This window comes from Pseudovibrio sp. Ad46 (assembly GCF_001623065.1).
GTDB lineage: Bacteria > Pseudomonadota > Alphaproteobacteria > Rhizobiales > Stappiaceae > Pseudovibrio.
Window position 1 is genome coordinate 403,193 of sequence record NZ_LMCG01000050.1, and the last position, 82,286, is coordinate 485,478.

Annotated in this window: 91 protein-coding genes and 2 pseudogenes (1 of these 93 cut by a window edge); 65 read left to right on the plus strand and 28 right to left on the minus strand. The window is 51.2% G+C overall.

Annotated elements, in window-relative coordinates:
* From PsAD46_RS16250 to PsAD46_RS16290, 9 genes are all read right to left on the minus strand, one after another.
* On the minus strand, positions 1–147 hold the start of the coding sequence (locus PsAD46_RS16250) for a tyrosine-type recombinase/integrase (RefSeq protein WP_193776954.1). The gene continues 753 nt to the left of window position 1, outside the view; 147 of the gene's 900 nt are visible here — the first part of the coding sequence; the start codon lies at positions 145–147; its stop codon lies off the left edge, out of view.
* A gap of 320 nt (positions 148–467) precedes the next feature.
* Entirely contained in the window at positions 468–779 is a 312-nt protein-coding gene (locus PsAD46_RS16260; protein ID WP_063307349.1) for a hypothetical protein, read from the minus strand.
* Positions 776–1,171, minus strand: a complete 396-nt coding sequence (locus PsAD46_RS16265; RefSeq protein WP_063292044.1) for a DUF968 domain-containing protein — start codon at positions 1,169–1,171, stop codon at positions 776–778. The genes PsAD46_RS16260 and PsAD46_RS16265 overlap by 4 nt, the downstream gene beginning before the upstream one ends.
* On the minus strand, positions 1,171–2,271 hold the full coding sequence (gene bet, locus PsAD46_RS16270) for a phage recombination protein Bet (protein WP_063307350.1): 1,101 nt from the start codon (positions 2,269–2,271) through the stop codon (positions 1,171–1,173). Before bet ends, PsAD46_RS16265 begins: the two co-directional genes overlap by 1 nt.
* Positions 2,271–3,245: a PD-(D/E)XK nuclease-like domain-containing protein gene (locus tag PsAD46_RS16275; RefSeq protein WP_063307351.1), complete on the minus strand. Its 975-nt coding sequence runs from the start codon at positions 3,243–3,245 to the stop codon at positions 2,271–2,273. Before PsAD46_RS16275 ends, bet begins: the two co-directional genes overlap by 1 nt.
* A gap of 130 nt (positions 3,246–3,375) precedes the next feature.
* Positions 3,376–4,437: a hypothetical protein gene (locus PsAD46_RS16280; protein ID WP_063307352.1), complete on the minus strand. Its 1,062-nt coding sequence runs from the start codon at positions 4,435–4,437 to the stop codon at positions 3,376–3,378.
* A gap of 1 nt (position 4,438) precedes the next feature.
* Positions 4,439–4,627, minus strand: coding sequence for a hypothetical protein (locus tag PsAD46_RS27930; protein WP_153040750.1), 189 nt, complete (start codon positions 4,625–4,627; stop codon positions 4,439–4,441).
* Positions 4,628–4,747: 120 nt separating this feature from the next.
* Entirely contained in the window at positions 4,748–5,197 is a 450-nt protein-coding gene (locus PsAD46_RS16285) for a hypothetical protein (protein ID WP_063307353.1), read from the minus strand.
* A complete protein-coding gene (locus PsAD46_RS16290; protein ID WP_063307354.1) occupies positions 5,194–5,493 on the minus strand; it encodes a hypothetical protein in 300 nt (99 codons plus the stop codon). The genes PsAD46_RS16285 and PsAD46_RS16290 overlap by 4 nt, the downstream gene beginning before the upstream one ends.
* 136 nt (positions 5,494–5,629) lie before the next feature.
* On the opposite strand from PsAD46_RS16290, the gene PsAD46_RS16295 reads away from it, so the two are divergent.
* The 3 genes from PsAD46_RS16295 to PsAD46_RS16305 all read left to right on the plus strand — a co-directional run bounded on the left by PsAD46_RS16295 (position 5,630) and on the right by PsAD46_RS16305 (position 7,881).
* The gene (locus PsAD46_RS16295; RefSeq protein ID WP_153040751.1) at positions 5,630–6,484 is read left to right on the plus strand and encodes a hypothetical protein; all 855 of its coding nucleotides are present in this window, start codon (positions 5,630–5,632) and stop codon (positions 6,482–6,484) included.
* A 5-nt stretch (positions 6,485–6,489) separates the two neighbouring features.
* Positions 6,490–6,945: a hypothetical protein gene (locus PsAD46_RS16300; protein WP_063307356.1), complete on the plus strand. Its 456-nt coding sequence runs from the start codon at positions 6,490–6,492 to the stop codon at positions 6,943–6,945.
* A 195-nt stretch (positions 6,946–7,140) separates the two neighbouring features.
* A complete protein-coding gene (locus PsAD46_RS16305) occupies positions 7,141–7,881 on the plus strand; it encodes a hypothetical protein (protein WP_153040752.1) in 741 nt (246 codons plus the stop codon).
* On the opposite strand, the gene PsAD46_RS16310 is transcribed toward PsAD46_RS16305, so the two are convergent.
* Positions 7,882–8,556, minus strand: a complete 675-nt coding sequence (locus PsAD46_RS16310; protein ID WP_063307358.1) for an XRE family transcriptional regulator — start codon at positions 8,554–8,556, stop codon at positions 7,882–7,884.
* Between the two features lie 94 nt (positions 8,557–8,650).
* Between PsAD46_RS16310 and PsAD46_RS16315 the strand changes: the two genes are divergently transcribed.
* Complete coding sequence (locus tag PsAD46_RS16315) at positions 8,651–8,836, plus strand: helix-turn-helix transcriptional regulator (protein WP_063307359.1); 186 nt, start codon at positions 8,651–8,653, stop codon at positions 8,834–8,836.
* 62 nt (positions 8,837–8,898) lie between these two features.
* Here PsAD46_RS16315 and PsAD46_RS27935 read toward each other — a convergent pair whose 3' ends face one another.
* Positions 8,899–9,141 (minus strand): hypothetical protein, encoded by a 243-nt coding sequence (locus tag PsAD46_RS27935; RefSeq protein WP_153040753.1) that lies wholly within the window; start codon positions 9,139–9,141, stop codon positions 8,899–8,901.
* Between the two features lie 155 nt (positions 9,142–9,296).
* On the opposite strand from PsAD46_RS27935, the gene PsAD46_RS16325 reads away from it, so the two are divergent.
* The 5 genes from PsAD46_RS16325 to PsAD46_RS16345 all read left to right on the plus strand — a co-directional run bounded on the left by PsAD46_RS16325 (position 9,297) and on the right by PsAD46_RS16345 (position 11,828).
* Positions 9,297–9,782 (plus strand): hypothetical protein, encoded by a 486-nt coding sequence (locus PsAD46_RS16325; RefSeq protein WP_063292056.1) that lies wholly within the window; start codon positions 9,297–9,299, stop codon positions 9,780–9,782.
* Between the two features lie 38 nt (positions 9,783–9,820).
* Positions 9,821–10,147: a hypothetical protein gene (locus tag PsAD46_RS16330; RefSeq protein ID WP_153040754.1), complete on the plus strand. Its 327-nt coding sequence runs from the start codon at positions 9,821–9,823 to the stop codon at positions 10,145–10,147.
* On the plus strand, positions 10,147–10,689 hold the full coding sequence (locus tag PsAD46_RS16335; RefSeq protein WP_063292058.1) for a hypothetical protein: 543 nt from the start codon (positions 10,147–10,149) through the stop codon (positions 10,687–10,689). The genes PsAD46_RS16330 and PsAD46_RS16335 overlap by 1 nt, the downstream gene beginning before the upstream one ends.
* Before the next feature lie 381 nt (positions 10,690–11,070).
* Complete coding sequence (locus PsAD46_RS16340; protein WP_153040755.1) at positions 11,071–11,391, plus strand: hypothetical protein; 321 nt, start codon at positions 11,071–11,073, stop codon at positions 11,389–11,391.
* Positions 11,388–11,828 carry a hypothetical protein gene (locus tag PsAD46_RS16345; protein WP_063307363.1) on the plus strand — a complete coding sequence of 147 codons (441 nt, stop codon included), beginning with the start codon at positions 11,388–11,390 and terminating at the stop codon, positions 11,826–11,828. Before PsAD46_RS16340 ends, PsAD46_RS16345 begins: the two co-directional genes overlap by 4 nt.
* Positions 11,829–11,839: 11 nt before the next feature.
* Here PsAD46_RS16345 and PsAD46_RS16350 read toward each other — a convergent pair whose 3' ends face one another.
* Positions 11,840–12,505 (minus strand): hypothetical protein, encoded by a 666-nt coding sequence (locus PsAD46_RS16350; RefSeq protein ID WP_153040756.1) that lies wholly within the window; start codon positions 12,503–12,505, stop codon positions 11,840–11,842.
* A 92-nt stretch (positions 12,506–12,597) separates the two neighbouring features.
* On the opposite strand from PsAD46_RS16350, the gene PsAD46_RS16355 reads away from it, so the two are divergent.
* On the plus strand, positions 12,598–13,641 hold the full coding sequence (locus tag PsAD46_RS16355; RefSeq protein WP_063307365.1) for a toprim domain-containing protein: 1,044 nt from the start codon (positions 12,598–12,600) through the stop codon (positions 13,639–13,641).
* Between the two features lie 5 nt (positions 13,642–13,646).
* On the opposite strand, the gene PsAD46_RS16360 is transcribed toward PsAD46_RS16355, so the two are convergent.
* A complete protein-coding gene (locus PsAD46_RS16360; RefSeq protein ID WP_153040757.1) occupies positions 13,647–14,408 on the minus strand; it encodes a hypothetical protein in 762 nt (253 codons plus the stop codon).
* Between the two features lie 62 nt (positions 14,409–14,470).
* Between PsAD46_RS16360 and PsAD46_RS16365 the strand changes: the two genes are divergently transcribed.
* From PsAD46_RS16365 to PsAD46_RS16380, 4 genes are read left to right on the plus strand one after another with little or no spacing between them, the layout of a single operon-like run.
* The gene (locus PsAD46_RS16365) at positions 14,471–15,832 is read left to right on the plus strand and encodes a DnaB-like helicase C-terminal domain-containing protein (protein ID WP_063307367.1); all 1,362 of its coding nucleotides are present in this window, start codon (positions 14,471–14,473) and stop codon (positions 15,830–15,832) included.
* The gene (locus PsAD46_RS16370) at positions 15,829–16,017 is read left to right on the plus strand and encodes a hypothetical protein (protein ID WP_063307368.1); all 189 of its coding nucleotides are present in this window, start codon (positions 15,829–15,831) and stop codon (positions 16,015–16,017) included. The genes PsAD46_RS16365 and PsAD46_RS16370 overlap by 4 nt, the downstream gene beginning before the upstream one ends.
* The gene (locus PsAD46_RS16375; protein WP_063307369.1) at positions 16,014–16,289 is read left to right on the plus strand and encodes a hypothetical protein; all 276 of its coding nucleotides are present in this window, start codon (positions 16,014–16,016) and stop codon (positions 16,287–16,289) included. The genes PsAD46_RS16370 and PsAD46_RS16375 overlap by 4 nt, the downstream gene beginning before the upstream one ends.
* Positions 16,286–16,819, plus strand: a complete 534-nt coding sequence (locus tag PsAD46_RS16380; RefSeq protein ID WP_063307370.1) for a DUF6362 family protein — start codon at positions 16,286–16,288, stop codon at positions 16,817–16,819. The genes PsAD46_RS16375 and PsAD46_RS16380 overlap by 4 nt, the downstream gene beginning before the upstream one ends.
* 75 nt (positions 16,820–16,894) lie before the next feature.
* On the opposite strand, the gene PsAD46_RS16385 is transcribed toward PsAD46_RS16380, so the two are convergent.
* The gene (locus tag PsAD46_RS16385; RefSeq protein ID WP_063307371.1) at positions 16,895–17,407 is read right to left on the minus strand and encodes a hypothetical protein; all 513 of its coding nucleotides are present in this window, start codon (positions 17,405–17,407) and stop codon (positions 16,895–16,897) included.
* A gap of 340 nt (positions 17,408–17,747) precedes the next feature.
* Between PsAD46_RS16385 and PsAD46_RS16390 the strand changes: the two genes are divergently transcribed.
* Both PsAD46_RS16390 and PsAD46_RS16395 read left to right on the plus strand, forming a co-directional pair.
* Positions 17,748–18,653: a hypothetical protein gene (locus PsAD46_RS16390; protein ID WP_063311111.1), complete on the plus strand. Its 906-nt coding sequence runs from the start codon at positions 17,748–17,750 to the stop codon at positions 18,651–18,653.
* A gap of 174 nt (positions 18,654–18,827) precedes the next feature.
* Positions 18,828–19,394 carry a hypothetical protein gene (locus PsAD46_RS16395; RefSeq protein WP_063307373.1) on the plus strand — a complete coding sequence of 189 codons (567 nt, stop codon included), beginning with the start codon at positions 18,828–18,830 and terminating at the stop codon, positions 19,392–19,394.
* A 320-nt stretch (positions 19,395–19,714) separates the two neighbouring features.
* On the opposite strand, the gene PsAD46_RS16405 is transcribed toward PsAD46_RS16395, so the two are convergent.
* Positions 19,715–20,179, minus strand: a complete 465-nt coding sequence (locus tag PsAD46_RS16405) for a hypothetical protein (RefSeq protein ID WP_063307375.1) — start codon at positions 20,177–20,179, stop codon at positions 19,715–19,717.
* A gap of 85 nt (positions 20,180–20,264) precedes the next feature.
* Entirely contained in the window at positions 20,265–20,984 is a 720-nt protein-coding gene (locus PsAD46_RS16410; protein WP_153040758.1) for a hypothetical protein, read from the minus strand.
* A gap of 1 nt (position 20,985) precedes the next feature.
* On the opposite strand from PsAD46_RS16410, the gene PsAD46_RS16415 reads away from it, so the two are divergent.
* Positions 20,986–21,597 (plus strand): hypothetical protein, encoded by a 612-nt coding sequence (locus tag PsAD46_RS16415; RefSeq protein WP_063292072.1) that lies wholly within the window; start codon positions 20,986–20,988, stop codon positions 21,595–21,597.
* A gap of 5 nt (positions 21,598–21,602) precedes the next feature.
* Here the strand turns inward: PsAD46_RS16415 and PsAD46_RS16420 are convergent, their stop codons facing one another.
* Positions 21,603–22,544 (minus strand): putative phage abortive infection protein, encoded by a 942-nt coding sequence (locus tag PsAD46_RS16420; RefSeq protein WP_063292073.1) that lies wholly within the window; start codon positions 22,542–22,544, stop codon positions 21,603–21,605.
* Positions 22,545–23,015: 471 nt separating this feature from the next.
* Here PsAD46_RS16420 and PsAD46_RS16425 point away from each other — a divergent pair, with 471 nt between their 5' ends.
* The 29 genes and pseudogenes from PsAD46_RS16425 to PsAD46_RS16565 all read left to right on the plus strand — a co-directional run bounded on the left by PsAD46_RS16425 (position 23,016) and on the right by PsAD46_RS16565 (position 47,823).
* The gene (locus PsAD46_RS16425; RefSeq protein WP_342585846.1) at positions 23,016–23,318 is read left to right on the plus strand and encodes a hypothetical protein; all 303 of its coding nucleotides are present in this window, start codon (positions 23,016–23,018) and stop codon (positions 23,316–23,318) included.
* Positions 23,293–24,162 (plus strand): annotated as a pseudogene (locus PsAD46_RS28815) (phage terminase large subunit family protein); the annotation flags it as partial. The gene PsAD46_RS16425 and the pseudogene PsAD46_RS28815, both read left to right, overlap by 26 nt.
* A gap of 3 nt (positions 24,163–24,165) precedes the next feature.
* Positions 24,166–25,377, plus strand: a complete 1,212-nt coding sequence (locus PsAD46_RS28820; protein WP_343229276.1) for a terminase gpA endonuclease subunit — start codon at positions 24,166–24,168, stop codon at positions 25,375–25,377.
* Positions 25,374–27,008: a phage portal protein gene (locus PsAD46_RS16440; RefSeq protein WP_063307379.1), complete on the plus strand. Its 1,635-nt coding sequence runs from the start codon at positions 25,374–25,376 to the stop codon at positions 27,006–27,008. The genes PsAD46_RS28820 and PsAD46_RS16440 overlap by 4 nt, the downstream gene beginning before the upstream one ends.
* The gene (locus PsAD46_RS16445) at positions 27,005–27,229 is read left to right on the plus strand and encodes a hypothetical protein (protein ID WP_063307380.1); all 225 of its coding nucleotides are present in this window, start codon (positions 27,005–27,007) and stop codon (positions 27,227–27,229) included. Before PsAD46_RS16440 ends, PsAD46_RS16445 begins: the two co-directional genes overlap by 4 nt.
* A gap of 6 nt (positions 27,230–27,235) precedes the next feature.
* Positions 27,236–28,258 (plus strand): head maturation protease, ClpP-related, encoded by a 1,023-nt coding sequence (locus PsAD46_RS16450; protein WP_063307381.1) that lies wholly within the window; start codon positions 27,236–27,238, stop codon positions 28,256–28,258.
* A 65-nt stretch (positions 28,259–28,323) separates the two neighbouring features.
* A complete protein-coding gene (locus tag PsAD46_RS16455; RefSeq protein ID WP_063292079.1) occupies positions 28,324–28,692 on the plus strand; it encodes a head decoration protein in 369 nt (122 codons plus the stop codon).
* 43 nt (positions 28,693–28,735) lie between these two features.
* Entirely contained in the window at positions 28,736–29,758 is a 1,023-nt protein-coding gene (locus PsAD46_RS16460; protein ID WP_063292080.1) for a major capsid protein, read from the plus strand.
* Between the two features lie 9 nt (positions 29,759–29,767).
* A complete protein-coding gene (locus PsAD46_RS16465) occupies positions 29,768–30,199 on the plus strand; it encodes a hypothetical protein (protein ID WP_063307382.1) in 432 nt (143 codons plus the stop codon).
* A gap of 49 nt (positions 30,200–30,248) precedes the next feature.
* The gene (locus PsAD46_RS16470) at positions 30,249–30,626 is read left to right on the plus strand and encodes a hypothetical protein (protein WP_063307383.1); all 378 of its coding nucleotides are present in this window, start codon (positions 30,249–30,251) and stop codon (positions 30,624–30,626) included.
* Positions 30,623–31,360 carry a hypothetical protein gene (locus tag PsAD46_RS16475; RefSeq protein ID WP_063292083.1) on the plus strand — a complete coding sequence of 246 codons (738 nt, stop codon included), beginning with the start codon at positions 30,623–30,625 and terminating at the stop codon, positions 31,358–31,360. The genes PsAD46_RS16470 and PsAD46_RS16475 overlap by 4 nt, the downstream gene beginning before the upstream one ends.
* Positions 31,353–31,916 carry a phage baseplate assembly protein V gene (locus tag PsAD46_RS16480; RefSeq protein ID WP_063307384.1) on the plus strand — a complete coding sequence of 188 codons (564 nt, stop codon included), beginning with the start codon at positions 31,353–31,355 and terminating at the stop codon, positions 31,914–31,916. The genes PsAD46_RS16475 and PsAD46_RS16480 overlap by 8 nt, the downstream gene beginning before the upstream one ends.
* Before the next feature lie 11 nt (positions 31,917–31,927).
* Positions 31,928–32,134 carry a hypothetical protein gene (locus PsAD46_RS16485; protein WP_063307385.1) on the plus strand — a complete coding sequence of 69 codons (207 nt, stop codon included), beginning with the start codon at positions 31,928–31,930 and terminating at the stop codon, positions 32,132–32,134.
* A gap of 1 nt (position 32,135) precedes the next feature.
* Positions 32,136–32,540 carry a GPW/gp25 family protein gene (locus tag PsAD46_RS16490; protein ID WP_063307386.1) on the plus strand — a complete coding sequence of 135 codons (405 nt, stop codon included), beginning with the start codon at positions 32,136–32,138 and terminating at the stop codon, positions 32,538–32,540.
* 5 nt (positions 32,541–32,545) lie between these two features.
* On the plus strand, positions 32,546–33,394 hold the full coding sequence (locus PsAD46_RS16495; protein ID WP_063307387.1) for a baseplate J/gp47 family protein: 849 nt from the start codon (positions 32,546–32,548) through the stop codon (positions 33,392–33,394).
* Positions 33,391–34,500 carry a hypothetical protein gene (locus PsAD46_RS16500; RefSeq protein WP_063307388.1) on the plus strand — a complete coding sequence of 370 codons (1,110 nt, stop codon included), beginning with the start codon at positions 33,391–33,393 and terminating at the stop codon, positions 34,498–34,500. Before PsAD46_RS16495 ends, PsAD46_RS16500 begins: the two co-directional genes overlap by 4 nt.
* Positions 34,501–34,511: 11 nt before the next feature.
* A complete protein-coding gene (locus PsAD46_RS16505; RefSeq protein WP_063307389.1) occupies positions 34,512–37,703 on the plus strand; it encodes a DUF4815 domain-containing protein in 3,192 nt (1,063 codons plus the stop codon).
* A 12-nt stretch (positions 37,704–37,715) separates the two neighbouring features.
* Complete coding sequence (locus PsAD46_RS16510; RefSeq protein ID WP_063307390.1) at positions 37,716–39,494, plus strand: hypothetical protein; 1,779 nt, start codon at positions 37,716–37,718, stop codon at positions 39,492–39,494.
* A gap of 1 nt (position 39,495) precedes the next feature.
* On the plus strand, positions 39,496–39,993 hold the full coding sequence (locus PsAD46_RS16515; RefSeq protein ID WP_063307391.1) for a hypothetical protein: 498 nt from the start codon (positions 39,496–39,498) through the stop codon (positions 39,991–39,993).
* Positions 39,994–40,069: 76 nt separating this feature from the next.
* Positions 40,070–41,302: a hypothetical protein gene (locus PsAD46_RS16520; protein ID WP_063307392.1), complete on the plus strand. Its 1,233-nt coding sequence runs from the start codon at positions 40,070–40,072 to the stop codon at positions 41,300–41,302.
* A 23-nt stretch (positions 41,303–41,325) separates the two neighbouring features.
* Positions 41,326–41,835, plus strand: a complete 510-nt coding sequence (locus tag PsAD46_RS16525) for a phage major tail tube protein (protein WP_063292092.1) — start codon at positions 41,326–41,328, stop codon at positions 41,833–41,835.
* A 75-nt stretch (positions 41,836–41,910) separates the two neighbouring features.
* Positions 41,911–42,222: a phage tail assembly protein gene (locus PsAD46_RS16530; protein WP_063307393.1), complete on the plus strand. Its 312-nt coding sequence runs from the start codon at positions 41,911–41,913 to the stop codon at positions 42,220–42,222.
* 164 nt (positions 42,223–42,386) lie between these two features.
* On the plus strand, positions 42,387–44,666 hold the full coding sequence (locus tag PsAD46_RS16535) for a phage tail tape measure protein (protein WP_063307394.1): 2,280 nt from the start codon (positions 42,387–42,389) through the stop codon (positions 44,664–44,666).
* Positions 44,666–45,100: a phage tail protein gene (locus PsAD46_RS16540; protein ID WP_063288689.1), complete on the plus strand. Its 435-nt coding sequence runs from the start codon at positions 44,666–44,668 to the stop codon at positions 45,098–45,100. The genes PsAD46_RS16535 and PsAD46_RS16540 overlap by 1 nt, the downstream gene beginning before the upstream one ends.
* 9 nt (positions 45,101–45,109) lie before the next feature.
* Positions 45,110–45,334 carry a tail protein X gene (locus PsAD46_RS16545; protein WP_063307395.1) on the plus strand — a complete coding sequence of 75 codons (225 nt, stop codon included), beginning with the start codon at positions 45,110–45,112 and terminating at the stop codon, positions 45,332–45,334.
* A 3-nt stretch (positions 45,335–45,337) separates the two neighbouring features.
* Complete coding sequence (locus PsAD46_RS16550; protein ID WP_063307396.1) at positions 45,338–46,441, plus strand: hypothetical protein; 1,104 nt, start codon at positions 45,338–45,340, stop codon at positions 46,439–46,441.
* Positions 46,442–46,489: 48 nt separating this feature from the next.
* Positions 46,490–46,960, plus strand: a complete 471-nt coding sequence (locus tag PsAD46_RS16555) for a lysozyme (RefSeq protein ID WP_063307397.1) — start codon at positions 46,490–46,492, stop codon at positions 46,958–46,960.
* Positions 46,957–47,391 (plus strand): hypothetical protein, encoded by a 435-nt coding sequence (locus tag PsAD46_RS16560; protein WP_063307398.1) that lies wholly within the window; start codon positions 46,957–46,959, stop codon positions 47,389–47,391. The genes PsAD46_RS16555 and PsAD46_RS16560 overlap by 4 nt, the downstream gene beginning before the upstream one ends.
* 195 nt (positions 47,392–47,586) lie before the next feature.
* Entirely contained in the window at positions 47,587–47,823 is a 237-nt protein-coding gene (locus PsAD46_RS16565; RefSeq protein ID WP_063288695.1) for a hypothetical protein, read from the plus strand.
* Between the two features lie 40 nt (positions 47,824–47,863).
* Here PsAD46_RS16565 and PsAD46_RS28145 read toward each other — a convergent pair whose 3' ends face one another.
* The gene (locus tag PsAD46_RS28145) at positions 47,864–48,022 is read right to left on the minus strand and encodes a hypothetical protein (protein ID WP_156701956.1); all 159 of its coding nucleotides are present in this window, start codon (positions 48,020–48,022) and stop codon (positions 47,864–47,866) included.
* Between the two features lie 489 nt (positions 48,023–48,511).
* Positions 48,512–52,999 (minus strand): autotransporter domain-containing protein, encoded by a 4,488-nt coding sequence (locus PsAD46_RS16570; protein WP_063307399.1) that lies wholly within the window; start codon positions 52,997–52,999, stop codon positions 48,512–48,514.
* Between the two features lie 694 nt (positions 53,000–53,693).
* Between PsAD46_RS16570 and bioB the strand changes: the two genes are divergently transcribed.
* Genes bioB through PsAD46_RS16595 form a run of 5 tightly spaced genes read left to right on the plus strand, consistent with a single transcriptional unit; the run spans position 53,694 to position 58,682 of the window.
* Positions 53,694–54,686, plus strand: coding sequence for a biotin synthase BioB (gene bioB, locus PsAD46_RS16575; protein WP_057465384.1), 993 nt, complete (start codon positions 53,694–53,696; stop codon positions 54,684–54,686).
* Positions 54,670–55,809, plus strand: coding sequence for an 8-amino-7-oxononanoate synthase (locus PsAD46_RS16580; protein WP_063292096.1), 1,140 nt, complete (start codon positions 54,670–54,672; stop codon positions 55,807–55,809). The genes bioB and PsAD46_RS16580 overlap by 17 nt, the downstream gene beginning before the upstream one ends.
* Complete coding sequence (bioD, locus tag PsAD46_RS16585; protein WP_063307400.1) at positions 55,806–56,444, plus strand: dethiobiotin synthase; 639 nt, start codon at positions 55,806–55,808, stop codon at positions 56,442–56,444. Before PsAD46_RS16580 ends, bioD begins: the two co-directional genes overlap by 4 nt.
* On the plus strand, positions 56,444–57,703 hold the full coding sequence (locus PsAD46_RS16590) for an adenosylmethionine--8-amino-7-oxononanoate transaminase (protein WP_063307401.1): 1,260 nt from the start codon (positions 56,444–56,446) through the stop codon (positions 57,701–57,703). Before bioD ends, PsAD46_RS16590 begins: the two co-directional genes overlap by 1 nt.
* Complete coding sequence (locus PsAD46_RS16595) at positions 57,690–58,682, plus strand: beta-ketoacyl-ACP synthase III (RefSeq protein WP_063307402.1); 993 nt, start codon at positions 57,690–57,692, stop codon at positions 58,680–58,682. Before PsAD46_RS16590 ends, PsAD46_RS16595 begins: the two co-directional genes overlap by 14 nt.
* A gap of 56 nt (positions 58,683–58,738) precedes the next feature.
* Here the strand turns inward: PsAD46_RS16595 and PsAD46_RS28615 are convergent, their stop codons facing one another.
* Entirely contained in the window at positions 58,739–59,680 is a 942-nt protein-coding gene (locus PsAD46_RS28615; RefSeq protein WP_063292097.1) for a cytochrome c family protein, read from the minus strand.
* Between the two features lie 139 nt (positions 59,681–59,819).
* On the opposite strand from PsAD46_RS28615, the gene PsAD46_RS16605 reads away from it, so the two are divergent.
* The 3 genes from PsAD46_RS16605 to PsAD46_RS16615 all read left to right on the plus strand — a co-directional run bounded on the left by PsAD46_RS16605 (position 59,820) and on the right by PsAD46_RS16615 (position 61,627).
* A complete protein-coding gene (locus PsAD46_RS16605) occupies positions 59,820–60,302 on the plus strand; it encodes an RNA polymerase sigma factor (RefSeq protein ID WP_208981875.1) in 483 nt (160 codons plus the stop codon).
* A complete protein-coding gene (locus PsAD46_RS16610) occupies positions 60,299–61,060 on the plus strand; it encodes a hypothetical protein (protein ID WP_063307403.1) in 762 nt (253 codons plus the stop codon). The genes PsAD46_RS16605 and PsAD46_RS16610 overlap by 4 nt, the downstream gene beginning before the upstream one ends.
* Before the next feature lie 108 nt (positions 61,061–61,168).
* Positions 61,169–61,627, plus strand: coding sequence for a MarR family transcriptional regulator (locus tag PsAD46_RS16615; RefSeq protein ID WP_063307404.1), 459 nt, complete (start codon positions 61,169–61,171; stop codon positions 61,625–61,627).
* Between the two features lie 33 nt (positions 61,628–61,660).
* Here PsAD46_RS16615 and PsAD46_RS16620 read toward each other — a convergent pair whose 3' ends face one another.
* The 3 genes from PsAD46_RS16620 to PsAD46_RS16630 all read right to left on the minus strand — a co-directional run bounded on the left by PsAD46_RS16620 (position 61,661) and on the right by PsAD46_RS16630 (position 65,372).
* Entirely contained in the window at positions 61,661–63,607 is a 1,947-nt protein-coding gene (locus PsAD46_RS16620; RefSeq protein WP_063307405.1) for a TonB-dependent receptor, read from the minus strand.
* Between the two features lie 309 nt (positions 63,608–63,916).
* A complete protein-coding gene (locus PsAD46_RS16625) occupies positions 63,917–64,411 on the minus strand; it encodes a ferritin (protein ID WP_057465144.1) in 495 nt (164 codons plus the stop codon).
* Between the two features lie 145 nt (positions 64,412–64,556).
* Positions 64,557–65,372 (minus strand): AraC family transcriptional regulator, encoded by an 816-nt coding sequence (locus PsAD46_RS16630; RefSeq protein WP_208981876.1) that lies wholly within the window; start codon positions 65,370–65,372, stop codon positions 64,557–64,559.
* A gap of 308 nt (positions 65,373–65,680) precedes the next feature.
* On the opposite strand from PsAD46_RS16630, the gene PsAD46_RS16635 reads away from it, so the two are divergent.
* The 6 genes from PsAD46_RS16635 (at position 65,681) to PsAD46_RS16660 (ending at position 73,149) form a co-directional block, all read left to right on the plus strand.
* A complete protein-coding gene (locus tag PsAD46_RS16635) occupies positions 65,681–67,717 on the plus strand; it encodes a TonB-dependent receptor (protein WP_063307406.1) in 2,037 nt (678 codons plus the stop codon).
* A gap of 108 nt (positions 67,718–67,825) precedes the next feature.
* A complete protein-coding gene (locus PsAD46_RS16640; RefSeq protein ID WP_208981877.1) occupies positions 67,826–69,382 on the plus strand; it encodes an alpha/beta hydrolase-fold protein in 1,557 nt (518 codons plus the stop codon).
* A gap of 156 nt (positions 69,383–69,538) precedes the next feature.
* Positions 69,539–70,447, plus strand: coding sequence for a siderophore ABC transporter substrate-binding protein (locus PsAD46_RS16645; RefSeq protein ID WP_063307408.1), 909 nt, complete (start codon positions 69,539–69,541; stop codon positions 70,445–70,447).
* A gap of 59 nt (positions 70,448–70,506) precedes the next feature.
* Positions 70,507–71,460: an iron chelate uptake ABC transporter family permease subunit gene (locus PsAD46_RS16650; RefSeq protein ID WP_063307409.1), complete on the plus strand. Its 954-nt coding sequence runs from the start codon at positions 70,507–70,509 to the stop codon at positions 71,458–71,460.
* Positions 71,435–72,394, plus strand: a complete 960-nt coding sequence (locus tag PsAD46_RS16655) for an iron chelate uptake ABC transporter family permease subunit (RefSeq protein ID WP_063307410.1) — start codon at positions 71,435–71,437, stop codon at positions 72,392–72,394. The genes PsAD46_RS16650 and PsAD46_RS16655 overlap by 26 nt, the downstream gene beginning before the upstream one ends.
* Positions 72,391–73,149, plus strand: a complete 759-nt coding sequence (locus PsAD46_RS16660) for an ATP-binding cassette domain-containing protein (protein ID WP_063288711.1) — start codon at positions 72,391–72,393, stop codon at positions 73,147–73,149. The genes PsAD46_RS16655 and PsAD46_RS16660 overlap by 4 nt, the downstream gene beginning before the upstream one ends.
* 460 nt (positions 73,150–73,609) lie before the next feature.
* Here PsAD46_RS16660 and PsAD46_RS16665 read toward each other — a convergent pair whose 3' ends face one another.
* On the minus strand, positions 73,610–73,840 hold the full coding sequence (locus PsAD46_RS16665; RefSeq protein ID WP_057462080.1) for a hypothetical protein: 231 nt from the start codon (positions 73,838–73,840) through the stop codon (positions 73,610–73,612).
* Between PsAD46_RS16665 and PsAD46_RS16670 the strand changes: the two genes are divergently transcribed.
* From PsAD46_RS16670 to PsAD46_RS16690, 5 genes are all read left to right on the plus strand, one after another.
* Positions 73,839–74,099 carry a DUF4212 domain-containing protein gene (locus tag PsAD46_RS16670; protein ID WP_057462081.1) on the plus strand — a complete coding sequence of 87 codons (261 nt, stop codon included), beginning with the start codon at positions 73,839–73,841 and terminating at the stop codon, positions 74,097–74,099. The genes PsAD46_RS16665 and PsAD46_RS16670 overlap by 2 nt on opposite strands.
* 14 nt (positions 74,100–74,113) lie before the next feature.
* Positions 74,114–75,901 (plus strand): sodium:solute symporter family protein, encoded by a 1,788-nt coding sequence (locus PsAD46_RS16675; RefSeq protein WP_063292108.1) that lies wholly within the window; start codon positions 74,114–74,116, stop codon positions 75,899–75,901.
* A 105-nt stretch (positions 75,902–76,006) separates the two neighbouring features.
* On the plus strand, positions 76,007–77,836 hold the full coding sequence (locus PsAD46_RS16680) for a DUF294 nucleotidyltransferase-like domain-containing protein (RefSeq protein ID WP_063307411.1): 1,830 nt from the start codon (positions 76,007–76,009) through the stop codon (positions 77,834–77,836).
* Positions 77,837–77,952: 116 nt separating this feature from the next.
* Positions 77,953–78,474 (plus strand): hypothetical protein, encoded by a 522-nt coding sequence (locus PsAD46_RS16685; RefSeq protein ID WP_063307412.1) that lies wholly within the window; start codon positions 77,953–77,955, stop codon positions 78,472–78,474.
* The gene (locus PsAD46_RS16690; RefSeq protein WP_063292110.1) at positions 78,474–79,886 is read left to right on the plus strand and encodes an exonuclease domain-containing protein; all 1,413 of its coding nucleotides are present in this window, start codon (positions 78,474–78,476) and stop codon (positions 79,884–79,886) included. The genes PsAD46_RS16685 and PsAD46_RS16690 overlap by 1 nt, the downstream gene beginning before the upstream one ends.
* Before the next feature lie 141 nt (positions 79,887–80,027).
* On the opposite strand, the pseudogene PsAD46_RS16695 reads toward PsAD46_RS16690, so the two are convergent.
* The 4 genes and pseudogenes from PsAD46_RS16695 to PsAD46_RS16710 all read right to left on the minus strand — a co-directional run bounded on the left by PsAD46_RS16695 (position 80,028) and on the right by PsAD46_RS16710 (position 82,107).
* A pseudogene (locus PsAD46_RS16695) lies at positions 80,028–80,681 on the minus strand (IS6 family transposase).
* A 49-nt stretch (positions 80,682–80,730) separates the two neighbouring features.
* Positions 80,731–81,471 carry a hypothetical protein gene (locus tag PsAD46_RS16700; RefSeq protein WP_153040761.1) on the minus strand — a complete coding sequence of 247 codons (741 nt, stop codon included), beginning with the start codon at positions 81,469–81,471 and terminating at the stop codon, positions 80,731–80,733.
* 28 nt (positions 81,472–81,499) lie between these two features.
* Positions 81,500–81,835, minus strand: coding sequence for a hypothetical protein (locus PsAD46_RS16705; protein ID WP_063307414.1), 336 nt, complete (start codon positions 81,833–81,835; stop codon positions 81,500–81,502).
* Complete coding sequence (locus tag PsAD46_RS16710) at positions 81,793–82,107, minus strand: hypothetical protein (protein WP_063292113.1); 315 nt, start codon at positions 82,105–82,107, stop codon at positions 81,793–81,795. The genes PsAD46_RS16705 and PsAD46_RS16710 overlap by 43 nt, the downstream gene beginning before the upstream one ends.
* Positions 82,108–82,286: the final 179 nt, after the last annotated feature.

Sequence of the window (82,286 nt, forward strand, 5' to 3'; positions counted from 1 at the left end):
TGTCTTTACGGCTTGAGTGCTCTCCTTCAAGGAGGAGAACTCGGGGCTAGAGAGATACTGGTCGATCAGCCAACCAAGGGTGTTCTCTTCGCGTTTCTTCTTCGGAGGAGCATCGGCGCCATTGAGAGCGGCTGTATAGGCTTCCATGAACTCCTCTGAGCCATACTCGCCGGGGAGGCGGCTTCTAGGGCCTTTCCCGCGCCTGAAGTACCAAAAGACCTTCCCACGCCCAACCTCCCGCAGAATGTACGGGAGGCGCTTTCTCTTCTGTCTCATATTGAGCTAACCTTGGGTGGTTCCTTGTTGTCGTTGTCGCTAGTGGCCACTTCGGAACTTAGGCGTATTGTTCCATCTGCTTTGATTTCGACGCTGCGGACGGAAAGGCCACCTTTTTCAGCCCCTTTTATAGCTCTGGCGATATCATTCTGCTTGAATGGTGATTTAGTCCTCAAAGCATCAGTCCTCCGCTATGCTGCCTCCACCAAGTCAGCAGGGTTCTTGTTGAGCTGTTTTTTCGCCCAAGCACGATCCTGCTTTTTGTTTTCACCTACCGCATGGCAGTACTTACGAGCAGACCAAGCTGCTGTGTTGTAGAGGTCTGCAAGCTCGTCAAACATCGCCCTGTCGTAGTTGGTTGCTGCGACCGCGTGAGCCATGCCCTCAGGCTTTCCGAAGGCATCTCCGTCAATCTTATGAAGCGTGCAGAAGGCAGCTAGCTCTTGGTTTGCTAAGCAGGCTTTATCCCAGAGGGCCTGCAGTTTTTCTTCAGTGTGTTTCATGCGGCTTTCCTCACTCTTGCTACGGTCAAGATGCGCTTTGCTGCTTCTTCATCGCCTGAGATCGCGTAGAGATCTCTTGCGACAGCGAGCGGGTCGATGCCTTGTGCTCGCCAGAACTCATGCTCATTTTGGCCGTGCTGCTCGTCATGCTTTTTCCTGATCATGGGAACGACCCAGCAATCATCAGGCTTAGTGGCTTTGCCTGTCCGCGGCTTTTTGTAGAGTGGGTCGCCATAGCGAACGTGACAGGGGTCAACGCCATACCGGCCTGTGATGAGGCAGGGGAGCTTGCGGACAAAGGCCAGGTGGCCTTCATCCTTTTTGCGCGCGTGTTCCTTCCCTGAAGGGTCGAGGGAGAAAGCAGTGTTGGGGCGGCGTAAACGGAAGCCCATCACTTACCCCCGTCAAGCTGGGCGCAGCGAACCGTCACAGCTGCCTGACAAAGCTCACTGAAGGATTGCTCCCCAATTGCGCGAATGCTCTTCTGGTGGCCTGTGAGGGCGTTCTTTGCTGCTTTGGGATTGCCAACCTTGGCAAGATCTTCCATCAAAAGCTTGAGTATGGCTTTGGAGTCTTCATCCAGAGACTTGCGGGCTTCAGGGTCTAGTTGTGACCAGATCGCAGTTGCGCCTTGAGAGAGTGGATTGTCGCTAATCCCTTGTTCCTGCTGGCGCGTACCTTCCATTTCTTCATTATCTTCCTGTGACCGGCCCAAATCTGAATACTGCGGCGCTTTACCAGTCTGTCGCTGAGCTTCTCCCCCTTCAGTTTGTTGCTGATGTGCATCTGCAATGTACTCCGCTTGGGTTTCATCAGTAGCGGCGAGGATTTCGCCCTCTATTGTTTCAGCTGCAACGTTGTAGCCTTCCTGAGGGCCTGCTAGAGGGCTAGCACGTCGCACCTCTAATCGTTGCGCAAGTCCGCTCGATTTGCGCTCAGGGGCATCGAAAGCACGCTCTACCTCATCCGCCTCATAGATCCCTGAGAAGCCGAATGCATAGCGCGCTGCTTGGATCATTGCTTTGTGGCGCAGCATACGCCGCGGCCATTGCCTCCAAGGGTCTGTGCCGCGCTTGCACTCCTCCATGTATTCGGTCGCTGAGATAGCGCGTGTTCGGTCCTTGCGGAACATCCGGCATGTGATCGCAATGACTGCGCCGTTGTCGTCCAGCTCGTCTTGAAACTCCATGCCGTCGAACTGCGGATTGGAGTTGATGAGGTTGGCCCACCCATCGACGGAGACAATCGGAGCAACACCGCCACCCTTTGCAGGGAAAGCATAAATCTCCTTGGTAAGTGGGTTCAGATTGTACTCATGGGCAACGACCAGAAAGGCTGCGAATTCTTCTTGAGAAGGGGGTTCTTTGTTCTTCTCAGGTTTCATGATTGTGTTGCGAAGCGTTTGCTCGAATGCTTGCGGTTCCATGCCATAGCGCTCGGCCATAGATGTTGTGATGCTGTTTTGTCTGGTAGGTGCGAGTTGCTTAGACATTACGCGGCCTCCGTTCTTTGGGTGTCGTTTGCAGCGAGAAGTTCATCAACGCGCGTCTCGTGCCATTTTGGTGGGGTCCAAACCTTTGCTTCAAAGGTTTCAGCAGGCCATTGGCCGGAGCGCAGGCAGCTAGCGAAGACTTCAAGCCCCTTACGCAATTGTTGATGGCCGCGTGACAGCTGGTCTGGCGTTAGCGACACCACTCGAACCGGCCATGGGCGCTTGGTTTGCACAAAGACAAAATCAAACGCCTCAAGGCTTGTTCCGAAAAGTGTTTGCAGCCCTAGGTCGACCAGAGCGCCTTGAATGTCGTAGCCGAACTCTGCAATGGCGGTGTCGGTCCGTCGAATGTCTTTTGTCGTTTTGAGGTCCGAAGCTTGGTTCCAACCAAATGGGAGTAGGTCAGGGCGGGATTTTAGCCAAATGCCGGTTGAGGGGTCCTGCCAGAACATCGACCGCTCAATGGCACCATCAAGCGCGCCAAGGCGTACTTCATCGTTGTTCTTGATGCCGGAGTTCGGGCAGCAGTCCTGCCAAGGATGAACTCCCGCCATGCCTTGAACGTTGTACCAGTCCATGGGCTTCAGGATGCGTCTTCCTGCCTTTTCTTGCTCCGCAATCCATCCCTTGCAGACATGCGCGTTACCATTCCAAGGCTTTTCTTCCCCGGTCTTCGCATCGTCATAGGTTTCTGGCTGAACAGCGAACTGATCTTTGAATTTACCCTCGCCAAGAAACAAGGTGTGGGCACATTGCCCGACGCGATAGGACTGTTTGTCCTCTGACACTTCGCGCTGCGGATTGAGCGAGCTTTCTGACCAGTATTCGGCAGGGCTCAACTTGAGCATGGTCCGTAAACCACTGGAGCTGACTGATGGGCCTATGCAAATGTCAGAATGGTAGGCTTCGATTGGGAGCCCAGCATAAAGACCGGGTTCACAAATTTTGAAGGTATCCCAATGTATTTTGTCCATAAGATTACCCTGCTAAGTGTGTGATAAAGCGATCAATGGTTGGGATGGATGCGAGGAAGATCAGGTAGATCGCACCCCACTTGAAGAGGGCAGACACAGCTGCCCAAAACCCAAAGTTTTCCATGGTGCCTCAGTATTTGATTGAAACGTGGGGAACGGAGCCTGCCGCGATGGCCTGAACTATTTTGCTGGCGCGTTCGTCACCAATTTTACCAGCAGCCATGATTGCTTTTTGGGCTTCCTGATTAAGCGCCTCGCGATGTTTTAGGTTAGCCGCACGAGCTTCTTCGGCCTGGCGTTTTGCCTCTTCGTCCGCTTTGCGCTTGGCAGCTGCTTCTTCCTGTTGCTTAAGCAGCTGCTCTCGCTCGCGCTTGGCATTTTCTTCAGCTTCGCGTTTAGCATCCTCAGCTGCCTTCGTTGCTGCCTCAGCTTTTTCCCGTTCGATGCGTTCTGCTTCGGCTTTCTCACGCTCAGCGGTTAGGCGCTGCTCTTCTTCTTCGCGACGCATAGCATCTTCGACTTCACGTTTTTCACGCTCTTCAACAGCTAGCTGTTCTTGCTCAGCTTTTTCGGCTTCAAGCTGTTGAAGTTTGAGTGCTTGTTCTTCGTTGTGCCGTGCTTGTTGCAAATGAGTGTTGAGGCTTTGAAGAATGGCAGCTTTCTTCGAGGCTGCATTTTCTGCAAACTCCTGCAAGGCAGCTTCTGAAACATCGACAGCTGCAATCTTATCGATACGCTGCTGAATGCTTTCAGGGCTTTCGTTGAACCCGACATAGCCGCTCTGGATCATGTCTTCGATAATGGCGCGGTGGGAGGCAATACGTGCTTCTTCCTGTTCCTCCCAATCTGTGAGAGGCTTTCTACGGGCATCACGTTGCTCGTCCAGATACTCACGCATAGCCTTGCGGCGGGTATCAACCGCATTGGCTTTCTCTTTGATTACGGCAACTCGCTCTTTACCAGCGGCATCAACCGCAGTCTTTAAAGTGGAGCACTGCCGGGAAAAAGAGATAATCTCTTTGCGGGATTTGTCCTTTGACAGATCGTAATTGAAGCTATCGTTCTCAGCTTCGACAGCCTGCTTAAGGCGCTCCAACGTTACTGTTTCGTCTTCAAAGTAAAGCTCTGGGTTTGCCCGCAACGTGGCAAGATCAAGCGGCTTGCATTCTTTGGTTTCGGTCACTGCATTCATGTCAGGCTGCTTCCTTCTGTTCAAAGCTGTCAGCTTTTGCCTGCCAGTGCTTGGCGAGGCGCTCATACTGCCGAGCGAAACTCAAAGAGCCGGTACTCCCGGTTTGCTCATGAATTTCTTGATGAGTGAGGCACATATCGCGGTACTTCTGAGCCCACCGCAGACAGTCCCCATGGGTCATGGTTTCCAAGGCACTTCCTCCTTTCACAAAGCAAAGTTGTGGCGTTCTGCGGAGCGATAAGCGCCGCAGTTGGAAGGTGATTGGTTGTGAGTGAGTTCGCCCTTTAAGGGCTAAAATCAGCTGCGGCTGTTACGCAGCCGCAGCAAAGTTGCTGTCCAGATAGGCTCGCAGATCGATGACCGACACCGCCTTGTCAAACTCCCGGAGAGGTCTGTAGTCATCAAGCTCAGGATCATGCACCAGCAAGGAGCCGTCCTGCTTTGCCCATTCGCGTAGGGTTTCAATGTGCTCTTGAAGCGCTTCCATGATTGCAAATGCCATCTCAGAAAGGCCAGAGTCCTTCAGATCTAGTTCAATGTAACGGCGTCCCTTACGGTCAATCCGTCGATGGCTGGCAGGGAACAGGGAGTAATCGAGATCCGAGATCTCGAAGCAAGGCAGGAAGATACGCGCTTCAAGCTCTTGGTCTTCATAGATCTTGTCGAACTCAGCTAGGATCAAAAGCTCGCCGAACTTTGCACGGTTGGTAGAGCAGGCCGACATGGCGACAAGCTCAAAGGGGAACACATAGTGTTTCATGCTGCCATCCTCATTTCACTGTTGTAGGCGTCCCAAAACTGTTCGGAGATGTGCTCACAGCCGTAAACAACTGCGGAAAGCATGAGCCACAAAATGCGCTCTTCACCTTCGCTCTTGGCATCAAGGCGCTTCTCACGGTCAGAGCCAGCTTCCTCAACTCTGATCTCCTGAATAACGAAGCCTTCACCGTCATCATCAAGCGCGCAATTGATCTTCGCTTCAATCACCTGCTCTGCATAAAGAAAGCCGTTGGAGGTCAGATCCAAGGTCGCCTGAATGTCCGTTTCGAAGTCCATCAAGAATCTCGTTCAGTGAGTGGTTCAATTCATTTGATGTTGTGAATAATACAAAATGGATTTACATTGTCAAATACAAAATGTATTGATATTGAGAATTTTGTTATTCGAAACGCAAGATGGCTACGGGGGCTCAATGTCGGGTTGGATCAGGATGGAACGTGCTTTGTATGAGCATGAAGCACTTAAGGGGCCGTTGGAGTGGGGGTGCTGGGGCTGGTTAATTGCTAATGCGGCGTGGCGGAAAAAGGCGATTGATCGAGCGGGAAATAAGATTGAGCTGGAAGAGGGGCAGCTATGCTTTTCGCTGAGATTTTTAGCTGAAAAATGGGGGGTTACTAAGGATAAGACAAAGCGCCTACTCGATAAGTGGCAGAAATGGAACCTTATCACCATCGAAGCTGCGGCAGGCGGTAACATCATAACTATCTGTAATTATTCAAAATATCAGATTGTAGAAGCTATCTCTGCGACAGAGATGCGACAAGGAGCGCTACAGGAGCGCGACAGCGATGAGACTGAAGCCGCAACAAAGAAGAACAATCTAACAAATAAACAAGATAACCATGCAGAATCTACTGACGTAGATTCCTTCATCACTGATGCGCCGGATGTTGTTCAAGTCGCCTTCGATGAATATTCGGCGGCCGTAGCTGACTACAACGAGACCGTCAGCGAGAGCGGCGTTAAGTTACCTAAGCCATCCAGCCTCACGCCGAAACGGCGCAGCGCATTAGCCAGAGCATTGCGAGAGCTACCGGAAGGCAAGAGCTTTTCCGATGTGCTGAGTGCTGTAGGGAAATCGCCACACCTTCTTGGGTGCAACGATAATGGCTGGCGGATGGATTTCGACTTCATATGCAAAAAAGACAAGTTCACGCAAATCCTGGAGGGGAAGTATTTCGGGCCTGCTAGACAATCTCAAACTCAAAGCAGCAAGCGCTATTCCGGCGCTGAACTATTCGACAGAGCCATGGGTATGAAGGGATAATTTCAATGTCTGCGATTACTGTTGTAAGGAGCAATTGCCTCGTGAAGGTTAAACAGAAATACACGCAAAAGCTCTCTGATGTACGGGCTACGCTGGCCGCGGAGCGTGGCGGTGAAGTTGTCGATCGAGTTGCGCTCAGTCAATCCGCAAGAGACATACTGGCCTGCTCAGGCGCCTTGTTCGCGCAAGCAAATTCTGGCGATATTCTGGCAGCTGTGCAAAGAATCTATTCCAACTTCTCAAGCAATACACCTGAGGTTGCTGAGGAAAATATCAGAAGCATTTGCGAGTTGTTAGCACTGGAGCAGTTTTCCGTAGGTGCGATACAGCAGGCTATGTATTCATGTCTGAAAGAGTGTCGATTTGCGCCTGTACCCTCCGAGGTTTACAGCAGGGCGGAGGCGGCGGAGGAGCTATTAATGGCTGAGCAGCGATTACTTGAGGCGATTGAGCATAAGTAGGGTTGGGTGTGTTGCCGACGAAATCTGTGAGGGAGAGGAGTTTGACGGTGCATGCCTCTTTTTTTGCTCTCATGAAGTGTGCTATTGAAGGCTCCCCCAAAAAAGAAAAATAATCCCAGCTGCCAAAATCAAGAAGAAGCAAGAATTTCATACAAGTTAAAACGCTCCCCTTGGGGCCGCTCTATGGAGACTTCTTTGAACGATCTGATTTTTCAAGACAATGAACTGCGTACTATGTCCAGCCTGGACTTCCTCAATGGTGTGATTAATCCTGCTCGGGAAGTGGCTAATGAGAGTAAAGTGGAGAATTCTCATTTCCTTAGGCGGGTTGAGGATGAGCTAGATGATTTGGGGGATACGAAAATTTTTCGGCACCCCCAGAACCATAAAGCAATTCGCTATTACGACCTAACCTTCGATCAGATGATCATCGTAGGGATGCGCGAGTCCAAAGCTGTTCGCCGCAATGTCCTTGAGAAACTGAAGGAATTGCAGGTAGGCGATCAAGCAAAGGCTCCGGGCAATTTGCTTGAAGCCCTGAAGTTGGCAGTCACTCAGCAGGAGCAACTGCTCGAACTTAAGATTGAAAATGATAATCTTCGACCTGCTGCGGCTGTAGGGGAGCGAGCGGTAGAGGCTGAAAGATCGGTTCGTTCTGTCGTTAGGACGCTGCCTGGAGTGAATATTCAGAAAGTCCAAAAGGTGTTGTGTTCTTTAGGGTATTTGCACAAAGAAAGTGACGAATGGAAGGTTAATCGCAACCATACCCATCTCTTCAAGGAGCGGATTACAGTTGGCGCGAAGGCGACTATTAAAGTAATCGCCACATCGGAAGGCCAAAAGCTGCTGCACCAGCTTTATAACGACAATCAGCTCCCTATGAAGAAAGGACGCATGCCTCAGCCTAGCTTACTTGGATTGACTGGGACGGATTAATCACCACTCTCCTGTTGCAATAACCTTCTGCATAGCTCTCATTTTCTCGGCGGGGATCTTAAGGTTCTCGCCGTTATGTCGTGAGAATACCCTTTTCCCTTTTTCTATGCCTTCATAGCGGCCTACTTGAATCACCAAATGCTCTTCTGCGCCCGTGTCCTTCACGTGCTGGATGGCTGCGTATTCACCAGCTCTTGGAAGTTTCTTAGGGTTCACAAATAGGGCTTCACCCTCAAGGTAGCGTGGCTCCATGGTATTTCCAGGCATGTATAGCGCGTAAGCTCCAGCTACGTCCATTAAGGATCTAGGGGCGGGGATGTGGTCGAGATACTCCCCAGTGGCTTCAAGGTAATCCTCGTTTCCACCTGAAAGTGAGCCGAATACAGGGACTGTGAAGGGTTGCAGTAGGCTCTTAACGCGCTGCTTGTCGATAAGTGGGCGGCTTTCTTGTTGAGCGCGTGCGCCTTCGCCTTTTCCAAAAAACAACCACGTTGCATCTACACCAAAGAAACGAGCGTAACGTTCAATGGCATTGGACTTTGGCTTCCGCGTCCCGTTCTCGTGATGGGTGTACGTGGGCGTTTTGATTCCCAGAGCCTCAGCTGCATCTGCGGCACTAGAAAAACCTGCCTTTTCACGCGCAGATTTCAATCTGTCTTTGAGTTCCTGTGTCATGGCATACAATATGCCCCTTTACTAAATACATTTGGTATTGACACCGATAAATCCGTTTTGTATTTTATGATTATGTTGAAACAGGATGGAACCCATGGATAATCAGTCGGTGAAAGATCTGCGCGTTGGGCTGGGGTGGTCTCAATATGAGCTTGCCGACTACCTTGGTGTTAAGCAGCCAACAGTTGCTCGGATCGAGCTGGGGCAAGAAGTTCCAGGCCCAATCAAACGACTTCTGTACATTCTTAAAGCTCAAGAAAACCTTCCCCAAGCGGCCTAGGCCTTGTGCCTAGCGAGGGCGGCTGGCCTTTCCTCCCAGCCAGCTGCCCTCGGGACCCGGGACTATTTACCCAGCACAGCTTTGTAGTAGTCCGCCTGAATATCATAGTAAGAGGGAAGGTTTCCGGTCTTGTGAGGTGACAATCTGATGATCTCCTCTGCTTTATCGGCATCCATTTCCTGCAATGTCGAAATCATTAGAGCCTCAAGGAAAGTAATTCTGTCCTCTAATGATCCACTTATTCCAGCAGGGCTTTTGTCCTTCAGGTCAGAAAGCATCTGCTCAACTTCATTCTCTGTATTCACGCTGGTAGCTCCTCGCAATTTGAGCCGGTGTGATGTGGCAGGAGGCCTCTCTTGGAAGTAGTGCCTCACTTGGTGGCCTCCTGCCGTTTGGAACAACGTAAAGTTAGCCTCTATCTCCGGTTGTGTCATGGGGGCAAAATACAGGAAAGCGCTCCATGAACGCACCGAGAACATCTGACCAGTTCAACAATTGGATTTGTACGCAGATTAAGAACCTCGTGACAGCGTTTGGCGTTGAGAGCTCGGCTGAAGTGCTGGGGCATTCCTCAGCCACCATCCGCAAAGCCTACCAAGTCAATGAAGCGCGCAGCCTGACCCTCAAAGACACTCTCTATCTTGAGCGCGAAATGGCTGCCATTGGCTTGGCACCAAGCCTGACAAAAGCCCACCTCGAGTCTTGCGGCTATGAGGTGCGTAAGAAGGCTGAAGGGGTTGCCAAACTGGACCCGGCAGCCGCGGCAATGAATGTTGTGCCAGTGCATTGCGACAGCATGAAAGAGATCGTGCAGGCCGCAGAAGACGGCGAAATTTCCCCCAAAGAACACGAGCGCATCAAGAAGAGCTTTGAGCAGATCAAGGAACTGATGCGCAACTACGACGCGAGCTACAACGCCAGCCAACACCAGATGGCTGCGGAATGAACCAGACCACCACCAGCAACCCGCAGGAGATGCAGCACATGAGCAATCAAGTCGATAAAGAAGCCCTGTCCACGGCTGTCAAAGAAATCCTTGAAGTTGAAACCGTCATTGAGAGCGACAAAGGTTCGTACATGTCCAAGTGCGCAACCAATCGCGAGAAGATCAAGGAGATCAAGCAGGACGCCCGTGACAAGGGGGTTCCGACCAAGGAACTCAATGCAGTGCTGAAGCGTAAAAAGTTGATGGATCAGGTTGAGGCTGTTGTGTCCAATATGGATCAAGACGAAGCCGAACTGGTTGATCAGATGGAGTTGGCTCTCGGCTGGGCTGCCAATGACAATGAAGATCAGCCAGAGGCCGCCTGATGTACCTGGCGCTTGACCTCGGCGTAAAGACTGGCTGGGCTCGTTGGGAGCCCGGTCTTTCCAAACCAGTCTCAGGAGTTTTTGACTGCGGGGCTAAAGACAAAACAGGCGGGTACGGGGGCCGAAGTCTTTCTTTCTATGGTTGGTTGCTGGGAAAGATCGAAAGCTTTGGTGTTACGCACCTTGCGATTGAAGATGAGCTTGCAGCTATCAGCGGGAAGCAGATGAACCGGGGCAATGAGCAATGGCAGCCCGCACAACATCGACTTTGTGAGATGGCAGCCGTCGCGAACCAGATCCCGTATCAGAAGATTGCAATGCAGACTTGGCGAAAGCACTACCTCGGGCGAGGGCAGGCACCAAGGGGCACCAGAGACAGCCGGACTTGGTTTAAGCAGCAAGCAATAGGCAGAGGCAGGCTCTTAGGTTGGGCACCAAAGGACGACAACGAAGCGGAAGCTCTCGGAATTCTTGATTACTTCCGTGCCATTCAGTCGCCGTCCTATGCACTGCAGACCACAGATCTTTTCAGCAGACATTAGTTTTACGGGGCAATGCAATGGACCTTTGGAAGTCTCATAAAAACGAGAGACTAGAAGCAGCTGAAAGCCGCTTATCACGTGCTCAAGTTGCTGCAAATCGACCCGGAAGCACTATCGATACAGATCTGAAGCTGCAGCAGGCGCGGGCTCATTATTACATGGTTCAATTCGAGCTTGCCTCATCAGCAAACAAAACACTCGTGCGGGAGAAACGAGAGCTTCAGAGGAGGTTGGAGCGTGCCAGCGGTAACGACAACCGACACAAGGGAAGCAGAAAGCCTGTGCGCGGAACTGGGAATAGAGGTTCTGCACGCGAGCAAGCGGATAAGAACTGGGCCTTGCTCACCACAACAAACTCATTCCGCAGTGCGGATCCAGAAGATGATCAATCTGAGGGGCAGGGAACATGCGTGGGCAGTTCTATACGCGCTTTCCGAGATGGAAAACCCACCAATCGAACTCAAAAGCTCCCTGATAGGGGCCGTAAGCGATCTGCTCTGCAATTACCCGGCATGGGAACAAAGGCTGGGTGACTTCCTCAACGCGCTGGACTTGCTCGACCTTGAAGAGTTGCAGCGCCTTGCTTGGAGCGGCCCCGGTATTGATGGGGCGTCCCCGAAAACCAGAATTTTGATTGCCGGTTATCTGCAAGTACTGCTGATGCCGGTCATGGAACCTCAAGACCAAGGGGTGTTTTTATGATTGCACAACAATGGGAAGAATTGGACCGACAGGACCAAATTTCAGCAGTAAAAAGCCTTGCTGATGGGACCCGCTCGACACGCACTATCCAAGAGGAGCTGTCCTTTCGCCACCCGGGCATTACCGTCGGCAGTGTTGCTCGCATTGTCCGTAGCTATGGCGGCAAGCTCACTGGCCGCAAAGGAGCGGTTGGCTCCACCAAATGGGCAAAGGGCAGCAACTCGTTTCAGCAAACTCTGGAGGCCCGCCTTAAAGCTCCTGACGCCCAACCTGCAACTCTGCTTGATATCACAGACAAGCAATGCAGGCGCCCAATGTGGAGCGGAGAGCCGCCCATTGATCAGCGCTTCTATTGTGGTGCTCCAACAGATCTTCGCCAGACCTACTGCGAGCACTGCCAGACCTTCTTGTATGAGCAGAAGGAGGAGGGAGAGTGATGTTGCAAGATTTAGTTCCGGCTAAGCCGCTCAGTCTCCTGAATAATAAGACCTCTCAAACTGTTTTGTCTTTCTTCCAATTCTGGCAGCAGTCGCGAAATATGATTTTCATAATATTTATTGGCGAGTGGAAATACCTGACTTGCAGAATACTGTATTTTCGCAAGAGAATGCTCTTCTTTTATTCCCCTCTGGACTGCCCCAATACCATCAAATATATCTCCAATAGTTGTTCTGCTTTTGGAGTCGCCAATTCTATAAGTCGTTTTAAAGGCATTCAAATCAATCTCTTTTATCACGTCATAGTACTGCGCAGCGTTTGTTGTGGAGGCAGCGTTACTTATCGCTTCGGTCGCAACACTGATGCTAGAAAGAATAGGACGCAGCATCATCAGAGTATTGATATCGTCGTTTATGACTTGAAGGCTCATTTGGCACGCCTGCAGTGTGGCGCTTCGTGTTTGTCGTGCTGTATACCACAAACTAGTAGCTACCACTGCTGCGGCTATTCCATTTATTACAACAACTACCCAACCGCGTATCAGAGCTTCCTTCGTTTCCCCAACCTGTGGCGGTCCATCGTAAAAGTCGCCAGTCACAATAATAATGCAGAGCGCCCCGATAAATGCCCCCATAAAACAAGCTGCTGCACACAAACTCAAATCTCTTTTTCGCATTACCATACTTATTCCAAAAATACAGAGAGAACACCGAGTTCTTTTAGCGACCAGGGGCCGATTCTGTCTTTCTATTTTTGTGAGAGGTCAGCATGAACTCAATAGACCAACAATGGGAAGACTATAAGCAACGCGCACTGGACGTACCTCTAATTGAAGCCGCACAATCCTCCGGAGCAGTGCTTAAGAGGGGAGGCAAAGAACATACAGGGCCTTGTCCGGCCTGCGGTGGCACAGATCGCTTTAGCGTCAATCCAGTGAAGCAGAAATGGAACTGTAGAGGAGCAGGCGGCGGCGGTGATGCAATCGGCATCGTGATGCATTGCATGTCAGTGGATTTCAAAGCGGCATGTGAGATCCTGACTGGAGAGGAACCTCCCTTTGGAGAAGGCTCTTGGGATGAAGATGCGCAGCGCAAAGCAGCTGAGCGCAAAAAAGAGGCCAAGGCCAAAGCTGCACGCGAAGCAGAAGAACAAGCCCAGCAGGAAGCCGATAGCACTGAATACGCGCTTAAGCTCTGGGACCAATCCAAACCGATTGAGGGCACTCCTGCTGAAGCATATTTGCTGGGGCGTGGGCTCCCGAGAATGCAGTGGCCGGATTGCTTGCGTTACCACCCGGGCCTGAAGTATCCGGACGCAGGAAAGCTTCCCGCCCTTGTTTGCCGCGTTAATGACACCATGGGCGATCTCACCGGGATCTGGCGTATTTTCATCACCAAAGAAGGCCGGAAAGCACCGGTCGCAAATGCAAAGCTCGGTCTTGGTCCGGTTGCTGGGGGTGCAGTGCGGCTTCAGGAAGCTGCTGACGGGGAAATCGGCATAGCTGAAGGCGTTGAGACAGCCCTTGCAGTTTACGCCCTGACGGGGCGCCCTTGCTGGTCCTGCCTGTCTACAGCGGGGCTTATCAACTTTGAAACACCTTTAGAAATAGAGCGAGTCCGCATCTATGGCGACGGTGATCAGGCCTTTCAAAAGCCTGATGGTAGCTGGGATCTGGCCCCCGGCAAAAAGGCAGCCCTGCAAGCTGCTGAAAACCTCACTCAAAACGGATTGCAAGTGCTGGACATAGCTTTGCCTGAGGCGGGCTCTGACTGGCTGGATGTTTACAATGAACTTTATGGTATGGCTGCATGAAAGGTTTATTCTTCAAATGCAGTCTCTTGAACAGCCAAGAACTTCGCCTTCAGTTCAGCTATATGCGCTTTATATTTGGAGTATGCCCCGATACAGCGGTCAACCTGATCAATGATAGCTTGATGATCTGCGGCCCAATCAGATTCTTCAACAGATCGATCAACCAGGAGCGTATTCTCATTGAACTCTGTAGGCTCTTTGTACTTGAAGCGATGGAGTGCTTTAAGTTCATCAATGAGCTTGTGACGCAAAACCAAAATTTGGATCGGAAGAACTTTGTTTTCTGCGGCATTGAGCGTTTCGAGTTTATGGATTGTGTTCTCATACAAGGCAATGATCGCCTGCGCTTTTTTGGCAATCGGTGGCTCAGTGAGGATCAACTTAAAATCCGACAAAGCGAAGAGCTCGAGAGAAGAGTTCTCCTCGGCGAGCAATCTGCTATAGCCCCTAGATGTGTACTCAAGTCTAGCAATAGCATTGGCCTGTATACTTTTGTCGATTTGATCCTTGGTTCGCTCAATCTGAACCTTGACGAGCGAGCCCGCATAAATCGCCGCAATTACAGCAGCAATAGCGGCAACCCAACCACTCGATGCACTCAGCCAACTCCTACCGCAGGCCCATGGAGCTTCGCTTTCGATGCCAGCGCAAAAGCCTCCACGCAGCAGATTAAATTCAAAGAATACCGCTGTGAGCAATCCTCCGAAAAAAAAGATCGTAGCGTAAACAACAACAAGTCCCGAGAAACGGGCAAAAGACGACGACACCAATCACACTCACAAAATTTACAACCGAATCCTTTTCCAATTCTATTCCGGGATAAAGCCGCATGACAAACCTTGAACCAATCGAACAACAAGTTCTTGCGCGCCTTTTGGCGTCTCCAGAGCTGTATTGGGATGTCGCCGACCAGATGACACCTGAGCACTTTCATGATGCTATCTGGAAGGCTGTCTGGACCGGCTTGGACACCTGTCACAAAGAGGGCAGCTTTGATCTGCACCTTGTGGAAACAAATGCGCCATATGAAGGCGATGCAGATCTTGTAGCGCGCATCAAATCACTCGCAGCTAAGGGCAGGAAGCTTACTGCTAAAATCGAGGACCTTGTGAAACCGCTCCTCAACCGGCGTAACAAGGAGCTGATTGCTGAGACTTTCCAGAAAGGGCAGAAGGCTCTTTACACTGACACAAGGGCTGCTGAGCTTGCAGAGAACGCTATTGAAGAGCTTCAAGAGATTTCAGGGCAAGCACAGAGAACTAGCACTGTAACTCTTGGGCAAAGCGCACAAGCTGTTTATGAGCGGGCTGCGCAGCCTCAGGAAACAGGGGGCGATGCTTTAGGGACTGGTCTAAAGCAAGTTGATAACCTTTTGGGTGGTGGCTTGGTTGATGGCGAGCTGACTGTAATTGGCGCAGAAGGAGCAAGCGGTAAAACAGCCCTTGCTTTGCAGATTGCTGAGTTCATTGCCTGCCAGTATGGCCCAGTTGATTTCCAGTCAAAGGAAATGGACGCAGAACAGCTCACCATGCGGCGCGTTGCAGCTATGTCTGGCATCAGTACCCACGCTATGCGCCGAGGCGGGCTTTCGGCTGAAGAGCTGGAAAAAATTTACCTTGCAAAAGAAGATTGCCAAAGCATTCCACTTTACATTGATGAGACGTCAAGAACGACTGTTGAGCAGCTGTTTATCCGGGCAAAAGCTAACAAGTCTAGGTTTGGGACTAAGGCCCTGTTTGTCGATAGTGTGAAGGCCATGCGGGCTAAAGATAGCCGCTTGGATTCAAACCTTCCTGCACGTTGTGGCTATGTGATTTCTGAACTGAAGGAGCTTGCCAAAACCCTCAACATTCCAGTCGTTGCCCTTGCTCATGAAATCAGATCAGAGAGAGAACCGTTGCAACGCCTGACACGCAAAGAGCTGTTTGGCGGTTCCAACATGGAAGACAGCGCGGACAACATCCTCATTCTCTTCCGCCCTGAACCAATACTGCTGCGCAAAGAACCTAAGGAAGGCACAGATCTTCATGTCAAATGGCAAACGGACCTGATTGAGTGGAAGGACAGGGCACAGGTCCACGCCGACAAAGTCCGCATGGGCTCAGGTGGTCGCTGTGCAGAGCTTGTTTTTGATGGGCCTACGACCACTTTTAGGGAAGATCGCGGACACCAAGAAGGGATGCTCTTATGAGCGTCCCAATCCGCTTTGTGTGGAAAGTGGAGGTTGGAACAGTGGTGGAAGATAGTGAGACAGGTGACAGAACACAGATTACAGATCAGGTCTGCGCGCTTTACAATCGGGTGCTCTATGTTTCCCCTTTGAACTATGAGGCTTTACGCAGCCGAGCCAACAAGCTGGAGAAGAAAGCGGCATGAACGATAACAAGGAATTTGAGCCCCGCCTCAAATGGAGGCGATCATGGCCAGACACACCAGACGATGGAACGGCGAAAGATCCCAACAGGCCCGATGCAAACCTGAGAACCTACAAAGAACACAGGCCTAATGGTCCTGGTGTTCAGTGGTATTGGGTAGCAAATGATTTGGCATTGATTGAACAAGGCCTAGCCAACTCAAAGGAGGAAGCACAGCAAGAAGCCGAGCGCGCATACTTTGAATATCTAGAAAGGCAGGACAAGGGAAAATGAGCGACATTCAGGCACTATATGCGGTGATCCTAGATCGGCTGATAGAGGCACAGGTTGTCATGCGCCTTATGAAGGTGCGAGGCGTTAGACCGGGGCAACCGCAAAGCTTCTGGCCGGACTTCAACCCAAGTGATGATGATCAATGGGAAGCGGCTTTGAATGCCGTTGCAAAGAAGCTTACGGAAGTGGAGAAAAGAGCCAGGAACATGGCTGGACCGGATGCTGCTGCAATTGCCCGAATGGAAGAGACATGGGACTGGATGCATTACATCAAGCGAAATGAAGAGAGAAAAGCTCTCTCGCTTCTAGTGTTTTGCTACGCCTACAAAATCCAGCCGAAGAAGGTTCTTGACCAGATGGGGCTCGCAAAACAAACGGCTCATGATCGATTTAATAGAGCGCTTCATGAAATCGCGGTAAGTTTATGTAATAAAACAGATTTACCCGCGTTTGCATGTCAAGATTTATCCGTGCAGTTTAGGCCTAAATCGGGTATCTATTCAGATAAGATGAGAACACTTGCGGCTTGAAGGTTTAGCCGTGTTTCATTACAGGTTTCCCAAATGACTAACCCGCCAAACGGCGGGTTTTCTTTTGCGATCTGATCAATAAACAACTTGCCCGCCATGGTATGAGGATTTAGGCATTTTTTCGCCGTCGAAAGCAAAATCAGCAGGACATTTAGTACAGACCAATCGCGGTACTTCTTTCCTTATCCTGTCGCTATAAGGACGGTTCTTTTTCTGCAGAACGGTCTTGCGCCCATCTTCTAAACAGTTAGGGCAGGCATAGTGGTGTGGCTCTTCAGTCCCGGCGTTAGCCTTTAACTCGTATACGAGTGAACCTTCGTCTAGTTCGATGAGCTGGTATCTGTCTAGAAGTTCTCGTTTTGCCTCAAGTTCACGAATACGCTCTTGGGCATCACGGAGATGAGAATCTTGCTCATGCATCTTATTGGTGATGTCTAGAGCCAACATATTCGCTTCGATCAGACGTTCAGTTAACTCATTAGAAGCGGCTTTGATTTTGGCATCATCTCTGGCTTCAATGCCGAGTTTGAGTAAATCGGAAGCAACTTTAACGGAGGTTAAAAATCCTTTTATTTCAGCTAATGGCATAGCAATCTCCTAAAAGGTTTAAGGCGAGAGGCTTGGAGGCAGCAACCTCCAGAGCTACGGGCACGTTTATGACTACAGCACCCGCCCGGTAAGACTTAGCATATTACCGCTCCCGCCATATCTACTCACCGCAATTAATGAGCAGGGGGCTTTTATGCGTCGAGAATCATTTTGGAATCAACCAGATGTGGCCACTGCAATGCGCTCCTGTTCAAAAACGAACCGGGCGCAATCGTGAAACCCATTGAAATCAAGTGCCGGAGATGCGGCACACTAAACCAGTTGAGGCCCTTAGAGCCCATAAGTGAATGCCCTGAGCATCAAGCTTAGAGAGCATGGAATGACTAAAGGGGCACTAAGCCAAGATTTTATCGTACCGCCTTTTTCAGTGTTGAGCGCAAGGGCCAAGGAATGGCAAGACCGCAAGCGCCTTTGGCTCGGCCTGGGGATTGATAGCGGTGAAGGAAGGAAAGAAGACCTCCTAAGCGGATACGCCAGCGCAATGGCTAAGTGGTCAGAGATCAACGGGAAGGGCACAGCACCCGGCTCATGGGCAAGTAAAAGCATATTTGACCCGGTCCTGACTGAACTTTGTTATGCATGGTTCTGTCCGCCTGAGGGAAAGGTTCTTGATCCTTTTGCTGGTGGATCTGTACGGGGCTTAGTGGCCGCCTACATGGGGCGCGAGTATACAGGTGTAGATTTGCGCCCTGAGCAGGTTGAAGCCAATGACCTGCAGGCTGATGCCCTCGGGATTAAACCAAGGCCTAAGTGGAAGGTTGGTGATGCTGTACAGCTTTACAAGCATGTGCGCGGCTACTTTGATTTCATACTGACCTGTCCGCCCTATGGTGATCTGGAGAAGTACTCAGATGATCCCTCGGACTTGTCGAACATGCATTACGACGTGTTTGTGGGTGCCTTTCGCGCCTCAATGAAGCAGGCTGCAGCGCGTCTGAAGGAGAACCGCTTTGCAGCTATCGTGGTTGGCGACTTCAGGGACCGGGAAGGTATCAACCGGGGCTTTGTACGGGACACCATTGAAGCCTGCGAAGACGCGGGCCTGCGCTTCTACAATGATGCTGTGTTGATCACTCAAGCCGGTTCATTGCCCTTGAGGGCTCGTGGAGGATTTGAGAGCGGGCGCAAGCTTGGCAAGACACATCAGAACGTTTTGATCTTCGTGAAAGGCGATCCTAAATTAGCCACACAAGGATTAGGGGCTGTCGAAAAGCATAGTTTCTAGCAAGCTCATGATGGGCTGGGGTATCATATCAATGAATTTGTTCCCCTAATATGAGGTTGAGATAAAATAAAGCTCCGCTCTGACCGTGATTGACATGAAAAGATTAGAGATGCACCTCGGTTAGTATTGGTTCATTCGTAACAAATCTAATTGCGCTCAAACAGGTGGTAGCTTATGTTCCGATTCATTATGGATATTGACAACACCCTTGAAGAAACGATGCGCAAGATGGAGCAAGCCTTCGTCAAGCCAGTAGTCGGTATTGAGCGGAATATTTTCGAAGCAGATGGCTCTATGGAGCGCTTTCTAGCAGAAGAAGATCAAAAAATTGACGATTTGAACACTCAGTTAGCCGAGTTTGAAAGAATTGCACAGAACGAGTTTAACGAAGTAAGAATTGCTTTGGAAGGTGCACCGATTACGCCTCATCAAATTCATGAGTTAGACAACCTTATTTATGTTCTTGAGAATAAAGCAAATCAGACCAGAAAAGCACTCCAAAAGAGTAAAAGCTCTCTTAACCAGCATGTGAAGGAGCTCTCGCTTTATTCAAAGCAGGGTGCTTCCAAAATGAACAAGCAAAATAAACGCTTGCGAAATTGGCTTGAAGCAGATGCGGAAGCATGTCTCAAGTATGCTTTGCTCTATCGCGCGTTAAGAGCCGATCTCTCAGATAAAACTGAGGAGACAAAGATCAAGTCGAGAGATGATCTAGATAAGTTTTTTGATAATCTTGGGTGATCATGTCTGTAGAGCTTAGTTTAACTTCGACCTTCGAGAAAAGTATTAAAAAGTTACCTCCAGATCGACAGAAGGGGGTTAAGAGTAAGCTCAGCTTGTTCCTGCAGAATCCGAAGACCAATTCGCTTCGCTACCGCGTTTTGGAGCCATTTGATGATATTTTCATTATTAATGGAAAAGGTGGTGATCGTATAATTCTGAAACGAATTTCTGACAAAGAGTACGAAGTGTTGGATGTAGGTCCGCATGATAACGTATATCGACGTTGGAACAGACGCAGTCTTGCACCAGCTTAGAGCCACAATTCCCAATTCCATTGCTCATTGTTTGACACTTGAACAAGAACCGATATCCATCCAGATCTTCTCTGCTTGACCTCTTTCCTGGGCTACTGAAACAGCAGAGAATCTCAGTGATTTCAGAAACAATGTGAAGTAGACACCGCTCCCTGCCGAGCAAATGATCTCAGTTTTATTGCTAATGCAAGGGTATCGCGGCTCAGGCCCGCTAAAGGTTAAACTGAATGAGGCAGCTTCCCTGAACATAGAAGCTAGCAAAGGGTCTTCGGTTTGCCCCTTTAGCCGCCGGAAACTGAAGGTTGGCTTGGTGGAGCCAATCGAAGTAATGCGAAATTTTTGTCTGGATTTGAAGTCCTGAGCCTCATCTGTTCCCGGCAAGAAATAACCGGTACCTTTCTCAGATGAGCAGATATACTCACTTGAGAGTGCAGGGCTTGCGTAGATGATGGTTGCTGCGACTAAGACTGCCTTGATTAGGTATTTCATGGTGGAATGCTAGCTCGTGGGACAATTGGTACACATATCTTAAACGTAATAGCTCTCAAGAAGGTCGCATAACGCGCCATCAAGGCTACTTGTATTCGAACTTAAAATCTCTCGCATGTAGGATCTTTTTTGCAGCTTCATTCGCAAGCTCGCCAGCTGCTTCAGTTAAGTTCCAATGCATATCGCTGTCGGTTACATACAGGTGCCCTACAAGATTGAGATCCACTACATTGCTAAATCGAGTGCCCTCTTGCAGGTATTGTGAAGGGGCGGCAATGGCATACGAATTGACGGAAAGCTTTGCCTCCAACATGACAGCGCATCTCGATCCGGGCTTGAAACCAGTAAGTGTCAAATAGAGCACGGCGGCATTAGAGGCAGTCGTATCTTCAGTTACAGGTATGCCGTTCTTGCGCAGTGCGCCCTCCGATTTATCTTTCAGTACTTCGGGTTCAGGAGAGCAATCACCGTGTACGGTGTCTACTATCTGGACACGAACCTTTTCGACTGAAGTGAGTAACGCAGCAGTGGCGGATTCCTGAGTGGAAACAATCTCCGCTGATTGGGCAGATAGGCAGCCTGCGAGCCCAAACATGAAGGCGAGAGTGGCTTTACTCAATGTATTCATCTGCAATTCTCTCTTTGAAAAAACATCTGTTGGCCGGGTAGCTCTATCCAGCACAAAGCTCAAGAAACCAGAAGTTACAAATTGATGTTCGGCACACGGGCTGCGTGATCGGCAAAGAGCAACAAAGCGTCTGAGGCCAAAGCAAAACCACGCATGCCACGGAAGAAGGCTCCGCATAATGCCTCCAGTTACCCTCGAATTCGCAGACGACAACCATGTGCACTTTCGTAATGCGGTTGAGCGGATAGGAAACAGAAAGACAGCAGAGCGCGCCTACAGAAAGGTCATCAATAAAACCGGCACCAAGCTGCGTAAAGGCGTGCTGAAGACGCTTCCTAAGCAAACAGGCTTGCCATCCCGTACAATTAGGAAGGCTCTGGGGAAGCCTAAGAGGGCGAGTGCGAGCTATAAGGGCAACGCTGCCAGCCTGTCTTATGTGCTGACCACAAAGGGCGGACTAATCAGCCTGAAGCACTTCAAGCCAAGAGAGCTGATGCGCGGCGGGGTAGTAGCGCGGCCAAGGGGGCAGAGGCTCTATCTGGAAAAGGCATTCATGAAGGGCGGACGCTTCCCAGGTCGCAAGACCTTGAACCTTGGTGGGGCAGTCTTCCGGGCCAACCTTAACGTAGGTAAGCGCTGGTACAGGGGCTTCCATAGCCTCAAGAGTAGCGTTCGCATTCCGGATGAAATGGTAATAGGCCCATCAAAGGCCGAGCACGACAACGCAACCCGCTCCTTTGCCCCGGCAATGGAAGTGGAGATTAAGCGTCTGCTGGCTGTGAAGGGTTAAGGCCCTCAAAGGTACATAGTTTCGCCGTCATAGACTTCCTTGATGCATTCTTTGCAATCGCTAGTCCAATCACGCAGAGCAATGTATTTGAGCAGGTTGCTCTCGATCACGAGTTGCCGCCATGCAGAAGACTGGACTTCTTTTGAAAATGCAGCGAAGAAAATCAAAACAAGATCGGAATCAAGAAGTTGAGATCTCAAAATTTCCCGATATATCTCTTTGTTATCTATCTCTGATTTTTCGATCATCTCAGAAATCATCATAACGAAACGAATGTAATCAACGCTACCGTCACGCGGTTCGTTTCGAGGAGCAGCCCAATATCCGGTGAGAAGGTTCGAAACGTGAAGTGCTGATGTTGTCTTATCTCGCAGATCTTTAACATACCGTGCCAAAGCAGCACTGCCTCTAATGTTGGTTTTGCCGGGGTGAAGGAGCTGTTCTCTATGTTTAAAAAGCAAGTCGAGGGCGTTGTAAAAACTGGTTTCAAATGCCTGCTTACCAAGTTGCTTGGTTTGCGCGGTTATGTTGTCTTCCTGCTTTTCGAGAATTTCACGAGTGTCGTCCCTTTCGTCCTTCACTGTAGATAACTCTTCTCGCTGCAATAGGATCGCATAGAACAGACCAAGGAAGGCAAGGCCAGCAAACAGTGAGTTCACTATCCCAAATGTATCACCAGTAGGGCCTCTCTCTGAGTAACCACCTACTGCCTGAGGAGTGCCTAGGATGCCTAGCCTTTCCAATATGCTTTGTGGCTGAGGCTCAGGGGTATCGAAATAGGAGAGAAGATAGGGGAGTTCTCCTGTGACTGCGTACCGGGCGTTAGCCCACCAGAGGCAGATTATGAGTATCGTAAGACCAATGAAGATGATCCAAGCCCATGGTGAGCTTAACAGTAGCGCGTTGCGCTTGGTTCTCTGATCCTTAGGCTGTTCACTCTTCGGCATATCGGCACTCCTTATCGAGGTTCGTGATACGCGATTCCCCCTTGGGGTTGGAAGATGCAAAGGGCACGTGGCACGGCGCAAAAGGCATGCGCGATGCATACCCCCCCCGGTCTAGGGACCGTATTTCGATTTTTTCAGCCCGCTACGGTGGCGGAGCCCGATTTATGGCCCGTTACAGTTCAAAAAACAGCGGGGTTACTAGACGGGTTTTTAGCTCCACCAATCCCAAAAACCTAACAATTTCAATGAACGAATACGCTGTAGACGTTGCTAACCTGTAACACTGCGGCCTTTTTTATGTGAGGATACGTGTTGGGCAAAATTGTTAGCACTTTGGAGCTTTGTGAAGTCTTTGGAATTAGCAGACAGACGCTCCATAGGTGGAGGGCTAAGGGGTGCCCGATCCATGATGATAAAGGGGCGGGGAAGTTAACGACCTACAACACTGCAGAGGTGTTTGCTTGGCGAGAGATGTTCAGCAAGTCCTCATTAGGTGAAGACAAGATACCTGAGCGCGAACGGGCGCAAATACGCAAGGACAATGCATCAGCAGAGAAGGCCGAAATTGAGCTTGAGCTGCTACGCAGAACTGCAATCCCAATCGACATTGTTAAGGCCAAGATCTCGAAGGAATACTCAGAGATCAGAGCTAATTTTGTTGCGTTACCCGGTGAAATCTCTGCTGACCTTGAACTTCTTGAGGCTCCCGACATTGAGGAGATCCTCTCTTCAAAAGTGAGTGAAATCCTTGAAGCATTGGCGGACGATAGCTAGTGAGCGTATTGATGATGTCTTCGCAGAATGTAGGCAACGCGATCTCAAGCCACCACCAAAGCTTAACCTCGTAGAGTGGGCAGATGAATACCGCTATGTAGCCCGAGAGAATACAGCCAATCCGGGGCGTTGGAAGACAAGACGTGTTCCTGTTTCGATTGGCCCCATGATGGCGGTCACAGAGAAGGATACGCAAGTTCTCACAGCAATGGCCTGCACTCAGTTGATGAAAACTGAGTTTCTACAGAACGTTGCGAGCTACCATATACATCAAGATCCGTCGCCGATCTTGTTCATTCAACCTACGCAGAAGCTTGCTGTTTCGTTCTCCAAGGAACGCTTTCAGAAAACCGTCGATACAACACCAGTTCTGAGGGAGTTGATACCGGACGCCAAGTCACGAGATTCAGGCACAACACTGGAGCACAAGGAGTACCCTGGCGGAGCATTGGACTTCGTGGGCGCTAACTCCCCAACTGATCTGGCGTCACGCCCCAAGCGCATTACCCTCGCTGATGAGGTTGATCTTTACCCCGCAGATGCAGGCGGTATGGGCGACCCACTGGCATTGGGTGAGTAACGATCCTCGACCTTTAACAAGCGCCGTCTGAATGTCCGTGTGTGTTCGCCTTCAGACGAAGAAACATCGAAGATCTATCATGAGTACATGGCCAGTGATCAGCGTAAATGCTTTGTTCGCTGCCCTCATTGCGATGAAGAGCAGGCGCTCTATTGGTCCCGCGAGACTGTTCAATGGGACAAGGACGACAACGGCAACCACCTTTCAAATACTGCGCAGTACTTTTGCTCAAAGTGTGGGGCTGGGTGGAGTGAGAAAGAGCGCAAGTTGGCGCTGCTGCGCATTGCAGATGAAACAGATTATGGCTGGAGGCAGACGAAGCCTTTCACATGTTGCGGGAAGACGCATAACCCGCTCGAATGGGGTGGTGCAGGGCACTGGAACGAGAAGGGGCGCTCACATTGTCCCGAATGCAAAAAAGCTTCGCACTACGAAGGGCATGCAGGCTTTCATGTTTCCAAACTCTACTCTACGAGACACTCCCTTTTTGACGTCGTGAAGGAGTTCCTTAACTCCTACAAGAAGCCTTTGATGCTTCGAAAGTGGACAAACACCGCGCTTGCCGAGGTGGTGAAGGGTATCAAGCTTGCCCTTTCTGCTGAAGGGCTCGCAGAGCGGGTTGAGGGCTACTCCCATGAGGCAATACCTGAGGGAGTGCGCTTGCTTGTCGTGGGTGCTGATACGCAAGATGACCGCATTGAGATGACAGTGGTTGGCTATGGCCTGGATGATGAGAACTGGGTGATCCGGCATGTCGTTTTGGACGGTGACACAGCTGGCAAGCGGGTTTGGGATGAATTTGATAGGGAGCTACGCCAAGTCTATTACCGGGAGGATGGCAAGCGGCTTTCCATTAAAGCGACCTGCATTGACTCCCAAGGTCATAGGGCTGCGATTGTGCAATCGTTCTGCGCGAAACGTAAGCACCGCCGGATCTATGCAATCAAGGGCAAGGGGAACAATGCCGGGCATCGCCAGATCTGGCCCAAAACGCCATCTCGAACCAAGAACTCAGGTGAGCATGTCTACATCGTGGGGGTTGATACGGCAAAGGACTTGATCGCCTTGCAGCTTGGGGTTCAGCTGCCGGAAGACGGTGAGCCAACGCCGAACGCAACTCACTTCCCCTGTGATGACCTGCCAGCTGATTATTTCGCTCAAATGACCGCAGAGCAGGCGATCATCAAAGAGCACGCAGGCAAGCCCGTGAGGTGCTGGGAACCGAAAGAAGAGGGCATCCGCAACGAAGCGTGGGACTGCAAGGTTTATGCAGCCGCCGCGCGTCTATCACTACCTGATCGTTTGATCAGTAAACCGGGCAGTAAACAGAGCCTACCCAAACCGGCATTGCCGAACGAGCCTAAGGAACCCAAGCAGATGAGTAGACCCGAAGCGCCAATAAAGGCCAGTCGTGGGACTACTCGACCGGCACCTAAGGCGGCCCGCCCTAAGAACAAGTTTCGGAGAAGATTTCAATGACAGGCAAGGGTTTAACGCGACCTCGGTTCCGCGTGCCTGCCAATACCCGGCAGCTCGCGAAGACCGGCCAGCGCTCGACAATGCGTTATCTTGGTGGCGATCCATCTGGCGTGTTGGCAAAGCGCTCCGCCCCGATCCGCTCAGGGTCCGAGGATGTGAGAGCGGCGGCGGCGCGGGCTTCTGCCCTTGCGACGGATTTCATGCACAACAGCGGGTGGATCGCCGGTGCAGTTGATCAAGTCATCACCGATACAATCGGGGAAGGGCTCAAGATCAACTATAAGCCAGATCTCTCAAAGCTTGGGTACGACAAGAAGGAAGAGAAGGAGTTCGCGGAGCTCGTTGAGAAGGAGTTTCGCGCCTACGCTAACAACCCGCTTGAAGTCGATTTAGCAGGCCAGAAAAAGCTTGCTGAAATGGATGATGGGGTTTGCCGGATCTACGCAACTAAAGGTGAGGCATATGGCGTTTTCAGCTTTATGTCTCCTGCGGAGCGTAAGAAGTATGGCATCAGGACCGGCACTAAAATTTCGCTCGTTTCACCCCATAAACTGAAGTGGGAAACCAGCCAGTTGATTGGTTTGGAAGATGGCATCTTCAAAGATGATAACGGACGACACCTGAAGTACAGGTTCCAGCGCAAAGGCAAAATAGGCGGGTTAATCGATCACGATGTGGACGCCTTTGATGGCCTTGGTTTGCGTCAAGTAGTGCAGCTAATGGATCGCTCAGAGAACCCTGACGCCTCTCGCGGTGTCCCTCTGATGACCGCAGTTCTGAACAACATGAGCTTTCAGGAGCAGCTGGGAAACGCGACTCTTGCTACTGCACTCGCGCAGGCGATCATGGCGGCTACAGTCAAAAGTCCCGACGCCTCTGAAGATATCTTTCAAGCATTTCAGGCGCTTGATGGAAGTGAAAACGAAGATATCGGTGAAGACCTTGCAAACCTATGGCGATCACGCCTTGAGGCTCTTCAGGAAGGAACAATCAACCTTTCGGATGGGGTGAGGGTCAACCACCTTGCTCCGGGTGAAGAGTTTGAGCTTCACTCCAGCAAAACACCAAACCCGCATTATGTGGCCTTCTTCCAGAACCTCCTGAGAGAGGTTGCCCGGCGTATAGGAGCCACCGCTTCATCGGTAACGATGGACCATACTGGAGCGACTTACAGCTCAGTCAGAATGGAGTATGCAACCATCTGGCCTATTGTGACCCGTCGGCGTGATCGGGTGGTTGCCCCACTTACCAAAGTGACTTTCGCCAACTGGTTGGATGAAGAAATTGCAGAAGGGCGTCTTCCATTCAAAGGCGGATATTCGGCATTCCGAGCCAATCGGGAGCATGTAAGCCAGGTTGATGTTTTAGGACCGGCTCAGCCAACCGCCGACGATGACAAGAAGGAAAGCGCCCGCAAAAAAAGGCTTGAAAATGGAGTTTCTTCGGTCCGCCGTGAATGCTCTTTGGATGGGGTTGATTATGACCAAATCCAAAGAGAGATCGATGAAGAGATCGGGGACTTTAAGAAGCAGGGCCGCATGCACCCATCTGAAAAAGTGCAGGGAGGTAGCGGCCAATCCGAAGACGGGCCTAAGAAGCCCAAAGCCAAGCAACCTGGGGATGATGAATGAGCAAGGACTGGTGCGCCGAAGTTGAAAAACTGGAGGCAATCTATGAGGCCGTGCGCAACGGTGAGCAGGTCACTGAAAGTCGCTTTGGTGAGGACTTCGTCAAGTATCGCGATGCCGACCTCAACCGAATTGAACGCGATCTAGACCAAGCTAAGGCACAGTGTGAAATCAAACAGGGCAAGCGAAAACGGAGACGCTTTGCTGCCCGCCTGAGAGCATGAGGAACCATGGGTATTTATCGAGACGGGCAGATCTTCATGTATGGGTTTGTCGGAGACTATTGGTGGGATGAAGGTTTCACCACCATGCAGGTTATCGAAGCTCTTGCAGAGCATGGCCGCGACGATGATGTCACCGTTCGTATGGACTCGGGTGGCGGTTATGCAATGGAAGGCTTGAGCATTTACAACGCATTGAAAGCCCATGGTGGCAAAGTCACTTTGCAGGTTGATGCTATGTCAGGTTCAGCAGCATCCCTCATTGCAATGGCAGCCGATGAGGTCGTTATGAAGCCGGGTGCGCTTATGATGATCCATGACCCATCGGGGTTGGCGCGAGGCACCGCAGAAGACCACGAAAAGAGCGCGAAGTTGCTCAATATGCAAGCAGAAGAGTTCGCAAAAATCTACGCAAACTTCAGTGGTAAGGCTGCTGATGAAGTTCGCGGGCTAATGAAAGCTGAGACATGGATGACAGGCGAGGACGCTGTAGCGCAAGGCTTTGCGACATCACATGAGGCAGGGTCTCAGTCTTTGATGTCCTGCCAACCTTTTAATTTCACCATGTACGACAAGGCTCCCAAAGAACTGGTGACTATGGCCCGCTCAAACAAGTGGGATCAGGAGCCAGAGCCAACACCTACCAAACCGGAAACGCAAGAGGATGGGCCTACAATGGCAACTGAAGCAGAAATTGCGCAGCGCATTGCTACTGCCAAGGAAGAAGGCAAGAAAGAAGGCGTCACAACCTACATGAAGTTGCAAAAGCAAGTGATGGAACTACCACAGGCGCAGAAGCAGCCAAAACTTGCAGAATCCTTCATGGCCGATGGCATGGACTTCGAACAGATCAAAGCTAAGTTTGATTTGATGGAAGACATTGCGCCAAACTCCAACAACAACCCATCGCAGAACGATTACTCCTCTATGCGACAGACAGGCGCCGGTCTGGACAGCACAGACAAGCCACAACAGCCGACAATGAGTGCTGGTTCTATTTACAAAAAGCGTCGCGAGTTGATGGCCTCTTAAGCCATCTTCACCCGCAACAAAGCTTAAGCAGGTCGCATACGCGGCCTTTTTTTATGGAGTTTTGCATGTCAACGAAAATGCGCCAGCGTGACTGGTCTTTTCTACTTTCCGAAGCAAGCGGCAACCGCTCTCGCGAGTCCGTGACCATCGCTGCTGGCTCAGGCGTGGTGAAGGCTGCCACTGTGGTCGGGAAGCAAACAGCTTCCAAAAAGTATGTTCCATCTCCGGCAACTGGTGCCGATGGCTCAGAGACGGCAAAAGCGGTTCTTGCCCATGCTGTTGATGCAACGTCGCAGGATGTTGAAGCGGTCGTGTTGCACCGGGATGCAGAAGTCAAAAAGGTCCTTTTGAACTTCGATGCATCCGTTGATGACGACACAAAAGTAGCTGCAAAGCTAGCAGAGCTCGAGGCCTCTGGCCTGATCGCACGCTAAACCGCAATCAGACCAACTTTCCTTCCAATTATGTGAGACTTAAATGCCTGATATCTGGGATGACGACCGCTTTAGCGTTCACAATCTTACGCTTGCCATCAATGAAGAACCTTCGGTTCCTGATCAGATTGGCAAGTCCGGCCTGTTCGAAGAAGATGGGGTGGACACCACCTATATTGACATTGAACGCGAAGGCAACGATTTGCAGCTGGTCGAGCCGACCGCTCGTGGTGGACCTGGGGAAACAACCGGGGATGAAGATCGCACCCTCGAGTCCTTCAAGATCCCTCATTACGAGCGCAATGATCATATCTCGGCTGACGAAATTCAGAACGTTCGAAAAACTGGCACAAATGACCAGTTGGAACGGCTTCAGGAACGTGTCGTGAAGAAAGGCCGCAAACATAACCGCGACCTTGATAATACGCTGGAGCATCAGCGTATGGGTGCTCTTAACGGCATTGTCTTGACACGCAATGGCAAGACGCTGGCAAACCTCTATGCCAAGTTTGGCTATGCAATTCCAGCGCCATTGGATCTTGATCATGATGACAAAGATCTGAACCTTGGCTCTTTCATGATGCATGCGCTGTATGGTATTGAAGATGACCTTGATCGGGCATACGGGCATATGCATGTGTTCTCTGGTCGAAACCTTCATGAATGGATCTGGAACCGTCCTGAGGTTCGGGAGACTTTCCTAAATACATCTTCGGCTGGGAAGTTACGGAACGCCGCCCCGGATAAGTTTGATTTCGGTGGCTTCAAGTTTGAACGCTACAAGCAGGGCCGTAAAGCGAGAGAAGCCGGTGGGGGCACCTATATTGCCCACAATGAGGCTCGCATTGTTCCGTTTGGCGTGCCTGATTTGTTTATCACTCGTTTCGGTCCCGCTGATTACGAAGATACGGTGAACACCGAAGGTCTGCCGCTTTACCTTCGACAGTATGCTGATCCCAACGGTAAGGGCCGCTCCATTGAGGTTCAGATGAACGCCATGTCTCTCTGTACAAACCCCGGCGTCCTGCGAAAAATTCGCCTTCAGAACTACACTCCGGGCCAGTAAGGGGGCACGATGACCAAAGCTATGTGGATTGCAAACCTTTCTGGGCTCATGATCCCCGGAGAGGTCGTGGGTAAGGACGACGTCGTCACTGTTGAGCCCGGTGAAGCTGTTAAGGTTCCAGCGTCGTATGCAACAAGCCTGATTGATGATGGTCTTGCATATAAAGCTGATGAGCCAGACACCGAGCCGGTAGCTGATGAGGGTGGGGAAGACGCTTACAGCGCCATGACCATGGACGAGCTGCGTGAAGAAGCTGAAAAGCTTGATTACCGTCCGCCTAAAAACATTGGTCTTGAAACCCTGCGTGAGAAAGTTCGCGATCTGGTTCGGGCTCAGTTTGATGACCTCGACACCAAAGCCAAAGAGCTTGGCATTACGCCAGACGAAGACTGGACCGTCGAAGAGTACCAAGCGGCTATTGAAGCCGCCGAAGCACAATAAAACAAAGGCGCGAGGAAACTCGCGCCTTTTCTCTTTATGAGGCCAAGCCATGACACCTGAAACGAAGAAACATTTTGAGAAAGTAGTGAAGACCGCAGATGAACGATGGGCGGAAACTATCGAGCTCAAATTTTTGCAGGATGGCAGACAAGACCAATCACGCGGGAACACGACAATCCAAGCGATTTTGAGAGTAGGCAATGTTCGCAACACCAACTTGAGCGGTGGCGATGCTTTGAAATGGCGTGGCCGCGTCAACTCGGCGAAGACTCAATTGCATATCGCAAAGTCGCTTTACACCGGCCCTGAGATCAAAAAGGGCGACACCATCAGGGTAATTACACGCGATGGAAAGCCTTGGTTTGATGTCCTGCACGCAAGTTATCGAGATGAAATGCGCATTGTACTGGAGCTGGGGGAAGCATGAGCCTCGTTAGAATTGCCGCACGGCACTGCCTCTGCGAAGCCCTTAAGGGCAAAACAAGCGTGGGTGATAATGTTCAGGATTCGGCTTTTGGTGCACTCAATTTCAATGAGGATGGCCTGCCAGAAACGAGCCAAGAACAACCTTTCTTGACTGTTTATACTGACGAGGCAGACATGCAGGCGAGCGGCAATAGTCTGGAATTGCTCGGCCAAGCTGACACCAAAATCTATTTCGAATGGGGCATTACCTCTTCAATGTCCGTCAAAGATGATGAAACAGGCGAAGCTGTCATCGTGCAGGATATTCCGGTTACTGATGCCAACATGGAGTTCAAGCTTGATCTCATTGGTCGCGAGATCCTCAACGCACTATCAGATACTAGAGATCCGTATGTGAAGATGTTCCGAGAACTCTTGATGGGGGTGACCAGCTTCAAAAAAGGCCGCATTGCAAACGAGCAGGATGGATTGCGGCTCGCAGCTCACCAGTTTGAACTCAAGTGCATGCTTTTGGAAGAGCCGAGAACCGGTGCTGAAGTGCTCTCAAACCCATTCGGGGAACTGTTTGCGCTTATGAAGGGGAGTGGTGATCCGAGCATAGCCGCTAAAGCTGACTTGATGCACGCTGCCTTAGAGCCGGAAGCGCCTCCGCTTGATGTGTTCAGAATGGAGAACGGTATGCATCCTGACCAAATCGAGACGCTCGGATTAGACGAGGCAGTTCAAGATGGATGACCAGTGGGACGTCATCACCGAGCTTCTCACGCAACAGCAGGCCGAGTTGGAAACTTTAAGATCAGTGATAGCGGAGATGATACAGGTCGGGCCGGTTCACGCAGTTGATCCGAAGAAGGGCTACCGTATCAAGCTGGGAGAGGATGAAGAAGGCACCCCTTATCTCTCACCTTGGAAACCGCATCCAGAAACCTCCAAGACTTCCATTCCGCTAAAAGTTGGGCAGATGGTGGGGATGCTCAATCCAAGCGGTGATCCCCGACAAGGTTTAGTACTGCCAGGTGGATATAGCGACGGCCACGAAACACCCAACTCAGACATGCAAGCAAACGTTTTTCAGGATGCTGGTGTCCGTATTCAGATCAAGGACGGCAAGCTCCAGATCTCAGCTGAGAACAGCATTGAAATCACCGTCGGTGGCGTGAAGCATATTATCAGCAGTGATGGTGTTGCTACTCAGGGCGGGAAGGTCACACACGATGGCAAAAACGTTGGCTCAACGCACACACACGGCGGTATTTCGCCGGGACCAGCTGACACCAAAGGCCCTAATTAAGGACTCCAGACATGACGAAGCAAAGATACCGCATTCGTGAGGGTGCGGACACGATCGATGGTGAGCGCGTTCCTGAGGACCGCATTGTTGAGATGACCGAGCAGGCCGCTGACTACTACGTGGCAATCGCCGCCGCTAGCCTTGCCAATGAAGACGCCGCTGAAGAGAAGGCACCCCGCAAGCGTCGCAATAAGGCACCTACCATGACTGGGGCCTGATATGACGGGATTGAGCAGGCACACTGGGCAGCCGATCTCTAATCTGCAATCAGCGCTCCAAGGGGTAGAAGTCATCCTTGGAACCCGGCTCTATTCTCGGGTGATGCGCAGGCAGTTCGGGGCTGGCTTTGTCGAGATCTTGGGTAAGAAGCTTACCCCGAAGCGCTTTGCAGTCTTCATGCAGCTGATAGCTGTAGCCATTGACCGGTGGGAGCCCCGGTTCAAGGTGAGGCGCCTGACACCGCAAGGCACCGTAGAACAAGTTCGCTTAGGGAACGTTGGCCTAACTATAGAGGCGGATTTTCGCCCGAAAGCACACCTTTCACCACCAGATTATACCGTTGAACGCTCTATTTCCTTCGGCCTGTTTTTTCGGGATGGGAAGGTGCAAACACTGGAAAGTTAAGCCACATGGGCCAGACCAAGCTTCCACCTCCTGAGTTGATCGAAAATATCGACTATGAGGCCATCCTTGCAGCATCTTTGAACCGCCTGAAAACCAAGTTTGATGCAGCCGGAATCCCATGGACCGTAGAAGGCCTTGAAACAGACCCCGCCAAAATCTTGCAGGAAGAACTGGTTTATCTGGTGGTCTATCTTCTGCAGCTGGGGAATGAGAAGTTTGTTCTCTACTTCGTGGATTACGCTTATGGCGTGGCGCTTGATGTGTTGGCGGTCTTTTATGGCGTTACGCGCATGCAGAGCGAGCAAGATGACCGGTTTCGCACACGCATCAAGCTTCACATTGTCGGGCGTTCTGGTGGCGGTCCTGAGGAGCGATACAAAGCGCTTTCCATGGATGCCCATCTTGATGTGAAGGGTGTCGCCATCTGGGACAACGGGATTGATCCCACGCTTTATGTCGGTGTGCTGTCAGCCGTTCCGGGAGGCCACGCAAGCGATGAACTTCTTGAAACTGTTCTGGGGTACCTGATCCAGCCAACCAACAAAGTCACCTCTGACCGGTTCATTGTCGTTTCAGCTGTGACCAAGACCATTGATGTGGCCCTTCAGGTTCAACTTGAAGAGCACGCGCGTAATTCTGCCTTGGAAACGCTGGAGGCAAAACTGCGGGCTGCGTGGGAAGCAGAAGAGCGTCTTGGCTTTGATCTCACAAGAGCTTGGCTGATCAACACGGCCATGGGGGACGGGATTAACAACGTGATCGTGGAAGCGCCTTTCGTTGATGTGGTCGCGGATCCAAACGAGGCCATTGCGCTTGGTTCAATCTCAATCACTTCCATGGGGCGCGGGCGATGACTGAAACTCTTTTGCCGGCCAACGCCACGCCTTGGATGCGGGCGATCTCGCAGACCAATCATGAAGGCCTTGAGGTCGTTCGCCAGCACTACAACAACATGGGCATGAAGTGGCAAAACCCGCAGCCACGCATCATGCCGCACCTGATACAGGAAACCGGCCTTGGTATCCTGAGCCCCTATGTAGACAACATCTACCAGCTCTATGATGAGGGGCTTGAATGGCTGCGCATTCGTGGCTTTGAAGCAGCTGTCTACAAGGGGCTTGGCTTCATCGACTATGGTGGGCTCCTGGAACAAGCGCCAAGCAGGCGGCGTAAATGGCATTGGGATCAGCTGGCACTGGACCGGCTCCCACGCAGCGAAGAGGATCTGCCGCGCATCGCCGGGATTGTTGGTCTGTCAGTTTCCCGGCGCACCAAAGTCATGCGGGCCTTCAATGGCTATGATATCCGCGCAGCTGAGCTGTCTTATTCAAAACTTGGGAATGCTCTTTTGTCTTCGCATTCCGGGGCACGGGTGGGAGAGGTTCCAACCAAATGGAGCTTTGGCACCACCCACGAGTTTCAAAGGGCGCTTACCGCTGCTGAAAAGCAGGCAATCGGCGTTTATATCGACACCTCTTCGGGCGGTGTGACTTGGGAAGAACTGGCAGCTCCATGGAGCGAGGTTGAAACCTCATGGCAGGATTTGGGTGTCGGCGCGAAGTTGCGCGTTATGGCCCGCCAAACAGCTCTGCTCGGTGGCTACATGGGCTTTTATCGTGCCGATGGCTCCATGATCGGGGCACGGCGTTTTAAGGCACTGCATCAAGTTGCCCCTGGCATCACCTACAAGATTGGCTCTGAGCAGATCACTCCCCACGATCAAGGGCAGCGCGTTTATGTGGAAGCGCTCGCCGGATTTGGGGAAGGGGCAGGCGAGGAATGTGCCTCTGTTGCTCTGCTGTTTGGAGCCACGCCAAAGCCGGACCTGCCACAAGGAAAGCGCTGGCTTTTACCTGACCAGATCGAAACTCCGTTTGCAGCTGTTTGCTCGCAGGCGCTTACAACTGATTTGCGGCTCACCAAGCGCACCCGCGTGAAGGTTCTCCTGAGCTTCGCATAAGGACCACTCAAATGGCTTTTGAACATCCACTCGTGCCAGGTGCGCATGATCGCACGCCTGAGCGCCAAAACGATTCCGCAGCTGTCTGGCCTGAGGAAGTCTTTATCACCGGAACCGATCTCAATGATGCGTTCGGTATTGCACGCCGCCAGTCTGAGCGCATTGGCAATACCGTTTCTCGCGATGGTGATCGTAAGTCCGGCGCGGCCATTGAGATTGACCGGGCAGGAAGCAGAATCCTTCTTGGTGGTGGGACTGTCTATGTGGCAGGCGATGTGCGTCCGGTTGGTGCAGCTGTTCTGGAAGGTGTCGATCTGACTACTGACCTGATTGTTGGTGTGCGCGTAAGCTCTACCGTGATCAACTCCGAGGATGACCCAACGCTTGCAGGTTTAAAGCCGGGTACAGAAGCGGAAGGCGAGAAGGGGGCTTCAAGGATCGTGACCCGCCTTGTGTGGGGCTATGCGGGAGATGGCGCGGAAGGTCAGCTTTACCCGGTTTATACGCTGGTAAAAGGCACTCCGCTTGATCAGACGCCTCCGGCAGAGATGAGCCAAGTAGCACAGGTATCTGCAGCGCAGGATTTTGGAGCAAATGGCAACTACATTGATGAGGGGTGCCGCGTAACTGCAATTGAGAAATCTAACGGCAATGTGGTCTTTTCCATTGCTGCGGGCACCGGCAATATCAAAGGCTTCAAACGTTCCCGTGAGCATGCCTTGCGCCTTGAGATCGAAGAGAAGTGGGACACTTTCCAGATTGACGGTGAGCAGCACACTTACACCGTAGCATCCAACAAAAAGCAGAAGTTCCGCCTCCACTATGGGCCGATTGATGAGCTGGTAAACATTCAGCTTGAAAAGGAAGTCACAGAGGACGTCACACGCAGCCAGATTATCAACGGCTCCGATACACTCCAAAATGACAGCCTGAAAGAGATCGTTCAGATCAAACAGGGCAGCAAAACATTCGTGAGGGGTACTGACTACCAGCTGACTGCCGATAAGGTTGATTGGTCCTTGGCCGGGGATGAACCGTCACCCGGGTCCAGTTATCACTGCAAATATCGTTATCGGGACTCTGTTCAGCCTGTGACCGTATCTGCTCATGATATCGAGCTGACAGGTGGGCGCACGGGCGGCGAGGTGGTCGTAATCTACAAGCGCAAGCTGCCGCGTGTAGATCTGGTTTGTCTGGATCAGACCGGAAACGCTGTTTATGTGGAAGGCCAATCTTCTGCACGTGCAGTTGCTCCCCAAACCCCTGACAACCTTTTGAAACTGGCAACCGTCTACAACGACTTTGACGGGCTGCCTTTGGTTAAGAATGATGGCACTCACAACATCACTTATGACAAGCTTTGGGAGGTTGTGCAGCTCCTCAATAGTTCTCGCGATCTGATTGCTCTGAACCGCTTGCAACTTGATATTCACGACAAGGAACCAGCTGCAAAGCGTGGGATCTTTGTTGATCCGTTTGCCGATGATCGCTGGCGTGATCTTGGCGCTCAACAAAACGCAGCAGTCCGCAACGGTATGCTCACGCTGCCCTTGGACGTCACCATCCATGACCTCAACAACACGGGCGTGGAGATGCTTCCGTACAAGCTGGAAAATGTGATTGATCAGCCGCTCAGCACCACGTGTAAGCTGATCAACCGTTTTGCCAGTCATGAACCATTCCCGGCTTCAATGAAGCTGGAGCCCTCACAGGACTTCTGGACAGATGTTGATGAGGTTTGGGCGTCTGATGTGACCCATGAGGTGTTCGGGCCTGAGGCCTCTTCTACCTCTGAGCAACAGGTGGTTGGGACTGCAGAAGAGAATGCCAAGTTTTTGCGGGCAATTGATATCACGGTCACGATTGAAGGCTTCGGTGGGGGAGAGGTCTTAGACCGTATCTTGTTTGATAATGTGGACATGACGCCAGCGCAAAAACCAGCGGCTGCCGGTGATGGACAGCTAACGCTTACCTTGAGCATTCCAACCAAAAAGCATGCAGCTGGTGAGAAGCTGGTTGAAGCATTTGGTGTGGGTGGATCTGAGGCGTTTGCTCGCTTTGTAGGTGAGGGCAAAGTCACCACTCAAACAATGCAGCGGGTAACAACACTTGTTCTCGTTCCTCCGCCACCACCACCGCCTCAGATTATCACGGTGACGCGCATCATTACGCGAAACCGCGATCCAAGAGGGCAAACCTTTAGCTTGCCAGCGGGTAACAGGCATATTGCGCAGGTAAAACTCTGGTTCTGCAAGATAGGTAATCCAAACACACCTGTTGTGGTTGAGTTGCGGGCTACCAATGGAGCGGGTTTTCCTACTGATGAAATTCTTGCTCAAGCTGTCATCGACATGTCCAAGGTAGAGCTGAATAAGTGGACACCATGTCCGTTTCCATCTCTGCCTTATCTGCTTTCTACGCGGGAATATGCGTTCATTGCGATCACTCCCGACAATGAGCATTCGATCTCAGCTGCGGTGCTTGGTGAGTTTGATGAGAAAAACCAGAGCTTCCTCGGTGTGAACCCTTACACCGTTGGCACCGAGATTGAGAGCTCGAACAACTCAACCTATCTTCCGGTGCATGGTTCTGACCTGACGTGCGGCGTAGATGCGGCTGAGTTTACGCAGACCACCAAGCGCGTCGAGTTGGGGAACGTGGATCTGGATCGTTGCTCTGATCTGATGATTGCGGCGGCTGTCGATACTCCTGAAACCGGGTGTTCCATTACATTTGAAATCACTCGTGCAGATGGATCAAAGATCCGGACAGCGGCCTATGCCGGTGTGCAGTTCGATGAATGGGTGAAGGAAACTGTCAGTATTGCAGCAATCCTGAAGGGGACCAGAACCGCAAGCCCTCGGCTCTTCCCCGGTGTTCAGGTACGGGCAGGTAAGCTTGCTGAAACCGCTGACTATATCGGCGTTGCCTTCCAGACCGGCAATGCAAGCCGCTTCCCGGTTCGGGTCAAACGAACTCTACCAAATGGCGCCTCAGCAAAAGTATTCCTGAAGAACAGTTCAGGAGATTTTGTTGAGGCTCCTTACAAGACCGGTGAAGTGTTGGATGCGGCGGGCACAGTGGATGCCACCTATGAACTGGACCAAAACCTTGGCAGCCAGACAGCCGTGAAAATCACCATAACTGGCAATCCGAAGGCAAGGCCGGTTCTGGAAGACCTGCGTGCAGTTGCGACCATCTAGGAGAAGTGATCAATGGAAACAACGCCAAATCTAAACCTGCCACTGCTCGACAGCGAAGAGAATGTCTCCGAGGATCATAAAAAGATCAATGAGTTCGTGAAAGCATTTGATGCTCGCCTGGGTGAGGTTGCAGTCACTTTGGCAAGCCTTGCTACTGCCGGACATTCTCATGAGATGACCAAGATCAATGGACTGGCAGAGGCATTAGCCCTGCTAGCCTTGGCCAATCACGCGCACAAACTCAATGATCTTTCTGATGTTGATGTGACGGATGCGCCTGACAACTCCATTTTGCAGTTTATTGCAGGAAAGTGGTCATTGGGGCAGCGCGGTTACTCAGTTCAGGAGATCAATAATATTGTGTCGCAGCTGGCGAGTGGGGATCACGAACACCTGATAGGTGATGTTCAAGGCCTTTCGACCAAACTTGCAACACTGGCAAAGGCTTCTGATCTCAATAAATTCGCTGATGCAACGAAGAATGCTAAGTTCAAAAAAGTGCTGTCAGTTCTTGGTGATCTATATCTCAACAATAAAGCCATCATTGCGAATGATTCAGAAGGTGAATTTGCCGATAGATCAGGTGAGAACATTGACCACTTTTGGCATGATGATAGCGACAATGCATGGCACTTTGTTTCTGATGGTCCTTACAAGTCCGTGGGGAATACAAAATTCGTAGCGAAGCGCCTTGACCTGTTGGATACGGACTGGTCCATGAAATCTTCTGACCGATGGTTAGCGCGTTATCGCAACATGTCAGAAAACACAGAAAACATTTCTGCAAACAGATTTAGCGACAGTCTGGTTCTTGAAAACAAACAATATGCTCCAGCTAATGCTTCTGAAGATACCGGCAAGCGCTTCACAAAACGCGGGTTAAAGTCTTTCTCGTATATTGACGGCGGTTCGCAAGGAAAAACGTACGAAGCTTTTGGGGGGTTGTTGTCGACTCGACATCGCGGCTCTTCTAAAGTTCGAAGCATGGGAGGTTCGTACTCTCAGTGTGGAACTGATACCAATTCCACGGGGAGTGTTGATTATGCCTATGGAGCGAGGAGTTACTCCTTTTTCAACGGTTCGGGGCGGATAGGCGTTTGCGTAGGTATGCATGTTGGCATCAACCCGAACCACGCTAATGCGAGAGTGGGCGATGCGCGCGGTATATACACCCACATGGACTATGATGATGGGACAATCGAAAACGACCCGGTTGCGCTCTATCAAAACTATGATGGTAACTGGGATGGCAAAAAACGCGTCGGTATCGTCCAAGAAGGTGTTCAGGAAAACCGATTGACCGGTAAAACCTTGATTGATGGCAAAGAGGCCATTGACGAAGGTAATCTGGCGTCAAAAATGGAAGCAGCTGGGCTCGGTGGCGGCGGTCCTTTGAAGGTAACTGCGCGTAGTACCGGAACATGGACAAAGCACTCTAAATCAAAAACAGCCGTGGTCTTTCTGACCGCTTCAGGAAGACCTTCGTACAATAATGACTCCGGATATGCGGGCGCTACCGTTGTAAAGATCTTTGATCTGCGCGACGGACCAAGCACCGGAACCGTCTCTATCGGAAGCAATGAAACGAAGACCTGCACATTTAAATATGACGGTCACACCTTGAGTGTTCGCGGTAACGGCAATGCATCTGGGCATGATGCAGCATTCACAACGACAGTAGCCCGCGGGAGAGACGGAAACGGCGGAGATCCGACACCCCCGGCTAGTTTCTGGGGTACTGGTGCAATAGGTGCCGCACGCAAAGGCGGCGTTGTGATTTGGGAGTATTGATGTGCCTGATTATGACATTTTGAATAGTGACACCGGTGAAGTCGAAAACACGATTGTTTTTGATGGTGATACCAAATGGCTAGAGGAAAACTTTGGCGCGGGGAACTGGCGATTATACGAAGAGCCTCCGCGCACATTTGAGGCGACTGATGTTTCTGAAGAAGCTGAGCGGCGGATACAAACAGGCACCCAGATCAATGGCACTCAGTTCAAAACAGATCTGGAGTCGGTTGGTCGCTTGAGTGAAATGCTGGACGGGTTTGATGCTGGACTGCCTGAGGCGTCTCAAGTGAAGGCGGTTACTGCTGAAGGCGTGTTGCTCGTGCTTGATACTCGCGAGAAGGTGCAAGCGCTCTATCATGCAGCAATCAAGTACCGCGCCGGTATCGTAACCCGCTCCGCTCAAATCCAGCAGCTCAATCCCGTTCCGGACCCGTCACAAGACATCCTATGGGATCTAACCAAGACCCTACCTGAGGCTATGGAAGAGCTGAGCTAACCAGCCCTCCAATCAATCAAGATTTAACCCACCCGCACGGTATCCCCGGAGCGGGTTTTTTCATGGAGAAATGTCTATGAGCGCGCCCACAATCGGCATGCAATTCTCTTACAAATCGGATGATCCGTTTCCGGTTTCTGAAGGCGATCTATCCAAAGTTGTGGTGATCGATAGCTCTGATGATGCTTCTGGCACAGAGTTTCCAATTGATACAGCAAGGCGCATCTCGTCCAGCGACAAGGACGCGGTTGCAGCTCTCGGAACCGGCCCTTTGCGGGATCATATTCGCGGGATTCAGGACCAGCTCAACCAGCTTGACCGTTCTGCTGATGTCACCATTGTTCGAACAGGAAAGGGAGCGACCCCTGAGGCCAGCGCTGCTGCAATTGCCGCTATCATCAACTCGATTACTGAGATCCCTACTGCGGTCAATGCAACACCTGGCATTGTGGTTGTTGGTTCAACTGCATGGCGTCCTGATCTGGATACAGTCAGTCCAGTTGTGGCAGCTTTAGAAGCGAACATCGGCAAGATCCTCGCTGTTGCGCCGGTAGATGTTGACCCAACCAGCGCAGACAATGCCATTGATGCACGCGAAACTATGGCTTCAGGTCGCTTGATGCCGGTTGGTGTGGCTGCGCGTGTCTGGGAAGGTGATGCGGTCGTTACTCGCCCTATGGCATCCCGTGTTGCTGGTCTGATCGTTCGTGCAGATACCAACAATGGCAACATGCCATTCGAGACAATCTGCAACGAGCCAATCTTTGGCCTTGCTGGTCTATCTCGGAAAATCCCTTTCAACTTCCTTGATGGCTCTAAGGAAGGCCAGCGCCTACTCGCTGCTGATGTGGCGATTGCTGCGGAAGGAGAGATTGGCGTTTATGGCGCGGTTGCTGATGGTGGCTTTACTTTCCTTGGTACTGACATGGCGCAGACCGACGCTATGTGGCCGCAGCTGCATCAGTTGCGCGGCTCTGACTACATCGTCACACAGATGATGAAGATCACCCGGCGCCACTTGGGCAAGAAGATGACAGCGCAACGGGTTGAAAGCTGGGTCCGTGAAATCATTGGTGAGCTGCGTGGGTTGAAGCAAAACGAGCATATCCTCGGCTATACGCCAGCCTCCGAGATGTTCACCGCAGATAAGAACCAGCCTGAATCCATCGAGCTTGGTCACATCAAGCTTGAGATTGGTCAGGAAACTGCAAGCGCCTTCAAGCGGGCTGATTTTGAGCTGCGCCCCTATCGCCCCGCAACCGAAGGCTTGATCAAAGACATTCTGGCGCGTTTGCGCGCTGTTGTTTAATCCTCTTTACTGGAGAACCACACATGCAGCGCCCTATGCTGATTAACGGTGACATTGACCTGCGCTTGGTCAGTGAACCGGACGAATCCCGCGCAAACATTCTGAGCAAGCTTGTTCTGCCTGCCTTCAAATACACAACGGTCAACCACAACCCCGGTGGCGGTATTGGTGCCGTAGACTTCGGTAAACCGCGCACTGAAGCTTTTGAGCCCAAAGCCGAACACAAAGGGCTTGATAACAAGCTGCTTGAAAAATTGGGTAAGCATGAAGAGTGGGTTTTTGCTGGCAACTATCGCCAGATGCCGGGCAACCTTTGGCTACCTGTTCGTGGTTTCATTTATGCCACTCTTATGGAGTGGGAACCTGATGAAATGGGCGCAGATGATCTGCAAGGTTGCAACCTGGCATTCAAGGAAGTCACCCATGTTGAACTCATCCTAGATGGCAAAGAGCTGTTCTATTGGGATTTCTGGGAACGTGAAATGCGGCCTGATCCAACAGATGGTGAACGTAAGCGCGCGCTTGGCCTCTAAGCCCCAAAACCACTCATCGTAACTCTCAGAGCCTTCAGCCTTGCTGGGGGCTCTTTTGCTTTAAGGACACGGCAATTGACCACGAAAGCAACCACAGCAACGGTTCAGCTGGATTACCCTTTTGAACATGACGGGCGCGAAGTCACCTCATTGTCCTTCCGGCGCATGCGTGCTGGTGACACACTCATCGGCGAGAAATACTCGAACGAAGAGCAAGCCGGTTTCGCGCTACTGGCAGCACTTGCCGGTGTCGATTTGGAAGTGATTGAACGCCTCGATGTTGAAGACCTAGAGAAAGTCACGCGAGGTGCCGCTCCCCTTATGGGAAAGCAGGGTGTCTTGACCCTGAAGCAGCTCGACGCGAGAGACGAGTACCTGACGGGGTAGACGCGCCTCATTCTCGTGACTTGATTGTCGCGGTATCGCGCAGGCTCCACACGCCAGTTGATGTGGTCATGAACTGGGAGATTGATTTCTTTTTAGAAACAGTCTCCAGCCTTGGACGTGTGCTCAAGGCTGAAAATGCTCCCCCTCCAAATCGGTAGAATGTCATGGGTGTTTTAACCTCCAAGCTGGTCATTTCAGTTCTAGACCGGGCAAGCGGTCCTGCGCGCGCAATTGCGAACTCCATGAAGGGCATGCAGGCCTCTGCTGATCGTAACAGACGAGAGCTAAACCGAATGCAGGGGCAAATGCTCGGTGCGGTCGGGACAGGTTATATTCTGGCCCGCTCCATCGCTGCCCCGGTAAAGTCTGCCATGGAGTTTGAGTCCGCCATGTCGGACGTGAAGAAGGTCGTTGATTTTGACAGCCCAGAGGGCTTCAAGAAAATGCGTAAAGACATCATCGACATGTCAACGCGCATGCCAATGACAGCTTCCCAGATTGCTGACATCGTGGCTGCAGCAGGTCAGGCCGGTATGGCCGGGGATGAGCTAACCCAGTTTGCGGAGATGGCGGCAAAGGTAGGTGTTGCTTTTGATGTAAGTGCTGGCACAGCGGGCGAGAGCCTTGCGAAGATCAAGACTGCTCTAGGCATGACCGTGAGCGAGACTGGAGAGCTGGCAGATGCAATCAACCACCTGTCAAACACCTCCGCAAGTTCTGCTCCTGATCTGCTCGACTTTATGCGCCGTGTGGGGTCTGTAGGCAAACAATACGGCTTCACCGCTGAGCAAACAGCAGCCATTGGCTCGGCAATGATTGCATCAGGCGCACAAGCTGATGTCGCGGCCACCAGCTTCCGAAATGCAGGTAAGGCGCTAGCACGGGGTGAGGGGTCAACTAAGCGCCAGCACAAAGCCTACAAGCGCTTGGGGCTGGATGCGGTAAAGGTATCCAAGAACCTTCAGAAAGACGCTGTGGGTACTCTTAAAACCGTCATAGGGCAAATCAGAGAACTACCAAAAGAACTGCAAACTTCGGTTATCTCTGATCTGTTTGGAGATGAAGCACGCGCAATTGCACCTCTGATTGAGAATGCAGCGCTTCTGGATAATGCTTTGGGCTCTGTAGCTTCAAAGGCTCAGTTTCTTGGGTCGTCTCAGGCAGAGTTTGAAGAACGATCAAGGACTTCCGCTGCTCAGTTGCAGAAGTTCCAGAACAAGATTGAAGCTGCATCGATTGCAATTGGCAGCTCGTTGCTCCCGGTGCTTAATGACTTCATGGACACGATTGGGCCACATATAAAAGCCTTCACTAAATGGGCTGAAGAAAACCCCAAGATCCTTTCGGATATTATTAAATACGGTAGTGCGATCGTAGGCGTGCTCATTGCTCTGACTGGCCTTAGGTTCGCAGCAAAGCTACTCAAGACCACCCTTATTGATACTGTGCTCGGTGTTGGAAAGATGCTTAAGAGAGCAGGCAAGTTAGCCGGAATCTCAATGGGGCGTAGCCGTAAGACCCGCAGTACCGCTGGCCCGGCAGGCGCAAAACCTTCTTCAGTCAAGAAAACCGGTGTTCCTCAGGTATCCCGCAAAATGCCAGCTGCAGCCAATGATAACGGAGGCGGGAAATCCAACGTCAAAGGGATGAAGGCTAGCAAGCTCTTGAAAGGTGCAGCAAGCCTGAATGCTATCGGTCTAGCCCTCAACGAGCTTGAACACTCAATCAATACATGGGGCATGAGTTGGAAGGATCGAGCTCAGTATGCCCAAAACAGGTTTGATGCTGGAGCCGCTCGCGGTGAGGCAATGAACCAATGGCTTGAAGATCTCATTGGGGTACGCAAAGGGCCGGTTGAGAAAGGCAATGTTCTGGTTGAGGCTCTTAAACAAGACCTGGCATTGATCGATAGCCAGATTGCAGAGTTGGGCGATAGCCGAAGCGAGAGACAAACCAAACGAGGCTTGCAAACAGACCGCGAGGAAATTGTTGAGCAACTGAAAGCCCTCAACGCCGAGCTTGCGCAGACTGCGAATGGAGTTGCTGAAGCTAAAGTAGCAGAGGCACTTCAAACAAAGGCAAACCAAATCCTTGCAGTCCCGATCCCCAAACCTTCTGCGGGTTCTGCCCTTAAGGTTCCGCAGATCTCAGGCGCCCGAGCATTGGGTGGGCAGATTGTGGGTGGCCGTAACTATCTAGTGGGAGAGAATGGTGCAGAACTGGTGACACCAAGCCAGTCCGGATACGTCCACACCGCATCAGAGAGTGCAAAGATGCTCGGCGGAGGCGGTTCACAATCGCCCTCAGGCGAAACTCATTATCATTTTGGCCCCTTCTATGTAGACGCGGCAAGCAGTGCGTCCGACATGGTCGAAGGGTTTGTTGAACAGGTCGAAGATCGGATGTCCGGCCTTCATGCAGACCGAGAATATGCGGTGCGCTGATGCTTTACATGCTTGGAGCTTTGCAGATGGATACCTTCCCATTCAACGTGGATCAGGTGTCGATCTCTGCAAAGGCTGATTGGGCCAGAAAGCCCGTTATGGGCGGGATGAAGCCCGGTGAGTTTATGGGAGATGGGGGCAAGACCCTTAATCTCTCAGGGCAACTGCTACCTATCAGGATCGGTGGGCTGGTCGAACTTGAGATTGCCGACAAGATGCGACGGACTGGTGAAGTCTTCCCGGTACTTCGTGGTGATGGCAAGCCAATGGGGAACTACTTTATCAAGTCCTCAAAACAAACGCACAAAGAGCTGGAAAGAGACGGTGTTCCTTTTGTGATCACCTATCAGATTGGGCTTGAACAGCTGCCGGATGAAACACCGGTCTCACCTGATCTCATTCCAGATCTGATATCAGTCTTCGACCTGCTTTAAGGGGCGGCTATGTCCACCACAGTAACCGTTACAGGTGAAGGGATCACCTTGGACCTCCTGCTGGTGCGCGTGCACGGCTGGAAGGGGCAGGATCTCATCACCGAGGCCCTGACCCTTAACCCCGGCATAGCGGGCGAAGGAGCTTTTCTTGCAGCTGGCCGGGAAGTGCTTATTCCAGGCCTGCCATCTGAAGTCACAATCACACCAGAGCCGACAATAGACTTGTTTGGATAGCGAATGAACGAATGGACCGTAGATTGGAAAGTCATCTTGAATGGCAATGACATCTCGCAGGATCTTCGCCCCTATCTCATGAATATTTCAGCAACAGACAAGGCCGGGATCAGCTCTGACAGTTGCAGTCTTAGCCTTGATGATCGTGCAGGGCAGATCAAATTGCCGAGTGCTGGCCACCGGCTATCTGTAATCCTTGAAGGCAAGAAGGTCTTTGAAGGGGTGACTGACCAGCCCGTTTCCTCAAGCAACCGCTCAGGAGGACAAAAGCTCTCTATCAAGGCGAAAGGCTTCGATGAACGCTCACCGGTCAAGCAACCGCTTTTCTTCCATAAGGATGAAGCAACGCTTGAAGAATTCCTGCAAGGCGCTGCCAAGAAAGCCGGATTTAACATCAAGGTAGACCCGGCATTCAAAGAAATCTTTCGCGACTACTGGTCGGCTAATGGAGAGAGCTTTCATTCAATCGGCCAGCGCTATGCGAAAGAGCTGAACGGGGCATTCAAGATCAGAGACAAAACGGCTGTTTTACTGCCGTTGGGTGCTGACAACGAGCTCCCGATCATCAAGTGCACCTATCCCGGCAATATTATCACTTGGCGCTTGAAACCCCGTGATCTGCGCAGGGCTTTCACTGGAAGCTCTGTCCGCTATGTGGATCGGGAGAAAGGCAAGGTGGTTGAAATCAAACGCCCCTACAAAGAGGAGGAAATCGAAGACCCTGCGCTAAAAGATCCGGTATTAAATGCCATTCGCTCTACGGTCAAAGATGAAGACCAAGCCAAAGAACTTCTTAAGGCACGTGAGAGCCAAAGCAAGCGAGAGAAAGCCTCGGGGTCGATCACGATTAACTTTGAGCCTGAGGTGCAGGCAGAAGCTCTGTGCGCCGTTGAAGGCATCAAGCAGGGCATTGATGGCAAGTACCGGGTAGAAAGCAGAACACATAAGGCGTCGAGGGGTGGAGGTGCAACAACCACCTTAAGCGTGAAAGATCCCCAAGACGGTGCAGGGAAAAGGGAAGGGGCAAAAACAGCGACTCCAACCAAGAAACCCGCCCTGACGGGAGACGGTCTAAATCGAAACGGTAGAACCGGGACACAACAGTAGCCAACCAACCGCCCTCAGAGGCGGTTTTTTTTATTGGAGATCCCTAACATGAAATCAACCAAAACCCGGTTGGTCGGCGCTTCTGCAGCCCTCATAGTTGCATTTGTGGGCGCTTGGGAAGGTCTGAAAACAACAGCCTACAAAGACATAGTCGGTGTGCCAACGATTTGCTACGGCGAAACCAAAGGCGTCAAGCTAGGTGATACAGCAACCAAGGCCGAGTGTGATGCAATGCTTGATGTATCCCTCAAAGAACATGAAGCCGGGATGCGTAAATGCCTGACAACCCCGGAAAAGATCCCAATCAAAACCTATCTTGCAATGGTTTCGCTGTCTTACAACATCGGATCAGGAGCATTTTGCAAATCGACTGCAAGGCGTAGGTTGAATGCAGGCAATTGGACGGGAGCTTGTCAGGCTGCCACTTGGTTCAATAGGGCTGGTGGTCGGAAAGTACAGGGCCTCGTTAATCGCAGGCAAGATGAATACAAGCTGTGCATGCAAGGGGCGAAGGGATGATAGATCTCATCTCCTCGTTTATCTCCACAGGCATTGAAACCTTGCTGGCTTATGGGGCGCTTGTTGGCGCTGTTCTTGCCTTTGTGGCTAGATTTGAACCTCGCACACCCAACTGGCTTTCTACTCTCGCAACAACGGCTCTGCTTTGCGTCTCGGTTTGGTTCTTCTCCGCCCTTCATCATGACAAACAAGCTGAAGTAGCCCAACTGAAGGCAGATAACAACGCGCTCACACGCGTAGCAACAGCGCACAAGGTCATCTCAAAGCAAGCAAGTGAAAAGCTGTTGGATCGCATCCAGCAGATGAGCACGCTTGAAGAAAAGGTAAGGGACTATGAACTTCAGCTGGAGAGGGGCAAGATTACCGCTTGTCCTTCTGATCCCGCTTATCTTAGCAGGATGCGAGCACTTCAATTCCGGAAAGCTCGTTAAAAACTCTGGAGAGCTGTTCAAGCCTCCTGATCCTCCACCCGATCTGACAGTCGAAACGAAAGACCCTGGCATAACCGGCGACCAAGGCCGGGATGCGATCAGGCACAGAGCTGCATTGATAGCCTGCCATGCAAAGGAACAGGGTTGGCAGTCCTTTTATGGAAGCATTCAGGACAACTTGAAAGGTATTGCCAAATGATGCCGAAGACAGAGTTCGGGTCAATCACTGGATTGAGTGTCTATGGGGCTCTGGGGTATGCATCTAGCTACCTTGAGCCGGTACTTCAGTTCGCCTTACTGCTCGCAGTATTAATCGGAGCAATCTTGTTGGCTTATGGCCGCTGGGTTGATGCCCGTAACAAACGGTTGGACACTCGTATCAAGCTGCATCAGCTGAAAGATCTGGAACAAGCAGACGACAAACAAGAATAGAAAATGATAGCCCCAAAAACGGGGCTATCCAGTTCCTTGATCAGATCCAGTCATCTGGCTCTAAGTCATCCAGCGTTGCTCCGAAGAGCGCTAGACGGTCCATTTCGTTCTGAGTGAGCGTCACATGCAGATGGATGAGTTCGCCAACGGTGGTGACTTCGCAACGCTGTGCAATAAAATCTAAAGCCGCGGATAGCATGAGTTTACCTTTTAAATTTCTTCATTATTCCAAAGAGCAGACTTCAAAAACTATTGGCAAAGCATGGTCATCCTGCAAGTAAAATATTTTATGTAAGCTGAAATAGATTGATAATTCTAACTAATTACATAAAGTGATCGATTAACAATATTGTATTGATAAGGATTGTGGGAAGAACAGTAAGTTTCAGTTTAAATAGCTAAATAATTTAAGGTAATAGTGCCGCTGCAGATTCTTGATAATCCATTTAAATTGGGCCTTTGGTTTAGTTTTTCATTAGAGGGATATACTAATAATTGCTGTAGCTGGATTGGCGCACTTAAGGGTTACATATATGCCAATAGTGCACTGCACACCTTGGTGGACCACCTAGGTAGATAAGTTGATTTACTCTTATAGGCACATCAAGGCAGGATGATCTCTACCAAAACATAAGCCCCACTGCGTCTTTATCCGCAGCAGGGCTTATGTCATTAAAGAATTTCGAGTTTAAAACTCAAAGCTAAGCCGAGCATTTACACCATGCTTGCTGTTCTCAGCTGCTAGCTGCCCAGCATAGGAAAGCCCAAACTGTGTCCGCTCGTTTACGGCTAGGTCGAAGCCAGCTTCCAAAATGCCAATGTCTTTGGCAATCGGGCTGCCTTCCACCGTAAAGGCGCTGCCACCACTGGCAAAGCTCTGGGTGAAGTCAACCGTATCAGTTGAGGCATGCTGCCAGCCCACAACACCGCGCGCGGTCAGGTTTGCACCACCAAGAGTAAACTCACTGGCAGCTCTCAGACCCAGTGTTGTAAAGGTCACATCCGTGCTCTGATCACCAGCGGAAAGGGCCGCAGCGCCACCATCTTCAGCAAAGCTGCGGCTGATCAGGTGCACATGAGCCAGACCTGCAAAGGGTTCCAGCGTGGTTGCGCCAAAGTCAAACGCATATCCCAGCTCACCAAAGGCTTGCAGCGTCGCCACATTCTGATCCGCTTCCAGCTTATCGGTAAACGTACCGCCAGAGATGGAGACAGACCGTTCAGTGTCAATCTGATGCCAGGATACCGCAGCGCCAGTGCGCACAGCAAAGCCATTCACCTGTGTGCCTGCGTAGCCGCCAAAGGTGTACGTATCAGCCGTTGCTTCTGAAGCACGGTCATCCGCGTCCATGGAGCTGCGGCTGTAGCCGCCCGTCAGGCCAACACGCAGGTTGCTGAAGGCATCGCCATCAACACCAAACAGAACGCCGCCGGTTGAATGATCAAGAGCCGCCGTATTGCCATCACGTTTTGCTTCGCCCCAGCTGCCATAGCTCATGTTCCAGAGCGCCAATAACCCCAGTTGGGCAGTTTCAGCCCCAGCTGCCTTGCGTGCTTGAGCAGCAGAGGTATGCAAACGGTCATTGACCGCATTGCGAACGAAACGGCTGTTTTCAATCAGCACACCACGCGCTGAAGCACTGATCTCGCCGGAAAGGCTGTCAAATGCCGCCTGCGCTGCTGTCTCATCGCTCACAGTCCCGATCAGAGCGTTATAAACCGCACTGCCAGATCCAAGGCGTTGAACGGCCTCAGCAGAAGCTTTCTGGTTCGTCGTGCGCGCTGCGCTGGCAAAATCAATGTCATTGCGCAGCAAGGTCAGCTCAATATCGTTACTATCAGTACCCGCCTCATAATCCAGCGCGGCATTCAGGAACAACAGGTTGTTCTCAATGGAAGAGAACTCGCCTGTAATCGCATCGGTTCCGTCATTTTCAACAATGATGAACGGCCCCGTCGGATCAAGACTCCAGTCTGCTTTGTCCGCAGGCGTCAGCACCAGATCAAGGACAGTGTCGCTCACATCCACACTGCCATTCACCACCAGCTTGTCCGCAAGCTTGGTGTCGCCTTCTACTTCAATTTCCAGTGTACCTGTGCCGGAGTAATCGCCGTTGATTGTAGTCACCCCGATGGAGTTGCCCGGTGCAATGCGGCCATTGTTGTTGGTCACATTGCCCTTAATAGTTCCGTGTCCGCCCAGCACGCCAGAGCTTTCCACCTTAACATCACTGATCAGCTCAACCCCGCTTTTGCCGAAGGAACTACCAACAATCAAAGCGCCATTTTCAACAGTGGTACCACCGCCAACAGAGTTGGAGGCCCCATCCAGCACCAGTTTGCCTGTACCGGATTTCTCCAGCTCACCAGTTGAGCTGATATCCCCTGTCAAAGCCAGGCTCTTGCTGGAAACATCCAGCTCACCACCGGCAGAGTCCAGATCAAAATTGTCAAAAGACAGATCAGAATTACCAGTTGTCTGGAACGTACCACCGTTCAGTGTAACTTCCCCAGTTCCCAACTGCGCCATATGCGAAACGGAGAGCAAACCACCGTTAATCAAAGTGCCTCCAGCATAAGAGTTGGTGCCTGTCAGCATAATGTTGCTAACACCGGACTTGATCAGCTGACCACCACCAGAAATGTTCCCTGCAAAGGTTCCATTCAGTTCCTGATCCAGCTCCAACTCAGCATTCGCAGCAATCTCAACATTCCCCTGAACGTTGTCAGTGGTGCCTTTCAGCCGTCCTGCCTCAACGCTAGTTCCACCGGTATAAGTATTGGAGCCGGAAAGAACCAGCGTACCAGCACCGGTCTTGGTCAAATAGGCACTACCGCTAAGGTCACTGGTGACGTCAAGAGTGGCACCTGCATTCACAACATCCAGCGTTGCACCAGTGTTTCGGAGTGCTAGACTTGATGCCGTTTGCGTGCCAGTTGCATGGCTCAGTGAAAGCGTGCCCCCATCAAAAGTCGAGGTACCTGTTCCCAGTTTGGTAATATTATCAACAGAGACGGTTCCACCGACAATATAGTTTCCACCAGTATGAGTATTGGAGCCGGTTAGTACGATGGTTCCAGTCCCCAGCTTGACCAGAGACCCCTCGCCAGACAGGTCGCCGGAGAGGGTGCCGTCAATGTTTTGATCAAAAATGGCATGTGTGCTACCAACCATTTTGATATCGCCTTGCAGGGAGTTTGTATTGCCGGTCAAAGAGCCGGACCCAATAGTTGTTCCACCGCTATAAGAGTTGGTGCCGGTCAAAGTTAGATTATAAGAGCCATATTTTTCGAGCGCACCTTCGCCAGACATGTTGCCTGCATAAGTACCTGCCGCCGACTGAACAAACTCGACACTCGTACTTGCAGCGGTGAGAATATCACCTTGCAGGGTTTTCGCATCTCCCTGAAGCTTACCCTCATTTATGACGGTTCCGCCAGTGTAGCTATTATAACCTGACAGGATCAAAGTACCCGAACCTTCTTTGACCAGCGAACCAGCACCCCACATTATTGCTAAGTAATGTCCATTTGTATCTTGGTCAAAAACGACACTAGTATTGGCAGCTGTGTTGATATGACTATTCAAACTAGTGGTATCGCCTTGCAACGTACCCGCCTCAACCTTCGTCCCCCCATTATAGGAGTTAGCGCCGGAAAGGATGAGTGTTCCGTTCCCCGTCTTGGTCAACCCACCAGTGCCGCTCAAGTTACTGCTTACATCAAGGCTGGCTCCCGAGTTCACAACATCCAGCGTTCCACCGTTATCACCAAGTGCCAGTTGGGAAGCTGATTCAGTGCCGGTGATATGGGTAAGCGTGAGCGTCCCACCATCAAGCTTGGTGACACCGCCTCCCAGCCTGACAATACTGTCAAGACGAAGAGCACCAGCTTGTATGGTGGTGCCGCCGTAGTAATTGTTGGTCCCGGCTAGGGTGAGAGTACCTACACCGGTTTTGATCAGCGAGCCAGCACCTTCAATATTTCCAGAATGTGTGCCTGAGCTGCTTTGATTGAACTTAAGTTGAGCACCGCTCTCTACAACAACATCGCCTTGTATGCTGTTTGAATGACCTTCCAGGACGCCTTCTGTAATAGTCCAGTTCTGATCGCCAGAGCCAACCAATGTCCAGGTGGAAGAGTCGGTTTTCTTAAAAGTCTCAAAGCCTCTGTACTGGTTCGTATCCCCAATTGAACTGGCATCAAAGCTGCCGTCAGTCGTGCCCCCCAGCGCAAAGGTATCGTTGAGCCCTCCAGTCGCGTCAACATTACCTTCAACGGTTGAGCCCGCATGATAGGTGAAGCTGTTTGTGCCACCGGTAAACTCAACAGCATTTGCACGCTGATTATATGGGTTGAGTCCACCTGATATACTGCCACTGTTTGTGATCGTTAGATCAGCGCCCTTGACCCCAGCTGCGCCAGATCCGCGGTACCCATTGGCGTTGACAACCAAACTGTTTCCGCCGTGAATATTGCCACTATTGCTAATAGTGTAGGGGCCGCCAGACAAATCAACAGCAACTCCGCCATCCCCACTATGGGAGTGACTGGTGTTATCGTTTTCACCACCATCACCGCCGATGATGCTGCCGTTGTTCGTCAGTGTTAGGTTGCCAGCAGTTGCCGTGGCACCAGAACCGCCTTCACCACCAGAGCCATGGTTGAAGCCGCCTTGACCACCATTTCCTCCTTGAACGGTTTTGCCAGAGATAACCGTCACATCGCCGATCATGTTGACCGCATCACCGCCACCGCCGCCGCCGCCGCCGGCGCCGCCGCTTGATCCAGCACCGCCGCCACCGCCGTCGCCGAGATTCGTGCCATCACCGCCATCGCTTGAGTTTCCTCCAGACCCGCCACCGCCAATCCCGCCGACTCCAGCGCCACTCAGATTAGCTCGACCTCCTTGAGAGTTGATTGAAGACCCACTTAGTGTGCCGCCAGCACCACCATCTTGCGGAACCAGATAACTACCGCCAGCTCCGCCACCGCCAGCATACATATCTGCGTTAATGACACCGACAATGTCTTTTCCATCTGCGCCATCGCCACCGTTGTAATACGCATTCAGGAATGATTCACCTCCCTTTCCGCCAGCATGGGCAGACTGGGACAGCGCGACAAAAACAAGGGCTGTTGTCCCGAGAAGTTTGAAAGTAAACGAAGACGGCATGAAAATTGCGCTCCAAAATGCATGTGTATGGAATGAAAATAATTGTAAAAACACCTACTGCAATTTTTAATTGATTAAAATAGCTACAGGAAAATTAATTAGAAGATATCCTCTACTTGCAAGCCAGCCCAAATTTGTGACGTTAAGACATGAAGCCAGCAATATTGCCTTGGTAAACAAAGCAAGCTTTGTAGCACCCTCTGAAGTGAGCGTTGTAGACTAGGCGCTGAACGATCAGATTACAGTGACAATCGGCACTCAAATTCTGTTAGGGATCGGCCTCAATTTCGTTAGAGATTTCAAAGGCCCATATTTGGCATTTTTGCCCCTAACATTCGCTAAAATCCGCAGAAACCCTAGATTTTGCTAATCCTGCAGGGATCGCCATTTTTCTCTCCCAAATCACTGAGCGAAAACTCAACTCTCTCAAAAACTTGCAGTTTTCTGCATTTTCGCCCCTTGTGAGCAAATTTATCTCATCAATTGAGTAGTGCAGCTTTTTATTCCAATGTGACATAACTAAATAAAATCTTCAGTTTTGAAATGCTCAAAATCCCGGCAAAACTGAAGGGATATAAGGTGTTCAATCAGCGGCAGTTTTAATAAATTCCTCTAATAGATCATTGTGCACGCCACATTTTTGCTGTAATTGACGGCAAAACACGCCCTAGGGGAAATCAACGAGTTGAACTGCGTGCAAAAATCATCTGACATCCGTACGAACTGGACGCGTGAAGAGGCTGAGTCTCTTTACAACCTGCCGTTTAATGACCTGCTGTTTAAAGCTCACTGCGTTCATCGCGAGCATTTTGACCCCAATGAGGTCCAGCAAAGCCAGCTCTTAAGCATCAAGACAGGCGGTTGCCCGGAAGATTGTGCTTACTGCAGCCAGTCCGCTCGCAACAACACCGAGCTGTCCGCCTCAAAGCTTCTTGAAGTCCAAATGGTGCTGGAAGAAGCCAAAAAGGCGAAGGAAGGCGGCGCAACCCGGTATTGCATGGGCGCAGCCTGGCGCTCTCCTAAAGATCGCGACATGCGCGCCATTGAAATGATGGTGGAAGGCGTCAAAGAGCTCGGCATGGAAAGCTGCATGACGCTTGGCATGCTGACACCTGAGCAAATTTTGCGCCTCAAAGATGCTGGGTTGGATTATTACAATCACAACATCGACACTTCAGAGCGCTACTACAGCGAGGTTATTACAACCCGCAAGTTCTCTGATCGTATCGACACCCTGAATCTGGTCAAGGAATCCGGTATCAAAGTCTGTTCTGGCGGCATCGTCGGCATGGGCGAAAAAGATATGGACCGCCTCGACATGCTGGTTTCTCTGGCGACACTGGAAGAGCATCCGGACAGCGTGCCGATCAACATGCTTATCCCAATTGAAGGCACGCCGCTTCAGGATGCTGAACCGGTTGATCCGATTGACTTCGTTCGTCTGATTGCCGTTGCACGCATCATGATGCCGAAATCTCATGTTCGCCTGTCAGCAGGCCGGACAGAAATGTCTGATGAGACGCAGGCAATGTGTTTCTTTGCTGGAGCAAACTCCATCTTCAAAGGCGAAACACTGCTCACCACAGACAACCCGGAAGACTCCAAGGACGCAGCTTTGTTCAAACGCCTTGGTATCCGCCCTATGGGACTGAAAAGCTGTGCGGCTGAGCATGAGCCTGCTGAATAAGCACCAAGGAGCGCTCGAGCGTCTGGCAGAACGGGGTAGGTCCCGTTCTCTGCTCAAAGCGCATGGCTGCGATTTCTCATCTAACGACTATCTGGCGCTGACAACAGCGCCAGAATTGCGTTTAGCGGCAGAAAACGCTCTTGCCCGTGGTGTCAGTCTCGGCGCAGGCGGCTCGCGCCTCTTGCGCGGCAATGATCCTGAGCATGAAGCGCTTGAGCTGGAAGCGGCAAACCTGTTCAACACAGAGCGATCCCTTTTCTTTGGTGGGGGATACAACGCCAACATGGCGCTGTTCTCAACCCTGCCGCAGCAGGGCGACCTTGTCCTGCATGACAGCCTCATCCACGCCAGTGCACATGACGGCATGAAGTTGGGTGCAGCCCAGTCCATGGCCTTTAAGCACAATCAGGTTGAGGATGCGCAAGTACGCATTGCCCAGTGGCGCCAACAAGGCGAAACCGGGCGGATCTGGATCGCTTGCGAAAGCCTTTACAGCATGGATGGTGATCAGGCACCGATCAGGGACCTGATAGAACTCGCTGATACGCACGATGCGTTTTTACTGGTCGATGAAGCCCACGCAACAGGCGTGCTGGGTGAGGGCGGCAAAGGCCTGGCAGCGGAGTTTGAAGGCCGGGAGAACGTTATTTCGCTCCATACTTGTGGCAAAGCTCTTGGAGCCTCCGGCGCACTTGTCTGCGGGCCAGCTGTTCTGATCGACTACCTCATCAACCGCGCGCGCGGGTTCATCTACGCGACCGCGCCATCACCTCTGGTCGCAGCCATCGTGCGTGCATCGCTAAAACTGGTACAGGATCAACCGGAACGACGGGACCAGCTTGCTGACCTTGTAAAACATGCAAATGCTGAGATGAACCGTCTGTGCGGACAAAAGGGCAGCGGAACGCATATTCTTCCGTTCCTCATTGGCGATGACAAGCGCACCATGTTGATTGCAAAAGCACTGCAGGAACGCGGCTATGACATCCGCGGCATTCGCCCACCAACCGTTCCACGGGGCACATCCCGCCTGCGCATTGCGTTGACCTTGCATGCCAGCAAGTCCGATGTATCCAACATGTTTGAAGTGCTTGCAGAAGAAGTGGGGCTGGTTCGCTCATGACAAAACCAATCGTAGTTACAGGCACCGACACCGGTATTGGCAAAACAATTTTCTCTGCAGCGCTGACGCAAGCTTTAGCTGCCACCTACTGGAAGCCTGTTCAATCTGGACTGGAAGAAGAAACCGACACACAAGCAGTAATACGTCTGACAGGTTGTAAAACACTGCCAGAGACTTACCGTTTGCAGGTTCCCGCATCTCCGCATTTCTCAGCGGAAGCAGAAGATGTCCTGATCGATACGGAGAGCCTGGCATTACCTCAGGTCGATGGACCGCTGGTCGTTGAAGGGGCAGGTGGCGTCATGGTTCCGCTCACGCGTGAGACGCTTTACATCGACCTCTTCAAAAAGTGGCAGGCACCGATTGTGCTGTGCGCCCGCACCGGCCTTGGCACCATCAATCACAGCCTGCTTTCCATTGAAGCACTGCGTACCCGTGGCTGCAATCTGCTCGGCATTGTATTTGTCGGTGAGGAAGTGGCAGATTCAGAACGCACGATCGCAGAGTACGCAGGCGTCAAAAAGCTTGGCCGCTTGCCACTGCTGAAACAAATCACCCCAGAAACAATAAGAACAGCGTTTGCAGAGAATTTCCGTCTGGAAGACTTCTGCCTGCAAACCGGGGAGAACGCATAATGTCTAAGCACTCACCAATCTGGCATCCATTCACCCAGCACGCTGTGCTGACGGAAATGACCAAGATTACGGGCGGTTCTGGCGCATACCTGACAAAGGATGACGGCGACAAACTGCTTGATGCCATTGCTTCCTGGTGGGTCGTAACCCACGGCCACTGCCATCCGCACGTCATCGGCGCAATCAAGGAGCAGGCGGAAAAGCTGGATCAGGTGATCTTTGCAGGTCACACCCATGAGCCTGCAGAGCGACTTGCGCAGCAGCTGCTCAAATGCACGCCTGATGGACTGGATTATGTCTTCTTTTCAGACAGTGGTTCCACCAGTGTGGAAGTGGCGCTCAAGATGGCGCTCGGCTATTGGCATCATCTGGGCGAGAAACGCCAGCGCATTGTCGTTATGGAAAACAGCTATCACGGCGACACAATCGGCACCATGTCCGTTGGCGAGCGTTGCGTCTTCAACCAGCCTTACAATCCGCTGTTGTTTGATGTGGCCAAAGTGCCGTTCCCAACCGCTGCCAATGAGCAGAACACGTTAGATGAACTGGATAAGCTCTGCGCCCAAGGCGATGTAGCAGCGTTTATCGTAGAACCGCTCGTTCTGGGTGCTGGTGGCATGCTCATGTATTCCGCTGAAACACTGCGGGCGCTCCATGAGATCTGCCAGAAGCACAATGTACTGTTCATCGCTGATGAGGTGATGACGGGCTGGGGCCGTACAGGCAAGATGTTCGCCTGTGAACATGCACAGATTACGCCGGATATCGCATGCTATTCCAAAGGCCTGACTGGTGGTTCTTTGCCGCTTGCCGTCACCATGTGCTCTTCGGCAATTTATGATGAGCATTATTCCATGGACAGAAGCAAAACCTTCTTCCATTCCAGCTCTTACACAGCAAACCCAATCGCCTGCGCCGCTGCAGTCGCCAATCTGGAAATTTGGGAGAATGAGCCGGTCTATGACCGCATAGCAAAGCTCATGCAAATGCAATCTGCTGGCCTTGCGCGTTTCAAAGACGATGATCGTTTCACCAACATCCGTCAGACGGGCACAATCGCGGCCATGGATATCAACGTGAAGGATCACGGATATCTGTCTGACGTTGGCCCGCGCCTCTATGAGTTCTTCAAGTCAAAGAACCTGCTGCTGCGCCCACTGGGCAACACGCTCTATTCCATGCCGCCATACTGCGTCACACAGGGCGATATTGACCAGATCTACGATGCGATAGCTGAGGCTGCTGATGAACTCCTCTAAGGACCGTGGTGGGCTGATCGGCTTTGGACATTACGCACCAGAAAGCCGCGTGCTCAATGCGGAGATTGAACAGGATCTGGGACTGGAAGAGGGCTGGATCGAACGCCGCACCGGCATTCGTGAGCGCCGCTATGTCTCCTCTGATCAGGCTCTGACAGATATCGCGCTGCCAGCAGCTCAAATGGCGATTGAGGACGCTGGTATCGATCCGGCTAAAATCGGCCTGACACTGCTGGCAACCAGCACGCCTGACCATCTGTTACCGCCGTCAGCGCCTCTGCTGGTGCACAAACTTGGCCTGCCAAACTCTGGTGGTATCGATATGGCAGGAGCCTGCGCAGGGTTCCTTTACGCACTGGCCATGGCCGATGCCTATGCCAAAGTGCAAGGCATTGCGGTTCTCGTCGTCGCAGCCAATATCTTGAGCCGCCGCATCAACCCGGAAGAACGCGCCAGCCGCGTGCTTTTTGCAGATGCTGCCGGCGCTGTCGTGGTTCTGCCTCCGGCACATAAAGAGCAGGGCATCCTTGCTGCTGATCTGGCATCCGATGGTGCTTATTACGACCTCATCAAAATCCCCGGTGGTGGCAGTCGCAATCCGTACAGACCAGATATGGACCCCAATGAATATCTGATGAGCCTGCAAGGCGGGCAGACGGTCTTCGCCAAAGCGGTCAACACGCTCACGGACTCAGCCATGAAGATTCTGGGGCAAGCAGACATCAAACCGTCAGAGGTAGATCACTGGGCACCCCATCAGGCCAACTCTCGAATCATTCAGGCTGTCGGAACCAATCTTGGAATAAACGCAGATAAGACACTGATGACACTGGGGGAGTACGGCAACAGCTCTGCTGCTACTATCCCATTTAGTCTCTCCAAGTGTCGGGAAAATCGAAGCTATAAGGCGGGCGACAAAATCTTATTGTCTGCCATTGGCGCAGGTTTTGTCAGTGGGTCTTTGTTGATCGGCATGTAATAAATGCGCCCACTCGTGGTGGAAAGACGAGCGGGCGCGTGCGCATCAAACCGCAGCTATTTTGATGCGCTGTCCAGATAAGCCAGCAGGTTCTCGATATCTGCTGGCTTCTTCAAACCAGCAAATGCCATACGGTTTTTTGGCAAGAATTTCTTCGGCTTGGCGAGAAACTCGGTCAGAGATTCAGTATCCCACGTCACATCAGCACTTGCCATAACCTTGGAATATTTGAAGCCCTCAACAGCAGCTGCCTGACGGCCAATTACACCATGCAGGCTCGGACCAACTTTGTTCTGCCCTTCCTTCACGCTGTGGCATGCTTTGCACTTCTTAAAAACCTTCTTGCCCGCCTTCACATCACCCGCAAACGCCACTTGAACGGATGCTGGAACCGCAACTGGTTCAGCTGCAGCTTGATTCCCGTCTGTTGTCAGCACAAGGCGAAGAGTAACCGGTACCGTCCGTGTAATCCCGTTCAGCTTGGCAAGTGTTTTCAGCTGATCCACACCTGCATTCACACCCGCTTCCTCAGTTCCCAAAAACACCATGTCATTGGTAGTCGCCAGAACTTTGCTGTCGGAGATACGCGCTACAAAAACCTCTGTCTCTACCGGGATTTCGGTGCCCAGCAAATTGAGGGTGGCTTCCAGATCAACAACAGTGGTTGCTCCAACTGCAAGCTGGTTCAGCTCAGCAGTGTCCAGCTGCGCAGTCAGATCAGCAGACCCGATGCTTTGGAACACGATCTGGCGCATACGCTCATTGCGGATATCGATGTTGGTCTCAACAGAACCCAGATCAATTGTCAGCTGCAGCTTGCCATCTTCCGAGACAGAGCCGGAGAGTTTTTCAAAGCTGTTCACTTCCCCCACGGAGTTCTTCTTGATGGTGCCGTAAGAAAGGCGTGAGCTGTCGCTGTCCACGGACCAGGTTTGTGCAAGGGCACTACCAGACAACAGTAAAAGCATCGCAGAGGTGCGGAAAAGGGTTTTTACCATAGGTATGTCGCCTTCGTGATTTGATGTGATTGACGATTTTTGGTTGCTATCAATTGAGGAACACACGACAGCTGGCTTTTATTCGATGTATTTTGGAAAAAAATATCAGAAACGTTTTCAAAGTGACCTAATCACCATCATGCCCCGGCTCTGGCGCTTTGCACTTTCGCTTGCAGGGCAAAAAGATCTGGCGGACGATTTGGTGCAGGCCACATGTCTGCGGGCATTGGAGCGGGAAAGCCAGTTTCAGGCAGGTTCAAACTTTGCCGCCTGGACCATGACCATTTGCCGGTCCATCTGGCTGAATGAAATGCGCAGCCAGCACCTGAGGAAAACCGGCCAGCTCGACACCGCCATTGAATCCAGCCTGATTGATCCGTCTCCATCTCCTGAAACGAATATTTTCGCCGCTGAAGTGTTTAAACAGGTGATGCGACTGCCAGAAGGTCAGCGCTCTGTGGTGGAACTTGTCTTTGTTGAGCAATTCACCTATCGCGAAGCAGCCGCAATTTTAGGTATTCCTATTGGAACGGTCATGAGCCGCTTATCTGCAGCCCGAAAAACGCTTGCGCCTTTAAAGCAGGAACAAGCCAACCAGATGAAGAAGGGAGAGCTGGCATGACGTACACCGACGAACACCTACGGTCTTATCTGGCAGGCTCTCTGGACCCTGAAACCGCGCAGCAAATAGAAGCAGATCTGGAGAGCGATCCGATCCTGGAACAACGCCTGCTGGCACTTGAAGGTCTGCTCCCCGTCGTCCAGCAAGGCTTTGCAGAGATCCCTGACGCAGATCACCTCAAACAGCTGGAAGACAAGATCTTCGCACAGCCAACCCCTGCAAACGATCACGCAGCCGCCCCATCTGTTGTCCGCACATGGGGCAGCCGCGCAGCAACGCTTGTGATTGGCTTGGCCATCGGAACAAGCCTCATGTACTGGACAGATGACGCAACTGACTGGCGGCAGGAGGTTGCAAGCTATCAGGCGCTTTACGTCAATGAGACAATTGCATCCCTGAACAGGTCCGAGGATGAGCTGAAACAAGAGCTGGCTGAAGCCTCAACCGCCGTAGGCCAGCAGCTGAACCTTTCAGACCTCAATGATCTGGAAGGCTTGAAACTACTGCGAACCCAGGTTCTGGGCCATGAAGGTGCACCACTCATCCAGATCGTCTTCGCTGATCCCAACGGCGCCCCGGTTGCGTTCTGCATCCTCAAAGACACCGATGCCGCCGGAACCATCATGCAATCCACCAATCTCAAAGGCATGGCCTCCGCAGACTGGACCGGCAACGGCTATCGTTACCTCGTTATTGGAGGCCAAAACCAAAGCCGTATCGACACCGTCGCCGAGCAAATCCACTCCCGCGTTTTGTAAGCAAGGAGAGCCTCACACAAATCTTTCTGTCAGTATCTGTCAGAGCAGGCGCCGCAGGGAGGATCAGTATGCTAGGTCTTTCGGATTGCTGACTGGGACTTTGCGTTGATGAAAACATACGACGAGATTGAAACGGAGGCTGAAGATAAGCTTGCAAGCCGTGTCTGGTTTCACCTGATGCGGGCCCACCGCTATCTTTACCCACGCTTTGAGCGCAGTTTGCGGACGCATGGCATTGATAACCCGGTCTGGTATGAAATTCTGCTGGAGGTTGAACGTGCCGGAGAGCAGGGGGCAAAGGCCTCTGACTTGCAAGACCATCTGCACATGGCGCAGTTCAGCATGTCACGGCACATCGCCCGTATGGAAAAGAAGGGGCTGATTGAGCGTCGTCCAGATAAAGAGGACGGACGCGCCCAGCTGATCTTCCTGACACCTCAAGCGGCCCATGCCCACGAGGAAATCTGGCCGCATTACTTCAAAGTCATCCAGCAGGAAGTCGGAACGCGCCTCAACAAAAAAGAGGCGTTTGAACTCTTCAAACTGCTGACCAAGCTCTACGAATAAAAAAGGGCCGCGAAACAGCGACCCCAATATCTCTTAAAACCTGTAGTTTGCCGTCAGGCTGAAGGATCGACCCGGTTCCTTCAGGGTGTTTACTGACTGGTAGTCACCGCCATAAGTTCCCCGGTCTGAGTAATCCTCATCAAAGATGTTGTTCGCTTCAATTCGGAGCTTTAAACCATCAACCTGCTCTGGTTCGTATTCCGCAAACAACCCGACAACTGCATAGCCATCCAGTGTTCGATTGGAGTCACCAGATCCTGTGTCATAATCGAATGCCCCTTGCACATTTCCGCCGATTATCAGACCGTAGTCTTCCAGTTCATGAGAAACGTTGAAAGCTATGACTTGTCCCAGTGGGGCAGCAAAGTCCTGAGCAACATAGGAATCGGCGGCATCACCATCAATTTCCACACGCGTGTTGGAATAGGTGATTTTTGCAGAACCTGAGGCCCACTTGTAGCCCGCAGCCAAGTTGAATCCTTCGGTAAGAACATCCACATTTGCGTCACGCGAGCGAGCATCGCTAATGTCAGTTCTGAAGATTTCACCGGAGAGCAAAAAGCCGGAACGTTCAAACTCGAGCCCAGCAGTCACGTTGTGAGAACGAGATGGCTTGATATCGGAGTAATCCCATGAGGAGCTGAAGGTATAATTGTCCTCAAGCGCAATCCCACCAAAAACAGTAGCATAACCGGCTTTAAGTTTGAGGCCTTCCAAGACCTCATAGGATGCCGAGCTGTTGCCACTCAGACCAGTGACAGAAGTATCAAAATCTCCAAGACCTTCAAAGCGCTGATGATCAAGGCGTAAGCCCGCGGACAGTTTCAACGCTGACGATGGTGTCCAACGTACCTGTCCGAAACTGCCGAAGTTATGAGCAACCTCTTCCAAATCAGAGGATGGGTCATCGTAGTTTGCGGTCTTCCTGTAAAAATCAAATCCGGTAGTGAAGCCAATATCCTCAGTTAACCGGAAAGTGTTTGCAATTTTGCCGTTCAAGGTATTGGAAGTCCCGTTACTTCCATATGGCACAGGCACGTCGATATTGTTTTCGCTGAAGCCGAGCACCACTTCAGGATCAACAAGATCTGTTGGCTCGAGGTGCTCATAACGGAATGAGAAGCTCTTTCGCAGGGTATCATACAGCCGCGTTGTATCATTTGGTTTTGAGGTCAATGAACCAAAGTTAGCACGATAAGCCCGCTCTTCCTTGTCCTTCAGCATCATACCGGAAACCTCAAAGCGATGTCCGGTCTCAGATGTGTAACCGGCTTTGAGTAGGCCGGTCTGCAAGTTTGCTCCGGTTCCCGGGATTTCCCAGTCACCGCCAGAGGTGTAATCCTGCCCCTTGGCGTTTTTAGCAAAGGCCAGAATATCAAAGCCGTTATGCTCGGCAAAACCAGTCAGAGCTTGGGAGAATGTATTGCCGTTTGTATCAAAGCTCAGTGTTGCTTTGCCGCCCATGGTCTCGCCATCTTCCAGCAGGTCCAATGCATCAATCAGCTGGAAGGCGATCGAACCGCCCAGAGCGTTCGGGCCGGAATCAGCAGCGGCAACACCCGCATCCACACGCACCGCACGCAACAACGCTGGATCAATGGCATTGGCTGTTACATGGTGGAACGCACGGTTGTTCTGCATCGCGCCTTCAATAGTCATGTTCAGGTTGAGAGCATCCACACCATTGACGAAGATCTTCTGGGCAATAGGGATACCGCCGCCAACCGTTACTGAGGCATTCTCAGCAAACACATCACGAAGATCACCCATCTCAGCGGCTTCAATCGCTTGAGTTGAAACGTAGATTGAGGTGTTTCTGTCAGCAGCCACTGCAAAGCGATCATTGTTGAAACTATAAACAACAACAGGGTCCAGCTCCTCGCTGGCATCCACACTATCCTGCGCTGCAGCCCCGGTAGAAAAATAAGCACCGCTTAAAACACAAACGGAAACAAGCAAGCGCCACCGAAGTTTCTTCATTAGGATCCCCACCCACATATTGGCCGTATTACCTACGGCGAATCAAATATGAGATAATTACTCATGTTTATGCGCGAGGGTATATGGGAGCGTAATTATAGATGCAAGTGCATCTATATACATAAACGTTTGTGACATGACCGATGAAAGGAAATAATCATAAAATGCAATGTGTTACGTAATTTTTATCAAAATCTGATCTGTGTGTATCTGCTGAATTTGACAGGGGGGTGCTCACAGATCACCGGGCACAAAATAAAAAAAAGCCCCCGCTAAAAGCATAGCGGGGGCTTTACAATAACAAGAGATTTAAGCTTGGCGCTGGCCCATCTGATCATCAAGTGTCAGCAGGTGCCAACGATCATCACCAGCAGCTTTCACTTGGTCCAGAACACGGCGGAACAGATCTTCTTCTTCAATCTGCTCTTCCAGGAACCAGTGCAGCATGTTCTGCGTCCCATACTCCTTTTCATCATGGGCGAGATCAAACAGAGCATGGATTTGCGACGTGACCTTCACTTCCATCTTCATGGCCAGCTCAATAGCTTCCTGTGCTGAATCAAATTCAACAGTAGGAGCAGATATGCCTTCCAGAGTAACGCGGGAGTCCCGTTTCACGATGAAGTCATAAATGCGCATTGCATGGTCAGTCTCTTCTTTTGAGTGAAGACGGAACCACTTTGCAAAACCTGGCAGCTCAATGGAATCAAAGTAGGCAGCCACAGCGAGGTAAACGTAAGAGGCACTCAGCTCAGCATTGATTTGCTGGTTAAGAGCTTCTGCGACTTTTGTGTTGAGCTTCATCGGATTCTCCAATCAGTAATTTTGTGGAGACAGATTTGAAGAGCTACAAACTATTCGCTTTGACCAAAGTCAATTTGAGAAGAATTATCTTAGCAATTGCAAGTGATTAGCAGTTTCACAAATGACCGCTTTGCGAGCTCAGGCCCTACGTTCGCCAGGTCTTTGGTGCCGATCCGTAGATCCGCTTAAAGGCATTGCTAAAGCTGGACGGGCTGTTATATCCCGCCATATAGGCAGCTTCAGAAACAGTAATGCCGCCTTTGTTGATGGCTTGCCGCGCCTTCTCCAAACGCTGTTTACGAATGAAATCAGAGACTGTCAGATTGTACTTTTCCTTGAAGTGGCGCTGAATGCTTCGTTTGCTAAGGCCCGTTTCTTTAGAAATACGCTCAATGGAAAGGTCTTCCTCCAGATGCTCCAGCAGAAATTCCCGCACCTTCAATCCTTTGATCCGTAACTGACTGTCCGCTTCCCGCTTCTCGGCCTGGACGGCCCCTTGCAAATGCGCACAGCTCTGAGACATCAGGCTTAACGCCTCGGCTTGCCGTTGTAGGCCACCGATTTCATCAGTTCCATCATTGGTCATAGCCAAAATCCGCGCAGCACAGTCCACCATACGCTCATCCGGCTGCCAGATGAAGTAATTCAGGTGGCCATTCATAAAACTCCGCACTTCCGCAGAAAGAGCAGAGGCCTGAAACCCAATTGCACCGTACCAGTCCGGTTGAGCTGCAATGCCAACCTTGCGCAGCGAGTGCCCGGCCTCACTCGGCTTCAGGCGCAAATTGGCAGGTTTTCGCAGGTTGAACAGCAGAGCCTGAGGCTTGGGTGCTTCGCGATCCCCGGCATCCAGATCAAAATAAACATCATCAATGTAAAACTGCTGCTGACCTTCCAGATAAATGAAAATCTGGAAAATAGGTGAAAGCTCCACCAAACTTTCATTTTCATGATGGCCCATTGTCTCATCCAGGACTTTGACTCGGATCTGCTGCTCAATCTGCACAGAAAGTGCTCCCTGACTTTTCACTGGCGCGAATGGATATGTTTTTGGCGCACACGCCAATGCATTTCCAATCGACGAACGCCCCCTCATAAATATATTATGAGTTTTGAAGTCAAGTTTAAAACTTCGTATAAATGAAGTAAGTCCAGCGCGACTTTCCAGCTCACGAACATCTCGGTAAAGAGGTGCCCAAAGTGCTCGCCACACACTGCGAGCGCTCATGGTGCTGTGCTGTCGCGCGGATACGATTGGAGAATGTTTCGATGTCTAGCCGCGACGTTGATAGAGCACTTAAGAACGCCCGTTTCACGCAAAAAACGCAAATGAACGCACTAAACCTCTTATTGGTTTCAACCGCGCTGACTTGCGCTTCAGCGGCGTCCGCTCAGGAGAATAAACTGCTGGATGAAGTGGTCGTCACAGCCTCAGCTTCTGAAGTGACCTACAAGAACGCGCCTGCAAGTATCTCTGTTATCACCGCAGATGACTTGGAAAATCAGGGGGCTCGTGACGTTCGTTCCCTTCTGGAAAGTGTAGAAGGTCTCACGTTCAACAGAGCTGGTAATCAAAGCAAAGTGCAAATCCGCGGCCTGAACGAGAATTACACGTTGTTCCTGATAGACGGAAAACGCGTCACCTCCGCTCCAAACGCCTTCCGCGGAAACGACTACGATTCCGGCTGGGTTCCTCTCGAAGCCGTCGAACGTATTGAAATCGTTCGCGGTCCTATGTCCTCACTCTACGGGTCAGATGCCATCGGTGGTGTTGTCAACATCATCACCAAGAAGGAAACCGAAGAGTGGCACGGCTCACTTACCAACGAATATACCCTTCAGGAAAACCGCAAATCCGGTGACTATGGCCGGACGGGTTTCAATCTTTCAGGCCCAATCCTCAAAGACAAACTCTTCATGCGAACCTACGGCAGTTGGGATTTTCGCCGCAAAGATTCAAGCACTCTGAACCCCGACAGCGCAAGCGGACGGGCCAATGCAGGCTTTGCCAAGAGTGATAACAAACACCTTGATACGACTGTGACCTGGGATGTAAACCAAGAAAATTCCGTTGATTTTAACGCAGGTTACAGCAAGCGCACACACGATAAGACAACATTGGACAGATACTCAGCGGGCATAACTCATCACGGCTCCTACGAGTTTGGTGAGACTGAGCTGCGTGTCTTTGGTGACCGTATCGACAACTCCTACGGCCACGGAAACACCGCTGGCGACGATATGCCGAACACAGCCTATAACTTCAATGGCGATGGCAAAGTCAGCTTTGACGCAGATCTTCTGGTTCCGAACTTCATCACCGTCGGCGCGACTTACCAACATCAATCCCTCGAAGACAAGTATGTGCTTGTAGGCGAGGGCGGGGCAGACAGTTCCCTCTGGCAAGCCGCAGCCTTCATTGAGGACCGCCTTGAAATCACAGAGGATTTCGAGGTCACACTCGGAGGCCGTCTGGACAAACACGAAAAATTCGGCTGGAACGCCAGCCCCCGCGTTTACGGTGTTTATCACCTCACACAAGCCCTGACATTTAAAGGCGGCTGGTCCTCATCCTTCAAAGCACCAACCTTGCTGCAACTGTCCCCAAACTGGAAACAGGTCTCATGCGGAGGGGATTGTTTCTTAGAAGGCGCTGAAGATTTGAACCCGGAACTGGGCAGCAGTTTTGAGGTTGGCTTCAAATATGACGAAGCAAAATGGAGTGCAGGGCTAACCGGTTTCCATAATACGATCAAAGACATGATCCAGTTTCCACCTGCCAGAACAGCTGATGTTGCTGTTGCTCAGACCTATTCCAACTATGTTGGCCTCACTGCAGATGGCAAACCGATCTTCAAGTTTGAAAACATTGAAGAAGCCCGCACAATGGGGATAGAAGCCAACCTGACCTTGCGTCCAACAGATGAGCTGACTGTCTCTGCCAACTACACCTATCTGGATGCAAAAAACACAAGCGCCAACGATGCACCGCTTGCCTTCCAGCCAGAGCATACCGCTAACGTTAAACTAGATTATAGTTTCAGTGAAAAACTCAGTTTCGCGTTGTCTGCCAACTACGTAGGCGAGCAATACACCTCTGTTCCCGCCAACGGTGACATGGCCTTTGCCCGCAAAGTGGATGGTTACATCACAGCAGATTTCACAGGTCGCTATGACGTCAATGAGAACTTCACGTTGCGCGCTGGCGTTCTAAACATTGCTGACAATCAGATCCTGAAAACCGACTGGGATGAGTTCAATGTTGACGGTCGCCGCTACTTCATCTCAGGCACCACTCGTTTCTGATCTCTAATAATGAAGGAGCAAGGAGGTGAGCCCACGCTCACCTTCAATGCGTAGAGGTGTATCACTATGTTTTCATTTAAGAAAACGATAGTCAGCTTAGTGGTTTTTATGATGTCTCAAACTGTGTCTTCAGGGTCAGCACTCGACCTTTCAAAAACGGAAAGTACGACTGAAACACGGTTTCTTCAGCAAGGCCGGGAGGAAGTCTTTGAGCTGCAGGCGGAAACCGGAGACTACATAGAACTTGGCTGGCAAGCGAATTCTGGCCGTTTTAACCTGGACAGTATCAACCGATTGACTGGTGCTCACATCCGCAGGTTTGTTTCATCAAACGCTGGCCGTTCACCATTCTTACTCGTCGTAGAGGATGCACCAATCAATCTTAAAGTCTCTGCAATTGAAACCGGGCACTACACGCTGTCTATCATCAAGAAAGTTGGCTCAGAACACCAGAATATCAAACAAACCGAATACCTTAGCCCGCGTATTGCCAACCTTGCAGATCAACTGAAATCAGGCGACTCAACGGATGCCTTCTGGTCGGAGATTGAGCAAAAAGGCACACCGCTCATCGAAGACAACGGAAACAACAAGAGTATCCTGACATTTCTTGCCAGAGGCGCCAGAACTGGTGTCCGCCTCCTTGGTGCCCCAACAAGCAATCATGAAGAGCTTGAGCAGCTTGCAGGCAGTGACGTCTGGTTCAAATCCTTTGTTGTTCCCAACACCACGCGGCTTTCCTATCAACTTGCTGTTGATGTGCCGGTGATTTCAGGTACTTGGATGGAACGCCGGAGAGCCATTCTGGCAACTCTGGCAGCAGACCCGCTCAACAAAAAACCTTGGCCAGCAGACGCAATTGATCCTTATAATCAACACTCTACGGTGCTTTTGCCCGCAGCTGAACCCGGCCATTTTCTCGGCAATCAGACAGTCGCAAAAGGTCAGGTCACACATTCCGAGTTTGAGAGCAAAGCCCTTGGGAACAAACGCGATATCTGGCTATACCGTTCCGTCGGCTATGAAGCATCAAAAGCAACCGCTCCGCTGCTCATTATGTTTGACGCAGAACACTATAATGGCCGCATCTCTGTTCCGGACATTCTGGATAACATGGTCGCAGACGGCGCAATTCCGCCATTAGCAACCGTATTTATATCTCATATAGATTCAAAAACACGAACTCAGGAGCTGCCTAACAACGCTCAGTTCGCTGCGTTTGTGGCGGAAGAACTATTGCCATTTGCAGAGGCAGAGCTTGGTATATCCGCGACACCAGAAAGAACCATCTTGGCAGGCTCCAGTTTTGGAGGCCTTGCGTCCAGCACCATCTCTCTGCGCTATCCGCAACACTTTGGAAATGTACTCTCCATCTCCGGATCCTACTGGTACTCAGAGGAGAATGACGAGAATTACGTCGCGAACCTCATTGCAAACACTCCCCGTCAAGATATCCGTTTTTTCCTCAGCGCGGGGCTCTTTGAAAAGAGTGTAGGTGGCGGAGATCGCGGGATACTACAGTCTAACCAGCATCTTAGAGATGTTCTCCTTGCCAGGAATTATGAGGTGAAGCTGACAGCCTATGCTTCAGGTCACGACTTATTCTCATGGCAAACCATTCTCAGTGATGGCCTTATTTCTTTGATCGGGAAGGATGCCTCATGACGGGTTGAGATCCCGTTTAGATGCAATTGCATAAATATCTGAGTGTAAACTTCAGGTATTATTGGACATCCATATTTTTTGATTTTAGATAGAGACAAAGCTCAACAGCCAGGCTCTGATGCCAAGCCATGAGACATCTATCCAACGGAGTTAGAAATGTTTCATCGTGTAACGAGATCGGTTGCCGCTTTCGCCTGCCTCGCCCTCGCAGCTTCTCCAGCCCTTTCGGATCAGGTCGAAATCAACACCGCCAATGGCAAAGCCAGCGTCGTTGTTGAGCCCAAAAATCTGATTGTGTTTGACATCGGAGCGGTCGACAACCTGAATGCACTTGGTGTTCAACCAGCAGGCGTCGTCAACAAAATGTATGTCGATTACCTTGATGGCGTTCAGTCTGAGGCAGACGTCATCGGAACTCTGTTTGAGCCAGATTTCGAGGCAATCAATGCGCTTGAGCCAGAACTGATCATCGTTGGAGGCCGTTCCAGTAAACAGGCAAAGCCATTGTCTGAACTCGCGCCAACCATCGATATGACACCAAGTTCTTCAGAGGTTTCAGCAACGCTGCTCGCGCATCTGGAAGCCTACGGAAAGATCTTTAACAAGCAAAAGGAAGCTGCGCAACTTACTAGCAATTACAACAGGTTGCTAGAACAAGTGAAAGCTTCAGTTAAAGACAAGGGCAAGGCGCTGTTTGTTCTCACCAATGGCCCCAAAGTCTCTGTATTCGGCCCGGGCTCACGGTTCGGCTGGTTCCATGATGAACTGAAAATTGAACCGGCAATGGCTGAGGTTGCCGTTGCATCTCATGGAGAAGCGGTGTCCTTCGAATACATTCAGAAGGCCAATCCTGACTGGCTTCTGGTAATGGATCGCGCAACAGCAATCGGTAGTGATGCTGAAAATGCCCGTCAGGTTCTGGATAATGAACTGGTAGCCAGCACGACTGCGTGGAAGAAGGGGCAGGTGATCTACCTTGATCCGGCTGCAACTTACATTGCCCAAGGTGGTTATCAGGCAACCATGCGCACCTTCAATCAGCTGATCGAAGCCTTCAATAAGTAATAGTTCTCGCCAAGAGCTGGGCGCGCGCTGCTCAGCTCTAGCCATTTCCTTGGTGTCCCATGAAAAGCATCGGCGTTGCTATCGTCGCTCTGTTCGCACTTTCCTGCTTCAGCCTATTCGTTGGTGTCAAAGAGATCTCTATCTCTGACTGGTGGCAAAGCCCTCAGAACATTGACCTCTTTTTTATCAGTAGAATCCCGCGCACATTGGCAGTTGTTTTGACAGGCGCATCCCTTGCTGTTTCAGGTGCTGTCATGCAAATGCTCGCCCGAAACAGCTTTGTGGAGCCTTCCAGCGTTGGCACAGCCCAAAGTGCAGCACTGGGCATTTTGCTTGTGACACTGCTTTATCCGGGAAGCCCATTGATTGTGAAGATGATTGTTGCGTCCATCACAGCGATGATCGGTATGGCTGTCTTCCTGGCAATGATCTCCAGATTACCCGTAACATCTCCATTGCTCGTGCCGCTCGTTGGTTTGATCTTCAGCGGCATCGTGGAAGCCTTGACCATCTTCATCGCTTTTCAAACAGAAATGCTGCAGTTTCAGGGAACATGGATGAGCGGAGAGTTCTCCGGCATCTTACGCGGCCGCTATGAGCTCTTGTGGCTTTGCGGCGTACTGGCAATTCTCACATATGTTGTAGCTGATCAGTTCACCATCATTGGCATGGGCAAAGATGCCAGCATCAATCTGGGCCTCAATTACAAGCAAGTCGTGATTGTCGGCCTGTTTATATTGGCACTTTCAACGTCATTGGTTGTTGTCACAGTGGGCATGATCCCATTTGTGGGGCTGGTTGTGCCAAACATCGCCCGCAGATTGATGGGTGACAACCTGCGGGCCAGCTTGCCGTGGGTCGCAGTGCTCGGCGCGCTTCTGGTGCTTGCGTGCGACCTTATCGGACGTCTAGTTCATTTCCCCTATGAGATACCCGTTGGTACGGTACTCGGCGTTATCGGGTCTTTCGTTTTCCTCTATCTGTTGTATGCGAGACCAGCTCATGCACGCTAAAAAGCTCATTATCCTGAGCGTTTTGCTGGCACTTGCTTGCATCGCTTTCATGACTCTTGGCGCTAAAGGCAGCTGGGGTTTCCTGATTGTTTTCCGGGGAACAAAACTACTCGCACTTTTGCTGGTGTCAGTCTCAATTTCTGTTGCAACACTTCTGTTCCAAACCATCAGCGGGAACCGCATCTTAACGCCCTCCATCATGGGTTTTGATGCTTTGTACTTGCTGGTTCAAACGCTGCTGGTGTTTATGCTCGGAGGGTTCACCTACGTCGCCCTTGATGGACAAATCAAGTTTCTCGCAGAAGTAGGTGTTATGTTGCTTGCAGCCATATTGCTCTTTTCAACCGTGATGGGAAAAGGCAGGCAGGACCTTCATCGTATGGTTCTGGTGGGTATCATTTTCGGGGTATTGTTTCGAAGTCTGACAGGGTTCCTGCAAAGGATTATCGATCCAAACGACTTCGCCATTTTGCAAGGTGCAAGTTTTGCTCAATTTTCTAGCGTAGACAAAGACCTGCTCGGCCTCAGCATCCTGCTCGTTTCAGTGTGTTGCCTTATCATTTGGCGGCTTAGATACAGCCTTGATGTCATTGCACTGGGACGCAGCAATGCGATCAATTTGGGCGTAAACTATGAGAGGGCAAGCTTCGCTGTTCTGGTCCTCGTCGCCACTCTGGTTTCCGTCTCAACAGCTCTGGTCGGTCCTGTCGCTTTCTTTGGCTTGTTGGTGACTAGTCTTGCCCATTTTATCATGAACACCCACCGTCACAGCATTTTGCTGCCGGCCTCTATCCTGATCGCTGCACTCATTCTCGTCAGCGGCCAGACGGTCTTTGAGCGCATTTTAAAAAGCCAGTCTACCCTGAGCGTTACCGTAGAATTCTTCGGCGGCCTTCTCTTCTTGCTGCTTCTCTTTCGAGGAAAAATGAGATGATTGAAATTAATGGTGTTTCTCATAGTTACGGAAAGAGCAAAATTCTTCAAAACATCTCGCTTTCTATAAAAGAAAGCGGAATCACAGCCTTGATTGGGCCAAACGGGGCAGGGAAGTCCACGCTCTTGTCCCTCCTGGCCCGCTTGCAGCCACTCCAGACAGGTTCCATCTCGTTTGATGGCCAATCAGTGTCTCAAACACCCACCAGAGAACTTGCAAAGACCCTTGCTATCTTAAGACAAGATAACGCACTCAGCAGTCGTATGTCTCTGCGGGATCTTGTTGGATTTGGCCGCTACCCGCACCACAAAGGTCGCCCAACAGCCAAAGATCATAGAGCGGTAGATGAAGCTTTAGATTATTTTGATCTGCAAACTATGTCTGACCGGTTCATTGATGAAGTCTCCGGCGGCCAAAAACAACGAGCATTGGTCGCCATGGCATTTTGTCAGGAGACAAAGTACCTCCTCCTGGATGAACCTCTTAACAATCTTGATATGTACTACGCTCGCAGCCTCATGAAGCGCCTGCGTGAGATAGCAGACACAGGCAAACGCTCATTTGTCATCGTCCTCCACGACATCAACTACGCCGGCGCCTACGCCAACGAAATCATCGCCCTAAAAGACGGCACCCTCGCCATCCACGGAACACCGCAGGATGTCCTGGAAACAAAAGCCCTGCAGACCCTCTACTCAATGGAAATCAAAGTAACCCAGCACCAGGGACAACTCGTGGCCTTACATCATTTGTGAGGATAAGTGTTAATCAGCTACACCAAATTATAGATGCGAAAGATCTAGGACCTTCAACTCCTCCACGTCAAGTAAGTTTGAGTTGATAGTCAGTAATAGCTCAATAAGGCTATTCACTTCCTAAGAAAACGAGGCAGATGAGTCTATGAAAATGGAATTATCACCAACTGCAAATTGTTGCTACCATCTCACCCACATATGCCCCCTACAGATGTGACCAAGCTGTAAGTAATTTCGAAGTCTTTGGTTGTAATACATAAGTATTCTCTACGTAAGTAGGCGTGTACAAGTTGACCGAGGGGGAACAAACTGTGTGCTGAAGGTGGCTTGTGTGGGAGTCGTTGGAGGATCTTGTGATAGCTCAGTTCCGACTTTGGGAACTGACGCAACGCTTTCTTGATGAAGTGGGGCGGGTTAAGGGAGCAAGTGGCTAGCTGTGTAAGTCTGCGAGCTCTAAACTCTACGCAAATGTAAAGCTTAGCTTTCTGGAAATGGTGATGTTTTGATGGGATTCTACGTCACCTGAGCGGCTTTTCTTGATGGGGTTTGTTAAGCCAAACAAGATCAACGAATACTCTCCAAGCCAGCTGACCAGTGGGAGGTACTGGTCATCAACAGCAAATCCAGTTTGAGATTTGGGGGCATATGCCGTCCGGTTGAATTTCATCCGGCCCAAACGGGAGGAGAGCATGTCAGATAACTCATCCAACAACGCATATTGGGCTGCCAATATGCGTATCATCAAAATAAGCCTCGTTATATGGGCTCTGGTCTCGTTCGGGTTTGGCATTTTGCTGCGCCCACTGCTGAGCGGCATTCGTGTTGGCGGCACTGATCTGGGGTTTTGGTTCGCACAACAGGGTTCCATTCTGGTCTTCCTGGCGATCATCTTTTTCTACGCCTGGCGTATGAACCGTCTCGACCGTGAACACGGCGTTGAAGAAGAATAGGGGCTTTTCAGATCATGGATCAGTTTACTATCAACTTGCTATTTGTGGGCAGCTCCTTTGCGCTCTACATCGGCATCGCGATCTGGGCCCGTGCGGGTTCCACATCTGAATTTTACGCTGCAGGCCGCGGTGTCCATCCTGTTACCAATGGCATGGCAACTGCAGCTGACTGGATGTCTGCGGCATCCTTTATTTCCATGGCCGGTCTTATTGCGTTTACCGGTTATGACAACTCATCCTTCCTGATGGGCTGGACTGGTGGCTACGTGCTGCTGGCACTGCTTCTTGCTCCGTATCTGCGCAAGTTCGGCAAGTTCACCGTCTCTGAGTTTATCGGTGATCGCTTCTACAGTCAGACCGCTCGTATTGTTGCTGTGGTTTGCTTGATTGTTGCGTCAACCACTTACGTGATCGGTCAGATGACGGGTGTTGGTGTTGCCTTTGGTCGTTTTCTGGAAGTTGACAACACAACAGGCCTGTTGATCGGTGCCTGTGTTGTGTTTGCTTACGCTGTATTTGGCGGCATGAAAGGCGTTACCTATACGCAGGTCGCTCAGTATGTCGTGCTGATTACCGCTTATACCATTCCAGCAGTTTTCATCTCGCTGCAATTGACTGGCAACCCAATTCCAGGTCTTGGTCTGTTCGGCAATGATGTTGCAAGTGGCGAACCACTTCTGACCAAACTGGATCAGGTGGTGACCGAGCTTGGCTTCAATTCATATACCTCAAACAATGCTGACACCTTCAACATGGTGCTGTTCACGCTGTCTCTGATGATCGGTACTGCTGGTCTGCCGCACGTGATCATGCGCTTCTTCACCGTGCCTAAAGTGGCTGATGCACGCTGGTCCGCAGGTTGGGCGCTGGTGTTTATTGCATTGCTTTACATCACCGCTCCTGCAGTTGGCGCGATGGCACGTCTCAACATCACAGATATGATGTGGCCAAACGGCGGCATTAATGGTGGTGCTGTTGAAGTTGCACAGATTAAGAACGACCCAAAATATGACTGGATGCACACCTGGGAAAAGACAGGACTTCTGGCTTGGGAAGACAAGAACGGAGACGGCAAAATCCAGTACTACAACGACAAGAGTGAAAAAATGCAAACTCTTGCCGGCGAAAAAGGCTGGGTTGGAAATGAGCTGACAAAATTCAACCGTGACATCCTCGTGCTGGCGAACCCGGAAATTGCAAACCTGCCAGGTTGGGTGATTGGTCTTGTTGCTGCAGGCGGCTTGGCAGCGGCTCTTTCAACGGCTGCAGGGCTCTTGCTCGCAATCTCCTCGGCGGTCAGTCATGACTTGATCAAGGGGGCAATTAGACCATCAATCTCAGAAAAGAGTGAGTTGATGTCTGCCCGAGTGGCCATGGCGGTTGCGATTATTGTGGCAACCTATCTGGGGCTCAATCCTCCGGGCTTTGCGGCACAAACGGTGGCACTGGCGTTCGGTCTTGCAGCGGCATCCATCTTCCCTGCGCTGATGATGGGTATCTTCTCAACCCGCATCAACAATACCGGCGCTGTTGCAGGTATGTTGTCTGGGCTGGTTGTGACCCTTGTTTACATCTTCCTGCACAAGGGCTGGTTCTTCATTCCAGGCACAGCCAGCTTCTCAGATGCTGATCCGTTGCTTGGTACGATCAAGTCCACATCGTTTGGTGCGATTGGTGCGGCTGTGAACTTCGCTGTTGCTTACTTTGTTGCAGGCATGACGAAGGAAACACCTCAGGTGATCAAGGACCTCGTGGAAAGCGTACGTATCCCTCGTGGAGCCGGTGCAGCTCAGGACCATTGATAACTGACGCGGGTTGCTGAACCTCAGTAACCCGCTGTCTTTCGATCCTGTCCTGCCCGGCCTATGCTGGGCAGGACTTTATTTCTTCCAGCTGAAGGCGGAGCCATGCCTCTTACATCAGAGCAAGTCCTACAGTTTCTGAAATCCGTGCATCCCTATGATGTTCTTCCAGAGACAGATCAAGAGGCGTTGTCCAACCAGATAACAGTGTGGGAGCGTGTCCACGGTGCTGGTATTTATGAGCTTGGAGATCAACTGCCGGGGCTCTTTCTCATCTACGAGGGCGGCGTTGAAATCCGGGATAAGAATGATGCCGTCATAAGCCGTCTTGGCATTCGCAATTCGTTTGGGGAGCGCGGTCTGTTTCTGGACGGACGCGCGGTTACATCCGCAAAAGCCGGTGAGCCAACCGTCCTTTTGGTGCTCCCGCCTGCATTATTGACAGAGCTGATCGCAGCGCATCAACCCGTTGCCCGTTTCTTTGACCGGACTCAGAAGCCGCGGACCCGCGAAAACGATCTAGCCGCCATTCCAATTGAATCGTTTATGGCGCCCAACCCGATTACCTGTCGTCCTGACGACACAGTGCAACATGCTGCCCAACAGATGAGGGATGCCCGCGTTTCTTCGCTTTGTGTAACAGATGCAAAAGGTGGGCTGATCGGGATCATCACGGTGCGGGATCTCTCCTTTAAGGTTTTGGCGCCTGCTTTATCAGTTGAGACACCGGTTGAAGCTGTCATGACGGCTAATCCCATTGTGCTTGCACCATCAGCCATCGGGTCGGATCTTTTACATTTGATGATGGAACGGCGCATTGGTCATGTCCCAATCGTCGAGGGTGAGCGCCTCGTCGGCATGGTGACGCAAACGGATTTGACACGGTTTCAGGCCATCAGTTCAGCTGAGTTGGTCAGCGAAGTTGCCAGGGCTAAAGATGCCTATGACATAGCACGGGTGACAGCCCGGATACCCAACCTGCTGGTACAGCTGGTGGCAGGTGGCAGTCGGCACGAAATTGTCACACGATTGATCTCTGATATTGCTGATGCTGCAACCCGTCGCTTGCTGAAGCTGGCGGAAGAAAAGTTTGGCCCTCCGCCCGTCCCGTATCTTTGGCTTGCCTGTGGCTCGCAAGGGCGCCGCGAACAGACCGGGGTCAGTGATCAGGATAATTGTCTGTTTTTGGATGACCACGTTACCGACGAGCAACGGCTTGGGTACTTTGCTGATCTGGCAAAGTTTGTGTGTGATGGACTGAACACCAGCGGTTACATCTACTGCCCTGGTGACATGATGGCGACGAACCCGCGCTGGAGCCAGCCGTTATCTGTCTGGAAAACCTATTTTGAAGGATGGATCAACAAACCAGACCCAGAAGCGCAGATGCTCAGCTCTGTCATGTTTGACCTCAGGCCAATTGGCGGCGAGGTTTCCCTCTTTGAAGACCTGCAAACACAAACACTGGATGCTTCAAGCCGTAACTCGATATTTGTCGCACACATGGTCAGCAACTCACTGAAACATACGCCGCCACTCAGCCTGCTACGCGGATTGGCAACCATCCGCTCTGGTGAGCATAAGAACACGCTGGACATGAAGCACAACGGCGTGGTGCCAGTGGTTGATCTGGCACGGATCTATGCGCTGCAAGGACAGATCGGGGCCGTCAATACCCGCGCACGGCTGGAAGAAGCTCGTGAGAGTGGCCAACTGAGCAAATCAGGCGCAGGAGATCTTCTGGATGCTTATGACCTGATCGCCGAGACGCGAATCCAGCATCAGGCCGATCTGGTTAAACAAGGCGCTCAACCCGATAACTTTCTGCAGCCTTCTAACCTGTCAGACTTTGAACGCTCCCATGTCCGGGATGCGTTTGTTGTTGTTAAAACCATGCAGTCAGCAGTTGGGCATGGCCGTGGAATGCTAAGCTAGAGGGCGTTCTGTTTGATTGGATTCAATCAAGCAACAAGAATTCGCTCCGCTCTAGACCAATAATAATCAAAGCTGTGGCGAGACAAAAGCGACCACAGTCACCTGGGAGGAATAACATGTTTCTTGAATTGATCGGGACCTTCATTGCAGGCGTTGCCGGAGCTGGTCTTGTGATGTTGATCAATCATGTTCTTGGTGGGCGTTTGCCGCGCTGGTTTGCCCCGGTTGCTGCCGGTGCTGCCATGTTGCTGGCAACAATCTCCAGCGAGTACAGCTGGTTTTCGCGCACCAAAGATACGCTCCCTGATGGCATAGTGGTTGCTGAAACTGTAGAAAGCAAAGCCTTCTATCGTCCATGGACCTATCTGTTTCCCTTCACGGAAAGATTTGTCGCGATTGATACTGCCACGATCCAGACACATCCAGAGCAGCCGGGCATGAAACTAGCGCAAGCTTACTTCTTTGGCCGCTGGTCTCCGGTGAACAAGCTTCCTGTGCTTACCGATTGCACCACCAGCCGACGGGCAGCATTGGCTGACGGTATCATTTTTGAGGAAGGTGGAAGCATCTCTGGGGCTCAATGGGTGTCAGTTCCGGAAAATGACAGGATCACCTCAACAATATGCGGAGCGGGGTAATGTTAACAGGCCTCAGTTTACGATTTCGGATCTTCCTCTTGTTCGCGGGTGTTGCCGCAGCAAGCTGTGCCGTTGTCGGGGCTGCGCTTTATTTCGGATACACCCGTATTGCAGAAACAACACCAGCCTCAGGTTTCCTGTTGGCCGGCATTCTATCCATTTTCGGTCTTCTTGCGATCTCAGTCAGCATCTGGCTTCTGTTTGACGAAAATGTTGCCAAACCAGTGCAACGTCTCTCCGCTGCCATCCGCACGACAGCTCATGCTAATGTTGATGCCTCAATTGATTTTGAAGAAGCGAAATACCTTGGCGACCTTGCGCCTGCGGCTCATGCGGTTGCCTGGCGTTTAACCAATGACAGTGCAGAAACTGATGAGTTGGTTTCTGATGCAACGGCGCAGCTGGCGAGCGAGCGCGAGCAGCTGGCCTTGCTGTTAACTGAGATCCCCGTCGCCATCGTGCTCGTCAGCCCTGCACACAAAATCATGCTTTATGACGGTCAAGCCGCAGACATTCTTGGGCAGGTTCATGTTCCACGTTTGAGTGCATCCATCTTTGATTACTTTATTGAGGAGGAACTGCGCGCTGCCTATGATCAGCTGATCGAATTGAAAACAGAAATTGCTGTTGATGTGAAAGGAGCCCGTGGCAATCTCAATTTTCAATTGCGCCTCAAAAAGCTCAGAGGGATGTCGGGCTACATGATCCTGATTGACGATGCGACCGCACGCATCGCACCAGAGGCACCGCGACCACTGATTTATGATTTTGAGGCGGCCCAGCACCATTTTGAAAAGGAAATTGAGGAGCGTTCTCTGCGTGATCTCAGCTTCGTCGTTTTCGATACAGAAACAACCGGCCTCATGCCGAATAAGGACGACATTGTTCAGATCGGGGCCGTGCGGGTTGTCAACGGACGTATCATTCCCGGTGAAACAGTGGACCAACTCGTCAATCCGGGCAGACTCATTCCGGCTGCCTCAACCGGAGTTCACCGGATCACAGATGACATGGTGGCAGATGCTCCAGACCCGGTCACTGCAATTTCAGAATTTCATGCTTTCGCGAAAGACTCTGTCATTGTTGCGCACAATGCACCGTTCGACATGGCATTCCTACATCGATACGGCCACTTGTCCGGCCATGCCTGGGATCATCCGATCCTTGATACGGTCCTCTTGTCTGCTGTCGTTTTCGGCGCAGATCAAGTTCACACTCTCGACGCCCTTTGTACCCGCCTTGGCATAGAAATCCCCATAGTTTTGCGCCACACAGCCCTCGGCGACGCCCAGGCCACCGCCAAGGCCCTCTGCAAACTCCTCCCCCTCCTATCCTCCCACGGCTTCAACACCTTCGGAGAAGTCATCGAGCAGACGAGGAAACATGGTCGGTTGTTGAAGGATATGAATTAATTTTGAATAAGCGAGCGTTTCGAATCATGATCACAATGTCTGAAGTGATGAAATATGGGCAGAACACCAAGTCAGCCAGCGTTGCTACGGTGCCATCAACTTAACCTGAATTTAGCCGCGAGAGCTTTCTCTAGGCGCATTTTAAGCGTCAAGCATTACGGCTTGGCTCCATTGAGCAAAAGCGTTGAGACGATGAAGGTGAATGTCGATTGCGCAGGCCGGAAAGGCTGTCAGAAATCTTTGAAGCTGGCCCGGCGACTTGAATTTTTGCATGGCCCGTTCGCGTTTTCGCAAAGGCAAATGCGAATTTTCAGCACGATTATTCAAGCCTTTATGGCTGCGGTGCTCAACAGCGGGCATCACTTCACATTTTGCGGCACCGTAAGAGCCAAGTTTGTCGGTGATGATCCGCTTGAGCGATACGCCTTGCTTCTTCAAAAGACGGGGCAGTAAACGTTTGGCAGCCTTGGTATTGCGCCGTTTCTGAAGGATTTCATCAAGAATGTAACCATGCTGATCAACGACCCGCCTTAGATAGTATCGCTGGCCTGGATGCTGACGACAACCTCATCAAGATACCAGACATCTGAGCTTTCGGCTCTTTTGCGCCGCAACTCACGGCTGTAAGCCGGGCCAACTTGATCCCCCATTTGCGGATGGTTTCATATGATAGAATTATGCCGTGCTCCAGCAGCATCTCTTCTCCCTCACGCAAGCTGAGGGAGAAGCGGTGATAGAGCCAAACAACATAGGCGGGAAACGGTGGCGTTTGTAACTGATTGGAGCAGAAGTCATGTTGTGCAATTACAAATCGGAACTGGAGCCAAAGTTAAGCTGATAGCGCCTAATCAAACGGTACTTCTTTGCCGAAATGCATGATCACATTAGAAGCACCAGCATCCTTGTATTCCTCATAATATTGGAGCGGGTCAATGCGTTGAAGTGTCGTGTTCTCGCTGTCCACGAGGAACCAGTCACCCTCTACGTTTTTTCTGAAGGCTACTAAGTGAACATCGTTTCCATAAATCAAACGATCAGGTCCGCCTTCTTTCATAAGATTCTCAATTTGCTGCTTATTTTTCTTCAGCACGTTATCGTTGCCCGTGGGGTCTTCCAGCCAGTCAACATTGAATTCTGGTAAGTCTGGCCTTAGCTCTTTCATGACAAGCTTGGCAGTATCCGGGCTGAAGCCGGCAGTAGAATCGCTCTCTTCTGGATATACTCCGTTAAAGAGCTGATATTGCTCGCGTGCAAGGCTTGTGAGCAGCTTGTCTGCATTCTCTTCATATTCTTTGTTAAAACGTTCCTGATCATAGCTCAGGTAAGCCTCTGTCATTTGCACTTTCTCGCTCCGCGGCACTTGGGCAATGTTTTCTTTGACAGGTGTCAGGGCGTGCTTTGCAAAAGACTCAAGTGGTATTGCATCATACCCCAATAAGGCATTCATCGAGTGCTTCATGCAATGGCGTTTTTCCTGTTTTTCGCAATAGAATAACGGGTTGTGTCCTTCTGGTTTTTTGCGCGAGTCAATGTTGCACCTTTGCTTCTTAGTTTCGTACTTGGGGTTAAAGAAGACCTCTTTCAACTTAACGTCCTCGGAGCGGTCCTGAGAGTTAGTCTTTTTGCCAATTGCAGCAGAGGAGACTAGACATGCCGTTCCCGGCCACCTCGTTGGAGCTGGCCCTGAGAGCCTCTTCCAGCCAGTCGACTGCATCCTCCAAAAACTCAAGCCGTAGAAGGGCATCTTTTTCATCACCACCATCCGCACTGATTTGAGCTTGTGTGATGAAGGCTCTAGCTGCATCGATATATTGCTTATACGGGCCTTGTAGCTCAGCATCAGTAATCTGGGACTTGCTGGCTTCAAATCCACTTATCTTCTTCTCGGCGATGCCAATCTTGGAGTTTAGATCGCCGCTCTTCTCCTGATCGCCCCTGCCAGCTCCCACAGTGTCTTCCAGCCACTCGATTGAGTCCTGCAGAAATTCAAGCTGAAGAAGTACGTCTTTTCTTCGCCCTTCCTCGCATGTTGTTGTGCCTGGGTAATGTAATCTTTGGCAGCTCCAACGTATTGACCAAAATATCCCCTTGTCTCCGGATCGGAAATCTCAGAGCCTTTCGCCTCAAGGGTAGCCACCAGGCTTTCGGCAGCAGAAATTTTACTTGTCAGATCGCCGGTCTCTTCACTGCTTTGTTCTTGGCTTTTATTATTGGAATTCAATGTATCTTCCAGCCAATCGACTGCATCCTGCAAAAACTCCAACTGAAGAAGAACTGTCCGTCGTCAAAGATAGTTGGACAAAATTGGCTTTCGATTAGTGGAGTGTCTGGCCCAATTGCGTGTTGATGTTAAGCGGCTTGTGCGTGGTAGCGCAAGCGTCGGTTTTGAATAGTTCTGCG

Bases quoted from the DNA above. Each gene is read 5' to 3' on its own strand.
- PsAD46_RS16390 (WP_063311111.1), top strand. From the start codon at position 17,748: ATGACTAAAGGGGCACTAAGCCAAGATTTTATCGTACCGCCTTTTTCA.
- PsAD46_RS16630 (WP_208981876.1), bottom strand. From the start codon at position 65,372: ATGGGCCATCATGAAAATGAAAGTTTGGTGGAGCTTTCACCTATTTTC.
- PsAD46_RS16420 (WP_063292073.1), bottom strand. From the start codon at position 22,544: ATGCCGAAGAGTGAACAGCCTAAGGATCAGAGAACCAAGCGCAACGCG.
- PsAD46_RS16510 (WP_063307390.1), top strand. From the start codon at position 37,716: ATGGAAACAACGCCAAATCTAAACCTGCCACTGCTCGACAGCGAAGAG.
- PsAD46_RS16525 (WP_063292092.1), top strand. From the start codon at position 41,326: ATGCAGCGCCCTATGCTGATTAACGGTGACATTGACCTGCGCTTGGTC.
- PsAD46_RS16565 (WP_063288695.1), top strand. From the start codon at position 47,587: ATGATGCCGAAGACAGAGTTCGGGTCAATCACTGGATTGAGTGTCTAT.
- PsAD46_RS16540 (WP_063288689.1), top strand. From the start codon at position 44,666: ATGCTTTACATGCTTGGAGCTTTGCAGATGGATACCTTCCCATTCAAC.
- PsAD46_RS16625 (WP_057465144.1), bottom strand. From the start codon at position 64,411: ATGAAGCTCAACACAAAAGTCGCAGAAGCTCTTAACCAGCAAATCAAT.
- PsAD46_RS16495 (WP_063307387.1), top strand. From the start codon at position 32,546: ATGGGCCAGACCAAGCTTCCACCTCCTGAGTTGATCGAAAATATCGAC.
- PsAD46_RS16355 (WP_063307365.1), top strand. From the start codon at position 12,598: ATGAACTCAATAGACCAACAATGGGAAGACTATAAGCAACGCGCACTG.
- PsAD46_RS16475 (WP_063292083.1), top strand. From the start codon at position 30,623: ATGAGCCTCGTTAGAATTGCCGCACGGCACTGCCTCTGCGAAGCCCTT.
- PsAD46_RS16680 (WP_063307411.1), top strand. From the start codon at position 76,007: ATGCCTCTTACATCAGAGCAAGTCCTACAGTTTCTGAAATCCGTGCAT.
- PsAD46_RS16650 (WP_063307409.1), top strand. From the start codon at position 70,507: ATGAAAAGCATCGGCGTTGCTATCGTCGCTCTGTTCGCACTTTCCTGC.
- PsAD46_RS16330 (WP_153040754.1), top strand. From the start codon at position 9,821: ATGAGCAATCAAGTCGATAAAGAAGCCCTGTCCACGGCTGTCAAAGAA.
- PsAD46_RS16425 (WP_342585846.1), top strand. From the start codon at position 23,016: ATGTTCAGCAAGTCCTCATTAGGTGAAGACAAGATACCTGAGCGCGAA.
- PsAD46_RS16685 (WP_063307412.1), top strand. From the start codon at position 77,953: ATGTTTCTTGAATTGATCGGGACCTTCATTGCAGGCGTTGCCGGAGCT.
- PsAD46_RS16375 (WP_063307369.1), top strand. From the start codon at position 16,014: ATGAACGATAACAAGGAATTTGAGCCCCGCCTCAAATGGAGGCGATCA.
- PsAD46_RS28145 (WP_156701956.1), bottom strand. From the start codon at position 48,022: ATGCTATCCGCGGCTTTAGATTTTATTGCACAGCGTTGCGAAGTCACC.
- bioD (WP_063307400.1), top strand. From the start codon at position 55,806: ATGACAAAACCAATCGTAGTTACAGGCACCGACACCGGTATTGGCAAA.
- PsAD46_RS16345 (WP_063307363.1), top strand. From the start codon at position 11,388: ATGATTGCACAACAATGGGAAGAATTGGACCGACAGGACCAAATTTCA.
- PsAD46_RS28615 (WP_063292097.1), bottom strand. From the start codon at position 59,680: ATGGTAAAAACCCTTTTCCGCACCTCTGCGATGCTTTTACTGTTGTCT.
- PsAD46_RS16315 (WP_063307359.1), top strand. From the start codon at position 8,651: ATGGATAATCAGTCGGTGAAAGATCTGCGCGTTGGGCTGGGGTGGTCT.
- bet (WP_063307350.1), bottom strand. From the start codon at position 2,271: ATGTCTAAGCAACTCGCACCTACCAGACAAAACAGCATCACAACATCT.
- PsAD46_RS16265 (WP_063292044.1), bottom strand. From the start codon at position 1,171: ATGGGCTTCCGTTTACGCCGCCCCAACACTGCTTTCTCCCTCGACCCT.
- PsAD46_RS16290 (WP_063307354.1), bottom strand. From the start codon at position 5,493: ATGGACTTCGAAACGGACATTCAGGCGACCTTGGATCTGACCTCCAAC.
- PsAD46_RS16395 (WP_063307373.1), top strand. From the start codon at position 18,828: ATGTTCCGATTCATTATGGATATTGACAACACCCTTGAAGAAACGATG.
- PsAD46_RS16590 (WP_063307401.1), top strand. From the start codon at position 56,444: ATGTCTAAGCACTCACCAATCTGGCATCCATTCACCCAGCACGCTGTG.
- PsAD46_RS16445 (WP_063307380.1), top strand. From the start codon at position 27,005: ATGAGCAAGGACTGGTGCGCCGAAGTTGAAAAACTGGAGGCAATCTAT.
- PsAD46_RS16280 (WP_063307352.1), bottom strand. From the start codon at position 4,437: ATGAATGCAGTGACCGAAACCAAAGAATGCAAGCCGCTTGATCTTGCC.
- PsAD46_RS16260 (WP_063307349.1), bottom strand. From the start codon at position 779: ATGAAACACACTGAAGAAAAACTGCAGGCCCTCTGGGATAAAGCCTGC.
- PsAD46_RS16570 (WP_063307399.1), bottom strand. From the start codon at position 52,999: ATGCCGTCTTCGTTTACTTTCAAACTTCTCGGGACAACAGCCCTTGTT.
- PsAD46_RS16655 (WP_063307410.1), top strand. From the start codon at position 71,435: ATGCGAGACCAGCTCATGCACGCTAAAAAGCTCATTATCCTGAGCGTT.
- PsAD46_RS16480 (WP_063307384.1), top strand. From the start codon at position 31,353: ATGGATGACCAGTGGGACGTCATCACCGAGCTTCTCACGCAACAGCAG.
- PsAD46_RS16580 (WP_063292096.1), top strand. From the start codon at position 54,670: ATGAGCCTGCTGAATAAGCACCAAGGAGCGCTCGAGCGTCTGGCAGAA.
- PsAD46_RS16660 (WP_063288711.1), top strand. From the start codon at position 72,391: ATGATTGAAATTAATGGTGTTTCTCATAGTTACGGAAAGAGCAAAATT.
- PsAD46_RS16275 (WP_063307351.1), bottom strand. From the start codon at position 3,245: ATGGACAAAATACATTGGGATACCTTCAAAATTTGTGAACCCGGTCTT.
- PsAD46_RS16295 (WP_153040751.1), top strand. From the start codon at position 5,630: ATGTCGGGTTGGATCAGGATGGAACGTGCTTTGTATGAGCATGAAGCA.
- PsAD46_RS16645 (WP_063307408.1), top strand. From the start codon at position 69,539: ATGTTTCATCGTGTAACGAGATCGGTTGCCGCTTTCGCCTGCCTCGCC.
- PsAD46_RS16370 (WP_063307368.1), top strand. From the start codon at position 15,829: ATGAGCGTCCCAATCCGCTTTGTGTGGAAAGTGGAGGTTGGAACAGTG.
- PsAD46_RS16465 (WP_063307382.1), top strand. From the start codon at position 29,768: ATGACCAAAGCTATGTGGATTGCAAACCTTTCTGGGCTCATGATCCCC.
- PsAD46_RS16610 (WP_063307403.1), top strand. From the start codon at position 60,299: ATGACGTACACCGACGAACACCTACGGTCTTATCTGGCAGGCTCTCTG.
- PsAD46_RS16485 (WP_063307385.1), top strand. From the start codon at position 31,928: ATGACGAAGCAAAGATACCGCATTCGTGAGGGTGCGGACACGATCGAT.
- PsAD46_RS16405 (WP_063307375.1), bottom strand. From the start codon at position 20,179: ATGAAATACCTAATCAAGGCAGTCTTAGTCGCAGCAACCATCATCTAC.
- PsAD46_RS16440 (WP_063307379.1), top strand. From the start codon at position 25,374: ATGACAGGCAAGGGTTTAACGCGACCTCGGTTCCGCGTGCCTGCCAAT.
- PsAD46_RS16500 (WP_063307388.1), top strand. From the start codon at position 33,391: ATGACTGAAACTCTTTTGCCGGCCAACGCCACGCCTTGGATGCGGGCG.
- PsAD46_RS16490 (WP_063307386.1), top strand. From the start codon at position 32,136: ATGACGGGATTGAGCAGGCACACTGGGCAGCCGATCTCTAATCTGCAA.
- PsAD46_RS16325 (WP_063292056.1), top strand. From the start codon at position 9,297: ATGAACGCACCGAGAACATCTGACCAGTTCAACAATTGGATTTGTACG.
- PsAD46_RS16665 (WP_057462080.1), bottom strand. From the start codon at position 73,840: ATGCTCTCCTCCCGTTTGGGCCGGATGAAATTCAACCGGACGGCATAT.
- PsAD46_RS16550 (WP_063307396.1), top strand. From the start codon at position 45,338: ATGAACGAATGGACCGTAGATTGGAAAGTCATCTTGAATGGCAATGAC.
- PsAD46_RS16350 (WP_153040756.1), bottom strand. From the start codon at position 12,505: ATGCGAAAAAGAGATTTGAGTTTGTGTGCAGCAGCTTGTTTTATGGGG.
- PsAD46_RS16460 (WP_063292080.1), top strand. From the start codon at position 28,736: ATGCCTGATATCTGGGATGACGACCGCTTTAGCGTTCACAATCTTACG.
- PsAD46_RS16560 (WP_063307398.1), top strand. From the start codon at position 46,957: ATGATAGATCTCATCTCCTCGTTTATCTCCACAGGCATTGAAACCTTG.
- PsAD46_RS16365 (WP_063307367.1), top strand. From the start codon at position 14,471: ATGACAAACCTTGAACCAATCGAACAACAAGTTCTTGCGCGCCTTTTG.
- PsAD46_RS16670 (WP_057462081.1), top strand. From the start codon at position 73,839: ATGTCAGATAACTCATCCAACAACGCATATTGGGCTGCCAATATGCGT.
- PsAD46_RS16450 (WP_063307381.1), top strand. From the start codon at position 27,236: ATGGGTATTTATCGAGACGGGCAGATCTTCATGTATGGGTTTGTCGGA.
- PsAD46_RS16505 (WP_063307389.1), top strand. From the start codon at position 34,512: ATGGCTTTTGAACATCCACTCGTGCCAGGTGCGCATGATCGCACGCCT.
- PsAD46_RS16340 (WP_153040755.1), top strand. From the start codon at position 11,071: ATGATCAATCTGAGGGGCAGGGAACATGCGTGGGCAGTTCTATACGCG.
- PsAD46_RS16690 (WP_063292110.1), top strand. From the start codon at position 78,474: ATGTTAACAGGCCTCAGTTTACGATTTCGGATCTTCCTCTTGTTCGCG.
- PsAD46_RS16385 (WP_063307371.1), bottom strand. From the start codon at position 17,407: ATGCCATTAGCTGAAATAAAAGGATTTTTAACCTCCGTTAAAGTTGCT.
- PsAD46_RS16410 (WP_153040758.1), bottom strand. From the start codon at position 20,984: ATGCGGAGCCTTCTTCCGTGGCATGCGTGGTTTTGCTTTGGCCTCAGA.
- PsAD46_RS16455 (WP_063292079.1), top strand. From the start codon at position 28,324: ATGTCAACGAAAATGCGCCAGCGTGACTGGTCTTTTCTACTTTCCGAA.
- PsAD46_RS16615 (WP_063307404.1), top strand. From the start codon at position 61,169: ATGAAAACATACGACGAGATTGAAACGGAGGCTGAAGATAAGCTTGCA.
- PsAD46_RS16640 (WP_208981877.1), top strand. From the start codon at position 67,826: ATGATGTCTCAAACTGTGTCTTCAGGGTCAGCACTCGACCTTTCAAAA.
- PsAD46_RS16380 (WP_063307370.1), top strand. From the start codon at position 16,286: ATGAGCGACATTCAGGCACTATATGCGGTGATCCTAGATCGGCTGATA.
- PsAD46_RS16555 (WP_063307397.1), top strand. From the start codon at position 46,490: ATGAAATCAACCAAAACCCGGTTGGTCGGCGCTTCTGCAGCCCTCATA.
- PsAD46_RS16535 (WP_063307394.1), top strand. From the start codon at position 42,387: ATGGGTGTTTTAACCTCCAAGCTGGTCATTTCAGTTCTAGACCGGGCA.
- PsAD46_RS16595 (WP_063307402.1), top strand. From the start codon at position 57,690: ATGAACTCCTCTAAGGACCGTGGTGGGCTGATCGGCTTTGGACATTAC.
- PsAD46_RS16310 (WP_063307358.1), bottom strand. From the start codon at position 8,556: ATGACACAGGAACTCAAAGACAGATTGAAATCTGCGCGTGAAAAGGCA.
- PsAD46_RS16470 (WP_063307383.1), top strand. From the start codon at position 30,249: ATGACACCTGAAACGAAGAAACATTTTGAGAAAGTAGTGAAGACCGCA.
- PsAD46_RS16605 (WP_208981875.1), top strand. From the start codon at position 59,820: ATGCCCCGGCTCTGGCGCTTTGCACTTTCGCTTGCAGGGCAAAAAGAT.
- PsAD46_RS16675 (WP_063292108.1), top strand. From the start codon at position 74,114: ATGGATCAGTTTACTATCAACTTGCTATTTGTGGGCAGCTCCTTTGCG.
- PsAD46_RS16300 (WP_063307356.1), top strand. From the start codon at position 6,490: ATGTCTGCGATTACTGTTGTAAGGAGCAATTGCCTCGTGAAGGTTAAA.
- PsAD46_RS16545 (WP_063307395.1), top strand. From the start codon at position 45,110: ATGTCCACCACAGTAACCGTTACAGGTGAAGGGATCACCTTGGACCTC.
- PsAD46_RS16520 (WP_063307392.1), top strand. From the start codon at position 40,070: ATGAGCGCGCCCACAATCGGCATGCAATTCTCTTACAAATCGGATGAT.
- PsAD46_RS16635 (WP_063307406.1), top strand. From the start codon at position 65,681: ATGTCTAGCCGCGACGTTGATAGAGCACTTAAGAACGCCCGTTTCACG.
- PsAD46_RS16335 (WP_063292058.1), top strand. From the start codon at position 10,147: ATGTACCTGGCGCTTGACCTCGGCGTAAAGACTGGCTGGGCTCGTTGG.
- PsAD46_RS16620 (WP_063307405.1), bottom strand. From the start codon at position 63,607: ATGAAGAAACTTCGGTGGCGCTTGCTTGTTTCCGTTTGTGTTTTAAGC.
- PsAD46_RS16285 (WP_063307353.1), bottom strand. From the start codon at position 5,197: ATGAAACACTATGTGTTCCCCTTTGAGCTTGTCGCCATGTCGGCCTGC.
- PsAD46_RS16415 (WP_063292072.1), top strand. From the start codon at position 20,986: ATGCCTCCAGTTACCCTCGAATTCGCAGACGACAACCATGTGCACTTT.